The sequence below is a fragment of the Thalassospira sp. ABL2_045 genome, from assembly GCF_056161285.1.
This window is the reverse complement of the sequence record NZ_JBSWYV010000003.1, coordinates 1-112974: the sequence shown is the minus strand read 5'-3', so window position 1 is coordinate 112974 and position 112974 is coordinate 1. Positions and strand designations below refer to the sequence as shown.

Sequence of the window (112974 nt, the reverse complement as noted above, 5' to 3'; positions counted from 1 at the left end):
TTTCTGTCCATCCGCTTGCCATGTTGATGCAGCGCCACGGGCGGCGTGTCGGACTCGCTGTCGGCGCACTGTTTGGTGTCGTTGGTGGCCTTCTGGTCGCCTATGGGATTTATGTGGGCGCGTTCTGGATTGTCGCGCTTGCGCCGGCGCTGATTGGTACCTATCAGGCCTCAGCCGCCTATTATCGCTACGTCGCCCTGGAAACCGTCGGTCCATCTCAAAAAGGCCGTGCGGCGGCACTCGTCCTCGGCGGGGGTGTATTGGCCGCACTGATCGCACCGGAAGTTGCCGCTGCCAGTCGCGATATGTTGCCGGTTCCATTTGCCGGGGCCTATATCGCATTGGCCGGTTTGGCGGCGATTGGGGCGATCCTGATGACGATGTTGCCTGATGGTGGTGTTCCAGAGCGTACCGGATCAAGCCGAGCGGTCATGGCGAAACTGCTCAGGCGTCCTGTCATTCGTGGGGCGATTGCCGTCAGTGCCGCCGGGCAGGGGATCATGGTGCTGGTCATGACAGCGACACCCCTTGCCATGAAATATTGCGGTTATGATGTTGATGTCTCTGCCAATGTTATCCGTTGGCACTTGATCGGGATGTTCTTGCCCGCCTTTGTCGCGGGGCCGCTGATTGATTGGATCGGGCCGCGCCGAGTGGCATCGACGGGGGCGTTGGTTCTGGTCGCAAGCGTGATGGTTGCAGTTTCGGGGATTTCGGTTTCCGCATTTCTGATCAGTTCATTCCTGGTTGGGTTTGGGTGGAACATGATGCTGCTGGCCGGCACAACATTGCTGGGCGAGGGGCATGACGTTTCCGAACGTGGGCACGCCCAAAGCCTTATGGAGCTTGGGAACAGCCTCACGGCCACGTTTGCGTCGATTGCGAGTGGGGCGCTAATCGCTGGTGCTGGCTGGGTTCCGGTGAACTATGGGGTTCTTCCGGTGCTACTCATAGCTCTGCTGTTGATGTGGCGGGGCTATGTCGCCGGGCAGGAAACCGCAAAGGCATAAAGATAAAAGAAACCGCCGGTCGGGGAGACCGGCGGTGAAGTTGCAGGGCGAACGGGGAGTGTCGCCCCGGCGCGACTGAGTGTTTCGAATTGCCGATGCGTCAGTGACAGGTAACAACGGCAAGGCAGTATGTTTGCGGCAATAAAAAACCGGCCATCAGGCCGGTTGGGATGCCAGTGACGCCGCGTTACCTGCGACGAATTCCTTGATCTTTTGCAGAACGAAATCACGTGAGCTGTTTTCACGGGTGCGGAACAGAACTTCGCGGTCCTGAATGACAAGACCCATATAAACCGGATCGTTGTGACCTTCCTTGGTCATTTTCAGAGCACGAAGGGTGTGACCGAAATCGTCGGTGCTTTGATAGATCGTACGCATCTTTCTCCAACCAGCATTTACGTCATATGACGGTGAAAAACCAATCGACCATCGCTTTATGACAGCTGTTTTTTTCCAACCGATGACAGCTGTGTGATGGTTTGAAGACTCTTTTTGCCCTCAACCGTGAAATGCACTGAGCAAAGCAGTCAAAAAGCTGCTGGTTTTATTTGTCAGGACTGTTAAAAAGAAAACGTCCTTGAGGCGGGTTTCGGGCATTGACATGCGCCATGGCGATGTTTAAGAAAGGCGTCGTTCCGCAGGGAACACCAAGGACATAGAGGGCAAGTGGCCGAGTGGCTGAAGGCGCTCCCCTGCTAAGGGAGTATAGGGTGATAAGCCCTATCGAGGGTTCGAATCCCTCCTTGCCCGCCAGTGAAAAAGCACCCCAAGACGGGGTGCTTTTTTCGTTTCTGGAAACGGTATCCTCGTCAAGACCGCCACACATGAAACCGCGGCCCGGCTGACGCCTTAAGATGTCCCTGTCATGAGACACGATACCAGGAGTTACAGACGTTTAGGGGCTTATCGCTAGTGTTACGCGCTTGATTTCATCTGAGAGCTATGATGTATCTGAAGCACGTTCACCGATCCGAACATAAGGCGAAAGATAATAAAACCGACGGGGCCTGAATGACGCGCGACTTATGCTATCTGAGTATTGACCGACAGGATGATCTGAGCCGAGAAGATTTCATCGAGCAATACCTGAAGCCAAAACGCCCCGTTATTATGCGCAGTTTCGCTGCCAACTGGCCGGCATTGCAGAAATGGACCTATGACTATCTCAAACAGGGGTGCGGGGACGTCGAGGTGCCGCTGTATAGCGAAGCATTTGCCAATTCGGACAATGACTATCTGGACTCAACCCAGAGCATGCCGTTTGGCGAGTATCTTGATCTGATCCAGGCGGGGCCGACGCCGCTTCGCATGTTCCTGTTCAATGTCTTCAAGCACATGCCACAACTGCGCGAGGACTTTTCCTACCCCGATCTTGGCGTGACATTTCTCAAGAGCCATCCGTTCCTGTTTGTCGGCGGCCAGGACGCCTATGTCGACATTCATTACGACCTTGATCACAGCCACGTTTTCCTGACGCAGATGAGCGGCACGAAGCGCGTCATTCTGTATGGCAGTGAAAATGGGCGGAAGCTTTATCAGCATCCTCTGACGGTTTCGTGCAATGTTGATTTTCGCAACCCGGATCTGGAGCGGTATCCGAAGCTCAAGGATATTAAGGGCTACGAGTGCATCCTCGAAGCAGGCGATACCATCTTTATTCCAAGCCGCTGGTGGCATTTCATTGAATACAGCACGGCGGGTATCAGTCTGACCTTGCGCGCACTCCCGGAAACCTGGCCTGCCCGGGTGGCTGGTCTTGCCAGTATCATCAAGCTTAAGGTGATCGACCAGTATCTCGGCAAGATGATTGGCGAGAAGAAGTGGTATCAGATGAAGGAAGACTGGGCGCAGGCAAGGGCCCGCAAGGCGTAACTGGCGTCAGGCCTTTTTCAGGATGGTGTCATAGCCGTTCTGGACGCCTTGGTGGGCCCATTGGGTCAGTTCCTTGCGGTTTGCAAAATCGGAAACCGGGCGGCTTGGACTGAAATGCACTTTGACGGTACAGCCCCTTGTCGCCATGAAACGCCAGAAATGGAAGGCAAGCGAGGTGTCGTCAAACCAAGGATACAGGACTCGCTCGGGTTCGGGCGCTACCTCATTACCCTCTGATCCATTTTTCAGGCACAGTACGGTAATGGGCTGAACGTGGCACACCTCGGCGATTTTTTCGTCAAAGACAAATTCCATCAGTGACGATTTGAATGGCAGGACGACGCTGCCATCGGTGCTGGTTCCCTCGGCAAACAGGACCAGTCGATGGTCCGGCAGGATCTTTTCGCGAAGGACCTTGATCTGTTCGTGGGACTTGATGGCCCGACGTTCGACAAAAATCGTCTGGCAACAGCGCGCCAGAAACCCTATGCCAGGCCAGCTGCGGACTTCGGACTTTGCAATGAAATTGACGGTGAATAGCGAATTGATCACCGGAATATCAAGATAGGACGTGTGGTTACCCAAAAGAAGCAGGGGCAGGGTGTCGCTGGGAGATCCGCTTTGCTCCACCCGGATGCTGGTAATCTTGCGCGCACCGATATGCCACAGGCGTACAATTTTCGCGCTGGCACGGATTTTAAGGCCCTCAAGGATCAGGAAGGGTATCAGCAACACAAACAACCAAACCATAAGCACCGTGAACTTGATTCCGGCCTTTAAATGTTGGGCAAGGGTGATCTGGGCAGTTTCTTTGGAAGGTGTAGTCTGGTCCAAAACGCTTGAAAATCCTTGATAAATGCCAGTGCCGGTCTTTCATGTCGCCAAGAAGGACTTGTGCAACATGAAAAGAGAATCACGTATTTAGAGGTTCGAGTTCAAGGTGATCCGCCTGCTTCTTGTAAAAGCGGTAATATTGGTCCGGAACCTTGGCGACGTCGACGGTGATCAGCACATCAAGCGTCTTGAAATCGGGATCAAGAGCGACCCCATCGCCGACAACGCCCCCCAAAGACAGATAAGCCTTGATCAATGGTGGCAATTGAGCAAGAGCCGTGTCCGGGTCGATATCTGCTTTGGGCATGCGGTTCATCGACTGATAATCGAGTGCACGTGCCACATGAGGTGCATCGTCCAGCTGATAATGGTGCAGGTAGGACAGTTCTGTGGCGATGTTATCGATGTCTGTCCCGTGGAAGCTTACGCATCCGAACAGATAGCGGATGTCATGATCGAAGATCAGCTTGGTGATCCCACGCCATAGAAGCTGAATGGCCTTGCCGTCGCGGTAGTCTTTGTGAACACAGGAGCGGCCAACCTCCATGCAGTTGTCCTGCACAGCATCAAGCAGGGGAATAGAAAATTCTTCCTGAGCAATATAGTTCAATCCCGCAGGCTTTTGGGCCGAAAGCAACAGGCGCGTCGTTGCGATGACTTTCCGCGCATTGTGGTTGTCGACAACAAGCAGATGTTCACAGAACGGATCGAACTTGTCGCTATCGAGTCCGGCCGAGTGTTGATCGGTCAAGGCTTTGGCGTGAAACTCGCCAAAGAAAACTTCAAAGCGCAGTTCTTGCGCTGCTTTCAGATCGTTTTCAGTCTTGGCAAGATGAACAGAATATCTACCGGTGGTCATGCAAAACTTTATGCTGTTGTTCTGATGAAGCTTGATTCTGTAAGGTTCAAGCGAACAAGTGACAAGCTATACCACATATTGAACAGTCTATAAAAACAATAAGATAGCGGCGGTTTTGCGTCGCCTGCCGGAAAATTTTGCGTCATATGGCATAAACAGGCTTCTGAAAATGTTGTCTTAAATGGACGTGTGGCAATTTCACGCAACATGCCCACATTAAATTCGATGTTTTCACGAGGAAGAGGGCGCCATGCCGTTCACAACAAGTTGGGTCAAAACAATCACCACCGGTTTCATTTTCGTCGGTGGCTGTGTTGCGTTGAGCGCGCCTGTGCAGTCACATCCTGCGCAATCGATCCATGAGCATGATGTTGTCGAACTTGCGCAAAGTGGCGGGATCTTCAGCGACGAAGAGCGCCGGATCATTCGTGATGTGCTGGATGTCGCAACTGGGCAGACAGACGACAAACCGGACCGTGACGGCAAGAAAAAGAACAAGGGAAAAAACGGTAACGGAAATAAGGGCAAAGGGAACAAAGGGTTGCCGCCCGGAATTGCCATGAAACTTGAGCGGGGTGGCACCTTGCCGCCGGGCATTGCGAAACGCGATTTGCCCGATGATCTGATTGCGCGGCTTCCTGCGCGCAGCGACGGCGCACTGCGTCAGATTGTAGGCGACGATGTTGTCCTGATCGAGAAGGGAACCGAGATCATTCTGGACGTCATCCGGGATGTCGCGGGCAACTAACTTCAGTGATCATGATCCGATCGAAAAAGCGGCGCCAGTTGGACGCCGCTTTTTTCATGTCTCGTGTTCGCGCACCTTCTTGAGTATCAGGTGAAGGCGTTAAAGGTAATGATGGTCTGGGTGTCCTTGATGAAGGGCAGCTTGTGGATCTGTTCGTTCACATAGCGCCCGATATCCTGTTCATCCTCGACATACACCTTGACCAGCAGTTCAAACGGGCCAGAGATCGAATAAACTTCCGACACGCCTTCAACCTCTTCAACGAGTTCGGCAGCGACGTCATAGGCTTTGCCCAGTTCACATTTCACAAAGATGAAAAATGGATGCATCGGAATGGCTCCGGTTTGATGTGGATTTCCTGACAAGCTACCTGCCTTGAATGACGCATGCAATCATCAAGCTAGCGGGTTTCAAAGCCAGATTTGTTAAAGCGGTTTACTTTGGGCCTGTGATGCGCGTTCAGATACAGCTTCCTGTGAAACATCCCAAACGGTCGTGCCTTCGGTTTCTGCCGTCAAACTCGCCATGGCAAGGCCGGACGCTATGGCGTCCTCAAACACTGTATCGGGCTTGGCATAGGCCGTAAGAAAACCGGAATAGAAGGCATCACCGGCACCATTGACATCTTTGACCTTGGTCGGCAGGGGCGGCCAAAACGCCGTTCCAGATGCGCAAGAAGATACAACACCCTGGGCGCCAAGCGTAATGACGACTTCGGGAATGCCTTTGTCGCGAAGGCACTCGATAGCTGCTTTTGCCTGATTGATGTCCTTGATCTCGATACCGGTCAAAACATGTGCTTCGGCCCGATTGGCGATCAGAAGATCAAGCTTGTTGAGCGCGGGTTTGAATCTTGCTGCTTTACTTGGCGATACGGTTGCCGCACAGAGCTTTGTCGTACCTTTGTTTTCAGCAAGCCACGCGATGCTCTCGGTTGGCAGGTTGGCATCAATCAACCACCAGGGCCATGCCTGACACTCAGCAAGATGGGGTTCCAGGCGATCAATGGTCAACAGGTCATAAACCTCGGCATTCATCATGCCGAGCGCAAGTTCACCCGTTTCATCGAGAAGGGCGGTATAGCCTGCTGTTGCCATGCCATCGATCTTCATGAGATGGCGGGTATCAATCCCAATGTCCGAGAGCGCCTCGGTGACCTGATCGCCATCACCATCATCCCCGACAGCCCCGAGCATTGCGACTGTGTTGCCAAGCAGTTTCAGATGCACCGCGATATTACGGCTGACCCCACCGGGTTTGCGGTGCAGGGTGCGCACCGGGTTGGAGGCGGCGGGGACAAAAGTTTCGGTACATTGCAAGGTGCGGTCAAAATGGGCGGCACCAAAGCAGAGTATGTTGGTAGAAGACGTCATAGAGAACGGGTGCTCTTCGTGGTGGTGCGTCACAGATGTGACGGGGCATGCATAACAAGCGACGTTGATAAGCCTCGTGCGCCCCCAAAGGCAAGCAAAACAAAAAGGCAGCCCACACAGGACTGCCTTTCCTTGGTGAAAACCGGGATACCCAACCTTATTTCAGGTTGATGCGGCCTTTGGTGCTTGGCGTCATCGGGGAGTTGAGCCCGATATAATCTGCAACCGCCTGCTCAAGGTTTGGACCGAAATCATAGACATCCGTGGCATTGTCCCGGAACAGGGCATAGCCATCGCCGCCATTGCGCATGAAGTCGTTGGAAACAACGCCATACATTTTGCCGGTATCGATGGGGGTGAAGCCATCACCCTTGGCGACCATCACGTTTGAAATCCGCGATCCGGCAGGCTGTGCAAGATCAAGATCAAACGTCAGACCTGCCACCTGCGGGAACTGGCCTTTGCCTTCCTCCACCAGCGATACGCCATGTTCAAGCGACGCCACGATATCCGCACCAGAAAGTTTGAAAGTCGCCAGCGCATTCTGGAACGGCAGAACCGTCAGGACCTCACCCATGGTAACCGTGCCTTCATCTATGCTGGCGCGAACACCGCCGCCATTCTGGATGGCGATCTGATAATCTTCACCAGCTTTCCACAGCATCGCATTGGCAACGAGTGAGCCCATGGAGCATTCCATCGCACGACATGTTTCACGCGATCCATCTGCAGGGGCGGTAAAGCTGCCAACTTCGAGCGTGCGAACTGCGTCAACCTGACCGCTGGCTTCTTCGATGACCGCGAGAACATCCTCGGCCGGTTTGATGCTGGCATCCAGGGCAATCGGTTCGCCCGACCAGGCGGTGGCAACACCTGCATCATCGAAGGTGACGTTCAAATCACCCAGATAGCGGCTATAGGCATATGCCTGAACGATCAGCACCGGTTTGCCATCCGCACCGTTCATTACGACCGGGTAGGGATGAGAAGCCTTGTCATTGGTGTTGGAGAACAGAAGATGATCATGACCACCAACAATCACATCGACACCGCTGACATCGCTCACATAGTCAAAGTCGGCATAAGAACCCGAATGGCTCAGTGCGATGATCTTGTTAATGCCCTGTGCTGTCAGGCGGTCTATGGACGCCTGCAATGATTGGCCAAGATCGTTGAATTTAACGTTCGGACCCGCACTTGAGATATCGGCGGTTTCGGGTGTGGTCAGACCCACGATGCCAATGCGCTCTCCGCCCACCGTAATAATGGTTTCGGGCTTGATCAGCTCATTCAGGCCATCGGTGGTGGCTTCGATATTGGCCGACAGGATTGGTGTCAGGCTGGATTTGATGAAGTTGGCAAGAACATCCGGGCCATCATCGAATTCATGGTTGCCAACCGCCATCGCATCATAATCAACGAGGTTCATCAGTTCGGCGGTCAGCGACCCCTTGTAGGTCGAATAGAAAAGAGATCCTTGGAACTGATCGCCTGCATCGACCACCAGAACATTACCACCCTCGGCACGGGCATCGCGAATGGCCGTCGCAAGCCGACCATATCCCCCAAAGCACTTTCCCTCAGAATCATCCTCGGCACTGCAGGTGTTGTTGTATTTCGTGACCGATTCAACGCGGTCATGAACGTCATTGGTATGAACCAAACGCAGGTCGTAATCTGCCAAGGCAGTTCCGGCGCCAAGCGCCAGTATGGTGCAGGTCGACAGCAGCCCGGTAAGTGTTCTTTTCATCCCTGATCTCCAACAATAGACAAACGATCCCGCTCCAAGCGGGAAAATTCATTTTGAAACGCCAAACCATGTGGATCGGAAAATCTGTGTCCCGGTGGATGTTAGCACCAATTTATCAACTGATATATTTCCGGTTTTTGACGGTGTGGTGAACATTACACCCAGAGCAATGCGCTGGAATGGTAACCAGGCAGCACGATTTGACAAGAATCGGTGGCGAACCAATTTCGCCCGGGACAGGCATGTTTCGCGGTGTCGAGCACGCGTGATGGGCTCACATCGCGAGAAAAAAATTATCTGGATAAAGATGAAACTGTTTCAACAAGCGTTTGCCGAAAACTAAGGGAAACCCCGCAGGTAGGGGATGTTTGCACCAGATAATGCCAGATCAATTTTGACCAAACGGACAGGTTTTGCCGAGGTCTTGCGTCCTCGGCTATTTACAGGGCACTATATTTTGTAGTTACCATTAGCATTCGCAGCATGATCGCCCGTGTTTCTTTGGTTGAGGGACCGAAGCCTGCGTTTCGTCATGTTGTGAACCACGTTTTTTCGATGAGGGAGTTCCGCCGATCAAGGGAATTGGCGGAAGGCATAATCAGAATTCAAACAATGAAGGGCATCGGAATGAAAAAGCTTCTGACCTCGGTGGTCGCGGCTGTCGCTTGCTATGCAGGTGTTGCTTCGGCTGCAGAAATTCGACCGGCTGTCGTGTACGACCTTGGTGGCCGTTTTGACCGTTCCTTTAACCAGGCGGCATATACGGGTGCTGAGAAATACAAGGAAGACACCGGTACCAACTACCGCGACTTCGAAATCCAGAACGATTCACAGCGCGAGCAGGCAATGCGCAACTTTGCGCGCCGCGGCATGGATCCGATTGTTGCGATTGGTTTCTCGCAGGCATCCGCACTTGAAAAAGTCGCCAAAGAATTCCCGGAAACCAAGTTCACCATCGTTGATATGGTCGTAGACCTGCCGAACGTTCAGTCGGTTGTCTTCAAGGAACACGAAGGTTCCTTCCTTGTTGGTGTTCTTGCGGCGATGGCATCTGAAACCGGCAAAGTCGGCTTCGTTGGTGGTATGGACATTCCGTTGATCCGTAAATTCGCTTGTGGCTATGCACAGGGCGTCAAGTATTCCAACGCCGATGCTGAAATCTTCCAGAACATGACCGGTACGACCGGTGCTGCCTGGAACGATCCGGTTAAAGGTGGTGAACTGGCGAAATCCCAGTTCGACCGTGGTGCAGACGTTGTTTACCACGCCGCTGGCGGTACCGGCGTTGGTGTGCTGCAGGCTGCAGCAGATGCTGGCAAACTCGGCATTGGCGTTGACTCCAACCAGAACGGCCTGCATCCGGGGTCGGTTCTGACCTCCATGCTGAAACGCGTTGACGTTGCTGTTTACGAAGCATTTGACGCTGCTGCTAATGACAATTGGGAGCCGGGCCTGACCATTCTTGGTCTTGCAGAAGGTGGTGTTGATTGGGCGCTTGACGAAAACAACGAAAGCCTGATCACCGACGATATGAAAGCAGCCGTTGCCGAGGCCAAGGAAGCAATCGTTTCCGGTAGCCTTGAAGTACACGATTACATGAGCGATAGCGCCTGCCCGATGTAAGGCAGTCGTCAAAGCAAATCGGGGATTTGTCGTGTCGGATACGATGCATCAAATGCACGGCGCCGGGGAAACCGGGGCCGTGCAACCCGCTATTGAACTGCGTGGAATAGACAAGCGGTTCGGTGCGGTACATGCCAATAAAGAAATCGACCTCAAGGTCGACAAGGGAACAATCCACGGAATCGTGGGGGAGAATGGGGCTGGTAAATCGACCCTGATGAGTATCCTGTACGGCTTTTATCAGGCTGATGCAGGGACCATTCATGTCGATGGCAAGCTTTGTGATATCAAGGGATCCGAAGACGCGATTGCCGCAGGGATCGGCATGGTTCATCAGCATTTCATGCTGGTGGAGACATTTTCGGTTCTCGAAAACGTCATTCTGGGCGTCGAAGGTGGCGCTGTTCTGCGCGATGGGGTCGACAAGGCCCGCGAAGAGCTTAAACGCCTGGAGCGAGAATACTCGCTCAATATCGACCCGGACGCGACGGTTGGGGACCTTTCGGTTGGTCTTCAGCAACGCGTGGAAATTCTAAAGGCTCTCTATCGTGGGGCTGAAATTCTTATTCTGGATGAGCCGACCGGTGTTCTGACACCGCAAGAGGCGGATCATCTTTTCAGAATTCTTGATACGCTCAAAGAGCAGGGCAAGACGGTTGTCCTGATTACCCACAAATTGCGCGAGATCATGGCTGCAACGGACAACGTGTCTGTCATGCGCCAGGGCGCAATGGTGGCACATCGCAAGACAGCCGAAACCAGCCCGGAAGAACTTTCCGAATTAATGGTGGGCCGTAAAGTATTGCTCCGCCTTGAAAAAGGGGAAGCCAATCCGGCCGCGACCGTTTTGAATGTCGAGAACCTGTGTGTTGATAATGCCCAGGGTGTCCGCAAGGTCAAAAATGCGACCTTCAATGTGCGCGCAGGCGAGATCGTCGGCATTGCCGGGGTTTCCGGCAACGGGCAAAGCGAACTGCTCGAAGCACTTGGCGGGATCCGCTCTGCCAGCGAAGGCACCGTGGAATTAAACGGTCAGGATGTCACGCCGGGCAAAGGTGTCGATGCTGCTGAATTGCGGCGTCGTGGTGTTGCCCATGTTCCGGAAGACCGGCATCGCATGGCGATGGTCACGGCCTTTACCGCCAAAGAGGCAGCCATTCTTGGCTACGAGGATGACCCCGCCTATCAGAAGGGCGTGCTTCTGGACTGGAACGCCATTTCGGATGCCACAGCAAATCTGATGTCGGAATTTGACGTGCGTCCGGATAATCCGGATTTGAAAGCGGCGAATTTTTCGGGCGGCAACCAGCAGAAACTTGTTCTGGCACGTGAAATCATGCGCGATCCGGAATTGCTTCTGGTTGGTCAGCCGACCCGTGGTGTCGATATCGGCGCCATTGAATTCATTCACAAACGTATTGTCGCCATGCGGGACGCCGGCAAGGCTGTTCTTCTGGTGTCTGTGGAGCTTGATGAAATCATGTCGCTTGCCGACCGTATCTTGGTGATGTGCGATGGCGCCATTATTGGCGAAGTTGCTGCATCCGAGGCAAATGAACGTGTGCTTGGCCTGATGATGGCGGGCGTTGACCCGAATGAGGCCAAGGCCGTGGAGGGGCAGGCATGAGCAAGACTGTCGAACTGCCGCGCTGGATTGATGTCGGCGCACTGCCCTTGCTAAACCTGCTGCTTGCCCTTGTTGTATCCGGGCTTGTGGTTTTGGCGATTGGCGAAAACCCGGTCGAAGTCGTGGAAATCCTGCTTTATGGCGCATTTGGCTATGAAGAAGCGTGGGGATACACGCTTTATTACACAACCAACTTCGTGTTTACGGGGCTTGCCTTTGCGGTGGCGTTCCATTGTGGCCTGTTTAACATCGGCGCCGAAGGGCAGGCTTATGTTGGTGGCCTTGGGGTGACGCTGGCGGCCCTTTATCTCGATTTCCTGCCATTCCCGATCATGTTGGTCGTGGCGATGTTGGCGGCGATGATTTTTGGTGCTGCTTGGGCTTATATCCCGGCTTATTTGCAGGCACGTCGCGGCTCGCACGTCGTGATCACAACGATCATGTTCAACTTCATTGCGTCATCGCTGATGGTGTATCTGTTGGTGAACGTCCTGCGTCCGGAAGGCTCCATGACGCCGGAAAGTGAACAGATTGCGGAACATCTGCGCTTGCCGTTCATTCATGACATTGCCGGTGCCCTTGGTATCGAGATGGCATCGAGCCCGCTGAACCTGTCATTTGTCTATGCCATTGTCATTAGCGTGATGGTCTGGCTGTTCATCTGGCATACCCGGTGGGGCTATGCGATCCGCACAGTGGGTGCCAACGCGGTGGCCGCGACCTATGCGGGGCTTGAGCCCGGCCGGCACATCATCATTGCGATGATGATTTCAGGCGCGCTGTCATCCTTTATGGCGCTGAATGAGGTCATGGGTGTTCAGCATCGCTTGTTGATCGATTTCACCGCCGGATATGGCTTTGTCGGTATCGCCGTGGCTCTGATGGGGCGCAACCATCCGTTCGGTATCTTCCTGGCCGCATTGCTGTTCGGGATGCTGTATCAGGGCGGGGCGGAGCTATCATTTGAAATTCCGACGATTTCCAATGACATGGTCGTGGTTATTCAGGGTCTTGTCATCCTGTTTACCGGTGCGATGGAACATATGTTCCGTCCGCGCGTGACAAAGATCTATACGGCGTGGCGCCTGCGCCAGGATGCCGGGGAGGCCGCTTAATGGATACATTTCAGCTGATTATCCTGTTGCTGGATGCAACACTGCGGACCTCTACCCCGCTTATTCTGGCCGCTCTTGCCGGCATGTTTTCCGAACGATCCGGGACGATTAACCTCGCACTCGAAGGCATGATGCTGGGCGGTGCGTTTTCGGCGGCGGCAGTTGCGTTTTATGTCGGAAGCCCCTGGGTTGGTCTTCTAGCCGCGATTGCCACAACGATCGCGCTTTCGTTGCTACATGGCTTTGCCTGCATCACGCATAAGGGCAACCAGGTTGTGTCCGGTATGGCGATCAATATCCTGATGTCCGGTCTGACGGCCCTTGTCGGGATTGCCCTGTTTGCACAAGGTGGCAAAACGCCGGCCCTTGATAAAGCATCCCGTTTCCAGCCGATCACGTTCCCGGGCGCAGAAGCCGTTCGAGATGTGCCGGTTTTGGGGCCGATCTATTCAGAACTGCTTAGTGGCCACAACATTCTGGTCTATGTTGCCTTCATCGCAGTACCTGCGGCCTGGTGGGTGATGTATCGGACCCGATTTGGCTTGCGTTTGCGGGCTGTGGGTGAAAACCCGGGTGCGGTCGATACTGCTGGTATTGGTGTTGTCATGATGCGCTACCGTGCGGTGATTTGCAGTGGTGTGCTTGTGGGGATGTCCGGTGCGTATCTCTCAACGGCGCAAGGTGCATCCTTCCTGCAGGACATGACCGCGGGTAAAGGTTATATCGCACTGGCCGCGATGGTGTTTGGTAAATGGCGTCCGTTCCCGGCACTGGCTGCTTGCCTGCTGTTTGGTTTTCTTGATGCGGCGGCAACCCGTCTGCAGGGTGTTGTTCTGCCGGGCATCGGCGAAGTTCCGGTCCAGTTGGTCCAGGCATTGCCATATGTTCTGACGGTTATTCTTCTGGCCGGGTTCATTGGCCGCGCCATTCCGCCAAAGGCGCTTGGCCGCGCCTATGTCAAGGAACGCTAAGCTTTTCGTGGTTCGGGTCTGGGCCTATGATGTCGGCAGGCCCGAACCACAGTTTTCCGATATTTTGCGCTTTGGTCAGGCGCGATAGGTAATCAAAACAGGATCAAACAAATGGTTGCTCAGAAACAGGCTCCGCGCGATCTGATTGACGCGGCACTTGCGGCCCGTGACAAGGCCTATGCGCCTTATTCGAACTTCTTTGTTGGCGCTGCGCTGCGCACCGCGGATGGCAAGGTCATTTCGGGCTGTAACGTTGAAAATGCGGCCTATCCGGAAGGCGTCTGCGCAGAAGCCGGGGCGATTTCTGCCATGGTGCTGTCGGGTGAAACCCGATTTGACGAGATTGTCGTTGTCGGGCTTGGTGATATTGCCTGCACGCCGTGTGGCGGGTGTCGTCAGAAAATCCGCGAATTCACCGGTGCGGATGCGACGATCTTTATCATCAATGATTCTGGTGAAACGCTTCTGACGCTGAGCCGTGAAGAACTTATTCCCCATTCCTTCGGGCCGGAGAACCTTAAATGAGCAATGTAAAAGCTGCACTTGATGTCATTGCCAGCAAGGCACCCGGGTTCAAGGCGGAAGTCGCATTGGTTCTTGGTAGTGGCCTTGGCGGGGTTGTTGACGCTGTCAGTGATGCGATCAGCATCGCGTATGAAGACTTGCCGGGGTTCCCGCGCCCGACCGTTGTCGGGCATGGCGGGACGCTTGTTCTTGGGCGGATCGGCGGGGTGTCCGTTGCGGTCATGCAGGGACGCGCGCATTATTACGAACATGGTCGTTCCGATCTGATGGCGGAGCCGCTTGAAACCCTGCGTGAGCTCGGCGCTGAGCGCCTTCTTCTGACCAATGCTGCGGGTTCCTTGATCCCGGATGCGGTTCCGGGCAGCCTGATGCTGATTACCGATCACATCAGCCTGTTTGGCCCGAACCCGCTGATTGGCTATCACGGTAATGACCGCTTTGTCGGGATGGATATGCCCTATGATCCGGAAATTGGATCGGGCTTGCACGATGCGGCGGCAAAGCTGGGTATCAAACTGTTTGAAGGAACCTATTGCTGGTGCACGGGGCCAAGCTTTGAGACACCGGCTGAAATTCGTGCGCTCAAGGTGCTTGGGGCGGATGCGGTTGGCATGTCGACTGTGCCCGAAAACATCCTTGCCCGTCGACTTGGCTTCAAGGTGGCGGCGGTTTCAAACATCACCAATCTGGCCGCCGGCATGAGCGCGACACCGCTCAGCCATGACCAGACATTGGAAATGTCAAAAACCGGTTCGGCCAACCTTATCAAGATATTGCTGCAGTATTTTTCAAGCGCTTCGTGAAGTCGAGTGACTTCAAAGCTGCTAATTTGATTTAACGACAAGTGCGCAGGAGACAGCATATGCTGCCCCAGGAAATCATTCGCCGTAAACGCGAAGGCGAGGTTCTGACCGACGCCGAAATCGCCTTTTTCGTTAAGGGCATCACGGATAACAGCATCAGCGAAGGGCAGGTGGCCGCCCTTGCGATGGCTGTGTTCTTTAACGGAATGACCATGGATGAACGCGCCGCGCTCACGCGCAATATGCGCGACAGCGGCACGGTCTTGGACTGGAAATCCCTTGGTCTTGATGGTCCGGTTGTCGACAAACATTCGACAGGCGGAGTTGGTGACAAGGTCAGCCTGATGCTGGGACCGATTGTTGGTGCCTGTGGGGCCTTTGTGCCGATGATTTCCGGTCGTGGGCTTGGCCACACTGGTGGGACGCTGGACAAATTTGATTCCATTCCGGGATATCGTACCACGCCAACCCTTGAGGAATTCGCCAAGGTTACTCGCGAAGTCGGCTGTGCGATCATCGGCCAGACATCCGATCTGGCCCCGGCAGACAAGCGGTTCTATGGCATCCGGGACGTCACCGCGACGGTCGAGAGCATCCCGTTGATCACGGCGTCCATCCTGTCAAAGAAACTGGCAGCAGGCCTAGATAGCCTTGTGATGGATGTGAAATTCGGGTCGGGTGCCTTCATGGCCGAGTATGAGCGTGCCCGCGAACTGGCTGAAAGCATCACCGAAGTCGCCACCCGTAATGGCGTTCCCACCGTCGCACTTCTGACCGATATGGAGCAGGTGCTCGGCGATGCAGTTGGTAATGCACTTGAAATGCAGGAAGCCATCGATTTCCTGACCGGCAAACATCAGGAACAACGCGTCTATGACGTCACGATGGCTCTCGCGGCTGAGATGCTGGCGGTGAGTGGTGTGGCAGCGGATGTGTCTGATGGCCTTCGCATGGCGACAGAGGCGCTTGAAAGCGGCAAGGCGGCCGAAACATTTGGCAAGATGGTCTCAAGCCTTGGTGGTCCGGCAGATTTTGTTGAAAACACCAGCAAGTATCTGGAAGCGGCCCCGATGATCAACACGGTCACGGCGGCCAAGACTGGTCGCGTACTTTCGATGGATGCGCGCAAGGTCGGCCTGGCGCTGGTGTCGTTGAAGGGTGGGCGGACGCGTGCCGATCAGAAGATCGATTTCGCCGTCGGCTTTACCGATTTCGTCAAGGTCGGGCAACCGGTTTCGGCCGAAACACCGATTTGCATCGCCCATACACGCGATCAGGCCCAGCTTGAAGAAGCAACAACCTTGCTGCGAGAAGCGATCATCGTCGGCGAGGGCGATGTAGACCCGACGGGCAGTGAACCCGCAGTTCGTGAGCGCGTTGTCGCCCGCAAGCAGGCGTGATATTCGCAAGCAGAACAGAAAAGAAAAGCCGGGTTTAAGCCCGGCTTTTTTCGTTTCGGGCTTAAACGATGATCACACTCTGGATCAAGTCGGCCAAGAGTGTCCGTGATTTTGCACGTGCTTCAGGTGCCTAGTCATCAGCGCGTTCTGATCTCCGTTCGTCGACAAGACTTGCCAAATGGCGCCAGAGAAAGCATTTTGATCAGGAATGAAAATTTTCCAATAAAGATGAAAATTGAAGACAGAAGGAGAGAGGCATGGGGAAACTGGATCGTCGTCGTAGAGAGATATTGGAGCTTGTGGCGTCCAACAGCTTTATGACCATTGATACCCTTGCCGAACATTTTTCTGTCACACCGCAAACCATCCGCCGCGATATCAATGAAATGGCTGAAGAGGGCCTGATCGCGCGTTATCATGGTGGTGCGGCCAGCGTTTCGACCACGGAAAACACAGCTTATACGGATCGCCAGGTGCTCAACCTTGGCAGCAAGCGCGAAATCGCGAAGCTGGTGGCTGAACATATCCCCGAAGGCGCATCTCTTTTCATCAATATCGGGACGACCAACGAAGAAGTGGCGCATGCGCTGCTGGGGCACAAGAGCCTTAAGATCATCACCAACAATCTGCACGTTGCGGAAATCTGTGCGGCAAACCAGGGTTTTGAAGTCATCATAGCAGGTGGGGTTGTGCGCCAACGTGACTTCGGGGTGATCGGGGAAGCCACCATCGATTTCATCAACCAGTTCAAGGTCGATTACGCGATTGTCGGGATTTCCGGCGTGGATGAAGACGGTAGTCTGATGGATTTCGATTACCGTGAAGTCCGTGTGGCGCGTGCGATTATCTCAAACGCTCGTCAGACATTCCTGTGTACCGATGCCTCGAAGTTTGGCCGGCGCGCCATGGTGCGTCTTGGACATCTTTCGGAAATTGATGCGCTCTTTACCGATCGCCATCCGGGACCAATCTGGTCGGATGTTATCCGCGAGGCCGATGTATCGGTTTACACAGCGAACTAGGGGTAGGGGTTCGCTAAACCGACAGCCTCCTTGGTTCAGCTATAGACATGGTCTTCGCGTTTACCGGTTCGCATGCTGATCGGGCCTTGCGATGAACCATTGAGCATCTGGGTCAGATGCTCATTGTGGGCATCGTCGATGTCTTTGGTTTTGCCCGACCAATAGACCTTGCCGTCATGCATCATCATCAGGTTCTGATAGCGCGTGCGGGCGATCTGCATGTCATTGGTGATCGATATCACCGTGGTGCCCCGTTGTTCGGCGATTTTGCCGATCATACGTTCGATATGGTTCGACAGGACCGGGTCCAGTCCGGCGGTCGGGTTGTCGAGCAAAAGGATCGATGGATCGGTCGAGATGGCACGCGCGACACCAACGCGTTTCTGCATCCCGCCCGACAGGTCACCAGGTGTCAGGTCCGCACTTTCTGACGCCAGACCGACAAGCCCAAGCAAATGGACGGCATGTTCCTTGGCGTCCTTGCGGCTAAGCGTGCCAAGCTCGATCTGGCGGAAACAGATGTTTTCCCAAACCTTCAGGCTGTCAAACAGGGCATTTTGCTGAAACAGCATGCCGATGCGTTCGGCCCATTCGGCGCGTTTGGGCGCATTGGTCTGGCTGACATCATCCCCATCAAGGATGATCTTGCCCCCGTCCGCCCCGTAAATTCCGACCAAGCATTTCATCAGAACGCTTTTACCAGCGGCCGATGGACCAATGATCGCAAGTGTCTCACCCTTGGGCAGGTGAAGGCTGACGTCATCAAGGGCCAGCTTGTTGCCAAACCGCTTGCTGAGATGTTCGACAGAGATAAAGGCCGGATGGGTCGCGGAACTGGTTTCAGGCGGGGTCATTGGCATTCCGGATGATGAGTATGTTGGGCCGAGTTTCGGCAATTGCGCGGGCCGGGGCAAGGATCATTTTCACAAAAACGAAAACGGCCCCGCATATGGGGGCCGTTTTGCAAAGATCGGATGCTTGGATAACCAGTTAGTGCGACAGAATTTGGCTGAGGAACAGCTTGGTACGGTCGCTTTTCGGGTTATCAAAGAACTCCTGCGGGCCTGCCATTTCGACGATCTGGCCAGCATCCATGAAGATCACGCGGTCAGCGACCTCTTTGGCGAAGCCCATTTCGTGGGTCACGCACAGCATGGTCATGCCTTCCTTGGCGAGCTCGACCATAACGTCGAGCACTTCCTTGACCATTTCCGGGTCAAGGGCCGAGGTCGGCTCATCAAACAGCATGATTTTCGGCTGCATGCAGAGCGAACGGGCAATCGCCACACGCTGCTGCTGACCACCGGAAAGCTGACCCGGATATTTATGGGCCTGCTCGGCAATGCGCACACGCTCAAGATAGTGCATGGCGAGGTCGTTGGCTTCTTTCTTGGGCATCTTGCGAACCCAGATCGGTGCCAGCGTCAGGTTTTCCAGCACGGTCATGTGCGGGAAAAGGTTGAAGTGCTGGAACACCATGCAGACTTCGCGGCGCACGGCTTCGATGTTTTTGACATCGTCGCCAAGCAGAATGCCGTCGACATAGATTTCACCGCTTTGATAGGTCTCAAGACGGTTCATGGTGCGGATCAGCGTCGATTTACCAGAGCCGGAAGGGCCACAGATAACGATACGCTCACCCTTGCGAACAGACAGGTCAATATCCTGAAGAACATGGAAATTGCCATACCATTTGTTCATCTTGTTGACGACGATGACATCCTCTTTGGACGGAGGAGGCACAGCGCCGGTAGTGGTTTCAGTTGCTACAGTCATTGTAAATCCTCACTCCTTACCTTTGTTCGCCTTTGCGAAGCTCTTTTTCAAGATAGGCGGAATATTTCGCCATCGAGAAACAGATCAGGAAGAATATTGCCGCTGCGAAGGCATAACCTTCGACGTAATACTTGGTCCAGGCCGGGTCACTGCGAAGGGCCAGCTTCACCGTGCCAAGGAAGTCAAACAGGCCGATAATCACGACCAGCGTGGTGTCCTTGAACATGGAGATGAAGCTGTTCACAGTCGGCGGAATCACCAGACGCAGAGCCTGCGGCAGAATGATCAGACGCATGGACTGCCAATAGGACAGTGCAAGACTGTCACCGGCTTCGAACTGGCCACGCGGCACAGCCTGCAGGCCACCACGGAACACCTCGGCGAGGTAGGCGGCGGTAAACAGGATGATACCGATCTGTGCACGCAGCAGCTTGTCGATGGTGACCCCATCAGGCAAGAACAGCGGGAACATGACCGATGCCATGAACAGAACCGTAATCAGCGGTACGCCACGAATAACTTCGATATAGACCACAGAAACGGTTTTGATTGCCGGCATGTGTGACTGACGACCAAGGGCCAACAGCAGACCAAACGGGAAGGCAAAGATCACACCGATCGAGGACAGGATCAGGGTCAGCGGCAGGCCGCCCCAATAGCTGTTCTGAACATAGGTGAGACCAAAGATACCGCCCCACATCAGAATGGCAATGATCGGCACACCAATCACCCACATCGGGATGATGGCCTTGCGCAGGCTCGGATACTTAACGGCACCGAGGCTGCCGCAGATGATGCCCATGAGAAGAATCATGGCCAGCAGCGGACGCCACTGTTCATCAAACGGGTAGGTACCAAACAGGATCAGCCGCAAGTTGGCATTCACAAAGCCCCAGCAGGCGCCAGAGACCTCTGCGCAGCCTTCAATCGTTGGAGACAGCGTTGCATTGACGATAGCCCATTCAACGATCGGCGGAATCAGCCACAGAAGGAACGCAATCGAACCAAGGGTCAGGATGGTGTTAAACCAGCCATCAAACAGGTTTTTCTTGGCCCAGGTCACAACCCGCGTTGTAGCGGTGCCGGTTGGAAGAGGAGGTAGTTTTGCGTTTTCTGACATTTTACCTCTCCACCAGTGCCATTTTCTTGTTGAACCAGTTCATAAAGAGCGAGGTCAACAAGGACAAACCAAGATAGATCGACATGAAAATCGAGATCGCCTCGATCGCCTGACCTGTCTGGTTCATGGTCGTGTTGGATACAGAAACCAGATCCGGATACCCGACAGCAACCGCAAGCGAGCTGTTTTTGGTCAGGTTGAGATACTGGTTGGTCAGCGGCGGGATCGCAACGCGCATTGATTGCGGCAGGATCACCTTGCGAAGGGCTACAGAACGGCGAACGCCAAGACTGTCGGCTGCTTCCCACTGGCCATTCGGAACGGCCTGGATACCGGAACGGACAACCTCTGCGACATAGGTCGAGGTATAAACCGTAAGGCCGATCAAAACCGCCATGAATTCCGGTGAAATGTTGTAGCCACCCCGAATGTTAAAGCCTTTCAGGGCCGGCATGCTCAGTTCGGTCGGTGCGCCACCTGCCAGATAGGCAAGGAAGACAAGACCGACAAAAATGCCAAGACCGGCAAGGAACATCGGGAAGGGCTGACCTGTCGCATCCTGACGCTTCTTGGCCCATTTCTTGACGAAATAGATCACAACGCAGGCAATGACGGCGGCAATTGCCATCAGCGTATAGGCATTATCCGGTTCCGGAACCGGCATATACATGCCGCGCGACGTCAGCAAGACGCCGGGAATGGGTTCCAACGCTTCACGCGGGTGCGGGAATGCGCCCGGGATCAGTGCGTACCAGAAGAACAGCTGCAACAGAACTGGGATGTTTCGGAACGTTTCGACATAAACGGTTGCCAGTTTGCGAACGATCCAGTTCGAGGACAGGCGTGCAACGCCAAAGATTGTCCCGATGATCGTGCACAAAACGATACCGAGCAGCGACACCTTCACAGTGTTCAGAAGACCGACCATCAGCGCCGTCGCATAACTGCTTTGAGCGCTGTATTCGATCATGGTTTCACTGATCTCGAAGGAAGCTTCAAGATCGAGGAACCCGTAACCGGTAGAGATGTTTTGTTGTTCAAGGTTGTACAGGGTGTTGGACACCAGGTACCAGCCCGCAAGAACGATCAGTCCGATTGCGATGATCTGATAGAGAACCGCACGGACATTTTCGTCATTGAGATAATCGACGAGCCCCTTGGAACGCACATCCCCCGGGGCATTTTGAGGCTTACTCATATGACCCTCAGGTGTAGATTGTATCCAAAATCAGCAAGCACCTAACGAAAAGCTCCGCCCATGCGTTCAGGCAGTGGGGCGGAGCTTCGTAGGTTCAGATAGTCGGTTTGCTAGGGATTAGCGAACCGGCCATGCATACTGCAGGCCACCATCGGTCCACAGAGCGTTCAGACCACGCTCGAGGCCCAGCTTGGCGGTAACGTTTTTCTCATAGCTTTCGCCATAGTTACCAACCTGCTTGATGATGTTGTATGCCCAAGCTTCGTCGAGACCAAGAGCTTCACCCATGCCCGGGGTTACGCCCAGCAGACGCTGGATGCCCGGGTTGGTGCTGTTTGCTTTCATGTCGTCAACATTTTCCATGGTCACGCCATACTCTTCTGCTTCAACCATTGCGGTGAAGGCCCAGCGAACGACGTCCGACCACTGTTCGTCACCCTGGGCGACAACCGGACCGAGCGGTTCTTTGGAAATGATTTCCGGAAGAATGACATAGTCATCCGGGTTTTCTGCCATCTGGGTACGGATGGAAGCAAGCCCCGAAGCGTCCGTGGTGTAAACGTCGCAACGGCCCGAGAAGAAGGCAGCGGTTGCTTCGTTGATGTTTTCGATAACGACCGGCTCGAAGGACATGCCTTTGGCGCGGAAGTAATCAGCAAGGTTCAGCTCGGTCGTGGTGCCTGGCTCAACGCAGACGGTTGCGCCGTCAAGTTCGGTTGCGCTCGAAACGCCGAGACCTTTCGGGATCAGGAAGCCCTGACCGTCATAGTAGTTAACGCCAACAAAGGTCAGACCCAGTTTCGCGTCACGGGTGGTGGTTGCAGTGGTGTTACGCGACAGGATGTCGATTTCACCGGACTGCAGGGCCGTGAAGCGCTGAGCTGCGGTCAGCGGGGTGTACTGAACGGCGTTTGCGTCACCAAGCAGTGCAGCTGCAGCTGCACGGCAGACGTCAACGTCAATACCTTCCCACTTACCTTCGGCATTGGCAGCGGAGAAGCCCGGAAGACCGGTGTTCACGCCGCACTGAACGAAACCTTTGTCCTTGATGCCGTCAAGCACGGCACCTGCCTGTGCGTTCTGCGCGGCAACGGCTGCAACGGTCATTGCGCCAGCGGCAAGGATCGTTTGAATTTTCATAAGATAGCTCCCTTGTTAGCAAAGCATTGTTTTTAGCTTTTATGCCACCCTGGATATGCACAGCCGCATATCCATCCGTCCGAAGAAGATCGGACCGCCAAATTAAGAAATTTTAGGCCGCCTTGTGTCAAGTGTGAAAAATTTGGGGCGTGAGCCGGGAGCGTGAATTGAGCGGAAAATTGAGAGTTTTTCTGCAGTTATATCCTGCGTAGTTTCACTTAGATACTTTATACAAAGCTGCGTTTTCTTCGTATATTCAAAGCGCTAGTGCGAAAACTGTCAGGGTTCCGGGTGACGTCTCGAATTGCACGAACTTTTTTTCATCAAAAGAAGGGCTCTGATCAAAAAAAGTGCACGAGTTCAGGTTGTTTAAAAAACATGCATCACTGCAGTGCGGAATCGGACTGTCATTCGTGTCATCGGTTTCTTATCTCGAAGCGATCAGCGACGAGACAGAAAAAAGCCCCGCTCTTTATGGCGGGGCTTTGGAGGATCAGGTTTTCAGTTCTGACAGATTGGAAAACAGTTCCAATGCCGTCGGGTTTGCCAAGGCTTCCTGATTTTTAACCGGTCTGCCATGGACGACATCGCGCACCGCAAGTTCGGTGATCTTGCCCGATTTGGTGCGGGGAATATCGGCAACTGCAAGCACCTTTGCCGGCACATGGCGCGGCGTGCAATTGGCGCGGATCTGTTTCTTGATCTTGTCGATCAGCGCGGTATCCAGCACGTAATTATCGCGCAGCACAACAAACAGGATCACGCGAACGTCGTTATCCCAGTCCTGACCGATCACGATCGATTCCTGAATTTCAGGCAGCTTTTCGACCTGGCGATAAATCTCGGCCGTGCCGATCCGGACACCACCGGGGTTAAGTGTCGCGTCTGATCGGCCATAAATGACCATGCCGCCATCGTCATCAAGCTCGACATAGTCGCCATGGCACCAGATGTTCTCAAACCGATCAAAATAGGCATCGTGATAGCGCGAGCCATCCGGGTCATTCCAGAACCCGACAGGCATTGAGGGGAATGGCTTGGTACAAACCAGTTCACCCTTCTCATTGCGCACCGGATTGCCGTCATCATCAAACACATCAACCGCAACGCCAAGAGCACGGGTCTGAATGACGCCGCGTTTGACCGGCAGGACAGGGGATGCCAACACAAAGCAGCCAAGGATGTCCGTGCCGCCCGAAATCGATGCCAGATGGATGTCTTCCTTGATGTCACGATAGACGTAATCAAAGCTTTCCGGTGCAAGCGGGGACCCGGTCGATGTCATGGCGCGTACCGTTGAAAGGTCGTGCGTCTCGCGTGGTTTCAGTTCGGCCTTGGCAAGGGCGTCAATGTACTTGGCCGAGGTGCCAAACAGGGTCATGCCTTCTGCATCGGCATAATCAAACAGGATGTTTCCGTTCGGATAGAAGGGCGATCCATCGTAAAGAAGCAGTGTTGCGCCCGCTGCCAGTCCCGCCATCAACCAGTTCCACATCATCCAGCCGCAGGTGGTGAAATAGAACACGCGATCACCCGGGGCGACGTCACAATGCAGGATGTGTTCGGAAACCTGTTTAAGCAGCGTACCGCCCGTGCCATGCACAATGCATTTCGGTTTGCCGGTCGTTCCGGATGAGAACATCACGTAAAGCGGGTGATTGAATTCAACCTGCTCGAAGACGATCCGCTCCGTCGGGAAGGGGGCAATGAAGTCGTCATAGCTGACAGCATTGGGAATGTCGGTGGTGTTGGTCCCGTCAAATGCGTATGCGACGATCACGACCTTTTTCAGGCTGTCGATGCGATCAACCACATCGCGCACCTTTTCGCGGATGTCATGTTGCTTGCCGTTATAATGGTACCCATCAACAGTGATCATCACGGTCGGTTCGATCTGACCAAACCGGTCAACAACCCCCTGAACCCCGAAATCGGGGGAGGCGGATGACCAGGTGGCGCCGATGGCGGCCGTTGCCAGCATCGCAATCACGGTTTCCGACATGTTTGGCATATAGCCACATACACGGTCGCCCTTGCCGACACCCTCTGCACGCAGTGCCTGTGAGAATTTGGAAACGGCAATGTTAAGCTCGGCCCAGGACAGGCGGGTTTTGACTTTGTCCTCACCCCAGAAAATCAGGGCATCGCTGTCATCATCACGCACCAGAAGGTTTTCGGCAAAATTCAGTTGTGCATCGGGAAAGAACTGCGCACCAGGCATCTTGTTGCCGTCAATCAGGATGCGATCACCCCATGTTTCTGCCTTGAGTTCGGCATATTCAATGACAGCCGGCCAGAAATGTTCAAGTTCGGACACAGACCAATCATAGAGTTCCGTGAAACTCTGAAGGTTCAGCGCATACTTTTCGTTCACCCAGTCGCGAAAGCGGGTGACATTTGCATTCTCAACGCGTTCCTTCGTCGGTTGCCAAAGCAAGTCGCTCATGATGGGTCCTTTGTTTCCTGCCGAATATACTTGGTGGTGTCGACGCATCGTTTCAGGGCGCCAATTTGGTAGTCCTTTACCGCTTTTCTAAGCGTAAAATTACACACCGGCAAGCGAAGTCACGTAGATGTGTTTAATTGGTAATACCAATTGTGAGATTTTTGATAAAGTGATTTGTTTTAAATGGTCGTGAAGTGGTTGTTCTATAGTGAAAATATGTTCATGTCTTCGAAGGGAAATTTGTTGGGTGGTGTGGTCGGTTGGCGAGTTAATTTGCTAATAAAGTATCAAATGATGCCCGTTTTTTGTTGTTTCCTGATTCGGTGTAGGCGTTGCGAGCGCTGCTGGATGTGAAAACGCTTGCACCTGTTTCAGGGCATATTAGGTTGGTGCAGCATTTCATGGGATATGGAGAGAACCGTGGCGGGAATTGACGAAAGCCAACCTTTTGTATCGATCAATATTGCGGTTCTGACCGTCAGCGATACACGTGATCTCCATAACGATACCTCCGGCGAAGTCCTTTGCGAACGGATCATTGAAAAAGGGCATCGGGTATATGAACGCGAAATTCTGCCCGATGATCAGGTCGCCTTGCGCAAACAGCTGGGGGCCTGGTGTGCAGACCGCAATATCGATGTGATCATCTCGACCGGTGGCACAGGAGTTACGGGCAGGGACGTCACGGTCGAAGCCCATCGTGCCCTTTATGAAAAGGAAATCCCGGGCTTTGGGGAGCTGTTCCGTTGGATTTCCTATCAGAAAATTGGTACCTCAACCGTTCAGTCGCGGGCAACTGCCGGCGTCTGCATGGGCACCTATCTGTTTGCCTTGCCCGGATCGACCGGTGCTTGCAAGGATGCCTGGGACGAAATCCTGACCTACCAACTCGATATCCGGCACCGGCCGTGCAACTTTGTCGAACTGATGCCGCGTCTTCTTGAGCAATAATCCTATCGGCCTGCGCGCCATCCCCGACATCCGGGATATTCACCCCAAATAAGGACTTCCGATGGAATTCATCTCGGATCCGTTTTTCTATGTTGTTGGTATTCCCGCCGTCTTGATTGCGGGTGTGTCAAAAAGTGGCTTTGGCGGCGGACTTGGTGTCGTGGCCGTGCCCCTCATGGCCTTGGCGGTATCACCGCAGGCCGCAGCTGCGATCATGCTTCCCATCTTGTGTCTCATGGACCTTGCCAATGTGTGGGCCTATCGCAAACGTTGGGACCGCCGGAACATGATCATTCTCGTGCCGGCAGCTTTGCTTGGCATTCTGATTGGCACATTGTCGTTTAGCTACCTGAACGAGGCGGCCGTCAAACTGATCATTGCCCTGATCGCGATTATCTTTACGCTCGATCACTGGCTGCGCGGCCGCAATGCAAGCAATGCCGCCGGTTCGGCGACGATTGGCAAGGGCACCATTCTTGGCACGCTCGCAGGGTTCACAAGCTTTGTCGCCCATGCCGGCGGCCCCCCGGTTTCGGTGTATCTGTTGCCACAAAAAATGGACAAGTCGATCTTTGTCGGCACGACGGTGATGTTTTTTATTATCGTCAATTACGTCAAACTGATCCCGTATGCCTTGCTTGGGCAATTTGATGCGTCAAACCTTGGGACGTCGCTGTTGTTCATTCCTGTCGCCCTGTTCGGGACGTGGTTGGGCTTGTGGGCCCATGACAAGGTTAGTGTTACCCTGTTCTACCGGGTTTGTTACAGCCTTCTGTTCCTGACAGGGATCAAACTGCTGGCAGATTCGATCCTTGCCTTCACAGCCTGAAATCCGCCCCGAAATATGATCAAACGCCAGAATTGAATGACTGGTTTTCGATTGCACGCATCTGATCTAAGTCAATGAAAGTGTGGGCCAAAACGCGCTGAGTATATCAACTCTCTATCGGTGCAACACGCGGCTTTGGGGCAGGGACGAATTCCATTATTTACGCCCAGATCGAAGTAACCTATGAGAGAATAATGCTGCAAAGATAAGCAGAATTGATGGCTGAGTAAAATGCGATCAGCAGCAGGAGGGAACTTGATGTGCTTATGGGAGCTTTACTTAAATGCCAGAAAGAATTCTGCAGGTTGCGACGGCAATGTCCGGGCAGGCCAACGAGAAAATCACTGAAATCAAGGCCGTCACACGAGCAACGCGTACACTTGCATTGAATGCACTGATCGAGGCCGCGCGCGCTGGCGAGGTCGGTCGTGGTTTTGGTGTGGTTGCCAACGAGGTCAAGGACATCTCCCAGCGGGTGACAGGGATCACGGAAGAGCTTGAAGACATGTTTCTCAAGCTTGCAAGCGACCTGGAGGAAACCGCCCAGACCGCCCGTGGCGATCGGTTTTCTGATCTGGCACGCTATGCTGTCGAATTGATGGACCGAAACCTGTTTGAGCGTTCCTGCGATGTCCGCTGGTGGGCAACCGATGCGGCAGTCGTCGATGTCTGTGAAAACCCTCAGGAGGAGGCGATTGCCCAACGCGCGTCGCAAAGGTTGGGCGTTATTCTTGATTCCTATACGGTGTATCTCGATCTCTGGGTGGCGGACAAAAACGGTAACATCCTTGCCAATGGTCGCCCGGATACCTACCGGCTGAACGGCCAGAATATTTCTGACCAGGCATGGTTCCATGAAGCATTGCGCTGCCGCGATGGTGGACATTATGCCGTGGCCGATGTCGAACAGAATCCATTGCTGAACAATGCGGCCACCCCGATCTATGCGACGGCCGTGCGCAAGGGCGGTGCCGTCGATGGTGAAGTTATTGGTGTGATGGGTGTTTTCTTTGACTGGGAAGACCAGGCGCCAATGATCGTCAAGGCCCTGAATTTCAGTCCCGAGGAACGGGAACGCACACGCGTGATGCTGGTGGATTCCAATAATCGGGTTCTTGCCGCGTCGGATGACAAAGGTGTCCTGAGTGAAAAGGTTGATTTGCGCGTCGATGATCCAGCACGTGGGGCGTATCTGCTTGATGATGGGTCGTTGGTGGCCTATGCCCTGACACCGGGTTACGAGACCTATGAAGGTCTTGGGTGGCGCGGCGTGATTGTTCAGGCGCCCAGAGCCGTGAACGCCAACGCCTAGTCAATAGCGAGGCTTTCGGCCATCCCAGATTAAGATAAAGCGGGCAGTCCAACGGGCTGCCCGTTTTCTTTTGAGCGGTTCAAAGCCGTTTGCGCTTGCCTGTCTGCGTGAAACCGGATACCGATGTTGTCACTTTGTTGATAAGTTGTCATCGTTTGTCGAGTTGAAGGATAAGGCAGTTGGAACTGATCCTTGCCAAGATTGCTGTATCGATTGGGACAGTTCTGGGATTATCTGTGCTTGCAGAGCGAGCTGGGCCGCGTGTGGCCGGTGTTTTGTCCGGTTATCCCCTTGGAACCGCTATTCTTTTATACTTCATTGCGGTCGAGCAGGGCGTCGCCTTTGCCAGTGTAAGTGCGGTTTACACCTTACCTGGCCTGATTTCGACGCTGACATTTCTATATGCCTATTTTCTGGTGTCCCGGCGATGTGTGGGCTTGCCGGTTATTCCCCAAATTCTGCTGAGTTCAGCGGGCGCATTCGTGACATATATCGCGGTGTCGTGGTTGTTTCAGCTGGCGCCGATGAGTTTGACCCAGGCGGCCATCATTCTTTTGGTTGCGATCTTTGTTGCGCTGGTACTGTTTCGCAAGATCGAGAACGTGCGCATTCTTAATCGCGTCCGCCTGACAAAGGGCGTTGTGTTGCTGCGTGCCGCACTGGCGGCGATCATTGTGCTGTTGATCAGCGGTATGGCGGCCTGGATCGGGCCAAGGTGGGCCGGGTTGTTATCGGGCTTTCCGGTCACGCTTTATCCGATGATGCTGATCCTGCATTTTTCCTATGGCGCCGAAACGGTTCATACCGTGATCCGGAATTTTCCGCGTGGGATGGGGGCGCTATGGATATACATTGTTGCAGTGACCCTTGGTTATCCTGAGCTCGGGCTTGTCTGGGGAACGGTTTGCGCCTTTGTTGCCGCGACTGTTTATCTGGTCAGTTACTCCACTTTCGTCTGGATGCGTCAAAAGTCCGTGCAAGCCGCACGATGATCTCCTAACATTCAGAGACAACATGACAATGATGGTCGGGATAATCGACCACTTGCAGGGAGAAGTCGCTGAATGCAGCAGGTCCAGTCACTGGTCAGAGCATTAAGCATCCTCAACGCGCTTGCCGAAAGCGAAGACGGGATGACTCTGACCGAAATTGCGCAACAGGTGAAGTTGCCGCCCTCAACAGCCCATCGGCTACTGACCACCATGCAACATGAACGCTATGTGGCGTTTGACGGGGAACGCACACTGTGGTTTGTCGGGGTGCAGGCCTTTAGTGTTGGCAATGCCTTTACCAAGAACCGGAATCTGAGCCAGATCGCCCGGCCTTACATGCGGGCCTTGATGGAAGACAGCGGTGAGACCGTCAATCTTGCTGTCGCGGATGGTGGGGAGGTCATCTTCCTGTCGCAGGTCGAATGCCGTAAAATGATGCGGGCACTGGTAACGCCGGGCCGCCGTGCATTGATGCACTGTTCGGGTGTGGGCAAGGCCCTGTTGGCGTTCTTGCCAGAAGAAGAACTGAATTCCGTTGTCGCCCAGCACGGTTTGCCAAAGATTACCGAGCGAACCCTCATCACCCAGAGCGCGCTGGAACAGGATCTGGAACGTTCCAGACAACGCGGTTATGCCCTTGATGACGAAGAGCACGCGGTTGGTTTGCGCTGTGTCGCCGGTGTTGTCCGCGATGAGACGGGCCTGCCAATTGCGGCCCTGTCGCTTTCGGGGCCGGCCGCACGCATTCCCAACGATCACATTGAACAACTGGGGCTTAAGATCCGCAGGGTTTGTGCGGATCTTAGTCGGGAATACGGCGGCAAACCGGTCTGATTACGGTCTTTGTTACATGCCCGGGCACGAAACGCCAGTACCACCAAGGCCACAATACCCGTCCGGGTTTTTGTGAAGATATTGCTGGTGGAAGTCTTCGGCGTAGAAGAATTCCGGCGCCTCGGTGATTTCGGTTGTCACATCACTCTGACCAGCAGCTTTCAGGGCGGCGTTATATTCTTCGCGCGACTTCGTCGCAGTCTGTTGCTGGTCAGCCGTGCGGGCATAAATGACGGACCGATATTGCGTTCCGACATCATTGCCCTGGCGCATGCCCTGCGTCGGGTCATGGTTTTCCCAGAACAGCTTCAATAGCGCTGCGTAAGACGTCACGTTCGGATCAAAGACAACCATGACTACTTCGGCGTGACCTGTCATGCCGCTGCAGACTTCGCGGTATGTCGGGTTCTTGGTGTAGCCACCAGCATAGCCAACAGCCGTGCTGTAAACCCCCGGTGCCTTCCAGAACAGGCGTTCGGCACCCCAGAAACAGCCCATGCCAAAGATCGCAATTTCAAGATGTTCAGGGAACGGTCCCTTCATCGGATTGCCTGTCACCACATTGGCATCTGCAACGGGCAGGGCCTCGTCGCGGCCAAGCAAGGCGGTGTCGGCGGTTGGCATTTTCGGTTTGTCGGCTTTTAGCACGGAGAACATGTCGTTTTTCCCGTAGAATTTTTTGCGTTCATGGGTGCAATGTACTCCAGACGCGGACAATAGCAATTCCCCTCTTGATCAAATGTCTTTGAACATTCTTTTGGCAGGGCTTTGCATCGTCTGGATAATCCACATTCAAAGTCGGTGGAACTGCGCGGTAGGGTTGGCTTTGCGCAAGCTTAAGCATTTGCAATCAATGGGTTTGATGCTTGCAGGCGTGGTCTGTTTGCTGATCGGGTTGGTGTTTTTGCCGCTACCACCACCATTTTTTGGCATGGTCTTTATTGCGCTTGGCATCCCGCTGCTCGCGGCGGGCTCAAAACGGACAAGACGGTTTATCCAGCATCTGCGTTGGCGCTACTACCGACACAACGCCAAGATCGAGTATCTGTTGGCAAAAATGCCCGGCTTTGTCCGAAGGCACGGCCGAAAAACCCGGCCGGATGGACTGATGCGGTCACGCAAGATGGCGGCATCAGCCAAGCAACGGCAAACGCTTAAGGGGTAACACGGCGCACAAGGCAATCAGTACCGGCAGATTTCAGGGTGTTACACGCCCGCGTCGCTTCCGAAGAGGATCCATACATCCCCGTGAGCAAGCGGAAAAACAAACCTTTGCCTTCAATCGCAATACTCACAACTTCATGATCGGCCGTGGCAAGCATGCCATGGCGAGCGTTCTGGAACTCCGACCAAGCGGTTTCAGCTCTACCGCGTGAGCGATAGGCGGCCAGCTGAACAGCATAGTAAGGGGCGTTCGCCTGCGTTGCTGATGGTGCGATTGGTTGTTGCGGCACCTGAGCTGGCGCAGGGGCACGGGCAGGAGCAGGCGTTTGCGCCGCGGTAATCGGCAGTTCGATCATCGACGCGGCTTCTGGTTGGCGATCAACGACATCAAGCTCACCCTGTTCGACCGGGCGGCTGTTTGAGGTGACGCGAACACCGGTATGCTCGGTCGTCGCGGCGTCACCGGCAATAGTCGGTGCTTCAAGCACAGGTGCCGGGCGTGCAGAGGCGGCCGGATCGGGCGCTGCGACCGGCGCCAGTTTTGCAACGGTATCCGCAGGCGGTGTTTGGGCAGGCACTGTTGCCGATGATGCGGCAGATGCCGCCGTTGCCCGCGGTGTCGCAGACGGGGCAGGGGAAGATGCCGGCGCAGCAGACGTCGTGCGCCGCTCAACCCGCGTCAGCTGGGCTGTGTTGTCGCTGACTTCCATTTCCATGCGTTCCACGGTCGTGGTCGGTGCTTCCGGCTCAGCCTCGACAACCCCGCCGGTCTCATAAAATCGGCGATCTCGCTCGACTTGCGGCGGGTCGGGTAATTCCGGGCCTGGGGCAACCGTTGCTGCGGCGACAACTTTGTCAATTTCTGCGGAGCGCGCATATTCAGGCGATGCCGCGTCAAGCGCGACAAGCCGTCTTTGCGCGAGGGAATTGATACTGCCCGACAGACGGACACCCTGTCCGCAATCAAGATCAACTTTCATGTCAGGTGGTGTTGCGGTCAGCCAGACATAAAGTTTGCGGGCGTTTTCGTAGTTTCCGTCCATGTCATAGGAAATGGCCTGCAGCAGGTTTTCCTGCGGACTGCCATCCAGTGAAATGGGGGCAGACGCGCCATTGCCGCCTTTCGCTGTGCCGGGCAAGTTTCCGTTGCCGAAAAACAGCCCGCAGGCTGCGCGGTTAAAGGTCGCCTTTTCGGTCGCGGTCGCCTGATTGGTTGATGTCGCGCTGATTTCTTGCGGCGATGATGATGACCCTAACCAAAGCCCGGACAGATCATCCGTACTGCAGCCAGCAAGAAGCGGCAGGAGAGCTGCGGCAGTGAGCCATCGCCAATTGCGGCGTGGATTGTTTCTTGTTGTCGCAGACCTGATTTTCACGCTTCACCTGATCATCACTGTATCAGGGAAAGTTATATCTTTCCTTGGCAGCAAAGACAACTGTTGCAAACAGGAGGACTGTGATCAGGTCTGCTGGAAAATCAGGAAGATAAAGAAGCCGACGGCGGCTCAAAGTGGCGATCAATTATCGCATCGCCAACGGGATCATGATCCCCACCAACAGGATCAAAACGGTTACCGCAATGACGATATTGATAATCCCCTTGGTGGCCTGTTTGGCGGTTTCACGCGTCATGCCGGGGCTTTTGCCAGGGCGTGCTGCAGAACCACTTGTCACACCCGCACTCTCGGGCGTCAGAATCTTGATGACCTGCTTTTTGTCCTTGCGGCTTGCCTGGTCGTACTTGTTTTCGACGATACGGACTTCAGAATTGCTTTTATTGGCAATTGCACTTTTTGCAGAACTCAGGGCAGCGCTGTAATCGGATACCGTTTCCAGCTCCATCTGCTGCCCTGTGGCCCGCAGGCAAACGACCGAATAGCTTTTGCTCATCACAGCGTTTGACATGTATCTTCCCGTTTGCGTAAGTCCAACCAAAGCAGACATATGGCCTTTCCGCCCACAAAAGGGAACCTATCCTGACGAATAGGTTTTCTGAGGTCCAATATGTCGACTAGTTGCTGATTTTACTGGCCAGCATTTTGTATTCGTCGCAACCCGTGCCGCAAACTTCTTGAAGGCGGGCCAGATTTTCCTCGGCCATCTCAGGCTTGCCTGTCTGCAGGAACAATTCACCCTGATATTCAAGGGCGCCAGCATGTTCCGGGTTGATCATCAGGGCGCGTTCATAGTTCTGCGCAGCACTGTCAAAATCGCCCATTTTGCGCTGACTGTACGCCAGATAATTATAAAGATCGGCGTTTTCAGAATCGTCTTCGAGCATGGTTTCGATCTTGTCGATCGCCATCTCGTACATTTCGGTATCGACAAGCTCGGTTACGGCCGAAAGATCCGTTCCCTCTGAACTCCAGCTATCGGAGCTTCCCATCGCAAAAGCGTTGCCTGCCAGAAGCGGGGAGGCAAGCATCATCACCACAGCACATGCCTTGATCATTTTTGGGGTTTCACCTTCACGGTTCATCGTCGTACCTTTCTTTGGATCTGGTTTGGCATTAATACGTGCGTTGGGACGCTTTGAAAGTGTGATTTATCACAACTGGAAGTTTTGCCCAGTCACTTGTTGGTGAGAATTGTGGCTTTGAAAGGGCGTTATTCGTGGGTGTGATTGAAACTCTTGCTTTGGGAATGGGTGGGGCCTGGGCCAGCGGTGTAAACCTGTATGGCACCGTCGTTGTTCTCGGTTTCATGAACAATTTCGGACTGCTGGATTTGCCACCAGAACTGCAGGTTCTGGGAAGCTGGTGGGTACTCGCCCTTGCGATGTTCCTTTATCTGATCGAATTCGTCGCCGATAAAATCCCGATCGTTGATAGCGTGTGGGACGCGATTCACACCTTTATCCGTATTCCGGCTGGGGCACTGCTTGCGGCCGGGGCCCTTGGCGGCCTTGATGTCGGGTTGGGGGATGGTGTTCAGACCGCGATTGCATTGCTGGTTGGCGGTACTGTTGCAGCCGGAAGCCATTTTACCAAGGCGGGAAGCCGTGCTGCGATCAACACATCACCTGAGCCAATCAGCAACAGCGTCGCGTCGGTCGCCGAGGATGTGGCTGTCTTTGGCGCCCTTTACACGGTTGCCTTCCATCCGGTGCTATTTTTTGTGCTGCTTGCTGTGTTCGTGCTGCTTCTGGTCTGGCTTGTGCCAAAAATCTGGCGCTTTATCGGTCAGGTGTTTGGCAATGCGCGCCACCCATCGGTTGCCTATGCACAGACCCGCGCACAGCAAGGCGGATCGGGGTCAGGGATGCCGAAACTGGACCTGTCCGGGGCTGGTGGCGGATCATTGCCGCCGTCAGATAAACCGAAACTTCCGCCGGAATAATTTGGCGTTTGGTTAAAAGAAAAGCCCGCAAGCATTTGACTTGCGGGCTTTATGTTTATTTATCTTGGCTTGATCAGAATTCGGCTTCGATCACGCGATCACGGATTTCTGCCGCCATCGCATCACCCAGCTCATCAATGCCAAAGGTCTTCTGGTGCTTGAAGCCAATGCGGCGTACCGAAGCGGTCTTTTCTTCGGCTTCGCGGTTGCCAAGTGCCAGGATCATTGGAACCTTGGCATGGCTGTGTTCACGGACCTTGTAGTTGATTTTCTCGTTACGGGTATCAAGCTCAACATTGAGGCCCTTGGCTTCAAGTGCTGCCTTGACTTCATGTGCATAGTCATCTGCGTCATTGGTGATCGTGCAGACAACCGCGTGCACCGGCGACAGCCAAAGCGGCAGACGACCAGCATAGTTTTCAATCAGAATACCGATGAAACGTTCGAGCGAGCCCAGGATCGCGCGATGTAGCATGACTGGACGGTGTTTTTCACCATCTTCGCCCATATAGGACGCATCGAGGCGTTCCGGCAGAACGAAATCGGCCTGAAGCGTGCCACACTGCCAGTCACGACCAATCGCGTCACGCAACACAAACTCAAGCTTCGGCCCATAAAACGCACCTTCGCCCGGGTTGACTTCAAGGGCGAGACCAGCTTCTTCGGCTGCTTCGCGAAGGGCAGTTTCTGCCTTGTCCCAGATCTCGTCAGAACCGGCACGCACTTCCGGGCGATCCGAGAACTTCACGAGAATGTCGGTAAAGCCGAAATCCTTGTAAACCGACTTCAGAAGGTCACAGAAGATCTTGGTTTCCGAGACAATCTGGTCTTCGGTGCAGAAGATATGGGCGTCATCCTGAATGAACTGGCGCACACGCATGATGCCATGCAAACCGCCTGACGGCTCATTTCTGTGACAGCAACCAAATTCCGCCATACGCAGCGGCAGATCACGATAGGATTTGCTGCCAAGACGGAAAATCTGCACGTGACACGGGCAGTTCATCGGCTTAAGCGCCAGAACACGTTCGGGATCATCTTCATCCGGGGTCGTGGTGAACATGTTCTCGCGGAACTTTTCCCAGTGACCGGATTTTTCCCAAAGCACGCGATCGACAAGCTGCGGCGTACGGACTTCCTGATAACCGGCGTCATCAAGACGATCACGGATATAGGTTTCAACCCGACGATACAGCTTCAGGCCCTTGTCATGCCAGAAGACAGAACCTTGGGCTTCTTCCTGCATGTGGAACAGGTCCATTTCACGGCCAAGGCGACGGTGATCGCGCTTTTCCGCTTCTTCGAGCATGTGTAGATAGGCATCCAGGTCTTCCTTGCTTTCCCAGCAGGTGCCATAGATACGCTGCAGCATTTCATTGTCGGAATTACCACGCCAATAGGCGCCGGCAACCTTCATCAGTTTGAAGGCTTTGCCGATTTTGCCGGTTGAGGGCGCATGCGGGCCACGGCACAGGTCGATGAAATCACCCTGGCGATAGCAGGTGATGGTTTCATCTTCCGGCAGGTCTTCAATGATCTCGGCTTTGTATTTTTCGCCTTTCTCAAGGAAGAATTTGATCGCCTCGTTACGGTCCCAGACTTCGCGTACGATCGGCTCATTGCGTTCAATGATCTTGTGCATCTGCTTTTCGATCTTGACCAGATCGTCTGGCGTGAACGGCGTTTCACGGGCGAAATCGTAATAGAAACCGTTTTCGATGGACGGGCCAATCGTGACCTGCGTATCGGGATAAAGTTCCTGCACGGCTTCGGCCATGACATGGGCGCAATCGTGACGGATCAGCGGCAGAACCTCCGCATGGCCCTTGGTCACGATTTCGATAGTCGCGTCAGTGTCAATCTCGCGCGCGAGGTCGCGCAATTCACCATTGACGATGATGGCAAAGGACTTCTTTGCCAGCGAAGAACTGATGCTTTTGGCGACATCGAAACCCGATACCGGGCCGTCAAATTCGCGCACGGCACCATCGGGAAGGGTCAGGGCAATCATGGTTGGCTCAACTCTGCTTTATCTGCGGGCATAATTCAGTAATGCACATATAGAACCCGCATGTTTACGCGGGGTAAATGCACAAGAAAAGGAATTTCAGGATGAGGTCAAGTTCGCTCTTTGAAAAAAGCGACTTTCGGGACAGCACGAACCGCGCTGCTGCCATTGCGGCAAGCAGTGATTTTAGCGGCATTCAACTTTTTGTCGGCAAAGCCGTGCATTGATACTATCCCGTAAGGTGAAGAGCCAATATAACAGGACAAACTTGTAGAGCAAGATAGAAGCCTTAAACTCTGGCCTGTTTTGCGAAAACATCATAACGGCGCCACCAACGCCACCGAAGGGAGCCCCAAATGTCGAGCCCGGAAGTCCGCCGGAACATCATGATTTTAAGTCTGTGCGTCGCGCTGTCTGCCAGTGCGATGTCACTGATTTTCACTGTCGCTGCGGTGATTGGTTTTTCGCTTGCCAGTGACAAGTCGCTTTCAACCTTGCCGGTCGCCTGCATGATGATTGCCATGATGGCGATGACGGCCCCGTCAGCCGTGATTATGGCCAAGAAGGGGCGTCGGTTCGGCTTCTGGATGGGCGCTGCCACTGCGATGATGGGGGCGGTGTCGGGAATGGGGGCTGTTTATTACGCCAATTTCTGGCTGCTTTGCATTGGATGTGCCTGCATCGGGGCTGGGAATGCCATTGCCATGCAGTATCGTTTTGCCGCGGCCGAAGCCGCACCGGCAGAATTCCGGGCACGTGCGATTTCCTACACGATGTTGGGTGGTCTGGCATCGGCCTTTATCGGGCCGAACCTGGCAAGCTTTGCACGTGACTGGTTTGATACGGTGCCATTCCTTGGAACCTTTGTGGCCCTGATCGGTTTGCAGTTCCTGTTGGTGATTGCCATTGGTCAGCTGCGTTTGCCCGATATGCGCGGACACAAGCATCCAGAACCAGCGCGCCCGCTTAAAACCGTGATGGGCCAGCCGGCTGTTATTGTTGCGATTATCGCTGGCGCATTTGGTTATGCGGTTATGAGCTTTGTGATGACGGCAACGCCGCTTGCGATCCTTGATTGCAATTATGCCTTCGGCGATGCGGCCTTTATCATTCAATGGCATGTTGTCGGCATGTATGCGCCGGGCTTCTTTACCGGTAATCTGATCAAACGGTTTGGGGCGCTTAAGGTCATTCAGGCCGGTGCGATCCTGAATTTTGTCTGTTTGGCTGTCGGTCTTGCCGGGCAAGACCTGATGGGCAATTTCTGGGTGTCGCTTGTGCTACTTGGCATTGGATGGAACTTCATGTTTGTCGGCGCGACCACGTTCCTGACGGAAAACTATCGTCCGTCCGAACAGGCCCGCGTTCAGGCCATCAACGAGTTCTGTGTATTTGGGACCGTGGCGATTGCATCGCTGTCTGCGGGTACGATCTATGCCGGATCCGGGTGGGTGACGCTGCTTTACAGTGCGGCGCTGCCGGTCGGTCTGGTGTTGCTGATCGTTGCGACATTTGCGATCCGTCGCCGGGCGCAGGCCGCTTGACGGCACCGCATATGAACAAGAAAAGGGCCGCAGACGCGGCCCTTTTTCGTTGGTGCTGCGCTCAGTGATGACCGCTCAGGATATCCAATGCGTGGGACCGGAATTCGCGGTTAAACAGCACCAGCGTCACCCAGGTCGCGCAGATGATGAAGGCAACCGGGTGGTAGAACCATGCCAATGCCGACAGGGCAAAGAAATAGGCACGAATACCGCGATTGAAGTTATGGGCTGACATCATGCTCATCCGCGATGCGCGCGCCGCCGCACGGGCGGCATCGGGCGCATCCGCCTCGGGGGCTGCGCCGATCAGGATGGAACAATAATTCGATAGCCGGAAGGCCCAGGTGAATTTGAAGAAAGCGTAGATAAAGATCACGATCAGCAACACCACCTTGCATTCCCAAACGCCGGGCGTGGTGACAGCGGCAAAGGGCAGGGCAGATACGGTTTCAATCGCCTTATCGGTATAGCCCAGCAAAGCCACCAGACCGATCAAGACAAGAATGGTGGTCGATGAAAAGAAGCTGATGCCCGTAATAAGGTTACTCGAAATCGATGTGTCGACCATACGGATGTCGCGCTTGAGCATCTGTTCCATCCAACGATGGCGGTTGCGCGCCATATGGGCGGAGATGGAATTACGTCGCCTTGAACTGGCATCGGCAAACAGAGTGTAGCCAACCCACCAGGCAAAGGCCCAGCAAAATGCGATGATGTCGAGAAGCGTAAAGGTGGGCATATCGGGTTCCATTCAAAGCCGGTCGATCAGATCAATTCTAATCCTAGTGATAATGCGTTATCGTTCGCAATATTGTTTGGCAGGCAATGTGATGGCTGCATAGCAGATGGCCATGTCACCAGTCCGGGTTGAGTTTTCCCGCAATCCAGAGTATCAGCAGCGCAAATTTTGATTGGAGAGCGACATGAGCGATCTTGAAAACGATCTTGGCGAAGATATCGACTTCGAAGAATTCGAAGCACATACCGAAAAGCTGCTGGCAGACGGTCGTACCAAGGATGACCTGTTTGAGTTCGTCGGTTTCATGAACATCAACGAAGTCGGCACGCATATGATCGCGGCCGAGATGGTCCTTGATGAAGATGCCATCGATCAGATGAGCGCAAATCTGCGCAAACTCGAAATCGACTTGGGCCCGCTTGGCGATCTGACCGGCGGCCTTAAAGGCGGTGAAGACGTCAAACGCGCACTCGGCGCACTGTTCCTTGAGCTGGTTGAGCTGTGTGAACTGGATGAAGATGACGAAGACGCAGGCGAGCTTTCCGAAGAATCGCTGCTGCTGCTCAACTTCATCAAACGCTTCAACCCGCAGATGCGCCGTCTGACGGTTGCACTGACCGACACCGATGATGATGACGTGTCCTGTGAATACGAAGTGACCAACTGGTAAGCCAAAGCTTGCCGATCACTTATATAATCATGTAGCTAAAGGCAGGGCATCGTCCCTGCCTTTTTCTGTTTCGGAGCCATCACCGTGACCGCTTTGCGATCGACTGCCGCAGCCCAACGCCTTCAAACCTATCAGGATCGCCTTGCACAAGGCCAGGAACCGATGCCAGAGGCCGCAAGCTTGCGCGCCTGGATCGAAGCGAACCGCGATGGTTTCCGCTCGGTCATGGAATGCGATCTCAAAAGCTGTGCGAAGATCGTCTATGATTTCTCATCAAACGGTGATGTCGTAATTGGCGGCGAGAGCGATCCGGCACGCCAGACCGAAATCATGTGGCAGCAATTGGCGGATGCCAGCGCGCCGGTTGGCATTGGCCGCTATCGTGAAGACCGGATCTGCTATCAGTCCGAACAGTTCAAAAACGATGGCGAAGCCCGCAGTCAGCATCTTGGTATTGATCTGTTTGCCCCGGCATATACCCCGGTATTCGCGCCACTTGATGGCGTTGTGCACAGCTTTGCCGACAACAACCTGCACCTTGATTATGGACCGACCATCATCTTGCAGCATGAACCGGCGGCGGGCATCAAATTCTATACGCTGTATGGCCATCTGAGTCGCGAATCCCTTGAAGGGCTCTATAAGGGCAAGGAAATTGAGGCGGGTGACCTGTTCTGCAGCTTTGGAGACTTCCCGATCAATGGCGACTGGATCCCGCATCTGCATTTCCAGATCATTTTCGATATGCTCGGCCGCGAAGGCGACTTCTTTGGCGCAGCCAAGCCGTCCGAATGGGATATCTGGGAAAGTATCTGTCCCAACCCGAACCTGATCCTGCAAATGCCAGAAAACGTCACCGCAACGCGGGAAGGGGTATAGATGCAGCCGCGCCTTAAAGCCGGGCTATGGGTGCGAGGACAGATCGCGATTTGTCAGGCGAACCTGATTACAGCCATGGTGGCCCACAAGGGTAACGAGGACGCCGGAGCGGTCCTTTTGAAGCTCAACCGGTTTGAAAACGGATGTTTCGTCTATTCTCGGGTCACGACGCTTGATGGCGATCTGGGCTGGATGCTGGTCGCTGGCAGCCCGGACGGGGGGCGAGAAACCGAATTTTCCTGTGATGAATACTGGCGCAAGCAGGTTGGGTTCGACCCGGACGTCTGGGTGCTCGAGATTGAAGATCACAAGGGACAGTACGCGCTTGATGCGCCGATTGTTGATTTCTGAAGGGCGCTACTGACACGACTGAAAAGAAAAAGGCTGGCAAACGAATGCCAGCCTTTTTTAGTGCATGACGCGTAAGCGGGTGCTTAGGCGGTACGCTGCAGCAGGTGGTAACCGAAATCGGTTTCAACAACGTCAGACGTCGCACCAACATCCATGCTGAATGCTGCGGCATCGAATTCCGGAACCATCATGCCACGGCCAAAGAAGCCAAGGTCGCCGCCCTGCTGGCCGGACGGGCAGTCAGAGTTGGCTTTGGCGAGTCCGGCAAAATCGGCACCGTTTGCAACCTGATCCTTGAGCGCGTTGATTTCGGTCAGGGCTTCGTCCTTGGTGCGGGTGGCGGTCGAACGGGCCGAACCGGCATACATCAGAAGAATGTGCGACGCGCGAACTTGTTCACTCATAATGGGTCCTTTCTTCCGTCAAAGCTTGCGCCAGACAGATTTTCTGCAAAATTAGAAGTTTATGGTTAACGCCAAGGGTCCAAGCCCATGCACAGCCGTATACTCCTGTACATGGGGTTGGGCCCTAGACATTGCCCATGCCTTGTGGCTTGTTACGACAAATCGAACCGAGATGAAAGAGAAGAGGCAGATTGATGCTTGCTGTTGTGTCCCCGGCCAAGAAGCTTGATTTCGAAACCGACGTTCCTGAAATGTCTGTTTCCCAACCTGCATTTCTGGATGACACCGAAGAACTTATTGATGTCGCGCGCAAAAAAAGCCGCAGCGATCTTATGAAGCTTATGGGGATCAGCGAAAACCTTGCCGATCTGAACTATCAGCGTTTTCAGCATTTTTCGCGCCCGTTTGACAAGACCAACGCAAAACCGGCGATCTTCGCGTTTCGTGGAGACACCTATGTCGGTCTTGATGCTGATACAATGAAGGCCAAAGACATTGATTGGGCCGAAGATCATTTCCGGATGCTGTCAGGCCTATATGGCCTGTTGAAGCCGCGTGATTTGATGCAGCCTTACCGTCTTGAAATGGGAACGCGCCTTGCCAATCCGCGTGGCAAGGACCTGTATGCGTTCTGGGATGACAAGATTTCAAAAGAAATCAATGAAATCACCAAGGGTCACAAGGATCGCAGCCTGATCAATCTGGCCTCGAACGAGTATTTCAAATCGATCAAGACCAAGGTGCTTGATGGCCCGGTTATTACCCCTGTTTTCAAAGAGGTAAAGGGTGGTGCGGCCAAGGTTGTCGGTTTCTCGGCCAAGCGTGCGCGTGGCATGATGGCGCGCTATATGATTGACAATCGGATCGAAGACCCGCAAGAGCTCAAGAAATTCAACGTGGATGGCTACAGCTATCAGGATGACCTCTCGACCGAGACAGAGTGGGTCTTTACGCGCGTCCACGACCAGTAACGACATAACTATCCGGTGAAGCCCTATGACCGACGAGCATCTTGAACAGCTCGAGGATGAGAATGCCTTACCAGAATCGCACCCGTTTTCGGGCTATCTGCGGACGTTTTACCGTGGGCCGGGCCGGTCACGCAGCCTGACCCGCGAGGAAGCATTTGACGCGTTCTCGATGATCCTGCGCGATGAGGTCGAACCGATCCAGCTTGGCGCGTTTCTTTTGATGCTGCGCTATCGGGCAGAAACGCCTGAAGAACTCGCTGGCATGATCGAGGCCGTCCGCAAGGCCGCCCGTCTTGAACCGGATGAAGAGGGCGAGGACGAAAATCTTGATCGTCCAGCACTCGATTGGCCGTCCTATGCGGCGGGTCGCACCCGTGGATTGCCGTGGTTTGTGCTTTCCGCGCTATTGCTGTCGCAGAACGGTGTGCCAATCCTGATGCATGGCTATAACTCGCATCTGGTCAATGGCATGGGCACAGAGGCCGCCATCAAGGCGCTGAAACTGCCGATTGCCATGTCTGCCGAAGAAGCCAGATCAGATATCGCATCCAAGGGATTTGCCTATCTGCCGCTGCGCCATATGCATCCGAAACTTCAAGAACTGATTGGTCTGCGTCCGTTGCTTGGTTTGCGCAGTCCGGTAAATACACTGCTTCGTTTGCTGAACCCGTTGCAGGCAAAATCGGCGTTTCTCGGCGTGTTTCATCCGGCGTTCCTCGATGTTCATCGGGAAACCGGAAAGCTTTTGGAACTGCCACGTATTGGTGTGATCAAGGGCGGCGGGGGCGAGGCCGAAAGAACCCCTTACAAGCATGTGGACCTGCGGATGCTTGATAATGGGGAACTCAATGATGTGCGCTGGCCAGCGATGCTGCCCAAAACCGCCAAGGACGGCGAAGAACAAAGCCCGATATCGCTCAAACATTTTCTCGGTGTGTGGCGCGGCGACGTTGAAGACACGCCCGCCGAAGCCAAGATCAAGGGCAGTGCGGCCATGGCAGCCTTCCTTGCAGGCAAGGCCGACTATATGGACGAGGCCGAAAATCTTGTTCAAGACTGGTGGGATAATCGCGACCGGGATGTTGGCTGATCGTTTGGGAGTTTGGCGAGCCGAATGAAAGGGACGGGAAACCGTCCCTTTTTTCATGCTTAGAAAGATGATCCGGGCTCCTTGAGAAACGCTGTTTCCTCTGGCGTTGAGGTGCGGCCAAGTATGTCGTTGCGATGCGGGTAGCGACCAAAACGATCAATGATCTTTTTATGCTTCAGCTCGAACTCGTAATTGCGCTCAAGACCCGGCTGAGAAAACAGATCGACAGCGACCTCGTGGATGATTTCGGATTCTGAATGCATATAGGGCATATACAAAAAGGCCTGCTCCTGCGGCGTCACCAATTTGCGATCATGCCCCAAGGCAACCGCTTCCTGGGCCAGTACCAATGCCATCGTATCGAACGCAAAGGATTGCGGCTGATCGCGATACATATTACGCGAAAACTGGTCCAGAACGATGATTTCGGCCAGACGCCCATGGGGTGTTGTGCGCCACGTAAACAGCTCCCCCGCACAAGCGGCGGCATGAAAATCGGAAAACCGTTCGGTGATGTGGCGGTCAAGGGATGTGTCCTTGATAAACCACTGTTTTTCTTCGAGTTCCTTGAACCAGAAAACAAGAACCGTTTCAGGTGTCATGATGTTTCCGCCCATCGTAATGCGGGCATTTGAAGCCCGTCGCCAAAGGTGGTGATGATCTTTGCCCGGCGCTCCAATGAGGTCAAGCCATCACCCAAAAGATTATGGCCCCACAACCGGGCAAAGAGTTGACAGCGATCCGTCGCACGTGGATTATGACAGTGTCTTTGGTGTTGATCTGAATGGATCAACTTAAAAGGGAACGTGGTGCGTCATGCGTGACAAGGCCACGGCTGCCCCCGCAACTGTAAGCGGTCCGAGCACTGCATATGCCACTGGGATATACCGGGAAGGCGTAGTGCTTTTCAAACCGCGAGCCAGGAGACCTGCCTTTGACTGCCGAGTGCCTGGCACTTGGTATCAAACTGTTGGACGCCGGGGTGAGCGTCAGGTTGCAGGGGTACACACGGTCTTGATAAGATCCGCAATCTTGCTTCCAGCCATCCTATCGTTCTTTGTCCTGACCCTGCGCGTGGGGCCTTTGTCCTGCGTGCATCGTTTGAGAAAGAGACGATTATATGTTGAAGACTCTTGGAAAGCTTGCAATCGCAAGCGCCTGTGTGCTGTCGGCTACCATGCCGGCCCAAGCACATTTTCAGTTGGCCTATACGCCAGAAGTAAACGTGACCAAGGCCGGGGATCAGCCGGTAAAGCTGATTTTCTGGCATCCGTTCGAAAACGGCCATGTCATGGATATGGTCGAGCCGCTGGAATTTTACGCGATCAATCGTGGTAAGAAAATTGATTTGAAATCAACGCTTTCGCCGATCACTTTCACAGGTTCAGCGAACTCGGCCGCGGCCTTTGATGGTGTGCTTTCCCTTCGCCGCAGCGGCGATTACGTGATGGTTGTCGTGCCAAGCCCGTATTACGAGGAAAGCGAAGACATTTACATCCAGCAGATCACGAAATCCTATGTGAACCGCAACGAAATTCCGACTGACTGGATGGAGCCACAAGGGCTCAAAACCGAAATTCTGCCGCTCAATCGTCCGACCAATATCGTCGCGGGCTCAACCTTCACCGGTCGTGTTCTAAGCGAAGGACAGCCGGTCGCGGGTAGCGAGATTGAGATCGAGTACATGGCCGCAGAACCCGATATGGCCAGCAACACACCACAGGGACCAACCGCATCGCCGATGCCAGGTGGTGCTGTGGTGGCAATTTCAGATGAAAACGGGTATTTCACCTTTGGTGTCCCCAAGGCAGGGTTTTGGGGATTTGCAGCACTTGGCAGCGGCCCTGAAAAAGAATTTCAGGGCAAAGAGCTTTCACAGGATGCAGTCCTGTGGGTTCGCGCCTATGATGTGAAATAGGCGAGGGACAAAACAGATGCATATTGTGGATGGTGCGCTGGCACCGGAAGTCTTGATTGGCGGGGGCGTTCTTGCAGTGGCCGGGCTTGGGCTGGGCTTGCGGAAACTGCCAATCGATAAAATTCCCGCAACCGGGGTTTTGTCGGCAACATTCTTTGTTGCTTCGCTTATTCATGTGCCGGTGGGACCATCCAGTGTGCATCTGATCATGAGCGGTCTGGCCGGGCTGGTGCTTGGCTGGACCGCCTTTCCTGCGCTGTTTGTGGGGCTTTTGCTGCAGGCGATCTTCTTTGGTTTTGGCGGTTTGACGGTTCTTGGCGTCAATACGGTCAATATCGCGTTTCCAGCCGTTCTGGCGGGGCTCTTGTTCCGCGGCATGGTGTCGCGCAGCAACCCCGTGACGGCCGCTATTCTGGGCGGCATTGCCGGGGCGTTTTCAATTGCGCTAACAACGCTTTGTGTGGCGGTGTCCCTTGCGCTTAGCGGGGATGGATTCGTCGCGGCGGCGAAGCTTGTCTTCTTTGCGCACATCCCGATCATGATTGTCGAAGGTTTGATCTCTGCGGCTTCGGTTTATCTGATTGCGAAGGTCAAACCGGCCTTGTTACAGCCCGCAGACCCGATAACCGATTTCCAATTGCAGGCGGCGGCACTTAACGCAAAGCAGGCGGGCGAGGCTTCCAATGGCTAAGGCTTTCATGGTCGCCCTCGCTTTGGGGGTAATGGTGCTTGGGACTGGACCGGTGCAGGCACACAAGGTCATTGCGTCGGTGTTTCCCAGTGGCGCAAACATTGAAGGCGAGATCGGTTTTTCAAGCGGGGATATGGCCGAAAACACGCTTGTCGAGGTTTTCGATCCTGAAGGCAACAAGATCGACGAAGTGACAACCGATGAAGATGGTTTCTTTGTCTATACGCCAAGCGGTGATGTTGATTTGCTGTTTCGCGCCGATCTTGGGGCAGGGCATGTGGCCGAAGCGCGTTTTGCCATAAGTGATTTGTCGACTGTCGAAGATGTCGAACAAGCGGTGTCCAATCAAACAGGTGCCGCATCAAGCGTAACTGCATCCAGCTCAAACGCTGCAATCACCCGAGAACAGGAAAAGATCATCGCGACCATTGTCCGGGATGAATTGCGTCCGCTGCGTCGTGAGATCACGGCCTATAAGGAAAAGAATGATCTTCAATCGATTCTGGGCGGGATTGGCTATATATTCGGTGCCTTCGGGATCATTTACTACATCGCAGCGCGACGGATACGAGCAAAAGCACCCAAAGCATGAGCCATCTTTTCGGGCATGACCAACCCTTGAACGTTCAGGCGGGTGGCGGCGGACATACGCCGTCATTCATCGGGATGTTTGACCCTCGGGTCAGGGTGGTCGCGGCGTGTGTGTTTGCGATCGTCGTAGTCGCCTTGCATCAAATCGAATTTGCGCTGGGGGCGTTGGCGGTTGCGGCCATCACGCTGAGCCTGACCGATTTGCCGCTGCGTGTGACATTAAAGCGCATGGCGGCCATGGATGGCTTCATCATTGTGATGCTGGTGATGCTGCCTTTCACAACACCGGGCACGCCGATGTTCACCGTCCTTGGTGCGCAAGCCAGTCAGGAAGGCTTGATGCATGCTATCCTGATCGGTATTCGGGCCAACGCGGTTGTCTTGATGATGTTAAGCCTGCTGTCGGGCATGACGCCGGTGGCGCTTGGGCATACGCTTTATCGTTTGAAATGCCCACCGGCACTTGTGCATCTGATGATGTTCACGGTGCGCTATATATCCGTTTTGCATGACGAATATCACCGTCTTCGCATGGCCATGAAACTGCGCGGGTTCAAGGCGCGCAACAATGCCCACACATACCGATCTTTTGGCTATTTGTTTGGCATGTTGGTGGTGCGTTCGCTGGAACGTGCCGAACGGGTGCTTGAAGCCATGAAATGTCGCGGGTTTAGCGGTCATTTTCCGATGATTGATGATATGGCCTTTCGGCGTCGCGATGGTTTGTTCGTTGTTTTCTTCCTGGCCCTGATTACCGCCTTAGTCCTTTTGGATCGAATTTATGTCTTCGCTTATTGAACTGAACGATATTTCTTATGGCTACCGGGCAGGGCAGAACGTGTTGGATCGTGTCAGTCTGACACTTGATCCTGGTGAACGTCTGTTTCTTGCCGGGCCAAACGGAGCAGGAAAAAGCACGCTGTTGCGGATCCTTGTTGGCCTGATCAAACCGCATGCGGGCGAAATTCGCGCCTTTGGCACCCCGCGCGTGACCGATGCCGAATTCCATGATTTGCGCTGCCGGGTTGGTTTCATCGTGCAAGACCCGGATGACCAGCTGTTTTGTCCGACCGTGATCGAAGACATCGCTTTCGGGCCGCTTAATCTTGGGGCCAGCCGCGAAGAAGCGCTTGCGATCGTTGACGAGGTCCTTGACCAGCTCCATCTCAAGCATCTGCGTGAACGGATTACGCACGAGCTTTCTGGTGGTGAGAAACGGCTGGTATCTGTGGCCGCCGTGCTCGCAATGAAACCTGATGTCTTGTTGCTCGATGAGCCAACCAACGCGCTTGACGAAGAAAACATGCGTCGGCTTGAGGAAATCCTGCTTGGCCTGCCGCAAGCCATGATTCTGGTGTCGCATGACCCGCATTTCCGGCGTAAGCTCGCCACACGGATCATTGAATTGCGCACGGGTAAAATGTTGCAGCTGCCCGAAAAGAAATGCACAGCTGGCGAGCGCGCCAAACAGGCAGAAGACGCATCCTGAGGACCTGAGCACAGTGTCTCGTGGGCGCGCATGAAAGGGCGGAGATGACATCAAGCATATCCCCGTTTGCCAAACCGGCCTTTCGCCATCTGTTCGCAGCCCAGATTACGTCTTTGATCGGGACGGGGCTGACGACGGTGGCGTTGTCGCTTTTGGCCTATGATCTTGCAGGCGATGATGCCGGTCGGGTGCTTGGCTCCATCCTTGTTCTGAAAATGGTGGCCTATCTTGTCATCGCCCCGATCGCGGGCGGCATGGCGCATTTGCTGCCACGTCGCATGTGGTTGGTTGGGCTGGATGTCCTGCGTGCAGTAATTGTGCTGTGTTTACCATTCGTTGATCAGGTCTGGCAGATTTTCGTGCTGGTGTTTGTGGTGAATGCTGCGTCTGCCGCCTTCACCCCGGTATTTCAGGCGATCATCCCCGAAGTGCTGCCAGACGAAAAGGTCTACACCAAGGGGCTTTCATATGCCCGACTGGCCTATGACGTGGAAAACCTTGCCAGTCCTGCATTGGCCGCAGCCCTGCTTGCAATTTGGTCGTTTGACAGCCTGTTTATGGCCAACAGCCTGACGTTCACGATCTCAGCCATGTTGATCATGACGGCCAGTGTGCCCAAGGCCGCCCCAACTGATCGGACCGGCGGGATCTATGCCAATACGATTTTCGGGATTGCGGCCTATTTGAAAACGCCACGATTGCGCGGGCTTCTGGCGGTGTATTTTGCTGTATCCTCGGTCGGGGCGATGATCATTGTGAATACGGTGGTGCTTACCCGTGGTGTGCTCGGGGGCAGTGAGCTGCTGACTACCAATTTCCTTGCCTGTGCAGGGGGCGGGTCCATGACGGCCGCCTTCATGATCCCACGTTTGATCGAACGGCTGGGCGAACGTCGCCTGATGCTGTCCGGCATTGTCGTCGCAGCAATGGCGATGCTGGTTGGTGGCGCATTGATGATTGCAGGACATGCGTCGGTAATCACGTTTGCTGTTCTTTGGGGGATTGCTGGCGCCGGAACAACCTTTGCGCAAACACCGGGCGGTCGGTTGGTTCAGCGTTCGGCGGGCGACGGGGACCGATCAGCGTTCTTTGCCGCCAATTTCGCCCTGTCCCATGGGGGCTGGCTGTTTGCCTATGGCATTGTTGGCTGGCTGGGCAGTCTGGCTGATCTGTCTGTGGCTTTTCTGGCCTCGGGCGGGCTTGCGCTTTGCGCGATCTTTGCTGCGATGGTTTTGTGGCCAAGGGAAGACCGGCTGGAAATCAGCCACAGCCATCCCGGGTTCTGGCATGAACATCCGCATGACCATAACGACCCGCATCACGTCCATGTGCATGACACCGAAGGGCGCGACGAAAAACACCGGCATCGCCATTACCATCCGCCGGTGACCCACAAGCATCGTTTCGTGATCGACAGCCATCATACAAAATGGCCAATGGAAAGCGGTGATCGGGTTTAGGGGACACTTGAACTGCACAGAAAGTGAGGAATGCTCACTTTCGTGTTTGGCGGCGCGCCATCACCCAGGCAGACACACCGAAAATCCCGATAATTACGCCGATGCCGCCAAGAATATCGGACATGCGGACATCATTGCGATAGGCATTGACCTCTTCGCGTAGCGGACCGATTTGACGCGCCACCGCGTGATTGATCAGGGTGCTGAGCTCGTCATGCGACAGGGCACTCAACCCGGAGGCAACTGATTGTGAGGATCCCTCATTTTTTGCTTTTGATGGGTTGCCTGAAACGGCTTTGGCCTCATCAGGTGCCGTGGTCACATTCTCAACGACGATGGCGGCATTGGCCGAGGCAACCGGCAGGTGTTCGGCGAACTCATCAGCATAAAGATCAAAAGTCGCGACATGGCCGTCACCGGTATTGGTAAAGACGGTGTAGTCACCACGATGGCTGACCGTAAACGCGAAGCTACCGTCGTGATGGGCCGTTGTGGTGAACAGAACCTTTTCGGCGGTGTTGCGCAATTCGATCTGTGCCTGCTGCGCGCGCGTGCCGCCGGTGAAATAGACATATCCTTCGATGGTGTCGCCGTTGCTCATCGCAAACACATTCAGGTTATGCGCCTGTGCGGCACTGATCGGTACGATCAATGCGAACAGGATCATCAAGGTCAGGCGTCGAAGGAATGTCATGTTCAGGGCCATGTGAAAATTGGGATTGGTAAAATGAAAGCGGGCAGGTGATGCGCACCTGCCCAACTGAAATCAGTCCATTGCGTCCGTCTTGACCCAAAGCACGCCGCCGCGCTCAACCGGGACCTGTTGGTCACTGTCGGGGGCCGCCATGGTGCCGTCTTCGATCAGGGCGGCGAAGACCCACCAGCCGTCTTTGGGCATGGCATAATGGAAAATACCATTGGCGTCTGCCTTGATCACCTGGGTGGCAAAGGTCGCGTTGGGAAGGGTGATGCTGCCGTCATTGGCATATTCCACTTCAACCTCGGCAAACGGGACCGGCTCACCATTGTGACGCACCATGCCGGAAAAGACATTGCCGGTCCAAATGCCATAGGGGCGGGTAAGAGGTTCGATCTCGGCCGGGAAGCCCACCATCTGATCCCAGTCTTCGCCCGCGTCATAGGCATCAATAATCGTCTTGGTGTACTGGATGATGAACTTGCCTTCGGCGGGCTCATAGTACGGAACCGGCTCAAGATAAAAGGCGTAACCGCCCGGGGCTTTAAGCTGTGCTGTCGCATCAAAGGCGGTTTTACCATCGACTTTCTTGGCTTCGATGCTGCCCAGAAGGTCGGTCTTGGCGCCATTGAACTGCATACCGAACTGGAGCGGCTTTTCCATTTCCATTGCCGGACCATTGGTCATCGGGTGGGTGAAAGTCAGATCAAAGGACACCGTCCGCCCTGTTTCCTGATCAACAACATTGGTCGACGGGATCATTTTCTGAAAATGGGCCTGCGCGCCACTGGTGGCGGCAGCAGCAATGATCACGGAAAGAGATAGCTTGGAAAACAGGCCGGTTGCGAGGGACATGAAATGGTCCTTTATACGATAATATATTGGGTGAATGCCGTAAGTTCGTATCAGCATGAGATTGATTTAAAACATTTCATACAAAATATCAAAAGGTATGATTCATAAAAACAGACTTTTCCCAGAGTTGTTTTGGAGTATGGTTTTGCAATCGAAAACCGAAAGGGTGGGCTTATGGATATTGTTTACGTCTCAAGTGACGGGGGTGATCACTGGATCGATACGAAACTCCGTTCGACCCTGACCCTTGATCAGGCCATCGCGCAAAGCCAACCCGGCCAAATGATCCGGATGATTGCCGGTGATTATAGCTGTGATGCGCCCTTGCGGTTTCCGTGCAGCGGAACGGCAGAAAAACCGATCATTGTCCGTGGGGAGCCTGATGCGATCATTGATGCGGCAAAGCTTCCTGATCCGTCGATATCGGCAAGTAACCCCGGGCAGGCGGGGTTTGCCGTCTTCCAGTTGATCAATGTCGCCCATATCCGGTTGGAGCTGTTTACCATCAAACGCGCATGGCCGAGTGCGGTTTATATCGAAAACAGTCACGATCTGGCGTTTCGGGATCTTGATATCACGGAGGGCACCTATGCCTTCTATGCCAACGGGCAGCAGACACGTGGTATTTCGATCTCTGACTGCCGTTGGGTGCAGAATCCCGATATCTGGCGTCAGATCCGCTGGGACGAAATTCACGACGGCAAGGACGCGGATGGCAATGTTATCAAGGTCGAATATCGCTATCTGAACGGCGCGTTCTTTGGGTCGGATGACATTATCGGGGATGTAGAGATCATCCGAAACGATATCTGTGATTGCTATAATGGCGTTCGAATGGACGTATCCGCCCATAACCTTGAGGCGCCGATTGGCAGTTTTAACCGGGATGTGCGGATATTTGACAACCGTTTCCGATATATCCGCGACAACCCGGTCGAACCCGAAGCCACCGCAGTCGGTTGGTGGATCGGGCGCAACCGGTTCTATAACTGCCACAAGCTGTTCTCCCAGGACGGTGTGCGTGGCGGATTCTGGTACTATTTTGGCAATATCTGCTGGTTTGACAGCCGTCCCGGGCCCGAGGGGGATGAATATAATGGGGGCGCTGTCTTCAAGCTGGGCAAAGGTGGTTCTGTTGCCCAGCCGGATTACGTTTCCGTATGCCTGCACAACAGCTTTTTCCTGCGCCAGAAATACATCAAGAAGGGAACAACGCGCGGTCTGATCAATGCCCGCAATGCGATCGAGCACGCCGATCCCACCAAGCTGCCCGAAGACATGATGCCGCTTGATCAATCCTTCTTCGGGTCTGCTGACAAGCTTGAACTTTCTTCAGCCGGACCCTTGCCCGTGCAATTCACTGGCGATCTTGCGAACCATCCGACATATCCTGGGGTGTTTGATCCGTACCCGGGTGTTCTGAATGCGCCACGCGTCTCGGATACCCCGCTGTTTGAGGATGGATTGGGCGCACGCTTTGAACTCCGGCCGGAGCATCAGGAAGCTTACTGTGATCGCGTCACGGTTCCCTTGCCGGATGGCACTGATTGGCTGTCTTGTGGTGGGGTTTGGCCCGGTGCATTGATGAATGGGCAGGTGTTCGAAGGCCCGGATTATGTGCCGGTCGATCTTGATTACGTGCGGTCTTTGCCGACCTACAATGATTGAGGCGACGTGATCGTAAGACGCCACACAGGCTGTTTTCGCCTGACGTATGCGTAAATCTGTTGACTGGGCTGTCGGAATGTTGCGATGGTGACGGACCGCATTCAACAAACAAGAAAAACCATGAACGACAAGCTTTATAGCATTACCGAGCTGGCCGAAGAATTCGATATTACCCCGCGCGCGATCCGGTTTTATGAAACCAAAAATCTGCTTGCGCCGCAGCGGGCAGGGGCGACGCGTGTTTACAATTATCGTGACCGTGCGCGATTGATGCTTGTTTTGCGTGGCAAACGCCTTGGCTTCTCGCTTGAAGACATCAAGGAATATATCGACCTTTACGACGCCGATCGCAGCCGGACAGAGCAGCTTGCCCATCTGATGCTGGTCGGGCGTCGCCGGATCGAGGAACTTGAACAGCAGCTCGAAGACGTTCAGACGACCTTGCAGGAGCTGCGCACGATCGAGAATGAAGCAATTGATTCGCTGCGTGAAAAAGGCATTGACCCGGAAAAGGCCGTTTCTGATATCAAGGCGAAGCTGGTGGCAGAAACCGCCTAACATCCAGCGATGCTTCGTCAGAACGAAAAAGCCCGGCAAATCGCCGGGCTTTTGTTGTTTGATCGTGATGTGATGATTTATTCCGGATCACGCTGCAAGGGCAGGGTCACCTCAAACACATCCTCATCAGCAATGAATTTGCGGGTAAAGCCGAGGCTCTCGCAAAGGGTCAGCATCCGACGGTTATTGGGAAGGACCTGTCCAATGAAGGTTTCCGTGCCTTTGCGGCGGCAGAATTCGATCATTTTTTCCATCAGAATGCGGCCAAGACCGCGCCCCTTGATGTCGGAGCGGACCATGATCGCGTATTCGGCCTTTTCGTTGTTCGGGTCGATGACAACCTGAACGATGCCGTGGAATTCGACCTCTTCTTCACCGTCCATCAGAATGGCGAGGAACGCCATGTCACGATCGTAATCAAGCTGCGTCTGACGGGCCATCTCCGAATGCGGCAGTTCGCGAACAGAGCCGAAGAAGCGGAAATGAATGTCTTCCGGGGTCAGGCGCGACATGAACTCATAGTGGGCCGGTTCATCTTCGGGCTTGATCGGCCGCAACAGATAGGTCGTGCCATCATCCATCACGACTTTTTCTTTGAGATGGCGCGGGTAGGGATGAATGGCCAGACGGTTTTCATCGCTCAGAACCTTTGGCGTTACCTTGATGCGGGCATCCAGGGCAATCACACCTTCGCGGTCGGCGAGAAGCGGGTTCATATCAAGCTCGACAACCTCGCCAAGCTGCACAACCAGCTGCGACAGGCGTACGAGCGTCATGTAAAGCTCTTCCAGGTTGACCGCCGGAACATCACGGTAGCCTTGCAGAAGCTTGTGAATACGTGTGCCTTCGACCAGCTCGCGGGCAAGCTTCATGTTAAGCGGCGGCAATGCCATCGCACGGTCGCGGACAACCTCGACCTCGACACCGCCATGACCGAACAGGATGACCGGGCCAAAGATCGGGTCGGTGGTCATGCCGACGATCAATTCACGGGCACCGGAACGTTTGACCATTTCCTGCACTGTAAAGCCGCGCAGGCGTGCTTCCGGGAATTTTTCGCGGATGATACGCTGCATCTTCTCGGCCGCAGCCCGGACCTCTTCACCATTTTCAAGGTTCAGGACAACCCCGCCGACATCGGATTTATGGCTGATGTCGTCAGACAGGATTTTGAGTGCCACCGGACGACCGATCTTTTCGGCCTTGCTGACAGCATCCTGGACATCAAGGGCGGCATAGGTTTTGACCGTGTTGATGCCATAGCATTCGAGAACCGATTTCGCTTCCGGTTCGGTCAACATGTGGCGCCCGGCATGGATGGCCGAATGAATGATGCTCCGTGCCTTGTCGATATCAGGCGTGAAATCATGCGGTACGGATGGCGGCGTTTCCATCAGAAGATCTTGCAGCTTGCGGAAATTGACCATGTGCTGGAAGGCGGCGACGGCGTTTTCTGGCGTGCGATAAGTCGGAATCCCCGCCGCATAGAACATGTTGCGGGCTTCCGCCACCGTGGCTTCACCGACCCAGTTGGTCAGGATGTTCTTCTTGCTGCCCTTGATCGTGTCGATCACACCCTGTGCGACCTCGACAGGGTCGGTGATTGCAGTCGGGGCATGCATGACCAGCAAACTGTCGATATTCTTGTCTTTCAGGACCGCATCAATGGTCTTGGCGTAGCGCTCGCCGGGGGCGTCACCAATTATGTCGACTGGGTTGGCATGCGACCATGTTGGCGGCAGAACGTCATCCAGCGCAGAAATGGTTTCGTCTTCAAGATGTGCCAATTGGCCCTTACGTTCGATAAGGGCATCAACGGCGAGAACACCAATACCGCCACCATTGGTAACGATGCCAAGTTTGTCTCCGCGGAACGGGCGCATGCGCGATAGTGTTTCCGCGGCCGAGAACATCTCACTGACCGTATACACGCGCAAAACACCGGCCCGTTTGATCGCCGCATCAAAGACGTCATCGGCGCCAGCAAGTGCACCGGTATGTGATGCGGCGGCGGCTGCACCCTCGGCAAAGCGGCCGGATTTGATGCACAGGATCGGCTTGTTACGGGAAGCCGCGCGGGCGGCAGAGATGAAGCTTCGGCGTTCATGGATAGATTCAATATAAAGCATGATCGCCCGGGTATCGGGATCAGACCCCAGATAATCGATCACATCGCCAAAATCGACGTCGTCACATTCACCGAGCGAGATGAAGTGCGAAAACCCGATTCCACGTGCCGCAGCCCAATCAAGGACAGCTGTGCACAGGGCACCAGATTGCGAGACAAAGGCGATCTTGCCGCTGCCAATGCTTTGATGACTGAAGCTGGCATTCAGACCAATGCCGGGTACCATCAAGCCAAGGCAGTTCGGGCCAAGCAGGCGGATCTTTTTGGCGGCCGCGATATCGAGCATCGCCTGTTTGACGTTGCGCTTTTCGTCATATTGCTCCGCCGACAGGCCGGCAGTCAGCACGATGGCGGCAAGGCAGCCTTTTTCCGCCAGACATTCCATGACCGGCACCACGCCCTTGGGCGGCACACAGATCACGGCAAGTTCCGGAACCACCGGCAGGCTGTTGACGTCTGGATAGGCCAGAACGCCGCCAATAGACTGGCTGCGTGGATTGACCGGCATGATCGGGCCATCAAAGCCGCCAGCAAGCAGGTTTTTCATCAACACACTGCCAACAGAGTGCGGCCGGTTTGACGCGCCAATCACGGCAACCGATTTGGGTTTGAACAGATGATCGAGGTTGATTGTACTCATCGCCAAATTGCGCCTTGTCCTGTGGGCAGGGCCGGGTTTCAGCCAATTCGCCCTATATGGTGATGCGCATGCCAGATTGTCAGCACGCCATCCATGATGCAGTGCGGTATTTTAGAGGCGTAATAATTATATTGATTTGCTGTGCATCAATAAAGCACTGCGCACACGAAGTTTTTGTGGCAGTGCATTGCAGCGAATCCGCACCGCCCGATCACCAACGCACGGGCAGGGCGTTAATGAACGTGACCATGATGGCCGTCATCATCAAACCGTTCGGATTCTTCAAGCCAGGTTTCGACTTCTTCCTGCGACGACATGGCCAGCGCGATTTCAAGATCGCTTTGCACGTGGGCAAGGCTGTCAAACATCGGGCACCAGCCAAAGGCCTGAATGCGCGGATCCGTATTCGACGAGATGGTAAACAAATCGCCATCAATCGGGTGCACCATCCCATGAATGACGCCGTTATCCCCAACAATCAGCCAGCCGCGGGTCGATCCGGAAAGGGTCGCAAGTTCTACTTCGCGCAGGTCGATTTTGACGGTCTTCATCACGTGATCATCCATCATGTCTGTGGGGCAAAAGCAAAAGGGACCGAACAATCTGTTCGGTCCCTTTTTAATTGGCTCCGGCAGCAGGACTCGAACCTGCGACCCAATGATTAACAGTCATTTGCTCTACCAACTGAGCTATGCCGGATCAGGCGTTGCGCGTCTCTCGAAGCGCGTGGCAGGTGTATAATCAAACAGTCCGAGGGCCGCAAGACCTTTTTTGAGAAAATCCGGCCAAAATCGTGTCTTTTTTCAACGCGATCAAATCTGGTGGCGGGCGGGTCAAAACGGGGTTGAAATAGGCGTGCCGTTATACGCGTTGGTCCGCTGTTGAGAATGCCGTCAGCTCGAACCGAAATGGGCCGTGAAAAGCAAAAACCCCCGGAACAGCGTTCCAGGGGTTTATGGCTCCGGCAGCAGGACTCGAACCTGCGACCCAATGATTAACAGTCATTTGCTCTACCAACTGAGCTATGCCGGATCAGTGGAGGCGCGAGCCGGAATCGAACCGGCGTGCAAGGATTTGCAGTCCTCTGCGTAACCACTCCGCCATCGCGCCTTTGCGTTGGCTGGAGCGGTGTATAGCCCCAACAAACATAGCCCGTCAAGCACCCAATTTTACATTTTTCTGAAGGCCCGAAGAATAGGCGCACGAAAAAGAAAAAACCGCCCGGAAAACTCTCCGGACGGCTTTTGCTAGATTGGGTATAGGACCGGATGAGGCAGGTGGGCGGGTTAGCCCGCTTTTTTACCAAAGCGGTTTTCAAGCCACGGCCGCAGACGCTCTTCGCGGATTTTGCTTGGTGCAAAATCAAGATTGGCGATGGTGTCGAGCGCGTTTTCAACCTCAAACGGAATGGTGGTGTTTGGCCCGTCGATGGTGATTTCGCCTTTCGTGCCCTCAGCAATTGGTTCGGCAAGCGACACCTTGGTGCCACCGGCAGAGATATCGATGGTTTGGCCACGCACTTGTTTTCCACCAACAGTTACTGTCGCGGCAAGCTGCGCATCGTAACGCGGATCTTTGCGGCGGTTCACTTCCGGGGTTGCCGTGCGAACGATTCGAACAAGGCTGTTGCGCAGTTCAGCGATGCTAGCATCGACTTCTTCGGCGATCTTGTTCATGTCAGCCGCGCGGGCGAGGTTGTCTTGCGCTTCGGAGGCAACATGACCGATCTTTTCGGTTACCTCGTTGGATGCTTCGGCCGTTTGGACGACGTTGCGCGCGATTTCCTGTGTGGCGTCATCCTGTTGACGGACATTGACGGCAACGTTGGAAGCAACCTCATCGACGCGCCGGATGCTTGCTGACATCTGTTGAACAGTGGACACCACCGAGCCGGTAACATTCTGGATCTCACCCAGTTGACGGGTGATTTCCTCGGTCGATTTGGCCGTCTGGTTGGCAAGGTTTTTGACTTCCTGTGCGACCACGGCAAAGCCTTTACCGGCATCACCGGCGCGCGCTGCCTCGATGGTGGCGTTCAGCGCCAGAAGGTTGGTCTGGGCGGCGATGTCACCAATCAGCTCGGCGACCTCGCCAATGCGATCAACGCTGTCTTTGAGGGATGTAACGGTGTTTTCCGAACTTTCACCGGCCTGATTGGCTTCGGCCGTCAGGGTTGTTGCTTCTTCGATCTGGCGGCTGATTTCACGGATGGAGGCCGCCAGTTCTTCGGATGCACCGGAAACCGTTTCGGCATTTGCCAGGGCTTCGTGGGCTGCCGCAGCAACACTTTCGGAGTTTTCAGAAACACGTTCTGATGATCCTGCCATATCGCCTGCGGCAGAGTTCAGGCGCTGGGTCTGATCAATGATCGACTGAACGACCTTCTGCAGTTCCTGCTCAACGGTTTCGGCAAGACCGCGAAGGGCGCCGACACGTTGGGTGTTGGCCTTTGCTTCATTCTCGTCACGTTCCAATCGGTTGTAGGCGACCTTGGCGTGAAGTGCGCGCAACTGTTGGGTGATCGGTTTGAAGTCAGGCATTTTCGGCAAGGGGATGTGATAGGCCGAGTCATTTCTTGCCATTGCCTCGAAATGGTTACCCATCTCTTCCAATGGGCGACGGAATTTTCGGGTCAAAGCGGCGCCATATATGAAAGTCATTGCGGCAGCTGCTGCAAGAAGCAGAGCCGTGATGACCACTGCCATTGTGAAATCGGCACGGGCCTTTTCAACCTGCTGACCAACAATAACGTTCTGAACAACCGACAGATTTCCGATCTGTTCGGTTAGCGGATCAATCGTCTGATAGAGCTCATCTTTGACCAATGCATCAAGTGCAGCGGTGTCTTTCTGGATAAAGATTTCACGCAGACGGGCAATCAGTTCGTCTGCTGGCGGGATCATGTTTTTCACTTGCGTGATGATCTGGGCTTCGTCCGGATCAATATTGCGCGCAAAATAGATATCAAGGTTTTCCTTGATGCGCTGTTCGGCAAGATCGATGCTTTCAATACCTTCCTGCCAGGTGAAGTTGCCATTGCGCACCTTGTGGGAGGCATCGACGACAAACACGGCGTAGTCATCAGATACCTGCTTCAAAAGGTTCAGCGGCTTTACCCGATTATCATAAACACGTTCTAGAGTTTGCTCTGTCTCGTACTCACCATAAAGCGCGTAGCCGCCGATCAGGAGCATCAGAACAAACATCGTCCCAAACGCAAGCGTCAGTGTACCTTTGATGCTGGCAAAAAAGTTTTTAATCTTTGAGGCGGTGCTGGTGTCGATGATTTCACCAAACTCAAGGCCGACATCTTTTGCTTCTCCCTTGCGCAGGTCCGCATATACGCTTTCGGCGGTTTTCTTTTCTGCCTCGGTTGGTTTGGTCCGGATCGAGATATAGCCGGCCACTTCGCCTTTCTCGATTACTGGGGTCACGTTGGCGCGCACCCAATAGTGATCGCCATTCTTTGCGCGGTTTTTAACAAGTCCCTGCCACGGCAAACCAGCCTTGATGGTTTCCCAAAGGTTTGCGAAGGCTTCCTTTGGCATATCCGGGTGACGGACAATGTTATGTGCGGCGCCAGAAAGCTCCGCTTCGCTGAAGCCACTGATATCAACGAAAGCCTGATTGGAAAACGCGATACGGCCCCCCGTATCCGTTTTCGAGACGAGGATATCCTCATCCTGCATTTCTATTTCGCGATTGGTGACCGGACCATTATCACGCATTTCAGGTGTTCCCCTTTGATGATATGTCGTTACGGCAATTGGCGGAGACCGCAGCAAGGCGTTTTATGCAAGTAATGCCTGTGCTTAGATAGTGAATATATACTAGGGTATAATGCCCTCATATGGGGACGCTCCATGCATCCCTGAGCATCCCTGAGAAGTTTTTAATGCTTTGTTTTTCGGGGGGCGTCTTTGATCTGCTGCAAATCAACGTAATATCGTATGAAGATATGCCGACTGTTGTGTGAAAGAAAAGAAAATCCACGCTCAAAGAGGGGCTTGCGCTTGATCCGTGGTTGTCAGGTGCTTAAGTGGCAACTATAAACAGGGCAATTGCCGTAGCCGTCTTTGGGGACAACAAGGGGACTGCGGTCTGTTTCTCGCGAGAATTTTCAGGTCAGATAATCATGGATTACCAAGTCGCGCGCCATAACATGGTGGAAAATCAGGTTCGGACCAACAAGGTTACCGATCCGCTGGTCATCGCAGCGATGGAAGGGGTTCCGCGCGAACTGTTCCTGCCCGAAGCCAAGCGCGGTGTCGCCTATATTGACGAAGACATTGCTGTTGGTGGTGGTCGTTTCGCCATGGAGCCGATGGTCATTGCACGCCTCATGCAAAGTGCACAGATCGCCGAAACCGATGTCGCCCTGGTGATTGGCGCCGGGTATGGCTATTCAAGCGCGCTGATGTCGCGCGTTGCCGAAACCGTTGTGTCGGTTGAAAGCGACAAGGACATGGCGGCCGCAGCGGAGGCGACCTTCCAGGCAGAAAACTACGACAACGTTATTGTCGTTGAAGGCGATATGGCCACCGGCTATGCCAAACAGGCGCCCTACAACGTCATTATCTTTGATGGTGCCGTTGCCGAGGTTCCGGCGGCAATCCTTGAACAGGTTTCCGAAGGTGGTCGTTTGCTGGCGGTTGTCCGTGAGCCGGGCAAGGTCGGCGTTGCACGCCTGTATGACCGCGAAAACGGTATCATCGGTCATCGCGATCTGTTTGATGCGAACATTCCGTATCTTCCGGGCTTCGAGCCGGAAGAAAGCTTTGTCTTCTGATTTGGCTTTCGGATTCTGAACGGGCCCGGGTTAAGGTTTGATGGTGTTCGATATCAGTTGTGAAGAGCTAGCATCGCGACTTGATGACGCAACACCGATGACCTTGCTTGATGTCCGCGAAGACTGGGAACTAGAAATCTGCGCGATCCGTCAGGCGCTGCATATTCCGCTTTCCGAGCTGTCGGGCAGGGTGGATGAACTGGCACCTGACAAGCCTCTTGCGATCATTTGTCATCATGGCGTTCGCAGTCGTCATGCCGGCCGGTTCCTTGAGGACCGTGGATTTAAAGAGGTTTTTAATGTTCGCGGCGGTATAGATGCATGGGCGCTTGAAATTGAGCGCGATATGAGCCGCTACGATTGAGAACGGCAATGACGGAGAAACGGGGCACATTACTTTTTTTTGATGCAAATGCCTCTTTTCTTGGAAATTTTTTCTTCCGTCGTTACCATACGTGAAACTGCGCCGGGGTCGGGACTTGGTGTAGGATTTTACAAGGGTAGATAAATGATCAAACGGTTCTTGCTGACCTGCAGTATTCTGGCGACCGGCGGCGTGGTTGCCGGTGGTGCTTCTGCAGAAAGCCTGGAAGACGCGCTTATCAAGGCGTACCAGAGCAACCCGACACTCGAAGCCGGCCGTGCGTCTTTGCGTTCGACCGACGAAGAAATTTCCTCGGCCCTGTCCAACTGGCGGCCGAGTGTCAGCCTTTCGGGCAGTGCAGGTGTTCGTGACTACGAAACCGAAGTCAACGGTACCAATACCGATAACAGCCTGACGCCGTACACGGTTGGCCTTGATGTTACGCAGCCGCTCTATCGTGGTGGGCGGACCACGGCAGAAACCGAACGTGCAGAATCCCGCATCAAGGCAGCGCGCGCTTCGCTGCGCTCGACCGAGCAGGATGTGATGTTGCAGGTTGCAACGGCCTATTTCAACGTTCTGCGTGACACGGCTGTTGTTGAACTTAATCAGAATAACGTCCGTGTTCTTGAACGTCAGCTTGAAGCAACGCGTGACCGCTTTGCGGTTGGTGAAGTCACCCGTACCGACGTCTCGCAGGCCGAAGCCCGCCTTGCCGGTGCGAAAGCCGATCTGATTTCAGCGCAGGGTGCGTTGGCCAATACCCGCGCGCAGTATGAGCGCCTTGTTGGCAACCCGCCGAGCAATCTTGAAATCCCAAACCCGCTTGCCGGTCTTCCGACCAGCATTTCTGACGTTCTGTCAATTGCGCAGGGTCAGCATCCGGATGTTCTGCAGGCGGTTTACAGCGAAGAAGCCGCGCAGTCGGATATTCGTCTGAGCGAAGGGTCGCTGTATCCGGAAGTCAATCTGGCTGCCGGTGTCGAGCGCGCACATGAAGCCTCGACCGAGGATTTCACGGCTGACAGTGCTGACATCATCGCATCGGTATCGATCCCGCTTTACCAGCAGGGTGCTGTTTTCTCGAACGTTCGTTCGGCAAAGCAGACGGCCGGTCAGGCACGCATTCAGATTGATGAAGCACGTCGTGCCGTAATTGAAAATGCGACCAGTGCCTGGGAGACGCTTGTGACCGCGCGTGCAAGCATCGAATCGCAGCAAGCACAGGTTTCATCGGCTGAAGTCGCCCTTGATGGTGTTCAGCGTGAAGCGTCGGTCGGATCGCGTACCGTTCTTGATGTTCTTGATCAGGAACAGGAACTTCTGCAGGCGCGTGTGGATCTTGTCGGATCGCGCCGTGATGCTGCCGTTGCAGAATTTCAGGTCAAGGCTGCCATGGGCGCGCTCAATGCGCAGGTCCTTGGTCTGCCGGTCGAAGTTTATGACACTGAGTCCAACTATAACAAGGTCAAGGACCAGTGGTGGGGAACGGATTGATTTGTTGATGGTCGGGGCAGGGTGAATAACCCTGCCTTCGGACTTGGGTCGGATCGGTCTGGTTGAATGACACTAGTGCGGAAGTTTAATTATGAGTGACGGGCAACAAGAACCTTCCATGGAGGATATCCTCCAGTCCATCCGCAAGATTCTTGCCGATGAGGGGGACGAAGAAAAACAGGAAGCTGCTCCTGAACCTGAACCGACGCCGGAACCGGAACCCGAGCCAGAACCTGAGCCGGAACCCGAGCCAGAGCCGGAACCCGAGCCAGAACCGGAACCCGAGCCAGAAGAAGAAATCGACGAGCTCGTTCTTGATGAAGAACCAGAAGAGCTTGAATTCGACGACGAACCCGAAGAGCTCGAGCTAGACGAGCCGGAAGAAGAGGAAGAACTCGAACTCGACGATATGCTCGATTTCGACGAAACCCCTCTGGAAGAAGAATTCGAAGAGCCGGAACCGGAGCCAGAGCCAGAACCGGCAATGCCAGCGCTTTATGACGATGAGGAAGATGACGAGCCGCTGATTTCCAATATGACGGAATCAACAGCGACCGGCACCATCTCCGAACTGGCGCAAGCTGTTGCAAAGAAACGCGCAGTTGCGCTTGGCGTCAATGCAGGACATGCCACCCTTGAAGATCTGGTGCGCGACATGCTGCGCCCGTTGCTTAAGGAATGGCTTGACGAAAACCTGCCCTATATGATCGAACGCCTTGTGAAAAAGGAAATCGAGCGGATTGTGAACCGCGCCGAAGACCTGTAGGCGAGCCGATTTTGACATTCGAGCGGCGCGCCAACGGTGCGCCGCTTTTTCTTTGTACAGATGATGAAACCCGCAGCGGATCAAAAGACCATGTTGGAGAAGACCTACAACCCGGCCGATGTTGAAGGCAGACTTTACGATAAATGGGAAAAAGCAGGTGCCTTTGCCTGTGATGTGAGCTCAAATGCCGATCCCTATGTCATCATGATGCCGCCGCCCAACGTGACCGGCAGCCTCCACATGGGGCACGCACTGACCTTTACGCTTCAGGATATCCTGATCCGCTACAACCGGATGAAGGGTAAAGACACCCTTTGGCAGCCAGGCACCGACCATGCCGGTATCGCGACCCAAATGGTGGTCGAGCGCCAGCTTGGCGAACAGAATGTCACGCGCCATGACCTTGGTCGTGAAAAGTTCGTCGAGAAGGTCTGGGAGTGGAAGGAAAAGTCCGGCGGGACCATTACCAACCAGCTGCGCCGTCTTGGCGCGTCGCCGGATTGGCCGCGTGAACGCTTTACCATGGATGACGGCCTGTCAGCTGCGGTCCGCAAAGTGTTTGTCAAACTTCACAAGGATGGCCTGATTTACCGTGACAAGCGTCTGGTGAACTGGGACCCGAAGCTTTTGACCGCCATTTCCGACCTTGAAGTCGTTCAGAAAGAAGTCAAAGGCCATTACTGGCACTTCAAATATCCGATCGAAGGGCGTGATGGCGAGTTCGTAACGGTCGCAACCACGCGTCCGGAAACCATGCTGGGCGATACCGGTATTGCCGTGCATCCGGAAGACGAACGGTACAAGGACCTGATTGGGAAATACTGCATCCTGCCGATCGTGGGCCGTCGGATCCAGATCGTGGCGGACGAATATGCCGATCCGGAAAAAGGATCGGGCGCGGTGAAGATCACACCGGCCCACGATTTCAATGACTTCGAGGTCGGCAAACGCGCCGGTCTGGAAAAGATCAACATCATGGATGATCACGCGCGCATCAATGATGAAGCGCCGGAAGAGTACCGTGGACTTGATCGCTTTGAAGCCCGCAAACAGATCGTCGCCAAGATGGACGAGCTGGGCCTGCTCGAGAAAATCGAAGATACCGTTCACATGGTGCCCTATGGCGACCGTTCGAACGTTGTGATCGAGCCGTATCTGACCGACCAGTGGTTCGTGAATGCCGAAGTTCTGGCCAAACCGGCAACCGAGGCGGTTGAAAACGGGCGTATTCGTTTCGTGCCGAAAAACTGGGAAAACACCTATTACGAGTGGATGCGCAACATCCAGCCGTGGTGTATTTCCCGTCAGCTGTGGTGGGGGCATCGCATCCCGGCATGGTTCTGCCCGGATGGTGAATTCTTTGTCGAGGAAACCGAAGAAGAAGCCAAGGCAGCCGCCAAGGCCCATTACGGCAAGGATGTCGAGCTGACCCAGGAAACGGATGTTCTCGATACCTGGTTCTCGTCTGGCCTTTGGCCGTATTCGACCCTTGGCTGGCCGGAAAACACGCCTGAGCTTGCCAAATACTATCCGGGCGACGTTCTGGTCACCGGTTTTGACATCATCTTCTTCTGGGTTGCCCGGATGATCATGATGAGCATGTATTTCATGGACGGCAAAGTCCCGTTCCGTGATGTCTATATTCATGCGCTGGTACGTGATGAGCACGGTCAGAAGATGTCCAAATCCAAGGGCAACGTGATAGATCCGCTCGAAATCATTGATGAATATGGCTGTGATGCGCTGCGCTTTACCCTGACCGCGCTTGCGGCACAGGGGCGTGATATCAAGCTTGCTGCATCGCGTGTTGAAGGCTATCGCAACTTCGCAACCAAGCTTTGGAATGCAGCCCGCTTTGCTGAAATGAACGAGTGCAAGCCGGTGGATGGCTTTGACCCTGCAAGCGTGAAATCGACCCTTGGTCGCTGGATCGTTGGCAAGACGGTTGAAGCCGCCAAGTCTGTTGGCAACGGTATTGAGACCTATCGCTTCAACGATGCTGCAAGCAGCGCCTATCAGTTCGTCTGGGGTTCGTTCTGTGACTGGTATCTGGAACTGGCCAAGCCGGTTCTGATGGGCAATGACGAAGAAGCCAAAGCAGAAATTCGCGCGGTGACCGCCTGGGTTCTTGATCAGATCCTTTTGATCCTGCATCCGATCATGCCGTTCATCACCGAAGAACTTTGGGACAAGACGGCCGACAGTCGTGCAAAGATGCTGATCGCTGAAGGTTATCCAGCATTTGACGAAGCCCTGATTGATCGTCAGGCAGAAGCCGAAGTTGATCTGGCCATCCGCCTGATCGGGGATATCCGCGGTGTCCGTTCGGAAATGAATGTACCGCCAGCAGCCGAAGTGCCGATCTATCTGGTGGATGCGTCTGATGCGATGAAGGCGGCTGTTTCCGCACAGGAAGCCCAGGTCAAACGCCTTGCACGTGTTGCCGAGATTTCCTTCAAAGGGCAGGGCGATGTCGAAGCCATTGCCAAAGGGGCGATCCAGACTGTGGTTGATGGCGTGACGGTCTTTGTTTCTGTCGCCGATTTCATCGATGTTGCGGCGGAAAAGGCCCGTCTGGAAAAGGAAATCCAGGACAAAACCAAATACATCAAGGCACAAGAAGGCAAACTCTCGAACGAGAAGTTTGTCAGCCGTGCGCCTGAACACATCGTGAGTGCTGAGAAAGCCAAGCTTGAGGAAGCCAAGGATACCCTGGCGAAGCTCAACGAGGCGTTCGAACGTATTGCTTCGATGTAATCAGGATTTCGATGCTTCATGCAAAAGGCCAACCTTGATCGGTTGGCCTTTTCTTTTTTGGAGCTGGAAATCACATCCAGGCAATAAAAACCTTCGCCAGATTGCAACAGAATCGCTTAGATTGGCGTGCTTTGTCATGGATATGGCGCCAGCCCGCACGTCGCGGCGGTTTTGATCCCTTTTCCCGCAAGATTGCCCCTGCTGAATGCTGATAGAAGAATGCCCCTATATCGAGCCCGTCGATGCCTACGGTGCCTTTGCCATCTTTGCTGATAGCCACTTTCTGGATTCTGGTGATCGGGACCGGTTTTCCTACATCGTGGTATCGCCGTTACACAAGCTGACGGCAAAGAACGAGCAGGCGGTCCTGGATGGTTTTGACGTGCCCGGTGATCCGTTTGATGTGCTTGATGATCTGTTAGGGCGCTACGCGGTCGAGACGCGCGATGATCTTCCACCATTTCAGGGCGGGGCGGTCGGCTATTTCGGGTATGAGCTGGCTCATCAGACCGAAGTTCTCCCGGTGGCGGCCGATGACTGGCTTTCGATGCCCGATATGGCGGTCGGGATCTATGATCTGGTGGTTGCCTTTGATCAGCATGAACGTCGCATGTGGCTGATCTCGACAGGCATTCCAGAGGCGCCCGGACCCAAGCGTGATCAACGTGCAAATGATCGCATGACCCTGGTGCGCAAGTATCTGAAACTTGCCAAGCCCCTGATCGATACACCGGCAGCGCCGCACAAGCCGGAAGTCTTAAGCTGGCAATCGAATTTTGATCGCAGCGCCTATGAGGTCGCTGTGCAGCGCGTGATTGATTACATCTTTGCCGGCGATATTTTTCAGGCCAACCTGTCACAAAGTTTCCGGGCGGAATATCCGGGCGATGCGGTCCCAACGCGGTTTGATCTGTATCGCCGTTTGCGTGATATCAGCTCCGCCCCGTTTGGCGCGTTCCTGAATTTTGGCGATGTTGCGGTCCTGTCGAACTCGCCAGAGCGGTTTCTTAAGGTCACCAACGGTCAGATCGAAACCAAACCGATCAAGGGCACGCGTCCCCGCGGCGAGACGCCGCTCAGCGATGCGGAACAGGCACAGGAATTAATGTTGTCGACTAAGGATCGCGCGGAAAACGTTATGATCGTGGACCTTTTGCGCAATGACCTGTCAAAAGTGAGTAATCCTCACACTGTGAAAACGCCGGCGATTTGCGCGCTGGAAAGTTATGCCAATGTCCATCATCTGGTTTCGACAGTTACCGGTGAACTGAAAGACGGTAAGACCGCGATCGATGCCCTGCGAGCCTGTTTCCCCGGTGGATCCATTACAGGTGCCCCGAAAATCCGGGCCATGGAAATCATTACGGAACTCGAGGGAACGACACGTGGGGCTTATTGCGGGGCGATCGGCTATGTCGGGTTTGATGGCAGCATGGATACCAACATTGCGATCAGAACGCTTAGCGTGAATGGCGGCAAGATGGCCTTTAATGTTGGCGGCGGGATCGTTGCCGACAGTGATCCGGGGCTGGAATACGAGGAAACGTTGGTCAAGGCCGCCAAAATGTTCGAGTTGTTCGGGATTGATGCAGAGGGTCTGACATGATCCTTTTGATTGATAACTACGATTCCTTCGTCTTCAACCTTGCCCGTTATCTTGAAGAACTGGGCCATGCTGTTAGCGTTGTCCGCAATGACGAGATTACCCCGGATGATGTGCGCACCAAGAAGCCAGAGGCGATTGTATTTTCACCCGGGCCATGTGGACCCGATGAAGCGGGGAACAGTCTTGATCTGATTAACGCGCTTAAGACCGAGTTCCCGATGTTAGGGGTGTGTCTTGGCCATCAGTCGATCGCGCAGGCCTTTGGCGGGACTGTCAAACGGGCAAAACGACCGGTCCATGGCATGACATCGGACATCCGTCACACTGGAAGCGGTTTGTTCGCGGGATTAAACAATCCTTTGCAAGTCACGCGTTATCATTCGTTAATTGTTGATTTGCCAAATGATGGCAGTTTGATTGAGACAGCAACGGGGCCGGACGGCGAGGTCATGGCATTTGCCCATGCGACCCTGCCGCTTTATGGCGTTCAGTTTCATCCCGAGGCTGTCCTGACGGAACAGGGCCACGCATTGTTGGCCAATTTTCTGAAACGTGCTTCCGGGCAGGGAGCCGACAACGACTAAAAGGGATCGGGCTATGCAGGTTTGGATGAATGGCAGTTTTCGCGATCTTGATGAAGCGTCCATTCCGGTAACGGATCGTGGCTTTCTTCTTGGCGATGGCTTTTTTGAAACCATGCGCGCGCATGAAGGCAAGATTGCCTGGATTGATGCCCATATGGGGCGTCTTGACCATCATGCGGAACTGATTGAATTCCCGCTTGATCTTTTGCCTGAGACTGAAGAAGTCGAAAGTGTTGTTGCAAAACTATTTGAGCACATTCACCGCCAGGATGCGGTCGTACGTATGACCGTTTCGCGTGGACCGGGGGAGCGGGGCATTTTGCCCCCAGACGCACCGGATCCCACCATCTTGATCACCGCTGCACCGTTTGAGCCGGTCGATCCCAATATTGGTCTTAACGTCGCGACGTCGGAAAAAGTGCGCCGGAATGCACATTCTGTAGCGGGAAGCATCAAGAGCACCAATTACCTGGATAACATTGCCGCCCGACAGGAAGTGCAGAAATACGGCATGGATGATGCCATCATTCTGTCGGCAGATGGTCATGTGGCGGAAACCAGCGTGGCTAACCTGTTCGGGATTTCCGGTGACAGCCTGTGGACGCCCGACGAAGATACCGGAATTCTGTGCGGTCTTGCCCGTGACTATGTCCTGCAGTGGGCCGAGGAAGCCGAGCTTGAAATCAGCACGGATCCGAAAACACCCGAAGAATTGCGCGAATTTGATGCGGTCTTTACGGCCAACGCCCTTCAGGGGCTACGGGTGATTGACCGCATTGACGGCTATGTCGTCGGGGTGCCGGCGATGACATTCTTCACCAAACTTGCTCTAACGGTGGAGGAGTCACTATGCAATGGTATAGATCTTTAGGTTGAGTTAACCATATTTGTGGCATAGGTTGTGACCAATTCACACAGGAATGCCATGAACGCCCACTCAACCAAGCCCGCGCTGACCATTAACCGGTTTGTCGAAAGCCTGCGCAAACACGCGGCCAACGGCAAATCGCCATCATTGGGTATCCTGAATATCCCGGCCGACCTGCGTCTTGGCACAGAAGACTATCAGGCCATCACGCGCGATGCCTTTCACAACCTGCCAGAGAACACCAAGGTTCAACGCCTTGAAAACGGTATGGTGGCATTTGCGCGGGCCGGAGCGTGGGAGAATGATGACCACACCTTTGTTGAGCATATTCGCGAAATCCTGACCGATGTTATTGATCGTCAGGGACTTGGCCATATTCCCGATAACCTGTGGAACCGCTTTGAGTGGCCTCAGGATCAGGAAAAGCTGGGCGAGTTGCTTGGAATATCGCTAAGCGAGCGCGCGACCACGGCAAGTTCCCACCGTTTCGATATGGCCGAGATGCTCCGCGGTGCGATCACAACCGACGCCGTCTTTGATTCGTGTCGGCGTCAGGCGATTGTTGCGTTTGACGACAGCCGTCGCGAAATCCTTGGTCATGAAATCTATTGTTCACTGGATTACCTGCGCCAGCATCATCTTGCCAGTTTCCTGCTGGAAGGGCCGGGCGAGATCGAAATTCTGTCGCGTGTGCTTGATGAAAAGATCATGGAGGTCACGGCTTCCATCGCGCCTGAGATTCTGCCGGATAAACTGCATCTGAATATGCAAATTCAGACCGTGCATACCGACAAATTCACCGATTTCATCGCCGAGCATGACGGAAAGCTGATCGAGAATATGGCGATCGAGTTTTCCATGGAGGACGCGATCGCGAATTGGTGGGAATTCGAAGATGCCTGCGCGTTCCTGCATTCCCTTGGCATTCAGGTCGGACTGGATCGGATCACGTTGCCGGCACTCGAATTCTTGTCGCCGCGCAAGATGAATGTCGATTTCATCAAGGTGATCTGGGACCACAATATTGTCGGTTCCCGTCGTGCCGAGGTCGCGGAAAGACTGCGCGAATTTGCTGCGCTGTTTGCCGATCAAAGCCTGATCCTGACGCGCTGTGACAGCCGGACCGCACTTCGCATGGGGCGCAGTCTGGGCGTCGATGTCTTTGAGGGCAGCTATATTGACGCCATGCTTGGCAGCTATTTGCATGGGGAATGCAAATCAAAGCGCCGTTCTTCGGATAAAAGATGTGCTGTGTGCCAATGGGCACCACGTGAGGCGCGCAAGAGTGGCTGTGAGTTCCACTTCCGGGCAGGCAAAGTCCTTTCGGAAATTTAAACCACAAATTTTCAATGGTTTTAAGGTGTTTGACAACGCAGATGCGCTTTCTTAAAGTGCGGCTGTCGATCAATTGTGATCGGCGTTTGTCGTTGAAACACGGCGCTTATTCTCAGGGCAGGGTGCAAATCCCGACCGGCGGTAATCCAGTTTTCTGGGAAGCCCGCGAGCGCCCACAGGTCGCAAGACTTTTGGGGTCAGCAGATCCGGTGAGATTCCGGAGCCGACGGTAACAGTCCGGATGGGAGAGGATAAAGCGTGACGGTAAGAGCAGGAACGCCTTGGCGTGACTGATTTACCGTCTGACTGCGACCGCGATGTGGCATCTTGTCGCAAAGCGGGCCTTTCTTTGTTGCCCTGGTTCGTAAGCCCCATCCGTAGAGGACGGTTATGAATCAGAGTATTGAAAAACAATCCGATCTTTCGATCTTTGGCGATCCGCGTGCGCGTATGGAACGTGCGCTTGATGATCTGCGTGAAGGCAAAGGCGTTCTGGTTGTTGATGACGAAGATCGCGAAAACGAAGGCGATCTGATCTTTTCCGCAGAAAATCTGACCAATGAACAGATGGCAATGTTGATCCGCGATTGCAGTGGCATTGTCTGCTTGTGTCTGACCGATGAAAAGGCCACGGAACTTGAACTGCCGCCCATGGTTGCGGACAACACGTCAAGCATGGGAACCGGCTTTACCGTCACCATCGAAGCCAAGGTTGGCGTGACAACCGGTGTGTCTGCCGCAGATCGCGTGACCACAGTCAAAACAGCGATTGCCGATGACACCAAACCAAGCGATCTGGCGCGTCCGGGCCATGTGTTCCCACTGCGCGCCCGTCCGGGGGGCGTTCTGGAGCGTCGCGGCCATACCGAAGGCACAGTGGACCTGATGCGTCTGGCAGGGTTCAAGCCCGCAGGTGTGCTGTGTGAAGTCACTAATCCGGATGGCACCATGGCGCGCCTGCCTGAGCTGATCGACTATGCCAACAGTCACGAGATGGTCGTGATCAGCATCGAGGATATCGTCGCCTATCGCAGCGCGATGCAGCAGGCAGCCGAATAACGCTTTGGCAATTGCCAAAACGAAAAGGGGCCGCATCCTGATCAGGTGCGGCCCCTTTGCTATGTCAGTTATGACAACCGGTCAATCGTCGATCATGCACCAGACCGGGGTGTGATCAGATGCCTTTTCCTTGCCGCGCGGTTCGCGGTCGATGTCCGATGCACTTAGGCGGTCGGCTGCTGCTGGCGTCAAAAGAAGGTGGTCGATGCGAAGGCCATTATCCTTGTTCCAGGCACCCGCACGATAATCCCACCAGCTATATTGATGGCCTTTGGGGTTGAAGGTCCGGAAGGCATCGGTAAAGCCCATATTCATCATGGTGCGCAGACGTTTGCGTTCAACTGTCGTGCACAGCACCGTTTCGTGCAGTTTTGCCGGGTCATAAACATCCATGTCATCCGGCGCGATGTTATAATCGCCACCCATGACCGCAGCCTCACCGCTGGCGCGGATCTTCTCAAACCGGGTGATCAGGCGATCGAGGAAGTTCAGTTTGTAATCGAACTTCTCATCCCCGACGGCGGTTCCCATCGGCACATAGATCGATGCAACCCGGACGGGGTGGTTGGAGCTGATCGTTGCTTCGATATAGCGTGCCTGTTCATCGTCGTCATTGCCCGGCAGGCCGCGCTCAACATCTTCGATCGGGAACTTGGAAAGGATCGCGACCCCGTTATAGGTTTTCTGACCATGGACCGCGATGTTGTAGCCAAGGTCTTCGATCTCCATCGCCGGGAACGCGTCATCGACCGTTTTGGTCTCCTGCAACAGGACCACGTCGGGTTTGCCTTCCTGCAACCATTCAAGAATGTTGGGCAGGCGGGCCTTGATCGAGTTGACATTCCAGGTGGCGATTTTCATTCGGGCCTCGGTTTTATGGGTGTCTGGTCAAACAAAACGGGGTTCGTCAGTAACGAACCCCGTTTTATAAATCGGTTTGTCGATCCGGATCAAATCGAGAAACTTGATCCGCAACCACATGAAGAGGTGGCATTCGGATTGTTTACACGAAACGCCGAACCAACCATTTCACGCACGAAATCGATCTCTGCACCGCCCAGAAGGTCGAGCGATACTTCATCGATCACCATTTTCGCGCCGTGGTTTTCAAAGATACGGTCTTCGTCCGTGGTGTCAGAATCCAGCGAGAACTCATACTGGAAGCCGCTGCAACCGCCGCCAGAGACTTGCAGGCGCAGCATCGTGTTCGCAGCACCTTCGCTTGCGATCAGTTCCTGAATGCGTTTCGCAGCACTCTCAGTCATTTGAACTTGCCGAGCAGAATCGGTCATTCAACACTCCTTGATCTTCAACCTGCCGGAGGCAGGTGCATTTGCGATCCTTGACGACATGATAGCATGGTCTGAACGCTGTATTTAAGTCACTATTTAGCGTGCATGGCTGAAATGTCAAAACCTGTAATCAGTCTAAATACGGGTGACTTGCGTTTTGAGGTGAAATGGCTCAAAACAGGCGCCAGTCAATTGGCCGGTCCGGTCAGAACCAGAAATTAAAAAGTTCCAAGTCATGAATGTTTTCAGCCTGTTGAAAAGCGATATCGAGAACGAGCTTCTCGCCCTTGAAAAAGACGGTGTTCTTCCTGCCGGAAGCGACACGTCGCGTGTGACGGTCGAGCCGCCGCGTGATCCGTCTCATGGGGATGCCGCAACCAACGCTGCAATGCTGCTTTCAAAGGCTGCTGGCATGAAGCCGCGCGATCTGGCTGAGAAGCTTGCGGAAAAGCTTCGTGGTCTTGATCACATTGAAACGGTCGAGATTGCCGGTCCGGGCTTCATCAATCTGCGTATGGCCGATCAGTTCTGGCTGTCCCAGGTCACCAAGGTCCTTGAAGTCGGCACGGCCTATGGCAATAGCGACCTTGGCAAGGGTGAAAAGATCAACGTTGAATATGTATCGGCCAATCCGACTGGCCCGATGCATGTCGGTCATTGCCGTGGTGCGGTTGTGGGTGACGTTCTGGCCAACCTTCTGGGCAAGGCCGGCTATGACGTGACCAAGGAATATTACACCAATGATGCCGGCGCGCAGGTTGATGTATTGGCGCGCTCGCTGCATATGCGCTATCGCGAAGCGCTTGGTGAAGATATCGGTGACATCCCGCAGGGCCTGTATCCGGGGGATTATCTGGTCGCGCCGGGCAAGAAAATGGCCGAACGTGATGGCGACAAGTGGCAGAATGCCCCCGAAGAAGAATGGCTTGAAGAATTCCGCGGCTTTGCCATCGTTGAAATGATGGCGCTGATCAAGGAAGACCTGCGTCTCCTGGGCGTCGCACACGATGTGTTTACGTCTGAGGATGGTCTGGTCAAGGCCGGCAAGGTCCAGTCGGCGTTTGAACATCTTGAGAAAAAGGGCGACATCTATGTCGGCGTGCTGGAACCGCCAAAGGGCAAAAAGCCCGATGATTGGGAACCGCGCCCGCAGACTTTGTTCCGCGCGACCGAATTTGGCGATGACGTTGATCGTCCGCTAAAGAAATCGGATGGCAGCTGGACCTATTTTGCATCCGACATCGCCTATCACTTTGACAAGTATGAGCGCGGTTTCAACCTGATGATTGATATCTTCGGGGCCGATCATGGCGGGTATGTCAAACGCATGAAAGCCGCGACCAAGGCGATCACGCATGGCGAGGGTGACCTTGATATCAAGCTTTGCCAGCTTGTCAGCCTGTTTGATAATGGCGAGCCGGTAAAAATGTCCAAACGTGCAGGGACCTTTGTGACCCTGCGTGACGTGGTGGAGCGCGTTGGCAAGGACGTCGTGCGTTTCATCATGCTGACGCGCAAAAACGACGCGGCACTTGAGTTTGATTTCGCGAAGGTGACCGAACAGTCCAAGGATAACCCGGTCTTCTACGTGCAGTACGCCCACGCACGCGTCAATTCGGTCTTCCGTCAGGCAGCGGAAGCGTTCCCGGGGCAGGACCTTTCCGAGAAGACGCTCGCCGAGGCCGATCTTGCATTGCTGAGCACGGAAGAAGAAAAACTCCTGGTGCGTCGCATGGCGGAATGGCCGCGTATCGTCGAGCAGGCGGCAACCGCGCACGAACCGCATCGCATTGCCTTTTTCCTGACAGAAATTGCCGCAGAATTCCATGCATTGTGGAACAAGGGACGTGACAACACCGCGCTGCGCTTCATCGTTGCCGATGATCTGCTGGCGACTCTGGCACGTCTTGCGATGATCCGTGCTGTTGCAACGGTCATTGCATCCGGTCTTGAGGTGCTGGGCGTCACGCCTGTCGAGGAGATGTAAGATATGAGCGAAGAACACGGTTCCAACCTTCATGCAGAGCGTGCTGATCACTATGGATCAGAAAAGCCCGCCGACAAGAGCATGATCAAAGGGCTGGCCACCGTTGTTCTTGGGCTTGTGGTTGTCGGCGGCGCGCTGGGCGGGGCAGGCTACTGGTTTTATAATCAGGGTCAGCCGATCCAGGATGACGGAAATTTGCCGATCCTGCTGCCCGATCCGTCACCGATCAAAATCCGGCCGGAAGATCCCGGCGGGATGGAAGTTCCGCACCGTGAGACCACCGTTTACGATCAGCTGAGCGATGTTGATCCGGATGCCGATGTGGTCTTGCAGGAACTGCCGGACATGCCACGCGCACCGGAAGTTCTGCCGACCCCAAAGGCAGCAGAAAATAATCAAACCGCGGAGATGACGGAAGAGCCCGCCACTCAGGAAAGCGTTGAACCGGAACAAGCAACCGATGCGACTGATGAGCCGGTCGTTGAAGCGCCGGAAATCGACGAACCTGATCTGACCGACGCCGAGAAAGCGGTTGCGGCTGCCGAAAACCGCGCCAATGAAACCTCGGCCCCCGAAACCGTGGACGCCGCCAAAGAAGAACCGGCACCTGTGGCGCAAGAAGCCGCGCCGTCGGGCGCCTTTCGTGTCCAGTTAGCCTCAGTGCGCGAAGAAGCCGGTGCAGCTTCGGAATGGAAGCGGTTATCTTCGAAAAACAAAGACTTGCTTGGCAATCTTAAGATGTTTGTGCAACGTATTGAAATCGAAGGCAAAGGTGTCTTCTATCGGCTGCAGGCCGGTCCGCTTGGCAATGCCGCGGCGGCCGAAAAGCTTTGTGCAGATTTGAAAGAACGCAGTGTGGGGTGCCTCATTGTCCGGCCTTGATGTCAAAAAGCCACGTGCCTGTATCCTCGGGATCGCAGGAACGGAGCTCAGCAATTGGGAAAAGGGTTTCCTGCGCGAAGCCGATCCGTTCGGATTCATCCTGTTTGCGCGCAACATCGAAAACCGCAGTCAGGTCCGTGCTCTGACCAACGCGTTACGGGAAACCGTTGGCAATACCAACGTTCCGATTCTGGTCGATCAGGAAGGCGGACGCGTCATGCGCTTAAAACCGCCGCACTGGCGCCATATCGCGCCGGCGGGTGCATTTGGCGATCTGTTTGATCGTAGTCCGGATGATGCCCGTGAAGCGGCCTATACCAGCGCACGCCTGATGGCGATGGACCTGCGCGAAGCAGGGTTTAATACGACCTGTGCGCCGGTTCTTGATCTGCGCCTGCCGGGCATGAGTGACGTGATCGGGGACCGGTCATATGGCGCGGATGTCGGTAGGGTCGTGATGCTGGCCAGTGCGGTTGCCGCAGGTCTTCTCGATGGTGGTATTGCGCCGATCATCAAACATATCCCCGGGCATGGACGGGCAACTGTTGACAGCCACAAGGATCTGCCAATCGTGACTGTATCGCGTGATACGCTGTCCGAGTTCGATTTCGCGCCGTTTTCGCACATGAAAGATGTGTTGGCCGCGATGTCGGCACACCTGCTGTTTACCGCGATCGACGATCAGCGTCCGGGCACGATTTCACCCACAGTTATCGAAGACGTTATTCGCGGCGAGATCTGCTTTGAGAACCTTCTGATCAGTGATGATCTTTCGATGGAGGCCCTTGGCGGTTCAATCGCCAGCCGCACACATGAATGCCTGCGTGCCGGATGTGACATCGCGCTTCATTGCAATGGCAAGCGCACCGAAATGGAAGAGGTGGTCTCTATGGCACCGCTTCTGACCGGCAACTCCTTGCAACGTGCCCAGACATTTACCAACCAGATTGCGACCTTTAAGGCAGATGTGCCCGACAACTCTCAGGTTGGCGACTGGCAAGCGCGTCTTGCCGATCTTCTGGCACCAGTCTGGTCGGCAGGAGATGATCAGAAGTGAATGACGTGATTGATCTGGTTATCTCGGCATCGACCTGGATTATTCCGGTCCTGCTGGCCGTAACCCTGCACGAAGCCGCCCATGGTTTTGCCGCCAAGCTGTTTGGTGATGATACGGCCCAGCGTATGGGCCGACTTAGCCTGAACCCGATCCGGCATATCGATCCGGTCGGAACTGTTCTGATCCCGGCATTGCTTCTGATTACCGCGGCACCGTTTCTGTTTGGCTATGCCAAGCCGATTCCGGTGGCATTTCATCGACTGCATCCGCAACGCCTGGGTGTCATTGGCGTTGCAATTGCGGGGCCGGCGACAAACGTGGCACTCGCCATTGGATCGATCCTGCTTCTGGTCTGGTTGCCGAGCTTCTCACCGGCGGTGAATGACTGGCTTGCGACCATGCTTAACCAATCGCTTTGGCTGAACTGTATCCTTGCGGTGTTTAACATGTTGCCGATCCCGCCGCTTGATGGTGGACGGGTTCTGACAGCGATTTCACCGATGCCGATTGCACGGGTCTTGGCGCGTATGGAAAAAACCGGCATGATCATCTTGATCGGTTTGGTCTTTTTGCTGCCCTATGTGACAGCGCAGCTTGATATAGATCTGCCGGTATTCCAGTGGTTGGTGCTTGAACCGGCCAATGCACTGGTAAGGCTTCTGGCAGATATCTTTGCCTGAACGCCGACGCATGCGGGGGATAGTCGGGGATAAATGGCAGACCAGTTCGAATTCGAAATTCCAGATGATGTCTTTGACAAGAAACCGGTCGATGAAGGGCCGAGCCTTGCCGAACGGCTGATTCTTGATCTGGACGGGTTCGAAGGACCGCTTGATGTCCTGCTGGAACTGGCACGCGATCAGAAGGTCGACATCATCAAGATATCGATTCTTGATCTTGCTGAACAATATCTTGAATTCATCAATACCGCGCAGGGTTTGCGCCTTGAACTGGCAGCTGACTATCTGGTGATGGCCGCGTGGCTGGCTTACCTTAAATCACGCTTGCTACTGCCCAAGCAGGAAAGCGACGAAGAAGAACTCAGTGCCGAAGAAATGGCAGAGCTTCTTGCCTTCCAGCTGAAACGTCTTGAGGCAATGAAAGCCGCCGGTGACAAACTTCTCGAGCGACCGAATCTCGGGCGTGATTTCTTTGGGCGCGGCGATCCGGAAGAAGTGCGGGTGACGACGGCGTCAGTTTATGACGCGTCGCTTTATGATCTTCTGAAGGCTTATGCGCGGATCATGCTGACATCGGAAAGCAAAACGCTTGAGATCGAGGCGTTTGATCTTTACGCGATGGATGATGCCATCCAGCGTTTACGTGACCTGTTTGGTCGCCGTGTGGTCCCAACATGGACCAAACTGCTTGAATTCATGCCGCGCGGGCTTGGAACACCGCTTAAGGCGCGTTCTGCATTGGCTGCGCACTTTGTTGCCAGTCTTGAAATGTGCCGTGACGGCGAGTTGGAAATTTCACAAGAAGAAACATTCGGACCGATTTTGCTGCGATCACCGCAGACGTTGCGCGATGGGGGTATGCCGCGTGATTATGACTATGACGCAGATCCGGTTCAGGAATAGGTGGGCAGGGGCATTTAATGAGCGAAGAATCGCAGCTTGAAGTTGAAGGCGTCGAATCCAGTCCGGAGATCGATTTTCAACATATCCGCATCATAGAGGCTGTATTGTTTGCCTCCGCCGAGCCGGTTAGTGAACGGGTAATCGCCGCGCGCCTGCCAGAAGGAACTGACGTCAACGCCATCATGAATGCGATTGCCGACACGTATGAGCCGCGCGGTGTAAACCTGAAGCAGGTTGGCGACAAGTGGGCATTCCGAACCGCAGTCGATCTGGCCGGCGACCTGCATATCGAGGTCGAAAAGGCCAAAAAGCTGACGCGTGCGACACTGGAAACCCTGGCCATCATTGCCTATCACGAGCCGGTCACCCGATCCGAGATCGAGGAAATCCGTGGTGTTGCATTGTCAAAAGGCACGCTGGATATCCTGCTTGAATCCAAATGGATCCGGCCGCGCGGGCGTAAACGGGTTCCGGGGCGTCCGGTTCTTTGGGCGACAACGGACAATTTCCTGGATCATTTTGGCCTTGAAAGCCGCGATGATTTGCCGGGTCTTGCCGATCTTAAGGCGGCCGGGTTGCTTGATAGCCGTCCGGGCATGGGCCGTTACGGGGCGAATTCCGATGACGAAGCCCTGCCGGATCTGGTTGATGATGGCGAAGTTACCGATTCTGTCGTCGAAGAAGCGCTGACCACACGCAATCTTGATGATCTGGATGAGACGATTTATTCGGACAATCCAAATCTGCTTGATGCGGACGAACAGAAGCCGGGCAGGGCTACTGAAAACGACGAGATCGACGTTGGCGACGCACACGACCCCGAAACCAATTGATCCATCTTCTTGCATCGGGCAAGCAGGGACCTTAAGTTTCACGAAAGATTTCGCAAATCATTTGCACCTTTGTGTGTTCGATCCCTGTTGTAAGAAGAGTACCTGATGACCGACGGCCTGAAGATGTCGCATGTATCGCACCTGTTCGGTGAAAACCGTGTGTTGCGCGATATCAGCTTCGATGTAGCACCCGGCGAACTGGTGTGTCTTTTGGGCCCGTCCGGATGTGGCAAAACCACTGCACTTCGACTGGCGGCGGGGCTCGAAAAGCTTCAGATCGGTGAAATTGCCGTCGATAATCAGATCGTTGCCGAGCCTGGTGGCTATGTAGAGCCGGAAAAACGCGGTGTTGGCATGGTGTTTCAGGACTATGCCCTGTTCCCGCACCTGAACGTGGCGAAAAACATTGGCTTTGGCCTGCGTCATTTCAGTGAAGCGGATCGGACAAACGCAATTGCAGCCGCGCTTGATCAGGTCGGGATGTCGGAATATCTCAATGCCTATCCGCATGAGCTTTCCGGTGGGCAGCAGCAACGCATCGCTCTTGCGCGTGCCTTGGCGCCCAAACCGCGGATCATGTTGCTTGATGAACCGTTTTCGGGCCTTGACGTTGCACGGCGTGCCGATCTGCGGGACACCACATTGCATGTTCTCAAGGATGCCGGGATCGCGACCGTGATGGTGACCCACGATCCGCAGGAAGCCATGTATATGGCAGACCGGATCATCATCATGAATGAAGGGCAGATCATGCAGGATGGTACGCCCGAAACGCTGTATTTCCGTCCGGAAAACCGTTTCGTTGCGTCATTCTTTGGTGAAGTGAACCGGTTTGCCGGTACAGTTTCAGATGGCAAGGTGAAAACGCCGTTTGGTGCCGTCGAAAGTGCCGAGATTGACGATGGCACTGACGTTGAAGTGCTGATTCGCCCTGAAGGACTGCATATCGGTGAGGCGGTCAACGGTCATGATGTCTTGGCCCATGTCGATGCTGTACGTGTTCTTGGTGAAGTCAACCTGGTTCACTTGACACTTGAGGCCGGGGACCACATTCATGCGCGGGTCCCACGGCGTTTTTCTCCGATTAATCAGCCATCTGTCGCTATAACGCTTGATCCCGAGATGACCTTCGTGTTTCCTATGTCCTGAGGCGTTGTCGCGAGCGGGATTTTAACCCGGTTTGACAGACTAAAAGACGCAAGTGTAACAGGCATTTTGTAGTGCACGGCTATTAACCAACCGTCGCATTGCACAGTGGGGGGCTTTCTGCCATTATCCGGGCACGTCGCCGGAAGGCAGAATGGATCTTTGGAGATTGAAGTTATGGGTATTGGCGTTTGGCAAATCGTTCTGATTCTTGCGATTGTCCTGATCATCTTTGGCGCAGGCAAACTGCCGAAAGTCATGGGTGACATGGGCAAAGGGATCAAGAGCTTCAAAGCGGGCATCAATGAAAAAGAAGAACAGGATGCAGGCGCTTCGGCCAAGACCATCGAAAACACGACCTCTGCATCGGTTTCTTCCGAGAGCAAAGACAATGAAAAGGATTCTGTGAAATCCTGATCGTCTGTCGGATTTCCTTCAGATAGGCGTGTCATATGTTTGATATCGGCTGGACCGAATTGGCTATGGTGGCCGTCGTCGCACTGTTTGTCGTCGGCCCCAAAGAGCTACCGCATTTGCTTTATAAATTGGCGGGTTACTGGAAAAAAGTGCGCGGAATGGCGCGCGAATTCCAAAGCGGAATTGATGACATCATCCGTGAGGCGGAGCTTGATGATCTGCGCAAGCAGGTCAACAGTTCGCACAGCAATCCGACCGATTTCCTCGAGAATAAAATCTCAAGCCCCAAAAGCGACGAAACGAAGACCGAGTCAAAACCGGCTGCAGACAAACCCGCCCCCAAGGCGGATAGCCCTGCAAAACCGGCGGAGAAGACGGCTGATAAGTCCGCAGATGAGAGCAAGACAAAAGATCAGCCGGAGAGCCAGGCGTGAACATGCAATCGCATGACAGACCGATGCCCATCATGGAGCATCTGATCGAGCTGAGAAACCGTCTGACCTGGGCGGTTCTTGCGCTTTTTATTACATTTGGTGTTTGCTACTACTTCGTCGAGGATATCTACGGGTTCCTCGTGCGACCGCTTGCCGACATCATGGGGCCGGATCGCCGCATGATCTATACCGCCCTGACCGAGGTGTTCTTCACCTATGTCAAGGTGTCGTTCTTTGCGGCCTGCTTTGTGTCTGCACCGGTCTTTCTTGGCCAGTTCTGGGCCTTTGTTGCACCGGGGCTCTATAAGAATGAACGTTCGGCCTTCATGCCGTTCCTGTTTGCGACCCCGGTTCTTTTCCTTATGGGCGGTGCGCTGGTCTACTACCTGATCATGCCGCTGGCCTGGAAATTCTTCCTGAGCTTCGAACAGGCGGGTGGGGCAGCCAATCTTGCAATCCAGCTTGAAGCCAAAGTCGGTGAATATCTTTCACTGGTGATGAAGCTTATTTTTGCCTTTGGGCTTTGCTTCCAGCTGCCGGTTCTCCTGACCCTGATGGCGCGTGCAGGTATTGTTACCGCCGATGGTCTGGCACGACGTCGTAAATACGCGATCGTCATTGCGTTTGGCTTTGCGGCTGTTCTGACTCCGCCGGATCTTATTTCGCAGGTGGGTCTGGGGATCCCGATCATCATTCTGTATGAAATCTCGATCATCATGGCGCGGGTTTCCGAGCGCAAGCGTGCCAAGGCAAATGCCGAGGACGACGAAGACGAGGATGATGAGGCGGAGACTGATGACGACGCGGGAGCACAGGCTGCCACCGGAACAACGGTCGCAACCTCTGAGGACAGCGTTGATGCCCAGGCAGAAGCCGCTGCGTCCTATGATGATGGTCAGTCATCCTTGACCCGATCTTCCGATGATGACGGCGATGCGCCGAAATTGTCCGGACCGTCGAACAATGATGATGGCGAGGATGATTTCAACAACGCCCGTTGATTGAAAACGCTCGCCGAAACCGTCCGATTTGACGGGGTGGACCTTGGGTCCACCCCATCGTATAAAGCCACAAATAGATAGACTGACAGGGTGCTGTTCGATGCACGACATTAAATGGATTCGGGACAATCCCGAGGCTTTTGACGCAGCAATGACTGCGCGCAAACAGGACGTTACCGCACAGCGTCTGATCGATATCGACGTTGAGCGCCGCAAACTGATGACCGAACATCAGGAAATGCTCGCCCGCCGCAAGACGATCTCCGGTGAAATCGGCAAGTTGCGCAAAAACGGCGAGAATGCCGACGACCTGATGGCCGAAATGGGCTCGCTCAAGGACAAGATCAAGGAAGCCGAAGACGGTCAGGCATCGCTCAATGATCAGCTTGATCTTTTGCTGTCTTCCTTCCCGAACATCCTTGATCCGGAAGTGCCGGTTGGCGAAGACGAGGATGACAATGTCGAAGTCAATCGTTGGGGAACGCCCGGCGAGTTTGATTTCAAGCCGCTCGAACATTTCGAGATCGGTGAGAAACTTGGCCTTATGGATTTTGAAACCGCAGCCAAGCTGTCAGGCTCGCGCTTTGTTATTTTGCGGGGTGGTCTGGCCAAGCTTGAACGCGCGCTGTCGCAGTTCATGATTGACCTGCACACGACCGAACATGGGTACGAAGAAACCATTACGCCGATGCTCGTGCGTGATAATGCGGTCTTTGGCACCGGTCAGTTGCCGAAATTCGCCGAAGACCTGTTTAAAACCACCAATGATTACTGGTTGATCCCGACATCTGAGGTCACGCTCACCAACCAGGTGGCCGATGAAATCGTTGATCAGGCGACGCTACCATTGCGTTACACCGCGCTGACCCAGTGCTTCCGCTCAGAAGCCGGCTCAGCCGGGCGTGATACCCGGGGCATGATCCGCCAGCACCAGTTCTCGAAGGTCGAAATGGTTTCGGTGGTCGAGGCCGAAAAGTCTGACGAGGAACTGAGCCGCAAGACCCGTTGCGCGGAAACGGTTCTGGAGCGCCTTGGCTTGCCGTATCGCACAGTCATCCTGTGCACGGGTGATATCGGGTTCTCGGCAACGAAAACCTATGACATCGAAGTCTGGCTGCCGGGGCAGGGCAAATATCGCGAGATTTCGTCTTGCTCGAACACGCGTGACTTCCAGGCACGCCGCATGAATGCACGTTATCGTGCGACCGGCGAGAAAAAGACTCAGTTTGTCCATACCCTGAACGGATCGGGCCTTGCGGTTGGTCGTTGCCTGATTGCGGTGATGGAAAACTATCAGCAGGCTGATGGTTCGATCCGCATTCCGGATGCGCTCAAACCCTATATGGGCGGTCTTGAGGTCATCTCGGCGCGCTAGGACGATACAGACATGCTTGATCTCACCAACGCACGAATCCTGATCAGTAATGATGATGGCATTGACGCGCCAGGGATCAAGCTGCTCGAACAGCTCGCGCGCGAGTTTTCCGATGATGTCTGGGTGATCGCACCGTCGATGGAGCAAAGCGGGGCAGGGCATTCCCTTACCCTGCGCCGCCCGCTACGCATTCACAAACGTGACGAACGGCATTTCGCCGTTGATGGCACCCCAACCGACTGCATCCTGCTTGGTTTGCAGCAGGTGATGCGTGATAGCCCGCCTGATATCGTTTTGTCCGGGATAAACCGGGGCGGTAACCTTGGCGAGGATGTGACCTATTCCGGAACCGTCGCAGCCGCGATGGAGGCAACGCTTCTGAATGTGCCGGCTGTCGCGTTCTCGCAATATTTTGCCAGCGATATGATCGACTGGACGATTGCCGAGAAATACCTCAAGGACGTCTTGGCGACCTTGGTGACGACGACCTGGCCCAAGGGAGTCCTGATCAACGTCAACTTCCCTGATTATGAAGCCAATGGCGGGGCAGAAGTCAAAATTGCCAAGCAAGGCCAACGCAAGATCGGTGATCACATTGCAGAGCGCCTTGATCCGCGTGGGGAGCCTTATTACTGGATTGACGCCATTCAGTCCGATCTGCCAGAAGATCCAACGTCGGATCTGCGTGTGATTGAACAGGGCAATATTTCTGTGACCCCGATCAGTCTTGATTTCACCCATTATGAAACGTTTGAAAAACTGACGAAGGCATTTCCGTGAACGAGCCGGTGATTACGCGTGAAACCGCCATAGGCAATCTGCTGCAGACGCTTCGTGATGATGGCATTCACGATGAAGAAGTGCTGTCGGCACTGGCCGATATTCCACGTGAATCCTTTGTCGCTGAACCGTTCGTGACCCGTGCCTGGGAAAATGTCGCCTTGCCGATCAGCAAGGGGCAAACGATTTCGCAGCCCTATATCGTCGCATTGATGACCCAGGCGCTTGAACTTAATGACCGCATGAAGGTTCTTGAGGTCGGCACGGGCTCTGGCTATCAGGCGGCCATTCTGGCCAAGCTTGCACGCCGTGTTTACACGCTTGAGCGCCACAAGCCGCTGTTGCGCGAAGCCGAAGACAAGTTTCGCGAGCTTGGGCTTCACACCATTTCCACCCTCTATGCCGATGGCGGGCTTGGCTGGAAAGCACAGGCGCCGTTTGATCGCATTATCGTAACCGCGGCGGCGCAAGACGTGCCGCCCGTTCTTGTTGATCAACTGGCTGTTGGCGGCATTATGGTTGTGCCGGTGGGCGAGGTGTCCCATACGCAGCTTTTGCTCCGTGTGATGCGCACGCCCACTGGTGTTGACGTTACCGAACTGATGCCGGTTCGCTTTGTGCCGATGCTGCCCGGTACTGAAGAATTCTGATCTCTCCTGAGCTTAAAAATTCCGTCGCAAAACGCCGCCATGCTTACTGATTGTTAACCGCTGATCGGAGACAATCAAAAACATGATGGAAAATTGTGTCAAACGCGCTGTTTATCACGGAAAACGCCTGCTGCTTGTCTGTGCGGCAAGTGCGGCGCTTGGCGGCTGTTTGCTCAATTCCGTTCCGGTGCCGGTGGTCTATGGCGACGGGGCAAGTTATAGCCCCTATAGCATGCCAAAGCTCAAGAACGGCGAACGTGTGATTACGGTTGCACCGGGTGACACGGTTTCCGAGCTTGCTGTGCGCTATCACATGGACTTCATCCAGTTCACGGCCCGCAATGACCTTCGCAAACCTTATGTGATTTACCCGGGGCAGCGCCTTGTGCTACCGCCCTGGACGCCAAATTACGACAGCATGCCGCCGGACACGGCCGTTGCATCCAAATCCACGACCCGGACGAAAACCGTCACGATTGGCGGCAAACGTACGGTGGTCAGTGTGCCCGAGAAAGCCACGAACAAACCCGTTCGGACATCGCGCCCGACCACCACCGTTGCACGGGTTTCGCCGCGTAATGGCGGCAGCATCCCGACACCGGGCATCAAGCCACAAGACTTTGCAGCGGCAGCCGAGCGCAAGATGGCATCCGCGCGCAGTTGGGTGTCTGATAGCAGATCTACGCCTGTCGCCGGCCAAGGTAGCAATGTTCGTCAGAATGTCGCGTTGGCTGAACCATCCGCACGAAAAGGCTTCATCTGGCCTGTTCAGGGCAAGGTCGTCTTGAAATACGGGGCAGGGTCAGGTGGGCTGTTTAATGATGGCATCAATATTCAGGCCAACCGCGGCACACCCATTGTTGCGGCCGAAAATGGCGTTGTGACCTATGTCGGCAATGAGTTGCGCGGGTTTGGTAACCTCATCCTGATCAAGCATGCCGATAACTTCGTGACGGCCTATGCGCATACCGAAAACCCGCTGGTGGCACGCGGTGATGTCGTCACGCGCGGTCAAAAGATCTCGACCGTTGGCACGACCGGTGCGGTGACCTTCCCGCAGCTTCACTTTGAAGTCCGGCAAGGGCGGAAATCCGCAGATCCGACCAAATACCTGCCAAGTGTGATGGTGTCGCGATAACGAAAACACCCGGACCAACGGCCCGGGTGCATTTTTCGTCTTTTCTCACGCTTGCGTTGGTTAGTCGATCGACTTGCCGAGTTCGCCAGCCACTTCCTGAATAAACTGCCAGGCAACACGACCAGACCGGCTGCCACGCGTGACCGTCCATTCCTTGGCACGTGCATGCAGTTCTTCGGAGGGGATATCGAGTTTGAATTCCTTGGCATAGCCATCGATGATCTCGAAATAGACGTCTTGCGAGATATTATGGAAACCAAGCCACAGACCGAACCGGTCCGAAAGCGATACTTTTTCCTCAACGGCTTCGGAGGGATTGATCGCCGTTGAACGTTCATTTTCAATCATGTCACGCGCCATCAGATGACGACGGTTTGACGTCGCATAGAAGATCACGTTTTTCGGACGTCCTTCGATACCGCCATCAAGCACAGCCTTGAGCGACTTGTAGCTTTCATCATGCATGTCAAAGGACAGGTCATCGCAGAACAGAACCGTCCGGCGGCCGCTTTCCTGCAGGATATGCAAAAGATCGGGCAGGGTCGGGATATCTTCACGGTGGATCTCAACCAATGCCAACGACGCCGGGCTTTCGGCGTTGATCTTGGCATGCATCGCTTTGACGATGGAGCTTTTACCAGTCCCGCGTGCACCCCAAAGCAATGCGTTGTTCGCCGGCAGGCCATCGGCAAAGCGTTTGGTATTGTTATAAAGGATTTCTTTTTGCTGCCCGATGCCCTGAAGCAAGCTGATATCAACCCGGTTCACATTGCGGATCGGCTGCAAATAGCTCGTCTGCGCCTTCCAGACAAAGGCGTCGGCAGCGCTCAGGTCATTCTCAGACCGCGCTGGGGGTGCCATGCGTTCCAATGCAGTGGCAATACGTTCCAGGGTGGGCAAAACTTTGTCGAAATCGCTACTCATGGGGGCCTCTTGGGTGTTTCTTATTTCGGTGGCGTTTTTTTGTTGGCCGGAAAGCTAGCACATCAGCAAGCCAATGGAAGTGTTTGTTGTCTGGACTTTCGTGCAACGCAAGGTGAACAAAAGCACACAAGTGCTGATTTTACCGCTTTAAAACCGGTTCTCCCTTGCTTTGGCGCAACACCCCGTTATATTCCGGCAGTTGATATTTTTTGTCCTGAGGAATTAGGAGTTCCTAATGTTTATTTCGACGGCTTACGCTCAGGCCGCTGGTGGTGCAGATGGTGCGGGTGCGCTCATGCAGTTTGCGCCGCTGATCCTGATTTTTGTTGTTTTCTATTTCCTGCTTATTCGTCCTCAGCAGAAAAAGCAGAAAGAACATAAAGCAATGCTCGAAGCGATCCGTCGCGGCGACAAGATTGTCACCGCTGGTGGCCTGATCGGTACCGTTGCCAAGGTTGTTGGTGATGACGAACTGTCGGTCGAGATCGCGGACGGCGTCAAAGTCAAAGTAGCGCGCGGCATGGTTTCCACGGTTCTTTCGAAAACCGAACCGGCCAAAAGCGACGCGAAAGAAGACAAAGAAGAAAAAGAAGAAGAGACCAAGAAAGACTGATCTCTTCGTATCAAGCAAGGCGGGGCACATGGCTCCGCCTTCTTGCATTTTGCCGGTGGCCTGAAGCGGTACCAAATACCCGTTGTTCCAAGAACCTTGGAACCAGACCAAGGTTGACCCAGACAGATCCGGTCACAAAAACATGCTTTATTTTACCAAATGGAAAGCAGCACTGGTCCTTCTGGTGTGTGCATTGGGCGTCATCTATGCGGCGCCGAACTTCCTGCCGTCGGGCACGTTCCCGACTGAATCCAGTTATCTGCCGGGCAAGCAGATCAATCTTGGCCTTGACCTGCGTGGCGGCTCTCACATGTTGCTTGAAGTCGACACCGACACTGTCCTGCGCGAACGTTATGACGCGCTTGCCGATGCGATCCGTACCGAACTCCGCCAGGAACAGATCCGCAACCGCCCGCGTGAAGCGACGGCCAATGGTGCCGAGATCACCATTCTGCGCCCCGAAGACGTGGAAAAGGCCCGCGAGATTGCGCGCACGGCTGAACCCAACACCGACCTTGGCGGCGAGGGCAACAACATCGTTGTGACCTATAACGAGGTTGCCTATCGCGAACTGATCGACCGCGCGATTGCCCAGTCCCTTGAAGTTGTTCGTCGTCGTGTTGATGAACTGGGCACAACCGAGCCATCCATTCAGCGTCAGGGCGAAAACCGCATCGTTGTTCAGGTGCCGGGTCTTGATGATCCGTCGCGTCTGCGCGCCATCCTTGGCCGTACGGCAAAGATGAACTTCCATCTTGTGAATAACGAAAAAACGGCTGCAGATGCGCGTGCGACCGGCCTTCCGCCGGGAACCATGATTTTGCCGTCAGCAGACGAAGGCGATGGCATTCGTGAATATCTGATTGATCGCCGTATTGTTGTGTCGGGCGACAACCTTGTTGATTCCCAGCCGACCTTTAGTGACGGGCGTCCGGTTGTGTCGTTCCGCTTTGATGCGGCCGGTGGTGCGCGCTTTGGCGATATCACCAGCAAGAATTCCGGACGTGGCCTTGCCATCGTTCTGGATGGCGAAGTGATTTCGGCACCGCGCATCAATGAACCGATCCTGGGTGGCAACGGTATCATTACCGGCCAGTTCAGCGTTCAGGAAGCCAATGATCTGTCGCTTCTTCTGCGCGCAGGTGCCTTGCCGGCCCCGATGCAGATCCTTGAAGAACGCTCGGTTGGTCCTGGGCTTGGTCAGGATTCGGTCGAGGCGGGCGAATTTGCTGCCGTTCTTGGCCTTGTATTCGTCATTGCCTTCATGATCATCAGTTACGGTCGGTTCGGCGTCTATGCGGACATCGCACTGATGATGAACCTGATCCTGGTTCTGGCGGTGATGTCAGTCCTTCAGGCGACGCTGACCCTTCCGGGTATCGCGGGGATCGTTTTGACGGTCGGTATGGCAGTTGATGCCAACGTGCTGATTTTCGAGCGCATCCGTGAAGAACGGCGCAACGGCAGAACGATCATCAATGCGATTGATGCCGGTTACCGAAGCGCCATGTCGACCATTCTTGATGCCAACATCACGACCCTGATCGCAGCCCTTGTGCTGTTCAGCTTCGGTTCCGGCCCGATCAAGGGCTTTGCCGTGACACTGGCGATCGGGATTATCACATCGATGTTCTCGGCGATCTGGCTGACCCGTTTGCTGATTGCAACCTGGGTCAAGCGCCGTCGTCCGACCGAGCTGGTACTTTAAGGAAGGGAACAGGGAAGATATGAAACCTTTACATCTTATCCCGGATGACGTGAACGTCCCGTTCCTTAAATTCCGGAAGATTTTCTATATCGTGTCTTTGGTAATGGTGCTGGCATCTGTTGGCATGTTCTTTACCAAGGGACTTAACTTCGGCATCGATTTCCGGGGTGGTATTCTGGTCGAAATCAAGACCGATGGCCCGGCGGATATCAATGCACTGCGTGATAATCTTGGCAGTCTTGGCCTTGGCGATGTTTCCATTCAGGAATTCGGCGAGCCAGATGACGTTCTGATCCAGTTGCAGCGTCAGGACGGCGAAGAAGAAGCCCAGATGGCAGCCCTTGCTGCCGTGACCGAGGCACTTGGTGAAGACGTAACCATCCGCCGTAGTGAACTTGTCGGGCCGAAAGTCGGGAGCGAGCTCAAGGAGGCCGGTTTCTATTCGGTCGTGATCTCGCTGTTCCTGATCATGGTCTATATCTGGGTGCGGTTCGAATGGCAGTTTGCTGTCGCCTCTGTTGCCGCGTTGCTCCATGACGTGCTGATCACCATTGGCTTCTTTGTCATTACCGGCGTTCAGTTCGATCTGGCCACATTGGCCGCCGTTTTGACGGTCGCGGGTTATTCGATCAACGACACGGTGGTTGTCTTTGACCGTATCCGCGAATATCTGCGCAAGTTCCGCAAGATGGAAATTCCGGATCTGCTGGATCTGTCGATCAACTCGACACTGGCGCGTACGACCATGACGTCATTGACCACATTGCTGGCTTTGATTGCCTTGTTCGTGTTTGGTGGGGAAGCCATCCGAGGTTTCACCATGGCATTGATTTTCGGCATCGTGATCGGGACCTATTCCTCGATCTGTGTGGCTTCGCCGCTTCTGGTGGTTCTGCGCCTCAAACGCAAAATCCCCGAAGCCGAAGAAGGCCAGGAAGCCAACGCCTGATCATTCGGGTAGAAGTTATAGACATTTACACTATGGCCGGGTTTGTGAGACAACAAACCCGGCCATTTCTTTTGGGGGAGCTGATCGTTTGCGGTCTTCGCTTCCGTCCATGGGGAGCCGAAAAAAGTCCATTAAAAACTGACGGCAACCGATGACAGCCCATATAGCTTCTACTCCCGAACACCGCGCCAATCTGATCGGCAGCATCTGGATGATGGCCGCGATGGTGGCGTTTTCTTTTGAGGATGCGTTTGTCAAGGCCGCCTCAGAGACCCATGCCGTGGGTCAGGTCTTGGTTGTGTTAGGTGTCGGAGGGGCGCTGCTGTTTGCAGTTGTTGCCCGGATTCAGAAGAAGCGTCTGCTTAATCCCGACGTGCTGTCGCGTGCGATGAGCATTCGGATCGTGTTCGAAATTATCGGACGTTTGTTTTATGTCCTCGCACTGGCGCTAACGCCGCTTTCATCGACGACCGCAATTCTTCAGGCGACACCGATCATTGTTGTTTTAGGGGCCGCGCTTCTGTTTGGCGAAAAAGTCGGTTGGCGCAGATGGGCCGCAATCATAATCGGATTGATCGGCGTTCTGATTATTTTGCGCCCGACTGCGGACAGTTTTTCTGCGTTATCGTTGCTCGCCGTGATTGGGACAATTGGCTTTGCCGGGCGCGATCTCGCCAGTCGTGCTGCGCCTGTGTCCCTCAGTACGGCTATCCTGGGTTTCTACGGCTTTGTGACCATAATTCTGGCCGGTGTCGTGTTTTCAATTTGGGATGGCAAAGCATTCACCTGGATGAGTACGCAAAGCTCTTTGTATTTCGTTGGCGCCATCCTGATGGGGGCGTTTGCTTACGCAGCTTTGATGAAGGCGATGCGCACTGGTGATGTTTCCGCAGTTACGCCATTTAGGTACACCCGCTTGTTGTTTGGTATTGCATTGGGTGTGATCCTGTTTGGCGAGAAGCCAGACATGTTAATGATGATCGGATGCGGTATTGTCGTTTTATCCGGGTTGTTCATTTTGTGGCGTCGAAAAATTACCGAAGAGCATCTCGACACACCGCAAAATTCGGACTAAGTCCGAACCAACTTTATCGAACGATGGCGAAATGGGGCCAATATGTCTCTTGAAGTAAGTACCTTGGTTGCCGAGGGCAGTAAACTGGTCACCAGTTATGGTGACGGTGTGTTCCGGTTTGGCGAAGAGACAGTAACGGGGTCGATCTTGCTGTTTCCCGAAGCTGTCTATTCGTGGAACGTAAGGAAGTCTGAGGACGTTACGCCAGACTCCTTTACGCGCGTGATCGAAAACGCAGACGATATCGAAATCCTGTTGCTTGGCATGGGATCTCGGCTGACGCAGGTTCCGATGGCCTGGCGGCAGGCTCTTAAACCACATGGCATTGTGATTGAGCCGATGGATACCGGTGCGGCCTGCCGCACCTATAACGTTCTGGTGGCCGAGGCACGCCGCGTCGCTGCAGCAATGATTGCGGTTTAATCCGGCCCAACTAGTCCAGCCAGACAAGCCTTAGGCGAAGAACTTCTGCAGTTCGTGCCGGACATCTTGCACGCTTGAAAACAAGGCCGCGGGTCCAGGTGCCTGATCGACCGGGAAAACATCCCCGCACAGGAACAGGTTTTTCCAAGGTGCCCGCAGGTGCTGGCGGGTTGCGGCCATGCCCGGTGTCATTTCGGGAAAAGGCGCCTCCGCATCAATGAAAAGATGCTTTGGGCGCGCGCCGGCACCGCTTTTGTCGGTCCGGGTTTCAAGATCCAGATTAAGATATTGATCGCACAGCCAGACACAGCGCTGCCAAACAAGTTCCGCGAACTGTTCGGCGTCCTTTGTGTCAGGTAGGTGCAAGCTGGCATTCAGGCTGACCAGAAGGTGGCGACGATTGCAATAGATCGCCCGAACAATGTCATCACTGACCAACAGCGCACGCGGCTCGGCAAAGAGCTTGCGCATTTCAAACGCCATGCTGCGCCGATGTGCCGGTGCCGGGGAAATACCGATATCGGGCACTGCGTCACAAAGGGGCTTGGGATGCAGGGCGAGAACGACGGCATCATCCGGTTTCAAGACCACCTGACTGTCATCTTCGAATAACAGGTCTGTCGCGTAATCTGACGTACTGTCGATGTCACCAAGCTTGGTTTGGCCCTTGATCGTGCCGCCAGCGGCAAGAAACCGTTCACGCAGGGCGGGCAGGGCGATGTCATTTAGGATGATGGGGTCAATCGCCGAAAACACCGGCTCATGGCTTTGTGCCAAAATTGCCCGCAATTTCGGCGCCAGTATGCGCCCCAGAAGCGCCTTCGAACATCGATGAGCCGGCATTGAAAACAGCACTTCGGCCAAGACCGTAAGCGCATCACGGTGATAAGTGCCCGGTTGATAAGCCTTGTCATCTGGTTCAAATGTGCCAGATGATAAAGTGCTTTCGACCCGGTTTTCTTCACTGGCATAACGTTGTTGCCACATGGTGAGAAGGGTATAAAACCGCGCGGCAAAGCCGATCCGGCGGGAAATCAAGGCGCGTGAAACACCCCGATCAAGGGACACGATGGCGGGTTTGCGCCGCCCACGTTTTAATCCCATCACGCAATGGGCGGGTCTGATCAGTTTGTTGGGGACTTCCGGGTACCGCGCGAAAAAATCTGCCACTTGACCTAGCGGGTCATAAAATATTTCGGGCTCGGCCGTTTTATAACTTTCGGGTGCTGTTTGCATCCCGCGTGTCCAACGGCTTTCAAATGGCTCTGCTTCGTCATAAAGCGTCACGTTAAAGCCGTCTTCGGCCATGCAGGTCGCCAGTGCCGATCCGGCAAGGCCGCCTCCAATAACGTGTAAGCTTCCCGACGCAAATGATGCCATATGCCTGAGCCAATTTAGTTGCTATACAAAGGCCAGAGAACGATGTGCTACAAAGTCGCAGCATGTCAGAAGTCGCAATAACCTTAACATCAGAACAGCTTACAAGCCATGGGTGAAATCACGACCGAACTGGACAACCTCAACGAAGAGGTAATCGGCCACATGAATTCATGGGTCGATATGCTTGGCGGCGGAGAGATCGGAAGACTGATCGGCGCGCTTCTGGTGCTGGTGGTGTTCTTTATCTTCAAGCGTGTTCTGGTGCGTGGTGCCCTTGGCATATTGCGCCGGGTTGCACAGCAACGCTCGCAAAGCATGATGGCCAAGGTCCTTGATGCCTTTGCGCTGCCGTTACAGGCGCTTTTCATGTTGCTGGGCGCCTATTTCGCGACCGAAGTGCTGTCTCTGCCTGAAGAAGTCGATGCTGTTGTCGTCGAGGCAATCTCTGTTGCTGCGGCGTTTTGCATCTTCTGGGCGCTGTTTAGGGCCGTTGAACCCTTGGGGGTTTCACTTAATCGGCTCGTTGGGCGCTTTGGGGCCGGTCTTGGTGACGATCTGCGACAGTTCTTTATTCGGGGTGTGAAGACGCTCATTGTCGTTATTGGCGGCGTCATCATTCTCGAAAACTGGGGGATTGATGTTTCCGCCTTCCTCGGTGGCCTTGGTCTGGCCGGGATGGCGGTCGCATTGGCGGCCAAGGACTCTGTTGCCAATATCTTTGGCGGCCTGACGATTTTTGCCGATAACCTCTATAAGCGCGGCGACTGGATCGAAACGCCGCATTTTGAAGGAACGGTCGAAGTCGTTGGTTTGCGGGCCACCAAGGTGCGCACCTTTGCCAAGGCGCTGGTCACGATGCCCAATGCCCAGATTGTCGATTCCCCGGTGATCAACTGGTCGCGCATGACCCATCGCCGGATCAAGATGGTGATCGGTCTTGAATACCGCACAACAGCCAAACAAATGGAAGCCATCGTCGACAAGCTGCGTGACTTCCTGAAAAATGATGATGATGTCGCGCAGATCGATGTTGCCCAGATGGTCCATTTTTCGGACTTTGGTGCCAGCTCGATCAATATCGACCTTTACTACTTCACGACCACCACGGACTGGGTGACCTGGCGTGACATCCGCAATCGCCACATCATTGCTTTCAAGCGCATTGTCGAAGAAGAAGGGGCGGCTTTCGCCTTCCCGTCACAATCGCTATATGTCGAAAGCATGCCGGAACTCACCAACAGCCCGAATGACGATCAACGTTCTGAACGTAAGATCGGATAGGATAGATGACCGATACGCCCAAGCTTTCCCATTGTGCCGACTATGTCCGGCGCCATGATCGGGACCGGTTCCTGTGCGCGCTGTTTGCGGCACCGGAAAAACGCGAATCCCTGTTCACACTCTATGCCTTTAATCAGGAAGTCTCCAAAACCCGCGAGATGGTTAGTGAAGTCATGCTGGGCCATATCCGCCTGCAATGGTGGCGTGACACCCTGACCGAACTGGGCGAGGGGCAAGTGCGCAAACACGAAGTCGTCGAACCACTCGCCGAATTAGTCAAGAACGGTCAGCTTGATGTTGCCGACCTTGAAGCCATCGTGGCCGCCCGTGAATTTGATCTGGAAGATCGTCAACCCGCCACGCAGCAGGAGCTTGATCGTTATATCGATCAGACATCAGGGAAGGTGAGTGTCCTTGCATCAAGACTTCTCGGGGCAAAGGGTGAGGATGCCGAACATGCCGCACGTCTTGCCGGCAATGCCTATGGGTTGGTCGGCATCATGCGCGCCATTGTTTTCCACGGGCGTTCGAAACGGCTATATCTGCCAAAGGACCGGATGGACCATCACGAAGTTGCCCAGGGTGATGTGTTCGAATTTCGTACCAAGCAGGAAATCCGCGATTTCATCAGCGATTTGGCGAAGCTTGCGCGTGACCGGATCCATGAAGCCCGCAAACATCGCCGTGCCTTGCCAAAAACGGCCCATGCAGCCGCATTGCCGGTCGTTCTGGCCGATGGATATCTGCGCAAACTGGCAAAGGCCGATTTTGATCCGTTTTCCGCTGAGTTTGGTTTGGCACGCCCGGCCAGCTTGCGTTTAACGTTAAACGGCATGCTCAAGAGATATTGATTGCATGTGGCTTGCCACATAAGAATCACAAAAATATCTCTTAATGTGAGGACAAAGGTCAGGACAGCATCGAACTGTCCATGATAGCGTTGATAAGGCTTTGAAATTGGGCGCAACACAGGACGAACCTGAGAAGAGGACCGGCATGGCAAATTCGATCTCACTGACACGGATGCGATGGTTTGATGGCCTTGTGCTTCTTTCCGGCCTATGCCTGTTTGCGATTTCCTTTTCGACGGCTCGTGCGGCCAGCATTGATCCTTTTGTAGGCTCTTATCACGGGACAACCATCGAACATGCCGAGAACGAGCTTCAGGCGCGTGATCTTGATGTCGTTATTGAAAAGACCGAACGCGGTTTTGTCGTTGACTGGTCTACCGTCATCCATAAGCCCGATGGCCGTGAAAAAACCGTATCGCTGGATGTCGAGTTCTATGCAACGGAACGGGCCGATATTTATGGCAGTGCGATGCGTTCGGGCCTGTTTGGCAAGCGTGTTCCCAATGACCCGCTCAAAGGCGAACCGTTCTTCTGGGCCCGGATCGTTGGCAAGACACTGACCATTCATGCGCTCTATATCAATGATGAAGGCGGGTATGAGATGCAGGTCTACAAGCGCACGCTTGATGAAGAGGGCAACCTTGATCTGGTCTTTCGCCGTTTCCGCGATGGTGAACAAATTCGCGATGTTACCGGCGAGCTGACCCGCCAATCCGATCCGTACTGATCGCGCGTGATGTTCAAAGAAAAAGCCGCATCTGATGTGATGCGGCTTTTGTTGTTTTAAGCATTCGACACAGCACCCAACCATTCATCGAATAGCGGGATCGCCCGGTCGGTATAGAGTTTCTTGCGATCGCGACCTTTGACGCGCTTTGTCAGTTCAAGATCGGGAAACAGGCCGAAATTTACATTCATCGGCTGGAACGTGCTTTCATCCGCGCCACCAGTGATGTGGTTCAAAAGGGCGCCCATGGCGGTTGCAAGCGGCGGGGCCGCGATTTCCTTGCCGGCTTTTTCCGCCGCCGTAAACCGACCGACCATAAGACCAACGGCCGCACTTTCAACATAGCCTTCGCAGCCCGTAATCTGACCAGCAAAGCGCAGGTCCGGACGTGATTTCAGGCGCAGCGTACCATCCAGAAGACGTGGCGAATTCAGGAACGTATTGCGGTGAATGCCACCCAGACGGGCAAATTCAGCGTTTTCAAGGCCCGGAATAGTGCGGAAAACGTCGACCTGTGCGCCGTATTTCAGTTTGGTCTGGAACCCGACCATGTTGTAAAGCGTGCCAAGGGCGTTGTCCTGACGCAGCTGAACGATCGCGCGCGGCTTTTGCGTCGGATTGTGAGGGTTGGTCAGGCCAACCGGCTTCATCGGGCCATGGCGCAAGGTTTCCCGGCCGCGTTCGGCCATGACCTCGATCGGAAGGCACCCATCGAAATAGGGGGTGTCTTTTTCCCATTCCTTGAATTCGGTTTTTTCGCCGTCAATCAGGGCGTCGATGAAGCGGTTATATTCGTCTTCATACATCGGGCAATTGATGTAATCCTTACCATCGCCCTTGTCATAGCGCGACTGGAACCATGCCTTGTCGAAATCGATGCTGTCCTTATACACAATCGGCGCAATGGCATCAAAGAAGGCAAGGCTTTCCTCGCCAGTGGCCTTGCGGATAGCATCCGCCAACGCGCCAGAAGTCAACGGCCCGGTTGCGATGATGGTCTGTTCCCATTCTTCGGGCGGCAGGCCATCAATTTCGCCGCGTTCCATCGTAATCAGTGGATGGTTTTCAAGCGCGTTCGTGACGGCTTCGGAAAAACCTTCGCGGTCGACAGCCAGTGCACCGCCAGCGGGTACCTTATGCTGATCGGCACAGCGCATGATGATCGATCCGGCACGGCGCATTTCATCATGGATCAGACCGACGGCATTGTATTCCTTGTCGTCAGAACGGAACGAGTTCGAACAGACCAGTTCGGCACACTTGTCCGTGTGATGCGCATCGGTCGGACGCGTCGGGCGCATTTCATGGATAATGACGGGCACACCGGCTTCTGCCAATTGCCAGGCGGCTTCACTGCCTGCCAGACCGGCGCCGATAATATGAACAGGTTTGACCGTATTCACGTGTGCGAACTCCTTGCCAGAGTGGGTTTTGATAACGTGGCACACACATAGCGGTGCAAGGGGGCAGATTTCAAGTCAATTGCACTGCAAGATCAGCAAACAAGTTCACATCGCGCCAGGCAGGACAAATATTTTCACAACACCACATCCATCGCGTCTTAGAAGCCAGAGCCGTTCTGTCCCGATAACGCGAAGATGGCATCATGAGTTACCCGCATCATCCCTATGGTTACGAACCCACCCATTGTCCGGTGATCGGCCTTGTGCCGCGTCGAAGACACGTCATTGATGTGGAGTGCATCGAGGTGCGTGAAGAGCCTGAAAGCGAAGATGCAGATGACAAAACCGAACCCAAAGAGCGTCGGCTTGGTTTTCCGTTCGGCGGCTTGGGCGAGGGCGTGGTTGGTCCGGCCGATATTGAAGGCATGATCGAATATGTGGTTGCCACGCGGCAAGGGTGGCGATCTTCGATGGTTATTCGTGCTTTCCTGAGATGGTGGCGCGAGGAGGACGATGCCGAAAACGCGGCACTACAGGACCGCAAGCAATCCGATGCCATCATTATGCTTCTCGCGCTTAATCAGGGACGGGATGGCTTTGTGCAGGGATATCTGCATGACCTGAAACATGAACAGAAAGAAAAACCGAAACTTCTGCCACCGGCCAATCCGGTCGAAAAGGCGTTTAACAAAAGCCTGCGGATTGCCGCCCTGGCTTTGGCGCTGTCGCCAATTGTGCTCGTTTTTGCCGTGTTGCTGTTTGTTCAGGTCGATAACATCATCAGTACGGGCAGTGGCAAGGTATTTGGGTTTAGCTATGACTTGTTGTTTGTCGTGGGCAGTTTTGGCGCAATCGGTGCGCTGACCAGCATGATGATGCGGCTTGGCAAGGATGTGCCGTGGGATGAAATGGAACCGGCCTCTGTGTTCTTCAATTTCCTTTTCCGGCCTTGCATGGGGTTCTGTTTTGCGATCATCGTGCTTTTGGCGCTCAGGGCAGGGATGCTACCGATCCCGCTTGATGAGCTGCACAAGATTGACGACCTTGACCAGCTAAGTCAGTCAGCTGCCGCGGGTCAACAGATTTCGATCGTTCTGGTCTTTGCCTTCCTGTCCGGATTTAGTGAGCGGCTGAGCACAGCACTGGTCAAACGGGTCGAGGACCGGGTCACGCATTCAGGCTAGGCGTGGCTGAAACCAGTCCTGAAACAAAGAAGGGCAGCTCGAAGCTGCCCTTTTGGTTTATTCCAGACCCAAATGGCGTTTCAGGTAACGTCCGGTATAGCTGCGCTTATTGCCCATGATGTCTTCTGGTGTCCCGGTGCCAACCAGATGGCCGCCGCCATCGCCACCTTCGGGACCGATATCAATGATCCAGTCGGCGGTTTTGATGACATCCAGGTTATGTTCAATCACAACCACCGTATTGCCCTGATCAACAAGGGTGTGCAGCACTTCCAGAAGCTTGCGAATATCATGGAAATGCAGGCCCGTCGTCGGTTCATCAAGGATATAGATGGTGCGACCCGTAGCACGTTTTGACAGTTCCTTGGCGAGCTTTACACGCTGGGCTTCACCACCGGACAGGGTCGTCGCCTGTTGCCCCAGATGGATATAGGAAAGGCCGACCTGTTTGAGGGTTTCCATCTTGTCGCGGATCGATGGTACGGCCTTGAAGAAATCCGCACCTTCTTCGACTGTCATATCAAGGACATCGGATATCGATTTGCCTTTAAACGATATTTCCAGCGTTTCACGATTATAGCGATGGCCTTTACACTGATCGCATTCGACATAAACGTCGGGCAGGAAGTGCATTTCGATCTTGATCACGCCATCGCCCTGGCAGGCTTCGCAACGCCCACCCTTGACGTTAAACGAGAACCGACCGGGCTTGTAACCGCGTGTTTTGGCCTCTGGCAATTGCGCGAACCATTCACGGATCGGGGTAAAGGCGCCGGTATAGGTCACTGGGTTCGAACGCGGGGTTCGGCCAATCGGGCTTTGGTCGATATCAATGATCTTGTCGATCAGTTCGACACCTTTGATCTCGTCATGTGCACCCGGATGATGACGTGCATTGTGCATTCGCTTGGCCAGCGCCTTATACAGCGTTTCAATCACAAGGCTTGATTTGCCGCCACCGGAAACCCCGGTGACGCAGATGAATTTACCCAACGGGAAGTCGACATCAATGCCCTGCAGGTTGTTGGCCGTCGCACCCTTGATGGTGATCGCCTTGCCATTGCCCTTGCGGCGTTCCTTTGGAACCGCAATCTGCTCAACGCCCACAAGGTATTTGCCCGTCAGGCTGTCCGGGTTCTGCTGGATCTGTTCCGGCGTGCCTTCGGCAACAATGCGTCCGCCATGAATACCGGCACCCGGGCCCATATCAATCACATAGTCGGCGGCACGAATGGCGTCCTCGTCATGTTCAACGACAAGAACCGTGTTGCCAAGATCACGCAGACGTTTGAGGGTCTCAAGCAGGCGGTCATTGTCGCGCTGATGCAGGCCGATCGACGGTTCATCAAGCACATAGAGAACGCCTGTCAGGCCAGACCCGATCTGGGATGCCAGACGGATGCGCTGGCTTTCACCGCCCGATAGCGTGCCGGATGTGCGCGACATTGAAAGATAATCCAAACCGACATCGCGCAGGAAGCGCAGGCGATCATTGATTTCGCGCAGGATACGGCGCGCGATCTCGGTTTCTTTCTCGTTCAGCTTGCCTTCAAGGGCAAGGAACCAGTCACCAGCCTTGGCAATCGAAAGGTCGGTCACCTGCGAGATGTCACAACCATCAACCTTGACGGCCAGTGCTTCCGGCTTCAGGCGTTTGCCCGAACAGGTAGGGCAGTTCGACACCATCTGATATTTTGACAGCTCATCACGGGCCCACTGGCTATCGGTTTCGCGCCAGCGACGCGACATATTGGGAATGACGCCTTCGAATGGGCGGGAAACCTTGTAGCTGCGCGAACCATCGTCATAGGTCACCGTGACTTCCTCGTCACCGGAACCATGAAGGATGATGTCCTGCGCCTTCTTAGGCAGTTTTTCCCACGCAACATTGGTCTTGAACCCGAAATGCTTGGCAACCGACTTCAGGGTCTGCAGGTAATATTTCGATGTCGTGCTGGCCCAGGGCGCAACAGCCCCGTCCTCAAGCGTCTTGCTTTCATCAGGCACGACCAGCATCGGATCAAACTCCATCTGGGTGCCCAGGCCATCACAGGCCGGGCAGGCGCCAAACGGGTTGTTGAACGAAAACAGACGCGGCTCGATTTCCTCGATGGTAAAGCCGGAAACCGGGCAGGCGAACTTTGCCGAAAACACGGTGGTGTCGCCGGTTTTGGCATCCTCGGTCAGAACGATGCCGTCGGTGAGCTCAAGCGCGGTCTCGAAACTGTCTGCCAATCGGGTTGAAATGCCTTCCTTGACGATCAGGCGGTCAACCACGACGGAAATGTCGTGTTTGAGCTTCTTGTTAAGTTCCGGTGCTTCATCGATGTCATACATCTCACCATCGATTTTGACACGCTGGAAACCGCGCGCACGCAATTCACGCAGTTCCTTTTTATATTCGCCTTTGCGCCCACGCACGATCGGGGCAAGAAGATAAAGGCGCGTGCCTTCATCCATTTCCATAACCCGGTCAACCATCTGTGACACGGTCTGGCTGACAATCGGAAGGCCGGTCGCCGGCGAATAGGGGATACCAACACGTGCCCAGAGAAGACGCATATAGTCATAAATCTCGGTCACCGTGCCGACGGTGGAACGCGGATTTTTCGATGTCGTTTTCTGTTCGATGGAAATCGCCGGCGACAGACCGTCGATATATTCAACATCGGGCTTTTGCATCAGCTCAAGGAACTGGCGCGCATAGGCCGACAGGCTTTCGACATAGCGGCGCTGGCCTTCGGCATAGATGGTGTCAAACGCGAGCGAGCTCTTGCCAGACCCCGACAGGCCGGTAATCACCACAAGGGAATCGCGCGGCATTTCCACATCAATGTTCTGAAGATTGTGTTCTTTCGCACCGCGAACCGAAATTTTCGTCAGCATGTCGGGCCTTTTGTTCCTGAATTGTTCGGAAAGTGTATAGAGGAGCCAAACGCTATACGCAAGCGCACCCCTGACAGTTCCTGTCAGTATTTGTCAGGAGATCGGCAATTAACAATCCCGTGCACGATGGAGCCACGAAAAAGCCCGCCGAACAAGGCCGGCGGGCTTCATAAATCCTGTGACCGGAAAGGTCAGATTTTTCTAGCTTAGCCTTTGGTAACCGAGCGACCGGTTGCGCCAAGGTCCTTGAAAGCTTCTTCGAGGCGGGCTGCCATCGAAAGTTCCGCTTCACGGATCCAGACGCGCGGATCGTATTGCTTTTTGTAAGGCTGATCGGTTTCCGGATCGACCTGATACTTGAAAGCACGATCATTGGCTTCGACATATTCGCCGACCGGACGGGCATAGGCGAACTGGGTATCGGTATCGATATTCATTTTGAAGCAGCCATAGCTGACGGCTTCTTCGATTTTCTCTTTTTCCGAACCGGAACCACCATGGAACACGAAGTCGAGCGGACGGTCACCAAGACCATGTTTCTCGGCAACATATTTCTGGCTTTCGAGAAGGATTTCCGGGCGGAGCTTGACGTTGCCCGGCTTGTAAACGCCGTGCACGTTACCAAATGCGGCCGCGACAGAGAAGTGACCTAGCGGGGAAAGACGACGATAGGCTTCTTCAACTTCTTCCGGGCGAGTGTACAGGCGCGGATCGATTTCTTCGACCGAGGTATCAAGTTCCTGACCGATACCGTCTTCTTCACCGCCGGTAACGCCCAGTTCGATCTCAAGGCTCATTTCGATGGCCGCCATCCGTTTGAGGAAGGTCTCGCAAGTTGCCAGGTTGTCTTCAACGGACTCTTCGGAAAGATCAAGCATGTGGGAGCTGTAAAGCGCCTTGCCGGTTTCGGCATAGGCCTTTTCGCTCCATTTCAGCATTTCATCGACCCACGGCACGAACTTGCGGTTCGCGTGGTCGGTATGCATGACAACAGCAACGCCGTAATGCTCGGCGAGAAGCTGCGCATGGCGGGCAGCAGAAACAGCGCCCAAAACGCGCGCGGTTGCAGCATCCTTGATGCCCTTGCCGGCGAAGAACTGCGCACCACCATTCGACAGCTGAATAATGATATCAGAACCGGCATTTGCAGCAGCTTCAAGGGCCGCGTTCATTGTGCTTGATGAGGTAATATTGACGGCGGGAAGGGCGTAACCGTCCTGCTTGCAGGCAGCAACGAGTTCGCGGTAGGCGGCACCGGTAACAACACCGGGTTTAACGGAAGGCATGTGGGTACTCCTCCTGGGGGTCAGAGTAAAAACAGATAAACAGCAAAATCTCCTGAGGATCCTGCATACAAACTGTTACAGAGCCCAATGCATCTTCTAAATGCTCTCTCAGGTCAAGGCTTTCCATCATAGACTTTCGGAAAATATCGCGTTTCCCAAGAACTATGTCGATTGTGCGCCCCTGATCCAGCTTCGCGTCACATTGAACTGATCATCAAACAAGATCATATCGGCCTGATAGCCCGGCGCCAATCGGCCAAGAACATCATCGAGCCCGAGAAACTCCGCCGGGTAAAGCGACGCCATGCGCAGGGTTTCATCAAGCCCGATCTCGGCCATTTCCATGCAATTGCGCACTGCCGAAATCATATCGAGGTCCGAGCCCGCCAATGTGCCATCGGCAAGCGCACAGCGCCCATCAACAGCGATGATTTCCTCATCTCCCAGCCTAAAGCGCTTTTCAGCCGCACCAACCGTCGGCATCGCATCCGTCACCAGCATCATTTTGCCCTTGGCTTTGGCACGCACGGCAACCTTGATCACGGACGGATGAACATGAAAGCCATCGGCAATCAGGCCGCACCAAGTGTTGTCATCAGACAGTGCAGCGCCGACCACACCCGGTTCGCGATGGGTTAGGGGACTCATGGCGTTAAACAGATGGGTGAAACCCTGCATACCTTGGTCGATCGCTGCCATGATATCCTCATAACGACCAGCCGTATGCCCGGCACAAACGAGAACACCGCTTGAGACCAGCTTTGTGATGGCATCAGGCGCGACGTTTTCCGGTGCCAGGGTGACCAAAGTCCGTCCATTGCGCAGGCCTGACAGCAAATCAATCGCGTCATCTTCCATCGGCCGGATCTGCTCGGCCGGATGCACGCCGCGCCGCTTGAGATTAAGGTAAGGCCCCTCAAGATGGATGCCGACCACACCGGGAACACCTTCATCAAGAGCTTGTTGAACAGCAGCAATGGCAGCGGCCATCTTTTCACGGGTATCTGTGATCAGAGTTGGCAACATGGCGGTTGTGCCGAACCGACGGTGCGCGGCGACGATTGTTTTGATGGCCTCGACATTTGGTGCATCGTTCAGAAGCACGCCGCCGCCGCCATTAACCTGAACATCAATCAGCCCGGGGGCGAGCACCCGATTGCCTGCATCAATAACATCAATGTCAGAAGGGATTTCGGTTTCCGGGAGTAGGGCCTCAATCATCCCTTCACGGACGATAACAGCCTTATCCGTATGAAAATCGTTACCATCGAAAACCCGGGCGTTGAAAATTGCAAATGTGGTCATTGGTCTTCCCGGCAAAGCTTTCGGATAGCAAATAAGTGGGGCGTACGTACCTTGCTGGCGCGCAAACCGGATTTCTCAGAACCTTTACACATCTGCAATGTGCAAACCAACAGTTACTCGTTGATTTTAAGATACCCGCCGTTTGGGTTTTAGATTCGTCAAGAACCCTCGAAGCCAAATTCGCAAATGAAAATCGGCACATCAAACGCAATATTCGTTTCAACAAAGCCGTAAATCAAAATCGTAGCCAGTCGATTCAAAAAATCACTTTACTGTAACATTTCGATGGAATGCGAAAACACAAGGAATACCGGGGCATGCAGGAGGGTCGTCGTCAAACACCGGAATTCTGCATGATCGAAAGGCTTTCATGCCCATTCAATTTGTGAGATGTTCATTCGAACATTTGAAGGGGTCGAATGTACTAACAATATCAATAATCGACAGTCCAAACGGTAGTTACGCACATCAAAAAGTAAATTTCCGAAAACTGTCACTTGAGGAAACGTCCCCCTCAGATGAAAACGAGAGCGTTGCGAGAGACCGTTCAACGAGCGTCTTTTCGCGCAAAGTTTTTATTTGGGAGATAGAAAATCATGTTCCGCAAAACACTGATGGCTGCTGCTGCCGTGTTTGCCCTTGGCAGCACCGCACAAGCTGCAACCGAGATCACTTGGTGGCATGCAATGGACGGCGCACTTGGCGACGTCGTTAACCAGATCACCGAAGACTTCAACGCAAGCCAGGATGAATACAAACTCGTATCCATCAACAAGGGCGGCTACGAAGACACCATGACGGCCGGTATCGCAGCGTTCCGCGCGAAAAACCAGCCGAACATCATTCAGATCTTCGATGCCGGTGCTGCTACCATCATCAACGCCAAAGGCGCTGTTAAGCCGGTTCAGGACCTGCTTGAAGAAAACGATGTCACTTTCGACATCAATGATTACATTCCGGGTGTCCGTTACTTCTATGCCGATTCAGATGGCAAGATGATCGGCATGCCGTTCAATAGCTCAACCCCGCTTCTGTATTACAACAAGGAAGCCCTCGACAAAGCTGGTGTTGATGTGCCGAAGACCTGGGAAGAGTTCGAAGCTGCTGCGGCGAAACTCAAGGAAGCTGGTTTCACAGCACTTGCACAGTCGCACAGCCCGTGGATCTTCTTTGAGAACTTCATGTCGCGTCACAACCTTCAGATGGCGACCGGCAACAACGGCTATGACGGCACCGATGTTGAGATTCTCTACAACAACGATGCTCTGAAAGATCACTGGCAGCACGTCAAAGACTGGAAAGACGCTGGCTACTATGGCTATTACGGCCGTGCATGGGGCGCAAACCAGGACGCATTTGTTCAGCAACAGGTTGCAATGTGGATCGGTTCGTCCGGTTCGTTCGGTGGCCTGCGTAAATCCGCGCAGTTTGATTTCGGCACCTCGACCCTTCCGTACTGGGAAAATGTTGGCGACGCACCGAAATCGACCTTCATCGGTGGTGCAGCACTCTTCGCATTCTCGGGCCATGATGCCGAACAGGACGCAGGTGTTGCTGAATTCTTCAAATTCCTGACCAAGCCGGAAACCCAGTACTACTGGCACAAAGAAACCGGCTATGTTCCGATCACCAACGCAGCATATGACCTTGCAAAATCGGACGGCTATTACAAAGAAAGCCCGGATGCCGAAGTTGGTATCATCCAGCTTTCAGAGGAAGGCGGCGAGTGGACCAAAGGTTACCGTCTTGGCTTCTACGTCCAAATCCGTGAAGTGATCTATCGTGAAGTCGACAAGATCATGAACGGCGAAGAAACCGTTGATGCAGCCTTTGCGACCATCGAAGAAGAAGCAAACGGTCTTCTGGATCGCTTCAACGATACCTACTCGAACTAATCTGCTTTTCGCAAATGCGGGGCGGCCGATCTTTTGGCCGCCCTGTTTTGCATTTTCTGATTTTGCCTTGAGGTTGCGTTCACAATGAAGCGCGTACAATTTGAACACAGCGCGGTGCCATATCTTTTCATCGCACCGCAAATTCTGATTATTTGCATATTCTTCCTGTGGCCGGCGGCCCAGGCGCTGTATCAGTCGTTCCTGCTTGAAGATGCCTTTGGCCTGTCTTCGCAGTTTGTCTGGTTCCGCAATTTCGAAGATGTGCTTTCCAGCAGTTCCTGGACACGCTCTGCCATCTTCACTGTCGTATTCTCGGTTCTGGTTTCCCTGCTTTCCATCGCGATCTCACTGTTTCTTGCAGTGCGCGCCGATGAAGTGATCCGGGGTGCCAAGAGCTATAAAACGCTTCTGATGTGGGGGTATGCGATTGCACCACCGGTGGCGGGCCTTCTTGGCAACATGATGTTCAACCCGTTGATGGGTGACCTTTACAAGGCATTCAACAGCTTCGGCTTTGAGTTCAACCACATCCAGAACGCCAATGACGCAGCCTTCGTCGTCATTCTGATCGCCGTCTGGAAACAGGTCAGTGTGAACTTCATCTTCTTCCTGTCCGGTCTTCAGGGCATTCCGAAATCGGTCCAGGAAGCAGCGACCCTTGATTGCAAAAGCCCGGAACGCCGTTTCTGGACGATTACTTTCCCGCTGCTGGCACCGACGACCTTCTTCCTGTTGGTGATCAATCTGACATACGCCTTCTTTGAAACCTTTGGCATCATTGACGTTTCAACCAAAGGCGCACCGGGTGGATCAACCGCGACCCTTGTTTACAAGGTTTATGTCGATGGCTTCCTTGGTGCGGATATGGGCGGCAGTGCCGCGCAGTCGGTCTTGCTGATGATCATGGTCAGTGTCCTGACCGTGTTCCAGTTCCGCTTCATCGAACGCAAAGTGCATTACTAGGGGGAACGTCATCATGTATCAGTCAAAATGGCGTATATTTACCAATCACACCATTCTGGTGCTTGGCGCACTTTTCATGATCCTTCCGGTCTGGATTGCCTTTGCGTCTTCTACCCACACCCGCGAATACATTTTCCAGCATGGTCTGCAATTCTGGCCGGGTAACGAGTTCTTTTCCAACTACGGGGCCATCCTGTTTGATGCAGAGGCCACCAAGGGCAGGGTCACCGCAATCGAAATGCTGTTTAACAGTATGGTGCTTGGCCTTGGCTTTGCGATCGGCAAGGTGATTATTTCGATGATGGCGGCTTATGCCATTGTCTATTTCCGCTTCAAACTGGCCGTGCCGTTGTTCTGGATCATTTTCTCGACACTGCTGCTGCCACTCGAAGTCCGTATCGTGCCGTCTTATGAGGTTGTCGCAAATCTCGGGCTGCTCAACACCTATACCGGCCTGATCCTGCCGCTGATCGCGTCCGCCACGGGCACATTCTTCTTCCGGCAGTTTTACCGTTCGGTCCCCGATGAGCTTCTTGAGGCTGCCAGACTGGACGGGGCAGGGCCGCTGCGCTTCTTCATCGATATTCTCGTGCCGCTGTCTGTCACCATGATTGCCGCGATCTTCATCATCATGTTTGTCGTGGGCTGGAACCAGTATCTCTGGCCGCTTCTGATGACGACAGATGATCAGCTCTACACCATCGTGATCGGGATCAAGCAGGTCTACAACTCGCTTTATGAAGGCGGGCAAATTCCTCAGTTCCCCAAGGCATTCGCACTGACAATCATGGCAACCATCCCGCCGGTTCTGGTGGTGGTGATCTTCCAGCGCATGTTCGTCAAGGGGCTGGTCGAGACGGAGAAATAATTCCGTCTCCCAAACCCGCTGAATTGAAAATAATTGATCCGCATACAGGATACTAAGATGGCAACTGTAACGCTTAATCAGGCTCAGAAAACCTACCCGAACGGCTTCAAGGCCATTCACGGGATTGACCTTAAAATCGAGGATGGCGAGTTCACCGTTCTTGTCGGACCGTCCGGCTGTGGCAAATCGACCTTGCTGCGCATGATTGCCGGTCTGGAAGGCATTTCTGACGGGGAAATCAGCATCGATGACAAGGTCGTTAACACGGTCGCCCCGGCGGACCGCGACATTGCGATGGTGTTCCAGAACTATGCGCTTTATCCGCATATGAACAACTATGACAACATGGCTTACGGCCTTAAAAATCGGGGTTACAGCAAGTCTGAAATCGATACCAAGGTCCGCGAGGCGGCCCGCATTCTTCAGCTTGAAGATCATCTTGAACGCAAACCCCGCCAGCTTTCGGGTGGCCAACGCCAACGTGTGGCCATGGGCCGCGCAATCGTGCGTCAGCCAAAGGTGTTTTTGTTTGACGAACCGCTTTCAAACCTGGATGCCAAGCTGCGTGTTGATATGCGCCTTGAAATCAAGAACCTGCAGCAACGTCTTGGCATTACGTCGGTTTATGTCACCCACGATCAGGTCGAGGCGATGACGCTTGCTGATCGTTTGATTGTCATGAATGGCGGGATTGCCGAACAGATCGGCTCGCCGATTGAGGTCTATGAACGACCAGCAAGCCAGTTCGTCGCAGGCTTTATCGGATCGCCAGCCATGAACTTCCTGAAAGGCAAGGTCTCTGCCGACAAGAAGCATGTGACGGTTGGGGACGGTGTTAAACTGGAACTTGATCACGATGTCGAAGGGGGACGGGATGTCACAGTCGGTATCCGCCCGGAACATCTTCAAATGCACAGTGATGGCCAGGGCCGCATTGATGCCGGTGTCCGCATGGTTGAATCGCTTGGTGCAGAAACACTGGCCTATCTGGACTTTGGCGCGAACGCCGACAATGTCACCCTTCGCCTGCAGGGAACGCATCAGTTTGCGCAAGGTCAGAAATTAAACCTGTCTGTTCCGGCCGAGAAAATCCATCTGTTTGATATCGATAGCGGCAAGCGCATCTGACAACTATCGAAGATCTCAGTTATTTATCAAACGCCTCTGACATCATGACTGTCAGGGGCGTTTTTGTTCACCCCATGGGCAGTTTACCCTTGTCTCAAACCGTGCGGACGGGGTAGTTCCTATCGGCGAACGTTAAGGAGTACATCGTGCAGACCGACCAGAAAAAAGCGCTTTATGAAGAAGCGACAAAAGAACTGATCAGCATCACTGAAGGCGAAACCAACGTGACCGCCCTGATGGGAACGGTTTGCTGCATCCTTTCGCAAAAGTTCGATTATTACTTCTGGACAGGCTTCTATAATGTTGATCCCCAAAAGGAAAACGAACTTGTGGTCGGGCCGTATCAAGGCACCCTTGGCTGCCTTCGCATTCCGTTCGGGCGTGGTGTCTGCGGTGCGGCTGCCTCAACGCTTGAAACCCAGGTGGTCGCCGACGTTCATGCGTTTACAGGCCATATCGCCTGCGATAGCCGGACCAATTCGGAAATCGTTGTGCCGGTGACTAATGCGGATGGACAGTTGATCGCCGTGCTCGACGTCGATAGTGTCGAAGCCAATTCGTTTGATGAAACGGATCGCATTGCACTTGAAACTTTAATGCAGCGCATTTTTGCGCAATGATAACCCACAAGCCCCGACAAACCGGGGCAGCGGACAACACAAACTTTGGAAGATAACCCATGGCTGGCAGTGTCAATAAAGTCATTCTCGTCGGGAACCTTGGCCGCGATCCTGAAATCCGGTTTACCCAGGCTGGCAAAAAGATCGCCAATTTCAGCATCGCAACCTCCGAACAGTGGCGTGACCGTCAGTCCGGTGAGCGCCGTGAGCGCACCGAATGGCATCGCATTGTCGTGTTCAATGAAGGCCTTGCTGATGTGGTAGAGCGCTTTGTGAAAAAAGGCAGCAAGCTCTACATCGAAGGTCAGCTGCGCACCCGCAAATGGCAGGGGCAGGACGGCAAAGATAACTACACCACCGAAGTCGTTCTTGAAGGCTTCAACTCGAACCTGACCATGCTCGACAACCGCGGCGGCGGTGATGGTGGCGGCATGGGCGGCGGTTCGTCCTCTGGTGGTGGCTATGGTGGCGGCCAGGACAGCGGCGGCGGCTTTGGTAGCGGTTCTGATGCCGGTTGGGGCAATGGTGGCTCTTCCGGTGGCGGCTCTGCACCGGCGGGTACCCCGGATCTTGATGACGAGATCCCGTTCTAAGCATCTGCGTCATACGACAGAATTCAATGCACCTCGAAACATTGATTGTTTCGGGGTGTTTTGTTTTGGGGCGGGTCCTTTGAATTCGGTCGTTCCAGTCACACATGACAGGGAACACCCCAATCAAAAGATTTTCAGCTACGACGCTATAAATACTTAAGAAAATCTGATTTAAGATTGAAGATCACACTTGGTGGAACATGGGAGCCGTTTTTGGCCGGTCCGATATTTGGAACCCCGCGAATGGGCAGAGCTATAACGTTCAGGACTGTGTCTATGCCGTGATCAAACGCGAGAATGGCGACGTTGCCGTTGCGCGCACGCCCAAGGGGATTGTTCTTTTGGGGGGCGGCGTTGAAGACGGTGAAAGCGAACGCGATGCCCTGTATCGCGAAGCTTACGAGGAATCCGGATATCGGGCGCATATTCTATCACGGCTCGGCTTTGCGTCCCAGTATGTCAACAATGCTGCCAAGGATCGCTTCCGCCTGAAACGTGCGACCTTCTTCCTGTGTGAATTGACCGAAAAGCTCGGCCCGCCAGTCGATCAGGACCACGAACTGTTGTGGCTACCCTATAAAGAAGCCCATGATGGCCTCATCCGGCCATTTCATCGCTGGGCACTGGAATTTGTACGCTAACCGCAGCATTTCTTGTATTTCTTGCCCGATCCACACGGGCAGGGGACATTCCGACCGGCTTTGGCCGGCACTGACAGATGCTTTTCGCCCGGAAACACGCCATCGACATAAAACCACTTGCCGTCGCGACGTTCAAAATTGGATCGTTCGTGAAGCTGATGTTTTTTGCCGTTTTCCTCAAACCGGGCGATGAATTCGACAATACCGGTCTGATCAAGAATGCCACCAGCGACGCATTCAATAATTTCCAAACCAGCCCAATGCGTGGTGTCTTGCGCGATACTTTCCGCATCAAAGCCGGAACGATTTTCCTCTGCCAGCGTTGAAAGAAGGTAAGCCCCATCACGCAGGACAAAGGCACAATAACGTGATCGCATCAGCTTTTCTGCCGACTCAGCACTGGCACCACCCGAATGATACTTCCCACAGCAGGCGCCATAGTTTTTCAGGCTCCCACACGGACAGGGCGCGTCTGCGGCAAGGGTGTACATGATGAACTCCATTCAGCTTGGCGTTTTGCGGCCACCATACAGGAGCATTTTCACGCATGCCATATCGCACCGCCACGTATCTTGAAATACGGCCTGATAAGACTGGAAAAAGCCGTATGTCACACGCGCCAACGCGAATTTGGACGATTTGCCTTTGTTTCGCCGCATATCGATCCTAGCGTTAATTGTTAGCGTTTTAATTACCTGACTGTTTTTGTCGACTATAGTTGCTAAAACGCTGATTTAGACGGATTAATATATCTGAAACGCATGTCGGAAGTTCTTGACGGATTTAGTCGGGTTTAGATATATTAATAAATGCGGGTGGGGGCCCAAAGGCACCGCCGGATCAACGTCCGGCCAATTGGCGGACATGTAAATTGTCGATTTGCTTCGAGTAAGGATGAGACACGATGAATGAACTTCTTATTAGCGTCTGCTGTCCTCTTCCATAGGTGACTTTGGAATGAGATACGGTCGGATAACACGTCTTTTCAGGCAGAATCCGGTCGTCCAAGTGAATTATTTCACAACCGATAGCGTTTGCGCGTCATCCAGCTTCTGACGGCCTCCGTATCCAGTATAGATGCTGACGTGTAAACCTCTCAGGAGGACATAGAATGAGCGCCATTAAATTACCAGCCGTTCCCCAGGAAGAGGGTTTCTCGGGCTATCTCCGTGAAGTCTGGAAATTCCCCATGCTTACGGCAGATGAAGAATACATGCTGGCCCACCGTTATCAGGACCATGATGACACCGAGGCCGCCCACAAACTTGTCACCAGCCACTTGCGCCTCGTTGCCAAGATCGCGTTTGGCTATCGCGGCTACGGCCTGCCGATGGCTGACCTTGTTGCAGAGGGCAATACTGGCCTGATGCGCGCTGTGCAGAAGTTCGATCCGGAACGTGGTTTCCGCCTTTCGACCTATGCGATGTGGTGGATCCGTGCAGCCGTGACCGAATACATCCTGCAGAGCTGGTCTATGGTCAAGCTCGGCACCATGGCCGCGCAGAAGAAGCTGTTCTTCAGCCTGCGTAAAGCCAAGCGTCAGCTTAACATTTATGACAATGGCGAACTTTCGCCAGAGGAAGCTGACCAGGTTGCCGAGAAACTTGGTGTAACCGGTCGTGAAGCGCTTGATATGAACCGTCGCCTGGCGGCGCGTGACTTCTCGCTCAACACGCCGATGCCAAAAGACGAGGGGATGGAGTATCTCGATACCCTGTCGTCTGAAGCACCGAGCCCGGAAGCCATGGTTGCAGACGCAGAAGAACGCGTCCTTCACAACGGCATGCTGAAAAACGCCTTGGGCGAGTTGCCGGAACGTGAACAGGAAATCATCAAGGCCCGTTTCCTGAGCGATGATCCGATCACGCTGGAAAAACTTGGTGAACGCTTCGGTGTCAGCCGTGAACGTGTCCGTCAGCTTGAAGCACGCGCTTTCAAGAAGATCCAGGAAAGCGTTCTGACCCAGCACGCAGCGGCGTAACCATCGCACCCAATCAAAACAAAAGCAGCGGTATTAACCGTCAAGTATTAAAGCATAGTGGTCACGCATTCTCGCATTGAGGATCGTGACCATTTTTCTGACGACG

107 protein-coding genes, 4 tRNA genes and 2 riboswitches (1 of these 113 only partly in view) are annotated in these 112974 nt (G+C 54.2%); of the genes, 74 read left to right on the top strand and 37 right to left on the bottom strand.

Features of this window, described 5'->3' with window-relative positions:
- A protein-coding gene (locus ACXAIA_RS06520) for an MFS transporter (protein WP_475348624.1) crosses the window boundary here: on the top strand, window positions 1-1010 show its 3' portion. Its footprint begins 169 nt before the window's first position; the window shows 1010 of its 1179 coding nt (coding positions 170-1179); its start codon lies beyond the left edge, outside the window; the stop codon is at window positions 1008-1010.
- 156 nt (window positions 1011-1166) lie between these two features.
- Here ACXAIA_RS06520 and ACXAIA_RS06515 read toward each other — a convergent pair whose 3' ends face one another.
- Complete coding sequence (locus ACXAIA_RS06515) at window positions 1167-1388, bottom strand: hypothetical protein (RefSeq protein ID WP_475346135.1); 222 nt, start codon at window positions 1386-1388, stop codon at window positions 1167-1169.
- A 282-nt stretch (window positions 1389-1670) separates the two neighbouring features.
- Between ACXAIA_RS06515 and ACXAIA_RS06510 the strand changes: the two genes are divergently transcribed.
- Window positions 1671-1763: transfer RNA gene (locus ACXAIA_RS06510), tRNA-Ser, on the top strand.
- Window positions 1764-2021: 258 nt separating this feature from the next.
- Window positions 2022-2882 carry a cupin-like domain-containing protein gene (locus tag ACXAIA_RS06505; protein WP_475348623.1) on the top strand — a complete coding sequence of 287 codons (861 nt, stop codon included), beginning with the start codon at window positions 2022-2024 and terminating at the stop codon, window positions 2880-2882.
- Window positions 2883-2888: 6 nt separating this feature from the next.
- On the opposite strand, the gene ACXAIA_RS06500 is transcribed toward ACXAIA_RS06505, so the two are convergent.
- Entirely contained in the window at window positions 2889-3632 is a 744-nt protein-coding gene (locus tag ACXAIA_RS06500) for a lysophospholipid acyltransferase family protein (RefSeq protein WP_475348622.1), read from the bottom strand.
- Window positions 3633-3795: 163 nt separating this feature from the next.
- Window positions 3796-4575, bottom strand: coding sequence for a GNAT family N-acetyltransferase (locus ACXAIA_RS06495; protein ID WP_475348621.1), 780 nt, complete (start codon window positions 4573-4575; stop codon window positions 3796-3798).
- A 250-nt stretch (window positions 4576-4825) separates the two neighbouring features.
- On the opposite strand from ACXAIA_RS06495, the gene ACXAIA_RS06490 reads away from it, so the two are divergent.
- Window positions 4826-5323 (top strand): hypothetical protein, encoded by a 498-nt coding sequence (locus ACXAIA_RS06490; protein WP_475348620.1) that lies wholly within the window; start codon window positions 4826-4828, stop codon window positions 5321-5323.
- Between the two features lie 86 nt (window positions 5324-5409).
- On the opposite strand, the gene ACXAIA_RS06485 is transcribed toward ACXAIA_RS06490, so the two are convergent.
- From ACXAIA_RS06485 to ACXAIA_RS06475, 3 genes are all read right to left on the bottom strand, one after another.
- Window positions 5410-5652, bottom strand: a complete 243-nt coding sequence (locus ACXAIA_RS06485; protein ID WP_044828849.1) for an Lrp/AsnC ligand binding domain-containing protein — start codon at window positions 5650-5652, stop codon at window positions 5410-5412.
- 96 nt (window positions 5653-5748) lie between these two features.
- Window positions 5749-6696: a carbohydrate kinase family protein gene (locus tag ACXAIA_RS06480; RefSeq protein WP_475348619.1), complete on the bottom strand. Its 948-nt coding sequence runs from the start codon at window positions 6694-6696 to the stop codon at window positions 5749-5751.
- 157 nt (window positions 6697-6853) lie between these two features.
- The gene (locus ACXAIA_RS06475) at window positions 6854-8446 is read right to left on the bottom strand and encodes a bifunctional metallophosphatase/5'-nucleotidase (protein ID WP_475348618.1); all 1593 of its coding nucleotides are present in this window, start codon (window positions 8444-8446) and stop codon (window positions 6854-6856) included.
- Between the two features lie 627 nt (window positions 8447-9073).
- Here ACXAIA_RS06475 and ACXAIA_RS06470 point away from each other — a divergent pair.
- The 8 genes from ACXAIA_RS06470 (at window position 9074) to ACXAIA_RS06435 (ending at window position 17532) form a co-directional block, all read left to right on the top strand.
- Window positions 9074-10069 (top strand): BMP family lipoprotein, encoded by a 996-nt coding sequence (locus ACXAIA_RS06470; RefSeq protein WP_475348617.1) that lies wholly within the window; start codon window positions 9074-9076, stop codon window positions 10067-10069.
- Window positions 10070-10112: 43 nt separating this feature from the next.
- Complete coding sequence (locus ACXAIA_RS06465) at window positions 10113-11696, top strand: ABC transporter ATP-binding protein (protein WP_475348814.1); 1584 nt, start codon at window positions 10113-10115, stop codon at window positions 11694-11696.
- Window positions 11693-12811, top strand: coding sequence for an ABC transporter permease (locus ACXAIA_RS06460; RefSeq protein ID WP_475348616.1), 1119 nt, complete (start codon window positions 11693-11695; stop codon window positions 12809-12811). Before ACXAIA_RS06465 ends, ACXAIA_RS06460 begins: the two co-directional genes overlap by 4 nt.
- On the top strand, window positions 12811-13782 hold the full coding sequence (locus tag ACXAIA_RS06455; RefSeq protein ID WP_475348615.1) for an ABC transporter permease: 972 nt from the start codon (window positions 12811-12813) through the stop codon (window positions 13780-13782). Before ACXAIA_RS06460 ends, ACXAIA_RS06455 begins: the two co-directional genes overlap by 1 nt.
- A 111-nt stretch (window positions 13783-13893) precedes the next feature.
- The gene (locus tag ACXAIA_RS06450) at window positions 13894-14307 is read left to right on the top strand and encodes a cytidine deaminase (RefSeq protein WP_475348614.1); all 414 of its coding nucleotides are present in this window, start codon (window positions 13894-13896) and stop codon (window positions 14305-14307) included.
- Window positions 14304-15110: a purine-nucleoside phosphorylase gene (locus ACXAIA_RS06445; RefSeq protein ID WP_475348613.1), complete on the top strand. Its 807-nt coding sequence runs from the start codon at window positions 14304-14306 to the stop codon at window positions 15108-15110. The genes ACXAIA_RS06450 and ACXAIA_RS06445 overlap by 4 nt, the downstream gene beginning before the upstream one ends.
- A 59-nt stretch (window positions 15111-15169) precedes the next feature.
- Window positions 15170-16510, top strand: coding sequence for a thymidine phosphorylase (gene deoA / locus ACXAIA_RS06440; RefSeq protein WP_475348612.1), 1341 nt, complete (start codon window positions 15170-15172; stop codon window positions 16508-16510).
- Between the two features lie 257 nt (window positions 16511-16767).
- A complete protein-coding gene (locus tag ACXAIA_RS06435; protein WP_062955067.1) occupies window positions 16768-17532 on the top strand; it encodes a DeoR/GlpR family DNA-binding transcription regulator in 765 nt (254 codons plus the stop codon).
- 35 nt (window positions 17533-17567) lie between these two features.
- On the opposite strand, the gene ACXAIA_RS06430 is transcribed toward ACXAIA_RS06435, so the two are convergent.
- From ACXAIA_RS06430 to ACXAIA_RS06405, 6 genes are all read right to left on the bottom strand, one after another.
- Window positions 17568-18386, bottom strand: a complete 819-nt coding sequence (locus ACXAIA_RS06430; RefSeq protein ID WP_475348611.1) for an ABC transporter ATP-binding protein — start codon at window positions 18384-18386, stop codon at window positions 17568-17570.
- A 136-nt stretch (window positions 18387-18522) separates the two neighbouring features.
- Window positions 18523-19233 (bottom strand): amino acid ABC transporter ATP-binding protein, encoded by a 711-nt coding sequence (locus tag ACXAIA_RS06425; RefSeq protein WP_200892681.1) that lies wholly within the window; start codon window positions 19231-19233, stop codon window positions 18523-18525.
- A gap of 91 nt (window positions 19234-19324) precedes the next feature.
- Window positions 19325-20428, bottom strand: a complete 1104-nt coding sequence (locus ACXAIA_RS06420; protein ID WP_475348610.1) for an amino acid ABC transporter permease — start codon at window positions 20426-20428, stop codon at window positions 19325-19327.
- A gap of 1 nt (window position 20429) precedes the next feature.
- Window positions 20430-21626, bottom strand: a complete 1197-nt coding sequence (locus tag ACXAIA_RS06415; RefSeq protein WP_475346120.1) for an amino acid ABC transporter permease — start codon at window positions 21624-21626, stop codon at window positions 20430-20432.
- Between the two features lie 117 nt (window positions 21627-21743).
- Window positions 21744-22766: an amino acid ABC transporter substrate-binding protein gene (locus tag ACXAIA_RS06410; RefSeq protein WP_475348609.1), complete on the bottom strand. Its 1023-nt coding sequence runs from the start codon at window positions 22764-22766 to the stop codon at window positions 21744-21746.
- Window positions 22767-23259: 493 nt separating this feature from the next.
- Window positions 23260-25212, bottom strand: a complete 1953-nt coding sequence (locus tag ACXAIA_RS06405) for an acetoacetate--CoA ligase (RefSeq protein WP_475348608.1) — start codon at window positions 25210-25212, stop codon at window positions 23260-23262.
- Window positions 25213-25632: 420 nt separating this feature from the next.
- Between ACXAIA_RS06405 and moaB the strand changes: the two genes are divergently transcribed.
- The 5 genes from moaB (at window position 25633) to ACXAIA_RS06380 (ending at window position 30130) form a co-directional block, all read left to right on the top strand.
- The gene (gene moaB, locus ACXAIA_RS06400) at window positions 25633-26163 is read left to right on the top strand and encodes a molybdenum cofactor biosynthesis protein B (protein WP_475348607.1); all 531 of its coding nucleotides are present in this window, start codon (window positions 25633-25635) and stop codon (window positions 26161-26163) included.
- A 61-nt stretch (window positions 26164-26224) separates the two neighbouring features.
- Window positions 26225-26992, top strand: a complete 768-nt coding sequence (locus ACXAIA_RS06395; RefSeq protein WP_475348606.1) for a sulfite exporter TauE/SafE family protein — start codon at window positions 26225-26227, stop codon at window positions 26990-26992.
- 283 nt (window positions 26993-27275) lie between these two features.
- Window positions 27276-28304: a cache domain-containing protein gene (locus tag ACXAIA_RS06390; RefSeq protein WP_475348605.1), complete on the top strand. Its 1029-nt coding sequence runs from the start codon at window positions 27276-27278 to the stop codon at window positions 28302-28304.
- A 179-nt stretch (window positions 28305-28483) separates the two neighbouring features.
- Entirely contained in the window at window positions 28484-29296 is an 813-nt protein-coding gene (locus tag ACXAIA_RS06385; protein ID WP_475348604.1) for a hypothetical protein, read from the top strand.
- Window positions 29297-29368: 72 nt separating this feature from the next.
- On the top strand, window positions 29369-30130 hold the full coding sequence (locus ACXAIA_RS06380; protein WP_475346113.1) for an IclR family transcriptional regulator: 762 nt from the start codon (window positions 29369-29371) through the stop codon (window positions 30128-30130).
- Window positions 30131-30142: 12 nt separating this feature from the next.
- Here ACXAIA_RS06380 and msrA read toward each other — a convergent pair whose 3' ends face one another.
- A complete protein-coding gene (gene msrA, locus ACXAIA_RS06375; protein WP_475348603.1) occupies window positions 30143-30787 on the bottom strand; it encodes a peptide-methionine (S)-S-oxide reductase MsrA in 645 nt (214 codons plus the stop codon).
- Window positions 30788-30956: 169 nt separating this feature from the next.
- Between msrA and ACXAIA_RS06370 the strand changes: the two genes are divergently transcribed.
- On the top strand, window positions 30957-31295 hold the full coding sequence (locus ACXAIA_RS06370; protein WP_475348602.1) for a PGPGW domain-containing protein: 339 nt from the start codon (window positions 30957-30959) through the stop codon (window positions 31293-31295).
- On the opposite strand, the gene ACXAIA_RS06365 is transcribed toward ACXAIA_RS06370, so the two are convergent.
- The 3 genes from ACXAIA_RS06365 to ACXAIA_RS06355 form a co-directional block, all read right to left on the bottom strand.
- Entirely contained in the window at window positions 31285-32670 is a 1386-nt protein-coding gene (locus tag ACXAIA_RS06365; protein WP_475348601.1) for an SPOR domain-containing protein, read from the bottom strand. The genes ACXAIA_RS06370 and ACXAIA_RS06365 overlap by 11 nt on opposite strands.
- A gap of 145 nt (window positions 32671-32815) precedes the next feature.
- Window positions 32816-33199, bottom strand: coding sequence for a hypothetical protein (locus ACXAIA_RS06360; RefSeq protein WP_475348600.1), 384 nt, complete (start codon window positions 33197-33199; stop codon window positions 32816-32818).
- Between the two features lie 106 nt (window positions 33200-33305).
- Complete coding sequence (locus ACXAIA_RS06355) at window positions 33306-33773, bottom strand: tetratricopeptide repeat protein (RefSeq protein ID WP_475348599.1); 468 nt, start codon at window positions 33771-33773, stop codon at window positions 33306-33308.
- A 134-nt stretch (window positions 33774-33907) separates the two neighbouring features.
- Between ACXAIA_RS06355 and ACXAIA_RS06350 the strand changes: the two genes are divergently transcribed.
- Window positions 33908-34633, top strand: coding sequence for a DUF4126 domain-containing protein (locus ACXAIA_RS06350; RefSeq protein WP_475348598.1), 726 nt, complete (start codon window positions 33908-33910; stop codon window positions 34631-34633).
- A gap of 73 nt (window positions 34634-34706) precedes the next feature.
- Here ACXAIA_RS06350 and thrS read toward each other — a convergent pair whose 3' ends face one another.
- Window positions 34707-36644: a threonine--tRNA ligase gene (gene thrS / locus ACXAIA_RS06345; protein ID WP_475348597.1), complete on the bottom strand. Its 1938-nt coding sequence runs from the start codon at window positions 36642-36644 to the stop codon at window positions 34707-34709.
- Window positions 36645-36997: 353 nt separating this feature from the next.
- Between thrS and ACXAIA_RS06340 the strand changes: the two genes are divergently transcribed.
- A complete protein-coding gene (locus ACXAIA_RS06340; RefSeq protein WP_475348596.1) occupies window positions 36998-38185 on the top strand; it encodes an MFS transporter in 1188 nt (395 codons plus the stop codon).
- Between the two features lie 61 nt (window positions 38186-38246).
- Here ACXAIA_RS06340 and ACXAIA_RS06335 read toward each other — a convergent pair whose 3' ends face one another.
- Entirely contained in the window at window positions 38247-38924 is a 678-nt protein-coding gene (locus ACXAIA_RS06335) for a DUF599 domain-containing protein (protein ID WP_475348595.1), read from the bottom strand.
- A gap of 184 nt (window positions 38925-39108) precedes the next feature.
- Between ACXAIA_RS06335 and ACXAIA_RS06330 the strand changes: the two genes are divergently transcribed.
- From ACXAIA_RS06330 to ACXAIA_RS06320, 3 genes are all read left to right on the top strand, one after another.
- Entirely contained in the window at window positions 39109-39594 is a 486-nt protein-coding gene (locus ACXAIA_RS06330; RefSeq protein ID WP_475348594.1) for a hypothetical protein, read from the top strand.
- 84 nt (window positions 39595-39678) lie between these two features.
- On the top strand, window positions 39679-40473 hold the full coding sequence (locus ACXAIA_RS06325) for a peptidoglycan DD-metalloendopeptidase family protein (RefSeq protein WP_475348593.1): 795 nt from the start codon (window positions 39679-39681) through the stop codon (window positions 40471-40473).
- Window positions 40474-40824 (top strand): DUF1491 family protein, encoded by a 351-nt coding sequence (locus ACXAIA_RS06320; RefSeq protein WP_475348592.1) that lies wholly within the window; start codon window positions 40474-40476, stop codon window positions 40822-40824. It begins immediately after the preceding gene.
- Window positions 40825-40907: 83 nt separating this feature from the next.
- Here the strand turns inward: ACXAIA_RS06320 and ACXAIA_RS06315 are convergent, their stop codons facing one another.
- Window positions 40908-41228, bottom strand: a complete 321-nt coding sequence (locus tag ACXAIA_RS06315) for a peptidylprolyl isomerase (protein WP_475348591.1) — start codon at window positions 41226-41228, stop codon at window positions 40908-40910.
- A gap of 194 nt (window positions 41229-41422) precedes the next feature.
- Between ACXAIA_RS06315 and yaaA the strand changes: the two genes are divergently transcribed.
- Window positions 41423-42199: a peroxide stress protein YaaA gene (yaaA, locus tag ACXAIA_RS06310; protein ID WP_475348590.1), complete on the top strand. Its 777-nt coding sequence runs from the start codon at window positions 41423-41425 to the stop codon at window positions 42197-42199.
- Window positions 42200-42224: 25 nt separating this feature from the next.
- Window positions 42225-43289 carry a glycosyl transferase family protein gene (locus ACXAIA_RS06305; protein WP_475346099.1) on the top strand — a complete coding sequence of 355 codons (1065 nt, stop codon included), beginning with the start codon at window positions 42225-42227 and terminating at the stop codon, window positions 43287-43289.
- 59 nt (window positions 43290-43348) lie between these two features.
- Here the strand turns inward: ACXAIA_RS06305 and ACXAIA_RS06300 are convergent, their stop codons facing one another.
- The gene (locus ACXAIA_RS06300) at window positions 43349-43891 is read right to left on the bottom strand and encodes a DUF924 family protein (protein ID WP_475348589.1); all 543 of its coding nucleotides are present in this window, start codon (window positions 43889-43891) and stop codon (window positions 43349-43351) included.
- 151 nt (window positions 43892-44042) lie between these two features.
- Window positions 44043-44239, top strand: a riboswitch (cobalamin riboswitch).
- Between the two features lie 170 nt (window positions 44240-44409).
- Between ACXAIA_RS06300 and ACXAIA_RS06295 the strand changes: the two genes are divergently transcribed.
- Genes ACXAIA_RS06295 through ACXAIA_RS06270 form a run of 6 tightly spaced genes read left to right on the top strand, consistent with a single transcriptional unit; the run spans window position 44410 to window position 49438 of the window.
- Window positions 44410-45207 carry a DUF4198 domain-containing protein gene (locus ACXAIA_RS06295; protein WP_475348588.1) on the top strand — a complete coding sequence of 266 codons (798 nt, stop codon included), beginning with the start codon at window positions 44410-44412 and terminating at the stop codon, window positions 45205-45207.
- A 16-nt stretch (window positions 45208-45223) separates the two neighbouring features.
- Window positions 45224-45898, top strand: coding sequence for a cobalt transporter CbiM (gene cbiM / locus ACXAIA_RS06290; RefSeq protein ID WP_475348587.1), 675 nt, complete (start codon window positions 45224-45226; stop codon window positions 45896-45898).
- Complete coding sequence (locus ACXAIA_RS06285; protein WP_475348586.1) at window positions 45891-46490, top strand: cobalt ABC transporter permease; 600 nt, start codon at window positions 45891-45893, stop codon at window positions 46488-46490. The genes cbiM and ACXAIA_RS06285 overlap by 8 nt, the downstream gene beginning before the upstream one ends.
- Window positions 46487-47287: a cobalt ECF transporter T component CbiQ gene (cbiQ, locus tag ACXAIA_RS06280; RefSeq protein ID WP_475348585.1), complete on the top strand. Its 801-nt coding sequence runs from the start codon at window positions 46487-46489 to the stop codon at window positions 47285-47287. The genes ACXAIA_RS06285 and cbiQ overlap by 4 nt, the downstream gene beginning before the upstream one ends.
- Window positions 47271-47978 (top strand): energy-coupling factor ABC transporter ATP-binding protein, encoded by a 708-nt coding sequence (locus tag ACXAIA_RS06275; RefSeq protein WP_475348584.1) that lies wholly within the window; start codon window positions 47271-47273, stop codon window positions 47976-47978. The genes cbiQ and ACXAIA_RS06275 overlap by 17 nt, the downstream gene beginning before the upstream one ends.
- A 44-nt stretch (window positions 47979-48022) precedes the next feature.
- Window positions 48023-49438, top strand: coding sequence for an MFS transporter (locus ACXAIA_RS06270; RefSeq protein ID WP_475348583.1), 1416 nt, complete (start codon window positions 48023-48025; stop codon window positions 49436-49438).
- A gap of 34 nt (window positions 49439-49472) precedes the next feature.
- Here ACXAIA_RS06270 and ACXAIA_RS06265 read toward each other — a convergent pair whose 3' ends face one another.
- A complete protein-coding gene (locus tag ACXAIA_RS06265; protein ID WP_475348582.1) occupies window positions 49473-50132 on the bottom strand; it encodes a hypothetical protein in 660 nt (219 codons plus the stop codon).
- Window positions 50133-50204: 72 nt separating this feature from the next.
- The gene (locus ACXAIA_RS06260) at window positions 50205-50990 is read right to left on the bottom strand and encodes a DUF4198 domain-containing protein (protein ID WP_475348581.1); all 786 of its coding nucleotides are present in this window, start codon (window positions 50988-50990) and stop codon (window positions 50205-50207) included.
- 174 nt (window positions 50991-51164) lie between these two features.
- Between ACXAIA_RS06260 and ACXAIA_RS06255 the strand changes: the two genes are divergently transcribed.
- Together ACXAIA_RS06255 and ACXAIA_RS06250 are read left to right on the top strand one after the other, a co-directional pair.
- Window positions 51165-52658 carry a right-handed parallel beta-helix repeat-containing protein gene (locus tag ACXAIA_RS06255; protein WP_475348580.1) on the top strand — a complete coding sequence of 498 codons (1494 nt, stop codon included), beginning with the start codon at window positions 51165-51167 and terminating at the stop codon, window positions 52656-52658.
- Between the two features lie 120 nt (window positions 52659-52778).
- Entirely contained in the window at window positions 52779-53216 is a 438-nt protein-coding gene (locus ACXAIA_RS06250) for a MerR family transcriptional regulator (RefSeq protein ID WP_475348579.1), read from the top strand.
- Window positions 53217-53293: 77 nt separating this feature from the next.
- Here the strand turns inward: ACXAIA_RS06250 and ACXAIA_RS06245 are convergent, their stop codons facing one another.
- The 6 genes from ACXAIA_RS06245 to ACXAIA_RS06220 all read right to left on the bottom strand — a co-directional run bounded on the left by ACXAIA_RS06245 (window position 53294) and on the right by ACXAIA_RS06220 (window position 59712).
- On the bottom strand, window positions 53294-55984 hold the full coding sequence (locus ACXAIA_RS06245; protein ID WP_475348578.1) for a bifunctional acetate--CoA ligase family protein/GNAT family N-acetyltransferase: 2691 nt from the start codon (window positions 55982-55984) through the stop codon (window positions 53294-53296).
- A gap of 233 nt (window positions 55985-56217) precedes the next feature.
- On the bottom strand, window positions 56218-56535 hold the full coding sequence (locus ACXAIA_RS06240; protein ID WP_475348577.1) for a hypothetical protein: 318 nt from the start codon (window positions 56533-56535) through the stop codon (window positions 56218-56220).
- A gap of 72 nt (window positions 56536-56607) precedes the next feature.
- Window positions 56608-56683: transfer RNA gene (locus ACXAIA_RS06235), tRNA-Asn, on the bottom strand.
- A 257-nt stretch (window positions 56684-56940) separates the two neighbouring features.
- Window positions 56941-57016 (bottom strand) — tRNA-Asn (locus ACXAIA_RS06230).
- Window positions 57017-57020: 4 nt separating this feature from the next.
- Window positions 57021-57094 (bottom strand) — tRNA-Cys (locus ACXAIA_RS06225).
- 176 nt (window positions 57095-57270) lie between these two features.
- Complete coding sequence (locus ACXAIA_RS06220; protein ID WP_475348576.1) at window positions 57271-59712, bottom strand: methyl-accepting chemotaxis protein; 2442 nt, start codon at window positions 59710-59712, stop codon at window positions 57271-57273.
- A 407-nt stretch (window positions 59713-60119) separates the two neighbouring features.
- On the opposite strand from ACXAIA_RS06220, the gene ACXAIA_RS06215 reads away from it, so the two are divergent.
- The 10 genes from ACXAIA_RS06215 (at window position 60120) to ribB (ending at window position 71609) form a co-directional block, all read left to right on the top strand.
- The gene (locus ACXAIA_RS06215; RefSeq protein ID WP_475348575.1) at window positions 60120-60773 is read left to right on the top strand and encodes a protein-L-isoaspartate O-methyltransferase family protein; all 654 of its coding nucleotides are present in this window, start codon (window positions 60120-60122) and stop codon (window positions 60771-60773) included.
- Between the two features lie 40 nt (window positions 60774-60813).
- Window positions 60814-61137, top strand: a complete 324-nt coding sequence (locus ACXAIA_RS06210) for a rhodanese-like domain-containing protein (protein WP_475348574.1) — start codon at window positions 60814-60816, stop codon at window positions 61135-61137.
- Window positions 61138-61281: 144 nt separating this feature from the next.
- Complete coding sequence (locus ACXAIA_RS06205) at window positions 61282-62634, top strand: TolC family outer membrane protein (RefSeq protein WP_475348573.1); 1353 nt, start codon at window positions 61282-61284, stop codon at window positions 62632-62634.
- 118 nt (window positions 62635-62752) lie between these two features.
- Entirely contained in the window at window positions 62753-63400 is a 648-nt protein-coding gene (locus ACXAIA_RS06200) for a DUF2497 domain-containing protein (protein WP_475348572.1), read from the top strand.
- Window positions 63401-63490: 90 nt separating this feature from the next.
- Window positions 63491-66157, top strand: coding sequence for a valine--tRNA ligase (locus ACXAIA_RS06195; protein ID WP_475348571.1), 2667 nt, complete (start codon window positions 63491-63493; stop codon window positions 66155-66157).
- A gap of 205 nt (window positions 66158-66362) precedes the next feature.
- A complete protein-coding gene (gene pabB / locus ACXAIA_RS06190; RefSeq protein ID WP_475348570.1) occupies window positions 66363-67763 on the top strand; it encodes an aminodeoxychorismate synthase component I in 1401 nt (466 codons plus the stop codon).
- Window positions 67760-68347 carry an anthranilate synthase component II gene (locus ACXAIA_RS06185; protein WP_475348569.1) on the top strand — a complete coding sequence of 196 codons (588 nt, stop codon included), beginning with the start codon at window positions 67760-67762 and terminating at the stop codon, window positions 68345-68347. Before pabB ends, ACXAIA_RS06185 begins: the two co-directional genes overlap by 4 nt.
- Before the next feature lie 13 nt (window positions 68348-68360).
- Window positions 68361-69218 (top strand): aminotransferase class IV, encoded by an 858-nt coding sequence (locus ACXAIA_RS06180; protein WP_475348568.1) that lies wholly within the window; start codon window positions 68361-68363, stop codon window positions 69216-69218.
- A gap of 54 nt (window positions 69219-69272) precedes the next feature.
- Entirely contained in the window at window positions 69273-70550 is a 1278-nt protein-coding gene (locus tag ACXAIA_RS06175) for an EAL domain-containing protein (RefSeq protein WP_475348567.1), read from the top strand.
- A gap of 104 nt (window positions 70551-70654) precedes the next feature.
- Window positions 70655-70807: riboswitch (FMN riboswitch) on the top strand.
- Between the two features lie 133 nt (window positions 70808-70940).
- Window positions 70941-71609: a 3,4-dihydroxy-2-butanone-4-phosphate synthase gene (gene ribB, locus ACXAIA_RS06170; RefSeq protein WP_475348566.1), complete on the top strand. Its 669-nt coding sequence runs from the start codon at window positions 70941-70943 to the stop codon at window positions 71607-71609.
- Window positions 71610-71690: 81 nt separating this feature from the next.
- Here the strand turns inward: ribB and xth are convergent, their stop codons facing one another.
- Together xth and erpA are read right to left on the bottom strand one after the other, a co-directional pair.
- Window positions 71691-72470, bottom strand: a complete 780-nt coding sequence (xth, locus tag ACXAIA_RS06165) for an exodeoxyribonuclease III (RefSeq protein ID WP_475348565.1) — start codon at window positions 72468-72470, stop codon at window positions 71691-71693.
- 89 nt (window positions 72471-72559) lie between these two features.
- Complete coding sequence (gene erpA / locus ACXAIA_RS06160; RefSeq protein ID WP_167718369.1) at window positions 72560-72901, bottom strand: iron-sulfur cluster insertion protein ErpA; 342 nt, start codon at window positions 72899-72901, stop codon at window positions 72560-72562.
- A 235-nt stretch (window positions 72902-73136) separates the two neighbouring features.
- Here erpA and argS point away from each other — a divergent pair, with 235 nt between their 5' ends.
- The 14 genes from argS to ACXAIA_RS06090 all read left to right on the top strand — a co-directional run bounded on the left by argS (window position 73137) and on the right by ACXAIA_RS06090 (window position 86184).
- A complete protein-coding gene (gene argS, locus ACXAIA_RS06155; RefSeq protein WP_475348564.1) occupies window positions 73137-74888 on the top strand; it encodes an arginine--tRNA ligase in 1752 nt (583 codons plus the stop codon).
- Window positions 74889-74891: 3 nt separating this feature from the next.
- Window positions 74892-75770, top strand: coding sequence for an SPOR domain-containing protein (locus tag ACXAIA_RS06150; protein ID WP_475348563.1), 879 nt, complete (start codon window positions 74892-74894; stop codon window positions 75768-75770).
- Window positions 75757-76827 (top strand): beta-N-acetylhexosaminidase, encoded by a 1071-nt coding sequence (gene nagZ, locus ACXAIA_RS06145; RefSeq protein WP_475348562.1) that lies wholly within the window; start codon window positions 75757-75759, stop codon window positions 76825-76827. The genes ACXAIA_RS06150 and nagZ overlap by 14 nt, the downstream gene beginning before the upstream one ends.
- Window positions 76824-77507, top strand: coding sequence for a site-2 protease family protein (locus ACXAIA_RS06140; protein WP_475348561.1), 684 nt, complete (start codon window positions 76824-76826; stop codon window positions 77505-77507). Before nagZ ends, ACXAIA_RS06140 begins: the two co-directional genes overlap by 4 nt.
- 33 nt (window positions 77508-77540) lie before the next feature.
- The gene (locus tag ACXAIA_RS06135) at window positions 77541-78410 is read left to right on the top strand and encodes a segregation and condensation protein A (protein ID WP_475348560.1); all 870 of its coding nucleotides are present in this window, start codon (window positions 77541-77543) and stop codon (window positions 78408-78410) included.
- A 17-nt stretch (window positions 78411-78427) separates the two neighbouring features.
- Window positions 78428-79243: an SMC-Scp complex subunit ScpB gene (gene scpB, locus ACXAIA_RS06130; protein WP_475348559.1), complete on the top strand. Its 816-nt coding sequence runs from the start codon at window positions 78428-78430 to the stop codon at window positions 79241-79243.
- Between the two features lie 105 nt (window positions 79244-79348).
- Window positions 79349-80392, top strand: coding sequence for an ABC transporter ATP-binding protein (locus ACXAIA_RS06125; protein WP_475348558.1), 1044 nt, complete (start codon window positions 79349-79351; stop codon window positions 80390-80392).
- A gap of 174 nt (window positions 80393-80566) precedes the next feature.
- Window positions 80567-80806, top strand: coding sequence for a twin-arginine translocase TatA/TatE family subunit (tatA, locus tag ACXAIA_RS06120; RefSeq protein ID WP_167718353.1), 240 nt, complete (start codon window positions 80567-80569; stop codon window positions 80804-80806).
- Between the two features lie 35 nt (window positions 80807-80841).
- Window positions 80842-81240, top strand: a complete 399-nt coding sequence (gene tatB, locus ACXAIA_RS06115; RefSeq protein ID WP_475348557.1) for a Sec-independent protein translocase protein TatB — start codon at window positions 80842-80844, stop codon at window positions 81238-81240.
- A gap of 2 nt (window positions 81241-81242) precedes the next feature.
- The gene (gene tatC / locus ACXAIA_RS06110; protein ID WP_475348813.1) at window positions 81243-82241 is read left to right on the top strand and encodes a twin-arginine translocase subunit TatC; all 999 of its coding nucleotides are present in this window, start codon (window positions 81243-81245) and stop codon (window positions 82239-82241) included.
- Between the two features lie 100 nt (window positions 82242-82341).
- Window positions 82342-83616, top strand: coding sequence for a serine--tRNA ligase (gene serS / locus ACXAIA_RS06105; RefSeq protein ID WP_475348556.1), 1275 nt, complete (start codon window positions 82342-82344; stop codon window positions 83614-83616).
- A gap of 12 nt (window positions 83617-83628) precedes the next feature.
- Window positions 83629-84396 (top strand): 5'/3'-nucleotidase SurE, encoded by a 768-nt coding sequence (surE, locus tag ACXAIA_RS06100; RefSeq protein ID WP_475348555.1) that lies wholly within the window; start codon window positions 83629-83631, stop codon window positions 84394-84396.
- Window positions 84393-85046, top strand: a complete 654-nt coding sequence (locus tag ACXAIA_RS06095) for a protein-L-isoaspartate(D-aspartate) O-methyltransferase (protein ID WP_475348554.1) — start codon at window positions 84393-84395, stop codon at window positions 85044-85046. The genes surE and ACXAIA_RS06095 overlap by 4 nt, the downstream gene beginning before the upstream one ends.
- Window positions 85047-85128: 82 nt before the next feature.
- The gene (locus ACXAIA_RS06090) at window positions 85129-86184 is read left to right on the top strand and encodes a peptidoglycan DD-metalloendopeptidase family protein (protein WP_475348553.1); all 1056 of its coding nucleotides are present in this window, start codon (window positions 85129-85131) and stop codon (window positions 86182-86184) included.
- A 60-nt stretch (window positions 86185-86244) separates the two neighbouring features.
- Here the strand turns inward: ACXAIA_RS06090 and ACXAIA_RS06085 are convergent, their stop codons facing one another.
- A complete protein-coding gene (locus ACXAIA_RS06085; protein ID WP_475348552.1) occupies window positions 86245-87108 on the bottom strand; it encodes an ATP-binding protein in 864 nt (287 codons plus the stop codon).
- 235 nt (window positions 87109-87343) lie between these two features.
- On the opposite strand from ACXAIA_RS06085, the gene yajC reads away from it, so the two are divergent.
- The 5 genes from yajC (at window position 87344) to ACXAIA_RS06060 (ending at window position 91876) form a co-directional block, all read left to right on the top strand.
- Window positions 87344-87721, top strand: a complete 378-nt coding sequence (gene yajC, locus ACXAIA_RS06080) for a preprotein translocase subunit YajC (protein ID WP_044829074.1) — start codon at window positions 87344-87346, stop codon at window positions 87719-87721.
- A gap of 142 nt (window positions 87722-87863) precedes the next feature.
- The gene (secD, locus tag ACXAIA_RS06075; protein WP_475348551.1) at window positions 87864-89429 is read left to right on the top strand and encodes a protein translocase subunit SecD; all 1566 of its coding nucleotides are present in this window, start codon (window positions 87864-87866) and stop codon (window positions 89427-89429) included.
- A 19-nt stretch (window positions 89430-89448) separates the two neighbouring features.
- Window positions 89449-90378: a protein translocase subunit SecF gene (gene secF / locus ACXAIA_RS06070; protein ID WP_475346057.1), complete on the top strand. Its 930-nt coding sequence runs from the start codon at window positions 89449-89451 to the stop codon at window positions 90376-90378.
- Between the two features lie 151 nt (window positions 90379-90529).
- A complete protein-coding gene (locus tag ACXAIA_RS06065) occupies window positions 90530-91453 on the top strand; it encodes a DMT family transporter (RefSeq protein WP_475348550.1) in 924 nt (307 codons plus the stop codon).
- Window positions 91454-91495: 42 nt separating this feature from the next.
- Window positions 91496-91876, top strand: a complete 381-nt coding sequence (locus ACXAIA_RS06060; RefSeq protein ID WP_475348549.1) for an Mth938-like domain-containing protein — start codon at window positions 91496-91498, stop codon at window positions 91874-91876.
- 30 nt (window positions 91877-91906) lie between these two features.
- On the opposite strand, the gene ACXAIA_RS06055 is transcribed toward ACXAIA_RS06060, so the two are convergent.
- A complete protein-coding gene (locus tag ACXAIA_RS06055; protein WP_475348548.1) occupies window positions 91907-93256 on the bottom strand; it encodes an NAD(P)-binding protein in 1350 nt (449 codons plus the stop codon).
- A gap of 108 nt (window positions 93257-93364) precedes the next feature.
- Between ACXAIA_RS06055 and ACXAIA_RS06050 the strand changes: the two genes are divergently transcribed.
- The 3 genes from ACXAIA_RS06050 (at window position 93365) to ACXAIA_RS06040 (ending at window position 96115) form a co-directional block, all read left to right on the top strand.
- Entirely contained in the window at window positions 93365-94537 is a 1173-nt protein-coding gene (locus ACXAIA_RS06050; RefSeq protein WP_475348547.1) for a mechanosensitive ion channel family protein, read from the top strand.
- A 5-nt stretch (window positions 94538-94542) separates the two neighbouring features.
- Complete coding sequence (locus ACXAIA_RS06045) at window positions 94543-95388, top strand: phytoene/squalene synthase family protein (protein WP_475348546.1); 846 nt, start codon at window positions 94543-94545, stop codon at window positions 95386-95388.
- A gap of 145 nt (window positions 95389-95533) precedes the next feature.
- Window positions 95534-96115, top strand: coding sequence for a hypothetical protein (locus tag ACXAIA_RS06040; protein ID WP_475348545.1), 582 nt, complete (start codon window positions 95534-95536; stop codon window positions 96113-96115).
- 56 nt (window positions 96116-96171) lie between these two features.
- Here the strand turns inward: ACXAIA_RS06040 and trmFO are convergent, their stop codons facing one another.
- Entirely contained in the window at window positions 96172-97518 is a 1347-nt protein-coding gene (gene trmFO, locus ACXAIA_RS06035; protein ID WP_475348544.1) for a methylenetetrahydrofolate--tRNA-(uracil(54)-C(5))-methyltransferase (FADH(2)-oxidizing) TrmFO, read from the bottom strand.
- A 203-nt stretch (window positions 97519-97721) separates the two neighbouring features.
- Between trmFO and ACXAIA_RS06030 the strand changes: the two genes are divergently transcribed.
- Complete coding sequence (locus tag ACXAIA_RS06030; protein WP_475348543.1) at window positions 97722-98702, top strand: hypothetical protein; 981 nt, start codon at window positions 97722-97724, stop codon at window positions 98700-98702.
- Between the two features lie 57 nt (window positions 98703-98759).
- Here ACXAIA_RS06030 and uvrA read toward each other — a convergent pair whose 3' ends face one another.
- From uvrA to nagA, 3 genes are all read right to left on the bottom strand, one after another.
- Window positions 98760-101588, bottom strand: a complete 2829-nt coding sequence (gene uvrA / locus ACXAIA_RS06025) for an excinuclease ABC subunit UvrA (protein ID WP_475348542.1) — start codon at window positions 101586-101588, stop codon at window positions 98760-98762.
- 206 nt (window positions 101589-101794) lie between these two features.
- Window positions 101795-102874 carry a class II fructose-bisphosphate aldolase gene (fbaA, locus tag ACXAIA_RS06020; RefSeq protein ID WP_475346047.1) on the bottom strand — a complete coding sequence of 360 codons (1080 nt, stop codon included), beginning with the start codon at window positions 102872-102874 and terminating at the stop codon, window positions 101795-101797.
- Window positions 102875-103036: 162 nt separating this feature from the next.
- Window positions 103037-104179, bottom strand: coding sequence for an N-acetylglucosamine-6-phosphate deacetylase (gene nagA, locus ACXAIA_RS06015; protein ID WP_475348541.1), 1143 nt, complete (start codon window positions 104177-104179; stop codon window positions 103037-103039).
- Between the two features lie 596 nt (window positions 104180-104775).
- Between nagA and ACXAIA_RS06010 the strand changes: the two genes are divergently transcribed.
- The 7 genes from ACXAIA_RS06010 (at window position 104776) to ACXAIA_RS05980 (ending at window position 110887) form a co-directional block, all read left to right on the top strand.
- Window positions 104776-106074 carry an extracellular solute-binding protein gene (locus tag ACXAIA_RS06010; RefSeq protein ID WP_475348540.1) on the top strand — a complete coding sequence of 433 codons (1299 nt, stop codon included), beginning with the start codon at window positions 104776-104778 and terminating at the stop codon, window positions 106072-106074.
- An 84-nt stretch (window positions 106075-106158) separates the two neighbouring features.
- The gene (locus ACXAIA_RS06005; RefSeq protein ID WP_475348539.1) at window positions 106159-107037 is read left to right on the top strand and encodes an ABC transporter permease subunit; all 879 of its coding nucleotides are present in this window, start codon (window positions 106159-106161) and stop codon (window positions 107035-107037) included.
- 13 nt (window positions 107038-107050) lie between these two features.
- A complete protein-coding gene (ugpE, locus tag ACXAIA_RS06000; RefSeq protein WP_475346043.1) occupies window positions 107051-107905 on the top strand; it encodes a sn-glycerol-3-phosphate ABC transporter permease UgpE in 855 nt (284 codons plus the stop codon).
- Between the two features lie 57 nt (window positions 107906-107962).
- Window positions 107963-109033 carry a sn-glycerol-3-phosphate import ATP-binding protein UgpC gene (locus ACXAIA_RS05995; protein ID WP_475348538.1) on the top strand — a complete coding sequence of 357 codons (1071 nt, stop codon included), beginning with the start codon at window positions 107963-107965 and terminating at the stop codon, window positions 109031-109033.
- 146 nt (window positions 109034-109179) lie between these two features.
- Window positions 109180-109653 carry a GAF domain-containing protein gene (locus tag ACXAIA_RS05990; protein WP_475348537.1) on the top strand — a complete coding sequence of 158 codons (474 nt, stop codon included), beginning with the start codon at window positions 109180-109182 and terminating at the stop codon, window positions 109651-109653.
- 59 nt (window positions 109654-109712) lie between these two features.
- Window positions 109713-110246, top strand: coding sequence for a single-stranded DNA-binding protein (gene ssb, locus ACXAIA_RS05985; RefSeq protein WP_475348536.1), 534 nt, complete (start codon window positions 109713-109715; stop codon window positions 110244-110246).
- A 200-nt stretch (window positions 110247-110446) separates the two neighbouring features.
- Window positions 110447-110887, top strand: coding sequence for an NUDIX hydrolase (locus tag ACXAIA_RS05980; RefSeq protein ID WP_475348535.1), 441 nt, complete (start codon window positions 110447-110449; stop codon window positions 110885-110887).
- On the opposite strand, the gene ACXAIA_RS05975 is transcribed toward ACXAIA_RS05980, so the two are convergent.
- Entirely contained in the window at window positions 110884-111378 is a 495-nt protein-coding gene (locus ACXAIA_RS05975; protein ID WP_475348534.1) for a YchJ family protein, read from the bottom strand. The two genes, ACXAIA_RS05980 and ACXAIA_RS05975, sit on opposite strands and share 4 nt — an antisense overlap.
- Before the next feature lie 620 nt (window positions 111379-111998).
- Here ACXAIA_RS05975 and rpoH point away from each other — a divergent pair.
- Entirely contained in the window at window positions 111999-112868 is an 870-nt protein-coding gene (gene rpoH, locus ACXAIA_RS05970; protein ID WP_475346037.1) for an RNA polymerase sigma factor RpoH, read from the top strand.
- The last annotated feature ends 106 nt before the right edge of the window (window positions 112869-112974 follow it).

What these genes read in the sequence shown, in the direction of transcription:
- ACXAIA_RS06515 (WP_475346135.1), bottom strand. Translation starts at nt 1,388, where the DNA reads ATGCGTACGATCTATCAAAGCACCGACGATTTCGGTCACACCCTTCGT.
- ACXAIA_RS06505 (WP_475348623.1), top strand. Translation starts at nt 2,022, where the DNA reads ATGACGCGCGACTTATGCTATCTGAGTATTGACCGACAGGATGATCTG.
- ACXAIA_RS06500 (WP_475348622.1), bottom strand. Translation starts at nt 3,632, where the DNA reads ATGGTTTGGTTGTTTGTGTTGCTGATACCCTTCCTGATCCTTGAGGGC.
- ACXAIA_RS06495 (WP_475348621.1), bottom strand. Translation starts at nt 4,575, where the DNA reads ATGACCACCGGTAGATATTCTGTTCATCTTGCCAAGACTGAAAACGAT.
- ACXAIA_RS06490 (WP_475348620.1), top strand. Translation starts at nt 4,826, where the DNA reads ATGCCGTTCACAACAAGTTGGGTCAAAACAATCACCACCGGTTTCATT.
- ACXAIA_RS06485 (WP_044828849.1), bottom strand. Translation starts at nt 5,652, where the DNA reads ATGCATCCATTTTTCATCTTTGTGAAATGTGAACTGGGCAAAGCCTAT.
- ACXAIA_RS06480 (WP_475348619.1), bottom strand. Translation starts at nt 6,696, where the DNA reads ATGACGTCTTCTACCAACATACTCTGCTTTGGTGCCGCCCATTTTGAC.
- ACXAIA_RS06475 (WP_475348618.1), bottom strand. Translation starts at nt 8,446, where the DNA reads ATGAAAAGAACACTTACCGGGCTGCTGTCGACCTGCACCATACTGGCG.
- ACXAIA_RS06470 (WP_475348617.1), top strand. Translation starts at nt 9,074, where the DNA reads ATGAAAAAGCTTCTGACCTCGGTGGTCGCGGCTGTCGCTTGCTATGCA.
- ACXAIA_RS06465 (WP_475348814.1), top strand. Translation starts at nt 10,113, where the DNA reads ATGCATCAAATGCACGGCGCCGGGGAAACCGGGGCCGTGCAACCCGCT.
- ACXAIA_RS06460 (WP_475348616.1), top strand. Translation starts at nt 11,693, where the DNA reads ATGAGCAAGACTGTCGAACTGCCGCGCTGGATTGATGTCGGCGCACTG.
- ACXAIA_RS06455 (WP_475348615.1), top strand. Translation starts at nt 12,811, where the DNA reads ATGGATACATTTCAGCTGATTATCCTGTTGCTGGATGCAACACTGCGG.
- ACXAIA_RS06450 (WP_475348614.1), top strand. Translation starts at nt 13,894, where the DNA reads ATGGTTGCTCAGAAACAGGCTCCGCGCGATCTGATTGACGCGGCACTT.
- ACXAIA_RS06445 (WP_475348613.1), top strand. Translation starts at nt 14,304, where the DNA reads ATGAGCAATGTAAAAGCTGCACTTGATGTCATTGCCAGCAAGGCACCC.
- deoA (WP_475348612.1), top strand. Translation starts at nt 15,170, where the DNA reads ATGCTGCCCCAGGAAATCATTCGCCGTAAACGCGAAGGCGAGGTTCTG.
- ACXAIA_RS06435 (WP_062955067.1), top strand. Translation starts at nt 16,768, where the DNA reads ATGGGGAAACTGGATCGTCGTCGTAGAGAGATATTGGAGCTTGTGGCG.
- ACXAIA_RS06430 (WP_475348611.1), bottom strand. Translation starts at nt 18,386, where the DNA reads ATGACCCCGCCTGAAACCAGTTCCGCGACCCATCCGGCCTTTATCTCT.
- ACXAIA_RS06425 (WP_200892681.1), bottom strand. Translation starts at nt 19,233, where the DNA reads ATGAACAAATGGTATGGCAATTTCCATGTTCTTCAGGATATTGACCTG.
- ACXAIA_RS06420 (WP_475348610.1), bottom strand. Translation starts at nt 20,428, where the DNA reads ATGTCAGAAAACGCAAAACTACCTCCTCTTCCAACCGGCACCGCTACA.
- ACXAIA_RS06415 (WP_475346120.1), bottom strand. Translation starts at nt 21,626, where the DNA reads ATGAGTAAGCCTCAAAATGCCCCGGGGGATGTGCGTTCCAAGGGGCTC.
- ACXAIA_RS06410 (WP_475348609.1), bottom strand. Translation starts at nt 22,766, where the DNA reads ATGAAAATTCAAACGATCCTTGCCGCTGGCGCAATGACCGTTGCAGCC.
- ACXAIA_RS06405 (WP_475348608.1), bottom strand. Translation starts at nt 25,212, where the DNA reads ATGAGCGACTTGCTTTGGCAACCGACGAAGGAACGCGTTGAGAATGCA.
- ACXAIA_RS06395 (WP_475348606.1), top strand. Translation starts at nt 26,225, where the DNA reads ATGGAATTCATCTCGGATCCGTTTTTCTATGTTGTTGGTATTCCCGCC.
- ACXAIA_RS06390 (WP_475348605.1), top strand. Translation starts at nt 27,276, where the DNA reads ATGCCAGAAAGAATTCTGCAGGTTGCGACGGCAATGTCCGGGCAGGCC.
- ACXAIA_RS06380 (WP_475346113.1), top strand. Translation starts at nt 29,369, where the DNA reads ATGCAGCAGGTCCAGTCACTGGTCAGAGCATTAAGCATCCTCAACGCG.
- msrA (WP_475348603.1), bottom strand. Translation starts at nt 30,787, where the DNA reads ATGTTCTCCGTGCTAAAAGCCGACAAACCGAAAATGCCAACCGCCGAC.
- ACXAIA_RS06360 (WP_475348600.1), bottom strand. Translation starts at nt 33,199, where the DNA reads ATGTCAAACGCTGTGATGAGCAAAAGCTATTCGGTCGTTTGCCTGCGG.
- ACXAIA_RS06355 (WP_475348599.1), bottom strand. Translation starts at nt 33,773, where the DNA reads ATGAACCGTGAAGGTGAAACCCCAAAAATGATCAAGGCATGTGCTGTG.
- thrS (WP_475348597.1), bottom strand. Translation starts at nt 36,644, where the DNA reads ATGATTGCCCTGACCCTTCCCGATGGTGCCGTGCGCGAATTTGACGGC.
- ACXAIA_RS06340 (WP_475348596.1), top strand. Translation starts at nt 36,998, where the DNA reads ATGTCGAGCCCGGAAGTCCGCCGGAACATCATGATTTTAAGTCTGTGC.
- ACXAIA_RS06335 (WP_475348595.1), bottom strand. Translation starts at nt 38,924, where the DNA reads ATGCCCACCTTTACGCTTCTCGACATCATCGCATTTTGCTGGGCCTTT.
- ACXAIA_RS06330 (WP_475348594.1), top strand. Translation starts at nt 39,109, where the DNA reads ATGAGCGATCTTGAAAACGATCTTGGCGAAGATATCGACTTCGAAGAA.
- ACXAIA_RS06320 (WP_475348592.1), top strand. Translation starts at nt 40,474, where the DNA reads ATGCAGCCGCGCCTTAAAGCCGGGCTATGGGTGCGAGGACAGATCGCG.
- ACXAIA_RS06315 (WP_475348591.1), bottom strand. Translation starts at nt 41,228, where the DNA reads ATGAGTGAACAAGTTCGCGCGTCGCACATTCTTCTGATGTATGCCGGT.
- yaaA (WP_475348590.1), top strand. Translation starts at nt 41,423, where the DNA reads ATGCTTGCTGTTGTGTCCCCGGCCAAGAAGCTTGATTTCGAAACCGAC.
- ACXAIA_RS06305 (WP_475346099.1), top strand. Translation starts at nt 42,225, where the DNA reads ATGACCGACGAGCATCTTGAACAGCTCGAGGATGAGAATGCCTTACCA.
- ACXAIA_RS06300 (WP_475348589.1), bottom strand. Translation starts at nt 43,891, where the DNA reads ATGACACCTGAAACGGTTCTTGTTTTCTGGTTCAAGGAACTCGAAGAA.
- ACXAIA_RS06295 (WP_475348588.1), top strand. Translation starts at nt 44,410, where the DNA reads ATGTTGAAGACTCTTGGAAAGCTTGCAATCGCAAGCGCCTGTGTGCTG.
- cbiM (WP_475348587.1), top strand. Translation starts at nt 45,224, where the DNA reads ATGCATATTGTGGATGGTGCGCTGGCACCGGAAGTCTTGATTGGCGGG.
- ACXAIA_RS06285 (WP_475348586.1), top strand. Translation starts at nt 45,891, where the DNA reads ATGGCTAAGGCTTTCATGGTCGCCCTCGCTTTGGGGGTAATGGTGCTT.
- cbiQ (WP_475348585.1), top strand. Translation starts at nt 46,487, where the DNA reads ATGAGCCATCTTTTCGGGCATGACCAACCCTTGAACGTTCAGGCGGGT.
- ACXAIA_RS06275 (WP_475348584.1), top strand. Translation starts at nt 47,271, where the DNA reads ATGTCTTCGCTTATTGAACTGAACGATATTTCTTATGGCTACCGGGCA.
- ACXAIA_RS06270 (WP_475348583.1), top strand. Translation starts at nt 48,023, where the DNA reads ATGACATCAAGCATATCCCCGTTTGCCAAACCGGCCTTTCGCCATCTG.
- ACXAIA_RS06265 (WP_475348582.1), bottom strand. Translation starts at nt 50,132, where the DNA reads ATGACATTCCTTCGACGCCTGACCTTGATGATCCTGTTCGCATTGATC.
- ACXAIA_RS06260 (WP_475348581.1), bottom strand. Translation starts at nt 50,990, where the DNA reads ATGTCCCTCGCAACCGGCCTGTTTTCCAAGCTATCTCTTTCCGTGATC.
- ACXAIA_RS06255 (WP_475348580.1), top strand. Translation starts at nt 51,165, where the DNA reads ATGGATATTGTTTACGTCTCAAGTGACGGGGGTGATCACTGGATCGAT.
- ACXAIA_RS06250 (WP_475348579.1), top strand. Translation starts at nt 52,779, where the DNA reads ATGAACGACAAGCTTTATAGCATTACCGAGCTGGCCGAAGAATTCGAT.
- ACXAIA_RS06245 (WP_475348578.1), bottom strand. Translation starts at nt 55,984, where the DNA reads ATGAGTACAATCAACCTCGATCATCTGTTCAAACCCAAATCGGTTGCC.
- ACXAIA_RS06240 (WP_475348577.1), bottom strand. Translation starts at nt 56,535, where the DNA reads ATGAAGACCGTCAAAATCGACCTGCGCGAAGTAGAACTTGCGACCCTT.
- ACXAIA_RS06220 (WP_475348576.1), bottom strand. Translation starts at nt 59,712, where the DNA reads ATGCGTGATAATGGTCCGGTCACCAATCGCGAAATAGAAATGCAGGAT.
- ACXAIA_RS06215 (WP_475348575.1), top strand. Translation starts at nt 60,120, where the DNA reads ATGGATTACCAAGTCGCGCGCCATAACATGGTGGAAAATCAGGTTCGG.
- ACXAIA_RS06210 (WP_475348574.1), top strand. Translation starts at nt 60,814, where the DNA reads ATGGTGTTCGATATCAGTTGTGAAGAGCTAGCATCGCGACTTGATGAC.
- ACXAIA_RS06205 (WP_475348573.1), top strand. Translation starts at nt 61,282, where the DNA reads ATGATCAAACGGTTCTTGCTGACCTGCAGTATTCTGGCGACCGGCGGC.
- ACXAIA_RS06200 (WP_475348572.1), top strand. Translation starts at nt 62,753, where the DNA reads ATGGAGGATATCCTCCAGTCCATCCGCAAGATTCTTGCCGATGAGGGG.
- ACXAIA_RS06195 (WP_475348571.1), top strand. Translation starts at nt 63,491, where the DNA reads ATGTTGGAGAAGACCTACAACCCGGCCGATGTTGAAGGCAGACTTTAC.
- pabB (WP_475348570.1), top strand. Translation starts at nt 66,363, where the DNA reads ATGCTGATAGAAGAATGCCCCTATATCGAGCCCGTCGATGCCTACGGT.
- ACXAIA_RS06185 (WP_475348569.1), top strand. Translation starts at nt 67,760, where the DNA reads ATGATCCTTTTGATTGATAACTACGATTCCTTCGTCTTCAACCTTGCC.
- ACXAIA_RS06180 (WP_475348568.1), top strand. Translation starts at nt 68,361, where the DNA reads ATGCAGGTTTGGATGAATGGCAGTTTTCGCGATCTTGATGAAGCGTCC.
- ACXAIA_RS06175 (WP_475348567.1), top strand. Translation starts at nt 69,273, where the DNA reads ATGAACGCCCACTCAACCAAGCCCGCGCTGACCATTAACCGGTTTGTC.
- ribB (WP_475348566.1), top strand. Translation starts at nt 70,941, where the DNA reads ATGAATCAGAGTATTGAAAAACAATCCGATCTTTCGATCTTTGGCGAT.
- xth (WP_475348565.1), bottom strand. Translation starts at nt 72,470, where the DNA reads ATGAAAATCGCCACCTGGAATGTCAACTCGATCAAGGCCCGCCTGCCC.
- erpA (WP_167718369.1), bottom strand. Translation starts at nt 72,901, where the DNA reads ATGACCGATTCTGCTCGGCAAGTTCAAATGACTGAGAGTGCTGCGAAA.
- argS (WP_475348564.1), top strand. Translation starts at nt 73,137, where the DNA reads ATGAATGTTTTCAGCCTGTTGAAAAGCGATATCGAGAACGAGCTTCTC.
- ACXAIA_RS06150 (WP_475348563.1), top strand. Translation starts at nt 74,892, where the DNA reads ATGAGCGAAGAACACGGTTCCAACCTTCATGCAGAGCGTGCTGATCAC.
- ACXAIA_RS06135 (WP_475348560.1), top strand. Translation starts at nt 77,541, where the DNA reads ATGGCAGACCAGTTCGAATTCGAAATTCCAGATGATGTCTTTGACAAG.
- scpB (WP_475348559.1), top strand. Translation starts at nt 78,428, where the DNA reads ATGAGCGAAGAATCGCAGCTTGAAGTTGAAGGCGTCGAATCCAGTCCG.
- ACXAIA_RS06125 (WP_475348558.1), top strand. Translation starts at nt 79,349, where the DNA reads ATGACCGACGGCCTGAAGATGTCGCATGTATCGCACCTGTTCGGTGAA.
- tatA (WP_167718353.1), top strand. Translation starts at nt 80,567, where the DNA reads ATGGGTATTGGCGTTTGGCAAATCGTTCTGATTCTTGCGATTGTCCTG.
- tatB (WP_475348557.1), top strand. Translation starts at nt 80,842, where the DNA reads ATGTTTGATATCGGCTGGACCGAATTGGCTATGGTGGCCGTCGTCGCA.
- tatC (WP_475348813.1), top strand. Translation starts at nt 81,243, where the DNA reads ATGCAATCGCATGACAGACCGATGCCCATCATGGAGCATCTGATCGAG.
- serS (WP_475348556.1), top strand. Translation starts at nt 82,342, where the DNA reads ATGCACGACATTAAATGGATTCGGGACAATCCCGAGGCTTTTGACGCA.
- surE (WP_475348555.1), top strand. Translation starts at nt 83,629, where the DNA reads ATGCTTGATCTCACCAACGCACGAATCCTGATCAGTAATGATGATGGC.
- ACXAIA_RS06090 (WP_475348553.1), top strand. Translation starts at nt 85,129, where the DNA reads ATGATGGAAAATTGTGTCAAACGCGCTGTTTATCACGGAAAACGCCTG.
- ACXAIA_RS06085 (WP_475348552.1), bottom strand. Translation starts at nt 87,108, where the DNA reads ATGAGTAGCGATTTCGACAAAGTTTTGCCCACCCTGGAACGTATTGCC.
- yajC (WP_044829074.1), top strand. Translation starts at nt 87,344, where the DNA reads ATGTTTATTTCGACGGCTTACGCTCAGGCCGCTGGTGGTGCAGATGGT.
- secD (WP_475348551.1), top strand. Translation starts at nt 87,864, where the DNA reads ATGCTTTATTTTACCAAATGGAAAGCAGCACTGGTCCTTCTGGTGTGT.
- secF (WP_475346057.1), top strand. Translation starts at nt 89,449, where the DNA reads ATGAAACCTTTACATCTTATCCCGGATGACGTGAACGTCCCGTTCCTT.
- ACXAIA_RS06065 (WP_475348550.1), top strand. Translation starts at nt 90,530, where the DNA reads ATGACAGCCCATATAGCTTCTACTCCCGAACACCGCGCCAATCTGATC.
- ACXAIA_RS06060 (WP_475348549.1), top strand. Translation starts at nt 91,496, where the DNA reads ATGTCTCTTGAAGTAAGTACCTTGGTTGCCGAGGGCAGTAAACTGGTC.
- ACXAIA_RS06055 (WP_475348548.1), bottom strand. Translation starts at nt 93,256, where the DNA reads ATGGCATCATTTGCGTCGGGAAGCTTACACGTTATTGGAGGCGGCCTT.
- ACXAIA_RS06050 (WP_475348547.1), top strand. Translation starts at nt 93,365, where the DNA reads ATGGGTGAAATCACGACCGAACTGGACAACCTCAACGAAGAGGTAATC.
- ACXAIA_RS06045 (WP_475348546.1), top strand. Translation starts at nt 94,543, where the DNA reads ATGACCGATACGCCCAAGCTTTCCCATTGTGCCGACTATGTCCGGCGC.
- ACXAIA_RS06040 (WP_475348545.1), top strand. Translation starts at nt 95,534, where the DNA reads ATGGCAAATTCGATCTCACTGACACGGATGCGATGGTTTGATGGCCTT.
- ACXAIA_RS06030 (WP_475348543.1), top strand. Translation starts at nt 97,722, where the DNA reads ATGAGTTACCCGCATCATCCCTATGGTTACGAACCCACCCATTGTCCG.
- uvrA (WP_475348542.1), bottom strand. Translation starts at nt 101,588, where the DNA reads ATGCTGACGAAAATTTCGGTTCGCGGTGCGAAAGAACACAATCTTCAG.
- fbaA (WP_475346047.1), bottom strand. Translation starts at nt 102,874, where the DNA reads ATGCCTTCCGTTAAACCCGGTGTTGTTACCGGTGCCGCCTACCGCGAA.
- nagA (WP_475348541.1), bottom strand. Translation starts at nt 104,179, where the DNA reads ATGACCACATTTGCAATTTTCAACGCCCGGGTTTTCGATGGTAACGAT.
- ACXAIA_RS06010 (WP_475348540.1), top strand. Translation starts at nt 104,776, where the DNA reads ATGTTCCGCAAAACACTGATGGCTGCTGCTGCCGTGTTTGCCCTTGGC.
- ACXAIA_RS06005 (WP_475348539.1), top strand. Translation starts at nt 106,159, where the DNA reads ATGAAGCGCGTACAATTTGAACACAGCGCGGTGCCATATCTTTTCATC.
- ugpE (WP_475346043.1), top strand. Translation starts at nt 107,051, where the DNA reads ATGTATCAGTCAAAATGGCGTATATTTACCAATCACACCATTCTGGTG.
- ACXAIA_RS05995 (WP_475348538.1), top strand. Translation starts at nt 107,963, where the DNA reads ATGGCAACTGTAACGCTTAATCAGGCTCAGAAAACCTACCCGAACGGC.
- ssb (WP_475348536.1), top strand. Translation starts at nt 109,713, where the DNA reads ATGGCTGGCAGTGTCAATAAAGTCATTCTCGTCGGGAACCTTGGCCGC.
- ACXAIA_RS05980 (WP_475348535.1), top strand. Translation starts at nt 110,447, where the DNA reads ATGGGAGCCGTTTTTGGCCGGTCCGATATTTGGAACCCCGCGAATGGG.
- ACXAIA_RS05975 (WP_475348534.1), bottom strand. Translation starts at nt 111,378, where the DNA reads ATGTACACCCTTGCCGCAGACGCGCCCTGTCCGTGTGGGAGCCTGAAA.
- rpoH (WP_475346037.1), top strand. Translation starts at nt 111,999, where the DNA reads ATGAGCGCCATTAAATTACCAGCCGTTCCCCAGGAAGAGGGTTTCTCG.